The sequence below is a fragment of the Nocardia sp. GTS18 genome (assembly GCF_013839555.1).
In the GTDB taxonomy this organism is placed as follows: domain Bacteria; phylum Actinomycetota; class Actinomycetes; order Mycobacteriales; family Mycobacteriaceae; genus Nocardia; species Nocardia rosealba.
Map to the genome: position 1 here is coordinate 113455 of NZ_JACBIU010000001.1, position 113454 is coordinate 226908.

At 68.3% G+C, this 113454-nt stretch carries 112 protein-coding genes, 1 tRNA gene and 2 pseudogenes (2 of these 115 cut by a window edge); 67 read left to right on the forward strand and 48 right to left on the reverse strand.

All coding sequences use genetic code 11. The features are described 5' to 3' along the window. Both HYG95_RS00530 and HYG95_RS00535 read left to right on the forward strand, forming a co-directional pair. On the forward strand, window positions 1-530 hold the 3' portion of the coding sequence (locus HYG95_RS00530) for a hypothetical protein (RefSeq protein ID WP_181696030.1). 1 nt of this gene lie to the left of the window's left edge; the window shows 530 of its 531 coding nt (coding positions 2-531); its start codon straddles the left edge of the window (only 2 of its three bases are visible, at window positions 1-2); its stop codon occupies window positions 528-530. Between the two features lie 56 nt (window positions 531-586). Continuing rightward, a complete protein-coding gene (locus HYG95_RS00535; RefSeq protein WP_181696031.1) occupies window positions 587-1177 on the forward strand; it encodes a hypothetical protein in 591 nt (196 codons plus the stop codon). 41 nt (window positions 1178-1218) lie between these two features. Here HYG95_RS00535 and HYG95_RS00540 read toward each other — a convergent pair whose 3' ends face one another. Next, a complete protein-coding gene (locus tag HYG95_RS00540) occupies window positions 1219-1512 on the reverse strand; it encodes a hypothetical protein (RefSeq protein WP_181696032.1) in 294 nt (97 codons plus the stop codon). A 146-nt stretch (window positions 1513-1658) separates the two neighbouring features. On the opposite strand from HYG95_RS00540, the gene HYG95_RS00545 reads away from it, so the two are divergent. The 4 genes from HYG95_RS00545 (at window position 1659) to HYG95_RS00560 (ending at window position 4936) form a co-directional block, all read left to right on the forward strand. Beyond that, entirely contained in the window at window positions 1659-3302 is a 1644-nt protein-coding gene (locus HYG95_RS00545) for an FAD-binding protein (protein WP_181696033.1), read from the forward strand. Window positions 3303-3500: 198 nt separating this feature from the next. After that, window positions 3501-3588, forward strand: a tRNA-Leu gene (locus tag HYG95_RS00550). Window positions 3589-3781: 193 nt separating this feature from the next. After that, window positions 3782-4399 carry a universal stress protein gene (locus HYG95_RS00555; protein ID WP_255494917.1) on the forward strand — a complete coding sequence of 206 codons (618 nt, stop codon included), beginning with the start codon at window positions 3782-3784 and terminating at the stop codon, window positions 4397-4399. 72 nt (window positions 4400-4471) lie between these two features. Beyond that, complete coding sequence (locus tag HYG95_RS00560; protein WP_067487757.1) at window positions 4472-4936, forward strand: pyridoxamine 5'-phosphate oxidase family protein; 465 nt, start codon at window positions 4472-4474, stop codon at window positions 4934-4936. Between the two features lie 336 nt (window positions 4937-5272). On the opposite strand, the gene HYG95_RS00565 is transcribed toward HYG95_RS00560, so the two are convergent. After that, the gene (locus HYG95_RS00565; RefSeq protein WP_181696035.1) at window positions 5273-6148 is read right to left on the reverse strand and encodes a nitrilase-related carbon-nitrogen hydrolase; all 876 of its coding nucleotides are present in this window, start codon (window positions 6146-6148) and stop codon (window positions 5273-5275) included. A 378-nt stretch (window positions 6149-6526) separates the two neighbouring features. Here HYG95_RS00565 and HYG95_RS00570 point away from each other — a divergent pair. Beyond that, window positions 6527-6799 (forward strand): annotated as a pseudogene (locus tag HYG95_RS00570) (alpha/beta hydrolase); the annotation flags it as partial. A gap of 57 nt (window positions 6800-6856) precedes the next feature. Here the strand turns inward: HYG95_RS00570 and HYG95_RS00575 are convergent. Then, window positions 6857-8446, reverse strand: coding sequence for an ABC-F family ATP-binding cassette domain-containing protein (locus HYG95_RS00575; protein WP_181696036.1), 1590 nt, complete (start codon window positions 8444-8446; stop codon window positions 6857-6859). 353 nt (window positions 8447-8799) lie between these two features. On the opposite strand from HYG95_RS00575, the pseudogene HYG95_RS24590 reads away from it, so the two are divergent. Continuing rightward, window positions 8800-8958 (forward strand): annotated as a pseudogene (locus tag HYG95_RS24590) (alpha/beta fold hydrolase); the annotation flags it as partial. Window positions 8959-9136: 178 nt separating this feature from the next. On the opposite strand, the gene HYG95_RS00585 reads toward HYG95_RS24590, so the two are convergent. Next, the gene (locus tag HYG95_RS00585) at window positions 9137-10639 is read right to left on the reverse strand and encodes a hypothetical protein (RefSeq protein ID WP_181696038.1); all 1503 of its coding nucleotides are present in this window, start codon (window positions 10637-10639) and stop codon (window positions 9137-9139) included. 427 nt (window positions 10640-11066) lie between these two features. Here HYG95_RS00585 and HYG95_RS00590 point away from each other — a divergent pair, with 427 nt between their 5' ends. Together HYG95_RS00590 and HYG95_RS00595 are read left to right on the forward strand one after the other, a co-directional pair. Beyond that, window positions 11067-12059: an MEDS domain-containing protein gene (locus tag HYG95_RS00590; RefSeq protein WP_181696039.1), complete on the forward strand. Its 993-nt coding sequence runs from the start codon at window positions 11067-11069 to the stop codon at window positions 12057-12059. Window positions 12060-12164: 105 nt separating this feature from the next. Continuing rightward, window positions 12165-12941 (forward strand): MEDS domain-containing protein, encoded by a 777-nt coding sequence (locus HYG95_RS00595; protein WP_181696040.1) that lies wholly within the window; start codon window positions 12165-12167, stop codon window positions 12939-12941. A 165-nt stretch (window positions 12942-13106) separates the two neighbouring features. On the opposite strand, the gene HYG95_RS24595 is transcribed toward HYG95_RS00595, so the two are convergent. Both HYG95_RS24595 and HYG95_RS00600 read right to left on the reverse strand, forming a co-directional pair. Continuing rightward, window positions 13107-13235: a hypothetical protein gene (locus tag HYG95_RS24595; protein ID WP_255494919.1), complete on the reverse strand. Its 129-nt coding sequence runs from the start codon at window positions 13233-13235 to the stop codon at window positions 13107-13109. After that, window positions 13232-14110 (reverse strand): SDR family NAD(P)-dependent oxidoreductase, encoded by an 879-nt coding sequence (locus HYG95_RS00600; protein ID WP_220138907.1) that lies wholly within the window; start codon window positions 14108-14110, stop codon window positions 13232-13234. Before HYG95_RS00600 ends, HYG95_RS24595 begins: the two co-directional genes overlap by 4 nt. 76 nt (window positions 14111-14186) lie before the next feature. Between HYG95_RS00600 and HYG95_RS00605 the strand changes: the two genes are divergently transcribed. Continuing rightward, entirely contained in the window at window positions 14187-14774 is a 588-nt protein-coding gene (locus tag HYG95_RS00605; RefSeq protein ID WP_220138908.1) for a TetR family transcriptional regulator, read from the forward strand. A gap of 44 nt (window positions 14775-14818) precedes the next feature. On the opposite strand, the gene HYG95_RS00610 is transcribed toward HYG95_RS00605, so the two are convergent. Continuing rightward, window positions 14819-15358: a VOC family protein gene (locus HYG95_RS00610; protein WP_370465628.1), complete on the reverse strand. Its 540-nt coding sequence runs from the start codon at window positions 15356-15358 to the stop codon at window positions 14819-14821. Between the two features lie 337 nt (window positions 15359-15695). Next, window positions 15696-17285: an MFS transporter gene (locus HYG95_RS00615; protein ID WP_181696042.1), complete on the reverse strand. Its 1590-nt coding sequence runs from the start codon at window positions 17283-17285 to the stop codon at window positions 15696-15698. Window positions 17286-17387: 102 nt separating this feature from the next. Here HYG95_RS00615 and HYG95_RS00620 point away from each other — a divergent pair, with 102 nt between their 5' ends. Further along, window positions 17388-18014, forward strand: coding sequence for a TetR/AcrR family transcriptional regulator (locus HYG95_RS00620; protein WP_181696043.1), 627 nt, complete (start codon window positions 17388-17390; stop codon window positions 18012-18014). A 7-nt stretch (window positions 18015-18021) separates the two neighbouring features. Here HYG95_RS00620 and HYG95_RS00625 read toward each other — a convergent pair whose 3' ends face one another. The 4 genes from HYG95_RS00625 to HYG95_RS00640 all read right to left on the reverse strand — a co-directional run bounded on the left by HYG95_RS00625 (window position 18022) and on the right by HYG95_RS00640 (window position 22511). Then, complete coding sequence (locus HYG95_RS00625) at window positions 18022-19614, reverse strand: GMC oxidoreductase (RefSeq protein ID WP_181696044.1); 1593 nt, start codon at window positions 19612-19614, stop codon at window positions 18022-18024. Continuing rightward, window positions 19605-20270, reverse strand: coding sequence for a DUF305 domain-containing protein (locus tag HYG95_RS00630; protein WP_181696045.1), 666 nt, complete (start codon window positions 20268-20270; stop codon window positions 19605-19607). Before HYG95_RS00630 ends, HYG95_RS00625 begins: the two co-directional genes overlap by 10 nt. Next, entirely contained in the window at window positions 20267-21721 is a 1455-nt protein-coding gene (locus tag HYG95_RS00635; protein ID WP_370465660.1) for an LVIVD repeat-containing protein, read from the reverse strand. Before HYG95_RS00635 ends, HYG95_RS00630 begins: the two co-directional genes overlap by 4 nt. A 211-nt stretch (window positions 21722-21932) precedes the next feature. After that, window positions 21933-22511 carry a TetR/AcrR family transcriptional regulator gene (locus HYG95_RS00640; RefSeq protein ID WP_181696047.1) on the reverse strand — a complete coding sequence of 193 codons (579 nt, stop codon included), beginning with the start codon at window positions 22509-22511 and terminating at the stop codon, window positions 21933-21935. 281 nt (window positions 22512-22792) lie between these two features. On the opposite strand from HYG95_RS00640, the gene HYG95_RS00645 reads away from it, so the two are divergent. Genes HYG95_RS00645 through HYG95_RS00685 form a run of 9 tightly spaced genes read left to right on the forward strand, consistent with a single transcriptional unit; the run spans window position 22793 to window position 31088 of the window. Next, on the forward strand, window positions 22793-23575 hold the full coding sequence (locus HYG95_RS00645) for an SDR family NAD(P)-dependent oxidoreductase (protein ID WP_181696048.1): 783 nt from the start codon (window positions 22793-22795) through the stop codon (window positions 23573-23575). Continuing rightward, window positions 23572-24159, forward strand: a complete 588-nt coding sequence (locus tag HYG95_RS00650; protein ID WP_181696049.1) for a carboxymuconolactone decarboxylase family protein — start codon at window positions 23572-23574, stop codon at window positions 24157-24159. Before HYG95_RS00645 ends, HYG95_RS00650 begins: the two co-directional genes overlap by 4 nt. Next, on the forward strand, window positions 24156-25454 hold the full coding sequence (locus HYG95_RS00655; RefSeq protein WP_181696050.1) for an aromatic ring-hydroxylating dioxygenase subunit alpha: 1299 nt from the start codon (window positions 24156-24158) through the stop codon (window positions 25452-25454). Before HYG95_RS00650 ends, HYG95_RS00655 begins: the two co-directional genes overlap by 4 nt. Next, window positions 25451-25786 (forward strand): hypothetical protein, encoded by a 336-nt coding sequence (locus HYG95_RS00660; protein WP_181696051.1) that lies wholly within the window; start codon window positions 25451-25453, stop codon window positions 25784-25786. Before HYG95_RS00655 ends, HYG95_RS00660 begins: the two co-directional genes overlap by 4 nt. Before the next feature lie 19 nt (window positions 25787-25805). Continuing rightward, window positions 25806-26645 (forward strand): TauD/TfdA family dioxygenase, encoded by an 840-nt coding sequence (locus HYG95_RS00665; RefSeq protein WP_181696052.1) that lies wholly within the window; start codon window positions 25806-25808, stop codon window positions 26643-26645. A gap of 29 nt (window positions 26646-26674) precedes the next feature. After that, complete coding sequence (locus tag HYG95_RS00670; RefSeq protein ID WP_181696053.1) at window positions 26675-27946, forward strand: aromatic ring-hydroxylating dioxygenase subunit alpha; 1272 nt, start codon at window positions 26675-26677, stop codon at window positions 27944-27946. Then, entirely contained in the window at window positions 27943-28278 is a 336-nt protein-coding gene (locus HYG95_RS00675) for a hypothetical protein (RefSeq protein WP_181696054.1), read from the forward strand. The genes HYG95_RS00670 and HYG95_RS00675 overlap by 4 nt, the downstream gene beginning before the upstream one ends. Further along, complete coding sequence (locus tag HYG95_RS00680) at window positions 28275-29519, forward strand: amidohydrolase family protein (RefSeq protein WP_181696055.1); 1245 nt, start codon at window positions 28275-28277, stop codon at window positions 29517-29519. The genes HYG95_RS00675 and HYG95_RS00680 overlap by 4 nt, the downstream gene beginning before the upstream one ends. A gap of 45 nt (window positions 29520-29564) precedes the next feature. After that, window positions 29565-31088 (forward strand): aldehyde dehydrogenase, encoded by a 1524-nt coding sequence (locus HYG95_RS00685; protein ID WP_181696056.1) that lies wholly within the window; start codon window positions 29565-29567, stop codon window positions 31086-31088. An 11-nt stretch (window positions 31089-31099) separates the two neighbouring features. Here HYG95_RS00685 and HYG95_RS00690 read toward each other — a convergent pair whose 3' ends face one another. Further along, window positions 31100-31702: a TetR/AcrR family transcriptional regulator gene (locus tag HYG95_RS00690; RefSeq protein WP_181696057.1), complete on the reverse strand. Its 603-nt coding sequence runs from the start codon at window positions 31700-31702 to the stop codon at window positions 31100-31102. A gap of 164 nt (window positions 31703-31866) precedes the next feature. Here HYG95_RS00690 and HYG95_RS00695 point away from each other — a divergent pair, with 164 nt between their 5' ends. The 18 genes from HYG95_RS00695 to HYG95_RS00780 all read left to right on the forward strand — a co-directional run bounded on the left by HYG95_RS00695 (window position 31867) and on the right by HYG95_RS00780 (window position 52209). Next, entirely contained in the window at window positions 31867-32991 is a 1125-nt protein-coding gene (locus HYG95_RS00695; RefSeq protein ID WP_225280341.1) for a spirocyclase AveC family protein, read from the forward strand. A gap of 1 nt (window position 32992) precedes the next feature. Beyond that, on the forward strand, window positions 32993-33808 hold the full coding sequence (locus HYG95_RS00700; protein ID WP_181696059.1) for a CbbQ/NirQ/NorQ/GpvN family protein: 816 nt from the start codon (window positions 32993-32995) through the stop codon (window positions 33806-33808). After that, the gene (locus HYG95_RS00705; protein ID WP_181696060.1) at window positions 33805-35493 is read left to right on the forward strand and encodes a nitric oxide reductase activation protein NorD; all 1689 of its coding nucleotides are present in this window, start codon (window positions 33805-33807) and stop codon (window positions 35491-35493) included. The genes HYG95_RS00700 and HYG95_RS00705 overlap by 4 nt, the downstream gene beginning before the upstream one ends. A gap of 28 nt (window positions 35494-35521) precedes the next feature. Then, window positions 35522-36361, forward strand: a complete 840-nt coding sequence (locus HYG95_RS00710; protein ID WP_181696061.1) for an ABC transporter permease — start codon at window positions 35522-35524, stop codon at window positions 36359-36361. Beyond that, window positions 36361-37215 carry an ABC transporter permease gene (locus tag HYG95_RS00715; protein WP_181696062.1) on the forward strand — a complete coding sequence of 285 codons (855 nt, stop codon included), beginning with the start codon at window positions 36361-36363 and terminating at the stop codon, window positions 37213-37215. Before HYG95_RS00710 ends, HYG95_RS00715 begins: the two co-directional genes overlap by 1 nt. A gap of 4 nt (window positions 37216-37219) precedes the next feature. After that, window positions 37220-38464, forward strand: coding sequence for an MlaD family protein (locus tag HYG95_RS00720; protein WP_181696063.1), 1245 nt, complete (start codon window positions 37220-37222; stop codon window positions 38462-38464). Continuing rightward, window positions 38461-39498, forward strand: coding sequence for an MCE family protein (locus tag HYG95_RS00725; RefSeq protein WP_181696064.1), 1038 nt, complete (start codon window positions 38461-38463; stop codon window positions 39496-39498). Before HYG95_RS00720 ends, HYG95_RS00725 begins: the two co-directional genes overlap by 4 nt. A gap of 4 nt (window positions 39499-39502) precedes the next feature. Continuing rightward, complete coding sequence (locus HYG95_RS00730; protein ID WP_181696065.1) at window positions 39503-40564, forward strand: MCE family protein; 1062 nt, start codon at window positions 39503-39505, stop codon at window positions 40562-40564. Further along, the gene (locus tag HYG95_RS00735) at window positions 40561-41664 is read left to right on the forward strand and encodes an MCE family protein (RefSeq protein WP_181696066.1); all 1104 of its coding nucleotides are present in this window, start codon (window positions 40561-40563) and stop codon (window positions 41662-41664) included. Before HYG95_RS00730 ends, HYG95_RS00735 begins: the two co-directional genes overlap by 4 nt. Then, entirely contained in the window at window positions 41661-42749 is a 1089-nt protein-coding gene (locus tag HYG95_RS00740) for an MlaD family protein (protein WP_181696067.1), read from the forward strand. The genes HYG95_RS00735 and HYG95_RS00740 overlap by 4 nt, the downstream gene beginning before the upstream one ends. Then, on the forward strand, window positions 42746-44008 hold the full coding sequence (locus tag HYG95_RS00745) for an MlaD family protein (RefSeq protein ID WP_181696068.1): 1263 nt from the start codon (window positions 42746-42748) through the stop codon (window positions 44006-44008). The genes HYG95_RS00740 and HYG95_RS00745 overlap by 4 nt, the downstream gene beginning before the upstream one ends. 83 nt (window positions 44009-44091) lie before the next feature. Then, window positions 44092-45549 (forward strand): aldehyde dehydrogenase family protein, encoded by a 1458-nt coding sequence (locus tag HYG95_RS00750; protein WP_181696069.1) that lies wholly within the window; start codon window positions 44092-44094, stop codon window positions 45547-45549. A gap of 65 nt (window positions 45550-45614) precedes the next feature. Further along, the gene (locus tag HYG95_RS00755) at window positions 45615-46808 is read left to right on the forward strand and encodes an amidohydrolase family protein (RefSeq protein ID WP_181696070.1); all 1194 of its coding nucleotides are present in this window, start codon (window positions 45615-45617) and stop codon (window positions 46806-46808) included. Further along, the gene (locus HYG95_RS00760; protein ID WP_181696071.1) at window positions 46805-48265 is read left to right on the forward strand and encodes a FadD3 family acyl-CoA ligase; all 1461 of its coding nucleotides are present in this window, start codon (window positions 46805-46807) and stop codon (window positions 48263-48265) included. Before HYG95_RS00755 ends, HYG95_RS00760 begins: the two co-directional genes overlap by 4 nt. Beyond that, entirely contained in the window at window positions 48262-49518 is a 1257-nt protein-coding gene (locus tag HYG95_RS00765; RefSeq protein ID WP_181696072.1) for an amidohydrolase family protein, read from the forward strand. The genes HYG95_RS00760 and HYG95_RS00765 overlap by 4 nt, the downstream gene beginning before the upstream one ends. A gap of 23 nt (window positions 49519-49541) precedes the next feature. Further along, complete coding sequence (locus HYG95_RS00770; protein WP_181696073.1) at window positions 49542-49844, forward strand: DUF4286 family protein; 303 nt, start codon at window positions 49542-49544, stop codon at window positions 49842-49844. After that, window positions 49844-50977 carry an acyl-CoA dehydrogenase family protein gene (locus tag HYG95_RS00775; protein ID WP_181696074.1) on the forward strand — a complete coding sequence of 378 codons (1134 nt, stop codon included), beginning with the start codon at window positions 49844-49846 and terminating at the stop codon, window positions 50975-50977. Before HYG95_RS00770 ends, HYG95_RS00775 begins: the two co-directional genes overlap by 1 nt. Further along, window positions 50974-52209 (forward strand): acyl-CoA dehydrogenase family protein, encoded by a 1236-nt coding sequence (locus HYG95_RS00780; RefSeq protein WP_181696075.1) that lies wholly within the window; start codon window positions 50974-50976, stop codon window positions 52207-52209. The genes HYG95_RS00775 and HYG95_RS00780 overlap by 4 nt, the downstream gene beginning before the upstream one ends. Before the next feature lie 39 nt (window positions 52210-52248). Here the strand turns inward: HYG95_RS00780 and HYG95_RS00785 are convergent, their stop codons facing one another. After that, window positions 52249-53454 carry a CaiB/BaiF CoA-transferase family protein gene (locus tag HYG95_RS00785; protein WP_181696076.1) on the reverse strand — a complete coding sequence of 402 codons (1206 nt, stop codon included), beginning with the start codon at window positions 53452-53454 and terminating at the stop codon, window positions 52249-52251. Next, window positions 53454-54968 (reverse strand): aldehyde dehydrogenase family protein, encoded by a 1515-nt coding sequence (locus tag HYG95_RS00790; protein ID WP_181696077.1) that lies wholly within the window; start codon window positions 54966-54968, stop codon window positions 53454-53456. Before HYG95_RS00790 ends, HYG95_RS00785 begins: the two co-directional genes overlap by 1 nt. 196 nt (window positions 54969-55164) lie before the next feature. On the opposite strand from HYG95_RS00790, the gene HYG95_RS24600 reads away from it, so the two are divergent. The 9 genes from HYG95_RS24600 to HYG95_RS00835 are packed head-to-tail and all read left to right on the forward strand — an operon-like array spanning window position 55165 to window position 62975. Then, window positions 55165-55971, forward strand: a complete 807-nt coding sequence (locus HYG95_RS24600; protein ID WP_181696078.1) for a TauD/TfdA family dioxygenase — start codon at window positions 55165-55167, stop codon at window positions 55969-55971. Next, the gene (locus HYG95_RS00800; RefSeq protein WP_181696079.1) at window positions 55968-56672 is read left to right on the forward strand and encodes an SDR family NAD(P)-dependent oxidoreductase; all 705 of its coding nucleotides are present in this window, start codon (window positions 55968-55970) and stop codon (window positions 56670-56672) included. The genes HYG95_RS24600 and HYG95_RS00800 overlap by 4 nt, the downstream gene beginning before the upstream one ends. A 28-nt stretch (window positions 56673-56700) precedes the next feature. Then, window positions 56701-57561, forward strand: coding sequence for a mycofactocin-coupled SDR family oxidoreductase (locus HYG95_RS00805; RefSeq protein ID WP_181696080.1), 861 nt, complete (start codon window positions 56701-56703; stop codon window positions 57559-57561). Window positions 57562-57575: 14 nt separating this feature from the next. Further along, complete coding sequence (locus HYG95_RS00810) at window positions 57576-57767, forward strand: ferredoxin (protein WP_181696081.1); 192 nt, start codon at window positions 57576-57578, stop codon at window positions 57765-57767. 11 nt (window positions 57768-57778) lie between these two features. Continuing rightward, window positions 57779-59140, forward strand: coding sequence for a cytochrome P450 (locus tag HYG95_RS00815; RefSeq protein WP_181696082.1), 1362 nt, complete (start codon window positions 57779-57781; stop codon window positions 59138-59140). A gap of 8 nt (window positions 59141-59148) precedes the next feature. Continuing rightward, window positions 59149-60807, forward strand: a complete 1659-nt coding sequence (locus HYG95_RS00820) for an OB-fold domain-containing protein (protein ID WP_181696083.1) — start codon at window positions 59149-59151, stop codon at window positions 60805-60807. 11 nt (window positions 60808-60818) lie between these two features. Beyond that, window positions 60819-61322, forward strand: a complete 504-nt coding sequence (locus HYG95_RS00825) for a DoxX family protein (RefSeq protein WP_181696084.1) — start codon at window positions 60819-60821, stop codon at window positions 61320-61322. 28 nt (window positions 61323-61350) lie between these two features. Further along, on the forward strand, window positions 61351-62163 hold the full coding sequence (locus HYG95_RS00830) for an NAD(P)-dependent oxidoreductase (protein ID WP_181696085.1): 813 nt from the start codon (window positions 61351-61353) through the stop codon (window positions 62161-62163). Then, the gene (locus tag HYG95_RS00835; RefSeq protein ID WP_370465630.1) at window positions 62160-62975 is read left to right on the forward strand and encodes an NAD(P)-dependent oxidoreductase; all 816 of its coding nucleotides are present in this window, start codon (window positions 62160-62162) and stop codon (window positions 62973-62975) included. Before HYG95_RS00830 ends, HYG95_RS00835 begins: the two co-directional genes overlap by 4 nt. A gap of 66 nt (window positions 62976-63041) precedes the next feature. Here HYG95_RS00835 and HYG95_RS00840 read toward each other — a convergent pair whose 3' ends face one another. Genes HYG95_RS00840 through HYG95_RS00880 form a run of 9 tightly spaced genes read right to left on the reverse strand, consistent with a single transcriptional unit; the run spans window position 63042 to window position 71764 of the window. Further along, window positions 63042-63413, reverse strand: coding sequence for a hypothetical protein (locus HYG95_RS00840; RefSeq protein ID WP_181696086.1), 372 nt, complete (start codon window positions 63411-63413; stop codon window positions 63042-63044). Then, window positions 63410-64117 (reverse strand): ABC transporter ATP-binding protein, encoded by a 708-nt coding sequence (locus HYG95_RS00845; RefSeq protein ID WP_181696087.1) that lies wholly within the window; start codon window positions 64115-64117, stop codon window positions 63410-63412. The genes HYG95_RS00840 and HYG95_RS00845 overlap by 4 nt, the downstream gene beginning before the upstream one ends. Beyond that, complete coding sequence (locus HYG95_RS00850; protein ID WP_181696088.1) at window positions 64114-64827, reverse strand: ABC transporter ATP-binding protein; 714 nt, start codon at window positions 64825-64827, stop codon at window positions 64114-64116. Before HYG95_RS00850 ends, HYG95_RS00845 begins: the two co-directional genes overlap by 4 nt. Then, window positions 64805-66925, reverse strand: a complete 2121-nt coding sequence (locus HYG95_RS00855) for an ABC transporter permease (RefSeq protein WP_181696089.1) — start codon at window positions 66923-66925, stop codon at window positions 64805-64807. Before HYG95_RS00855 ends, HYG95_RS00850 begins: the two co-directional genes overlap by 23 nt. After that, window positions 66926-68272 carry an ABC transporter substrate-binding protein gene (locus tag HYG95_RS00860; RefSeq protein ID WP_181696457.1) on the reverse strand — a complete coding sequence of 449 codons (1347 nt, stop codon included), beginning with the start codon at window positions 68270-68272 and terminating at the stop codon, window positions 66926-66928. 38 nt (window positions 68273-68310) lie between these two features. After that, the gene (locus tag HYG95_RS00865; protein ID WP_181696090.1) at window positions 68311-68811 is read right to left on the reverse strand and encodes a hypothetical protein; all 501 of its coding nucleotides are present in this window, start codon (window positions 68809-68811) and stop codon (window positions 68311-68313) included. Next, complete coding sequence (locus tag HYG95_RS00870) at window positions 68811-69593, reverse strand: enoyl-CoA hydratase (protein WP_181696091.1); 783 nt, start codon at window positions 69591-69593, stop codon at window positions 68811-68813. Before HYG95_RS00870 ends, HYG95_RS00865 begins: the two co-directional genes overlap by 1 nt. 10 nt (window positions 69594-69603) lie before the next feature. Further along, entirely contained in the window at window positions 69604-70782 is a 1179-nt protein-coding gene (locus HYG95_RS00875; protein ID WP_181696092.1) for an acyl-CoA dehydrogenase family protein, read from the reverse strand. Continuing rightward, window positions 70766-71764, reverse strand: a complete 999-nt coding sequence (locus tag HYG95_RS00880; protein WP_181696458.1) for an acyl-CoA dehydrogenase family protein — start codon at window positions 71762-71764, stop codon at window positions 70766-70768. The genes HYG95_RS00875 and HYG95_RS00880 overlap by 17 nt, the downstream gene beginning before the upstream one ends. Before the next feature lie 175 nt (window positions 71765-71939). Between HYG95_RS00880 and HYG95_RS00885 the strand changes: the two genes are divergently transcribed. Further along, window positions 71940-72593 (forward strand): TetR/AcrR family transcriptional regulator, encoded by a 654-nt coding sequence (locus tag HYG95_RS00885; RefSeq protein WP_181696093.1) that lies wholly within the window; start codon window positions 71940-71942, stop codon window positions 72591-72593. Window positions 72594-72626: 33 nt separating this feature from the next. On the opposite strand, the gene HYG95_RS00890 is transcribed toward HYG95_RS00885, so the two are convergent. Then, the gene (locus tag HYG95_RS00890; protein ID WP_181696094.1) at window positions 72627-73772 is read right to left on the reverse strand and encodes a thiolase family protein; all 1146 of its coding nucleotides are present in this window, start codon (window positions 73770-73772) and stop codon (window positions 72627-72629) included. Continuing rightward, window positions 73765-75198 (reverse strand): class I adenylate-forming enzyme family protein, encoded by a 1434-nt coding sequence (locus HYG95_RS00895; RefSeq protein ID WP_181696095.1) that lies wholly within the window; start codon window positions 75196-75198, stop codon window positions 73765-73767. The genes HYG95_RS00890 and HYG95_RS00895 overlap by 8 nt, the downstream gene beginning before the upstream one ends. Before the next feature lie 53 nt (window positions 75199-75251). Here HYG95_RS00895 and HYG95_RS00900 point away from each other — a divergent pair, with 53 nt between their 5' ends. After that, window positions 75252-76016, forward strand: coding sequence for an SDR family NAD(P)-dependent oxidoreductase (locus HYG95_RS00900; RefSeq protein ID WP_181696459.1), 765 nt, complete (start codon window positions 75252-75254; stop codon window positions 76014-76016). Window positions 76017-76040: 24 nt separating this feature from the next. Here the strand turns inward: HYG95_RS00900 and HYG95_RS00905 are convergent, their stop codons facing one another. Then, window positions 76041-76760: an enoyl-CoA hydratase/isomerase family protein gene (locus HYG95_RS00905; RefSeq protein WP_181696096.1), complete on the reverse strand. Its 720-nt coding sequence runs from the start codon at window positions 76758-76760 to the stop codon at window positions 76041-76043. A gap of 89 nt (window positions 76761-76849) precedes the next feature. Here HYG95_RS00905 and HYG95_RS00910 point away from each other — a divergent pair, with 89 nt between their 5' ends. From HYG95_RS00910 to HYG95_RS00925, 4 genes are all read left to right on the forward strand, one after another. Then, complete coding sequence (locus HYG95_RS00910) at window positions 76850-78403, forward strand: AMP-binding protein (RefSeq protein WP_181696097.1); 1554 nt, start codon at window positions 76850-76852, stop codon at window positions 78401-78403. After that, complete coding sequence (locus tag HYG95_RS00915) at window positions 78403-79464, forward strand: enoyl-CoA hydratase/isomerase family protein (protein ID WP_181696098.1); 1062 nt, start codon at window positions 78403-78405, stop codon at window positions 79462-79464. Before HYG95_RS00910 ends, HYG95_RS00915 begins: the two co-directional genes overlap by 1 nt. A gap of 155 nt (window positions 79465-79619) precedes the next feature. After that, window positions 79620-81170 carry a CoA transferase gene (locus HYG95_RS00920; protein ID WP_181696099.1) on the forward strand — a complete coding sequence of 517 codons (1551 nt, stop codon included), beginning with the start codon at window positions 79620-79622 and terminating at the stop codon, window positions 81168-81170. Further along, a complete protein-coding gene (locus HYG95_RS00925) occupies window positions 81167-82576 on the forward strand; it encodes an amidohydrolase family protein (RefSeq protein ID WP_181696100.1) in 1410 nt (469 codons plus the stop codon). The genes HYG95_RS00920 and HYG95_RS00925 overlap by 4 nt, the downstream gene beginning before the upstream one ends. Here the strand turns inward: HYG95_RS00925 and HYG95_RS00930 are convergent. Both HYG95_RS00930 and HYG95_RS00935 read right to left on the reverse strand, forming a co-directional pair. After that, window positions 82573-83736 (reverse strand): beta-ketoacyl synthase N-terminal-like domain-containing protein, encoded by a 1164-nt coding sequence (locus HYG95_RS00930; protein ID WP_181696101.1) that lies wholly within the window; start codon window positions 83734-83736, stop codon window positions 82573-82575. The genes HYG95_RS00925 and HYG95_RS00930 overlap by 4 nt on opposite strands. Next, window positions 83733-84923 (reverse strand): Zn-ribbon domain-containing OB-fold protein, encoded by a 1191-nt coding sequence (locus tag HYG95_RS00935; RefSeq protein ID WP_181696102.1) that lies wholly within the window; start codon window positions 84921-84923, stop codon window positions 83733-83735. Before HYG95_RS00935 ends, HYG95_RS00930 begins: the two co-directional genes overlap by 4 nt. Window positions 84924-85024: 101 nt before the next feature. Here HYG95_RS00935 and HYG95_RS00940 point away from each other — a divergent pair, with 101 nt between their 5' ends. Continuing rightward, window positions 85025-85954: an alpha/beta fold hydrolase gene (locus tag HYG95_RS00940; RefSeq protein ID WP_255494920.1), complete on the forward strand. Its 930-nt coding sequence runs from the start codon at window positions 85025-85027 to the stop codon at window positions 85952-85954. On the opposite strand, the gene HYG95_RS00945 is transcribed toward HYG95_RS00940, so the two are convergent. Genes HYG95_RS00945 through HYG95_RS00975 form a run of 7 tightly spaced genes read right to left on the reverse strand, consistent with a single transcriptional unit; the run spans window position 85917 to window position 92556 of the window. Beyond that, window positions 85917-87065, reverse strand: coding sequence for an acyl-CoA dehydrogenase family protein (locus HYG95_RS00945; protein WP_181696104.1), 1149 nt, complete (start codon window positions 87063-87065; stop codon window positions 85917-85919). The two genes, HYG95_RS00940 and HYG95_RS00945, sit on opposite strands and share 38 nt — an antisense overlap. Before the next feature lie 16 nt (window positions 87066-87081). Beyond that, complete coding sequence (locus HYG95_RS00950) at window positions 87082-88227, reverse strand: thiolase family protein (protein WP_181696105.1); 1146 nt, start codon at window positions 88225-88227, stop codon at window positions 87082-87084. An 18-nt stretch (window positions 88228-88245) separates the two neighbouring features. Beyond that, on the reverse strand, window positions 88246-89058 hold the full coding sequence (locus HYG95_RS00955; RefSeq protein WP_181696106.1) for an enoyl-CoA hydratase-related protein: 813 nt from the start codon (window positions 89056-89058) through the stop codon (window positions 88246-88248). After that, window positions 89055-90284, reverse strand: coding sequence for a CaiB/BaiF CoA-transferase family protein (locus HYG95_RS00960; protein WP_181696107.1), 1230 nt, complete (start codon window positions 90282-90284; stop codon window positions 89055-89057). The genes HYG95_RS00955 and HYG95_RS00960 overlap by 4 nt, the downstream gene beginning before the upstream one ends. Then, on the reverse strand, window positions 90284-91051 hold the full coding sequence (locus HYG95_RS00965) for an SDR family NAD(P)-dependent oxidoreductase (RefSeq protein WP_181696108.1): 768 nt from the start codon (window positions 91049-91051) through the stop codon (window positions 90284-90286). Before HYG95_RS00965 ends, HYG95_RS00960 begins: the two co-directional genes overlap by 1 nt. Next, window positions 91052-92230, reverse strand: coding sequence for an acyl-CoA dehydrogenase family protein (locus HYG95_RS00970; protein ID WP_220138911.1), 1179 nt, complete (start codon window positions 92228-92230; stop codon window positions 91052-91054). An 11-nt stretch (window positions 92231-92241) separates the two neighbouring features. Next, the gene (locus HYG95_RS00975; RefSeq protein WP_181696109.1) at window positions 92242-92556 is read right to left on the reverse strand and encodes a hypothetical protein; all 315 of its coding nucleotides are present in this window, start codon (window positions 92554-92556) and stop codon (window positions 92242-92244) included. A 156-nt stretch (window positions 92557-92712) separates the two neighbouring features. Here HYG95_RS00975 and HYG95_RS00980 point away from each other — a divergent pair, with 156 nt between their 5' ends. Genes HYG95_RS00980 through HYG95_RS01020 form a run of 9 tightly spaced genes read left to right on the forward strand, consistent with a single transcriptional unit; the run spans window position 92713 to window position 99807 of the window. Continuing rightward, a complete protein-coding gene (locus HYG95_RS00980; RefSeq protein WP_181696110.1) occupies window positions 92713-93246 on the forward strand; it encodes a carboxymuconolactone decarboxylase family protein in 534 nt (177 codons plus the stop codon). A gap of 4 nt (window positions 93247-93250) precedes the next feature. After that, window positions 93251-94522, forward strand: coding sequence for an aromatic ring-hydroxylating dioxygenase subunit alpha (locus HYG95_RS00985; RefSeq protein WP_181696111.1), 1272 nt, complete (start codon window positions 93251-93253; stop codon window positions 94520-94522). Continuing rightward, window positions 94503-94829, forward strand: coding sequence for a hypothetical protein (locus HYG95_RS00990; protein ID WP_181696112.1), 327 nt, complete (start codon window positions 94503-94505; stop codon window positions 94827-94829). The genes HYG95_RS00985 and HYG95_RS00990 overlap by 20 nt, the downstream gene beginning before the upstream one ends. A 2-nt stretch (window positions 94830-94831) precedes the next feature. After that, entirely contained in the window at window positions 94832-96043 is a 1212-nt protein-coding gene (locus HYG95_RS00995) for an amidohydrolase family protein (protein ID WP_181696113.1), read from the forward strand. Further along, on the forward strand, window positions 96030-96446 hold the full coding sequence (locus tag HYG95_RS01000; RefSeq protein WP_181696114.1) for a nuclear transport factor 2 family protein: 417 nt from the start codon (window positions 96030-96032) through the stop codon (window positions 96444-96446). The genes HYG95_RS00995 and HYG95_RS01000 overlap by 14 nt, the downstream gene beginning before the upstream one ends. Continuing rightward, window positions 96443-97531 carry an acyl-CoA dehydrogenase family protein gene (locus tag HYG95_RS01005; RefSeq protein ID WP_181696115.1) on the forward strand — a complete coding sequence of 363 codons (1089 nt, stop codon included), beginning with the start codon at window positions 96443-96445 and terminating at the stop codon, window positions 97529-97531. Before HYG95_RS01000 ends, HYG95_RS01005 begins: the two co-directional genes overlap by 4 nt. Before the next feature lie 3 nt (window positions 97532-97534). Then, window positions 97535-98329 (forward strand): acyl-CoA dehydrogenase family protein, encoded by a 795-nt coding sequence (locus tag HYG95_RS01010; RefSeq protein WP_181696116.1) that lies wholly within the window; start codon window positions 97535-97537, stop codon window positions 98327-98329. After that, entirely contained in the window at window positions 98326-98901 is a 576-nt protein-coding gene (locus tag HYG95_RS01015; RefSeq protein ID WP_370465631.1) for a TetR/AcrR family transcriptional regulator, read from the forward strand. Before HYG95_RS01010 ends, HYG95_RS01015 begins: the two co-directional genes overlap by 4 nt. Before the next feature lie 36 nt (window positions 98902-98937). Further along, a complete protein-coding gene (locus HYG95_RS01020) occupies window positions 98938-99807 on the forward strand; it encodes an acyl-CoA thioesterase II (protein ID WP_181696117.1) in 870 nt (289 codons plus the stop codon). Between the two features lie 10 nt (window positions 99808-99817). On the opposite strand, the gene meaB is transcribed toward HYG95_RS01020, so the two are convergent. From meaB to HYG95_RS01045, 5 genes are all read right to left on the reverse strand, one after another. Beyond that, window positions 99818-100714, reverse strand: a complete 897-nt coding sequence (meaB, locus tag HYG95_RS01025) for a methylmalonyl Co-A mutase-associated GTPase MeaB (RefSeq protein ID WP_181696118.1) — start codon at window positions 100712-100714, stop codon at window positions 99818-99820. A 104-nt stretch (window positions 100715-100818) separates the two neighbouring features. After that, window positions 100819-101586 (reverse strand): enoyl-CoA hydratase/isomerase family protein, encoded by a 768-nt coding sequence (locus HYG95_RS01030; protein WP_181696119.1) that lies wholly within the window; start codon window positions 101584-101586, stop codon window positions 100819-100821. A gap of 2 nt (window positions 101587-101588) precedes the next feature. Next, window positions 101589-102677: an acyl-CoA dehydrogenase family protein gene (locus HYG95_RS01035; RefSeq protein ID WP_181696120.1), complete on the reverse strand. Its 1089-nt coding sequence runs from the start codon at window positions 102675-102677 to the stop codon at window positions 101589-101591. Continuing rightward, a complete protein-coding gene (locus HYG95_RS01040) occupies window positions 102664-103566 on the reverse strand; it encodes an acyl-CoA dehydrogenase family protein (protein WP_181696121.1) in 903 nt (300 codons plus the stop codon). Before HYG95_RS01040 ends, HYG95_RS01035 begins: the two co-directional genes overlap by 14 nt. Then, entirely contained in the window at window positions 103544-104947 is a 1404-nt protein-coding gene (locus HYG95_RS01045; RefSeq protein WP_181696122.1) for a class I adenylate-forming enzyme family protein, read from the reverse strand. The genes HYG95_RS01040 and HYG95_RS01045 overlap by 23 nt, the downstream gene beginning before the upstream one ends. Window positions 104948-105042: 95 nt before the next feature. On the opposite strand from HYG95_RS01045, the gene HYG95_RS01050 reads away from it, so the two are divergent. Beyond that, window positions 105043-106041, forward strand: a complete 999-nt coding sequence (locus tag HYG95_RS01050) for a ferredoxin--NADP reductase (protein ID WP_181696123.1) — start codon at window positions 105043-105045, stop codon at window positions 106039-106041. Between the two features lie 41 nt (window positions 106042-106082). Here the strand turns inward: HYG95_RS01050 and HYG95_RS01055 are convergent, their stop codons facing one another. The 4 genes from HYG95_RS01055 to HYG95_RS01070 form a co-directional block, all read right to left on the reverse strand. Continuing rightward, entirely contained in the window at window positions 106083-107072 is a 990-nt protein-coding gene (locus HYG95_RS01055; protein WP_220138961.1) for a CoA transferase, read from the reverse strand. 98 nt (window positions 107073-107170) lie between these two features. Beyond that, window positions 107171-108127 (reverse strand): LLM class F420-dependent oxidoreductase, encoded by a 957-nt coding sequence (locus tag HYG95_RS01060; protein WP_181696125.1) that lies wholly within the window; start codon window positions 108125-108127, stop codon window positions 107171-107173. Beyond that, the gene (locus HYG95_RS01065; RefSeq protein WP_181696126.1) at window positions 108112-108531 is read right to left on the reverse strand and encodes a cobalamin B12-binding domain-containing protein; all 420 of its coding nucleotides are present in this window, start codon (window positions 108529-108531) and stop codon (window positions 108112-108114) included. The genes HYG95_RS01060 and HYG95_RS01065 overlap by 16 nt, the downstream gene beginning before the upstream one ends. Then, the gene (locus HYG95_RS01070) at window positions 108531-110108 is read right to left on the reverse strand and encodes a methylmalonyl-CoA mutase family protein (protein ID WP_181696127.1); all 1578 of its coding nucleotides are present in this window, start codon (window positions 110106-110108) and stop codon (window positions 108531-108533) included. Before HYG95_RS01070 ends, HYG95_RS01065 begins: the two co-directional genes overlap by 1 nt. Before the next feature lie 93 nt (window positions 110109-110201). Here HYG95_RS01070 and HYG95_RS01075 point away from each other — a divergent pair, with 93 nt between their 5' ends. Then, a complete protein-coding gene (locus tag HYG95_RS01075; RefSeq protein WP_181696128.1) occupies window positions 110202-111032 on the forward strand; it encodes an NAD(P)-dependent oxidoreductase in 831 nt (276 codons plus the stop codon). An 18-nt stretch (window positions 111033-111050) separates the two neighbouring features. Further along, on the forward strand, window positions 111051-111275 hold the full coding sequence (locus HYG95_RS01080) for a hypothetical protein (protein ID WP_181696129.1): 225 nt from the start codon (window positions 111051-111053) through the stop codon (window positions 111273-111275). Between the two features lie 6 nt (window positions 111276-111281). On the opposite strand, the gene HYG95_RS01085 is transcribed toward HYG95_RS01080, so the two are convergent. The 3 genes from HYG95_RS01085 to HYG95_RS01095 form a co-directional block, all read right to left on the reverse strand. Continuing rightward, complete coding sequence (locus HYG95_RS01085; RefSeq protein WP_181696130.1) at window positions 111282-111476, reverse strand: ferredoxin; 195 nt, start codon at window positions 111474-111476, stop codon at window positions 111282-111284. Window positions 111477-111587: 111 nt separating this feature from the next. Next, on the reverse strand, window positions 111588-112424 hold the full coding sequence (locus HYG95_RS01090; protein WP_181696131.1) for a mycofactocin-coupled SDR family oxidoreductase: 837 nt from the start codon (window positions 112422-112424) through the stop codon (window positions 111588-111590). 25 nt (window positions 112425-112449) lie between these two features. Beyond that, window positions 112450-113454, reverse strand: the 3' portion of a protein-coding gene (locus tag HYG95_RS01095) for a cytochrome P450 (RefSeq protein ID WP_181696132.1). Its footprint extends 273 nt past the window's final position; only the last 1005 of its 1278 coding nucleotides appear in the window; its start codon lies beyond the right edge, outside the window; the stop codon is at window positions 112450-112452.

A 113454-nucleotide genomic window follows, 5' to 3' on the forward strand; every position in this document is an offset into this window, starting at 1 on the left:
TGACGAACGACGCTGATCGACGGCTGGAAATGGCTGCGGCGGCGGTCTTCACACTGGATTCCTATGCCCGCGCACGGCTCGATTCGCTCGCCGGATCCGCGACTACGCGGGCATATATCCTGCGGCGAGAGACGGAGGCAACGCACACACGGCGGGTCGCGGCAGCCCATGCGGTCGCCGACGCGCGGGTGCGCGACTGTTGTACCCGCGCGCGGGCGGCGGTGGAGAAGCGGGCAGGTGGGTCCGATGCAGGCTCACCAGTGGCGGACTGTTCGGTTCGGATCGGCGAATTGTCGTTCGGCCCGGATAGTGTTGTCCCGCTGGTGGTTCCGCTGCTCGGCCAGGGGAGCCTGGTGGTTTCGGGCGGTGCGCCCGGGGTGGTCGGCGAGCTCTTCGCCGCGATCGTGGATCGTGTGCGAGCCGTCGTGCGGTCGCTCGATGTGCACTGCTTCGATCCAGCAGGGCGAGGGCATCTTCAGCGGGCAGCACAGCGGCGCCGGAACAATTCGCTGACCTGGTCCACGGGCTGACCCGTACGCGGGCCACATCCGCTCGACTGCTCGTCGTGCTCGACTATCCGCGTGGCATGGATGACGACACCGCCACGGCACTCACCGAGCTGATGAGGACCAGACGCGAGCACGGGGTGAGCATCCTCCTCCACCACGATCCGGAACACCGCGATTCGTGCGCGGGACTCGACTTCTCACGACCCCTGCGCGGGTATGGAAACGACTTCGTCTGGCAGGCGTGCCCACCCGGGCGAGTCGATCTCGATCCGTCGAATGTCTCGGTGGCAGTGCCGGATTCACACCGTAACTACCTCGACTACCTTTCGGAGCTGGCCGAGATCGTGACGATCGCGCGCACTCGCGACGACGAGATCACCGCAGCCGACCACCAGCTCCAAACCGGCACGGCCGCGCTCGCCCGTCACCTGCTCGAACTGGACGACCGTGAACGGCACCACCGTGCGGTCATCGACGCACAAGAACGTACGGCATGCCGACTCCTGCTCTCCGTGCGACGCGGCGACCTGATCCACGAACCGGAACCGACACCTCCGACGACTGTCCTGTCGACTGAGGAACTGCTCAGGGCCCTCGAAGTGGCAGTGCACGAACTGCGCCGCCAGGTCGAGGCCCAGCCGGCACCCGACAGGACCGCTCCGGCATAGCGGCTTGCGCCCGGGGAGCACGCCGGGAGCACCCCACCGGTCTAGTGGTGCGTCCTGGCGGCAGACTCGGTACCGGCGCTCATCGCGGCCAAGTCCTCGGCCACGGCATCCCACAGCGCGCCGTACTCGGGCACAAGGGTGCGGACGTGCGTCAGGGTCGGATAGTCGTTCGGGTCGAATGCCAGATGCCCCGGACGACCGCCCGGCATGGCGGTGTCGGGCCAGCGACGGGCCGGTGCGTTCGACGCGGAGTCGTCGACGAACAGGATCTGCGCCTGCCCCTGTGCGCCGATCTTCCACACAGCGCGGGTCGACGCGGAAATGGTCACGGGCATGAAGTCCTCCGATGGCCATGGATAGCGACAACGGGATCGTAAGACAGCCAAGGCGTTTCACGGAGTGTCGCGCCCCCGCCCGGTCGCGGCCGCGTTCACCGGCGGAACAGCGCCCGACCATTTCTAGAACACGTTATAGTTTTCGGATGCGGCAAGGACAACCCGCCGCACGAAAGGTGGTACAGGTGCTGACCTGGGACGATGAAGCCGATGTCGTCGTTGTCGGATACGGCGGCGCGGGGGTTACGACGGCGCTCGCCGCTCGCGAACGCGGCGCGGATGTCCTCGCCATCGACCGGTACCTCGGCGGCGGCGCGACAGAGCTGTCCGGCGGAATCATCTACGCCGGGGCGGGCACCTGGGTGCAGCACGCCGCCGGGATCGATGACGACGCCGACAATATGTTCGCCTACCTGCAGGCCGAGGTCGGCGACGCGGTGAGCGCGCAGACGCTGCGCCGCTTCTGCGAGGAGTCCCCCGCACTCGTCGACTGGCTCACCGAACACGGCGTGCCGTTCGAGGCGTCGGTGTGCCCGTACAAGACCTCCTACCCCACCGACGACTACTACCTCTACTACTCCGGCAGCGAAAATGCCGGTGGTTACCGGGAACTCGCGAAACCACGTCAGCGCGGACACCGCGCCCACGGACCTGGCGTCTCGGGCAAGGCGGTGTTCCGCCCACTGGCACGGTCGGCTGCCGCACGCGGCGTCCGGGTCCGGACCGGAACCACAGCGACTCGGCTCGTGGTCGAGGACGGCCGGGTGACCGGCATCGAAGCGGTCACCCTCGACGGCGCACCCGCCGCCGTCCGACGACGTTTCGCGGCACTGGCACGAATCTCGTCGAAACCCGGCGTGTACCACCAAGGCCTGCGCCGGGCCGTGCAAGCGCTGATCGCACGGATCGAGCGCAAACACGGTGTGCCGGTGCGCATCCGGGCCCGCTCCGGCGTCGTGCTCACCACCGGCGGATTCATCGCCAACGCGGCGATGGTCGCCCGGCACAGTCCCCACTACCCGTGGGCGCAGGGTCTGCCGCTGGGGTCGGCCGGGGACGACGGCAGCGGCATCACGATGGCCGAGGAGATCGGCGCGGCCACCGGCAAGATGGACGCGATGTCGGCATGGCGTTTCATCGGCCCGCCCAGCGCCTTCTACGGCGCGATCGCGGTGAACACCGAAGGCAGTCGCATGGTCGACGAATCACGCTACGGCGCGGCACTGGGCGCCGCTATCGCCACCGCCCCCGGACACCGCGCCTGGCTGCTCGTCGACGCCGAGCTCGCCGCCGAAGCACGCACCCAGATCGCCGGCCAGTCGGTGTGGTTCCAGCGCATGCAGACCGAACGGCTCCTCCGATTCGGCCGCACCACCGGCCGCACCATCGAAGAAGCCGCGACACGGGCAGGCGTCGACCCCGCAGGCCTGCGCGCCACCGTCGACGCCCACAACCAGGCCATCGAGCAGGGCGCCCCCGACCCACTCGGCAAACCCGACGACATCCGCCGCCCGATCCACACCGGCCCCTACGCCCTACTCGACATCTCCTTCGCCGCCCGCCTCACCTACCCGATGCCGATGCTCACCCTCGGCGGCCTCCTCGTCGACGAACACACCGGCGCCGTCCGCACCGAAACCGGCGACACCATCCCCGGCCTCTACGCCGCCGGCCGCGCAGCAGTCGGCATCTGTTCCAACGGCTACGTCAGCGGGTTGTCCCTGGCGGACTGCGTCTTCGCCGGTCGCCGTGCGGGAACTCACAGCGTCCAGCACGTCGCCCAGAACTGAACTACTCGCGTATCACCGAGCGCTGAGCGTCGTGATCGGTCTCCCTGGATCGCCTCCGAATCAGGGAGACCTGACGGGCCCTAGGATTCGGCGCCTGACGGCACTGTCCAACTCATCCGAACCTCCAACAAAACCGCAGGTCAGATAGGCGATTTGGTTTACGACAATCAGTCGGATAATCTTTTGGCACACCAGCAAGTCCGGGTGGCGGAATGGCAGACGCGCTAGCTTGAGGTGCTAGTGCCCGTATTAGGGCGTGGGGGTTCAAGTCCCCCTCCGGACACCAGTGCTAACACAATTATGTGTTTGCATATATCTTCTCGATGCTCCAGGTGCAGACCTCGCACCTGGAGCATCGGCATTTGTAGGCCCGTGCAGCGGCTACCCTGTGAGTAGGTGAACATCTCCGCGTGATTCGACGCGCTGGCGGGTCTCGGTCTCGTCCAATGGTCGGTCCAGGTCAGATTTCGTCTCAACCCATGGGTGGCCGCACCACCGGCAGTCCGGCCGGTGTGTTGGTCGAGCGATCGTCGAACGCCCACCTCGTGGTGCTCGGCGCCGCCACTCGCGCGCACACGATCCGGCACCTCGGAACGACCCTGCTCGCGGTGACCTCTCACGCACGCGGCGCTGTGGCGGTGGTGCGCGGCACCGACCCGAATCGCCGTACCGGCCCCGTCGTCGTCGGTGTGGACGGCAGTTCTGTGGGCGAGCCGGCGATCGGCGCCGCCTTCGCCGAAGCATCTCACCGCCGAACCGAACTCGTCGCCGTCCACGCCTGGAGCGATCTGTCCAGAGGCGAGTACGGCGGCACCGACTACCTCGACATGCCGATCGAAGGCTTCGAAGCGGCCGAGCAGGCCCTACTGGCCGAGCGGCTGGCCGGTTGGTCCGAAAAATACCCCGACGTCGTGGTCCGTCGCGAAGTCGATGTGTCCGGGCCACGCGAACGGCTGGCCGAGTGGTCGAAGACGGCGCAACTACTCGTGGTCGGCAGCCGAGGTCGCGGCGGATTCCGCGGCTTGCTCCTGGGTTCCACCAGCAACTGGTTGGTTCAGCACGCCGACTGCCCGGTCATGGTCGTGCATCCGGACTGAATCCAGCACACTGTGAAGTGTTCCTGCGGGAAGACGACCATCGGCCGACGTTCACGACAGAAAGGCTGAGTAATGGAAAACGACAACCCGAAAGTCGAAGAACTCGCTGTCAACGAATGCTGGGCCTTGCTCCGCACCAAGGAAATAGGCCGCCTCGCCGTGTCGGTGGACGACGACCCGGATATTTTCCCTCTCAACTACGTGGTCGACCATGGAACCATCGTGTTCAGATCCGCGCCAGGTACGAAGATGTCCGCCGCGTTGTCGAATCCGCGCGTCGCGTTGGAGGTCGACGGCTACCTGCCCGAGCCCCACGAAGCCTGGAGCGTAGTGGTCAAAGGGAGCGCTGAAGGGATTCGTGAAATCGGTGACCTGATGGACACCGTGGATCTCCCCCTGTCCCCGTGGCAGGGTGGCGCCAAGAACTTTTTCATCCGGCTCGTACCCACCTCGGTGACCGGTCGCAGATTTGCTGTTGCCGATCCCGCAGCTTGGCGAACTCCTCTTTCCGGTACGCGACGATCTCCGATGGAGTAGAACGCTTGCCGGCACCACCGGGACCACGCCAACCAACCGATCCTCGCCACGGCTACTAGCGAAACTCCCCTCGGCGGATGGCAACTCCGAATCGGGGTCGATCAACAGCAGCACAGCGACCTCCCCGATCGACTGCCCTCGCGGGTTCATCGGGCCGGTCTCGCGCACCGATCTCTACCCCTGTGCCAGTGTCACCCGCCGTATGGATGGACGGCGCTGCAGTCCGACCCGGAAGTTATCGGTAGTCGTCGGTCGCATCCGAGGCCGACCATGACAGCTTCCTAGTGTTCGTCGTCGCACCGAGGCGCGCGGACCGTGGGGTGTGTCGCGGAGTTGTCAGGCGAGCGCGCGGTCGGCGCACGGCAAGGCGGGGCGATAGCGCGCGGTGGCGACGACGAGGTCGGCGACGAGCAGCCCTTCCTGGTCGGGATCCATCGGGATCGCGAGGTCGTGACCGTCGGGGCCGAGAATCCGGGCGACACCGCTACCCCCGTGCAGCACGTCAGCGCGGCCCTCCGCCGCTGCCTGCCATCCGCGCACCGGGACTACCGCAGTCGGGGCCAGCAGGTAGCTGCGAGCCGCCCGCGCGTACAGGCGGCTGGCAGCGGTGCTCAGGTCCGCCGCGTCGATCCGAGTGTCACCGCGGCAGAACGTGAATCCGGGCCAGGACGCCAGATGGATGTGCTCGCCCGCCCGCTGCATTGCCCCGCACGCGCCGGACAGGAAATGGTCGGCGCCACCGAGCACCCCGATCGTGCCGAGTGCGGTCTCACGCAGCAGCGCGGGCCCGTCCGCCGTGCCGAACACGCTGCGTTCCAGGGCGGTGGGCAGCATCTTGCGGGAGACGGTGATGTCGCCCTGATCGTCGATCAGCGCCTGGGACATGAACACGCGGTTCCCGGCTCGCTCGGAGAAGCCGAGGCCGACGTGGATGCCTCGGCGGCGTGCGGCGTAGCGGATCGCGCGCAGCTCGGGGCCGTCGACGGTCATCGAATTGGCGTGGTACCTGGCGAGGATGTCGCCGTCCCACTCGACCGCGCGCAACCACATCCACCATGGGAAACCGGGTATGAACGTCTCGGGGAAAGCGACCAACCGGGCGCCCTGCTCCGACGCGGCCTCGACCAACGTGATGACCTGGTCGACGCCGGCGGACACATCCAGCCACCGAGGCTCGGCCTGCACAGCCGCCACTCGCACCCTGCTCGTCATCGTCTCTCCTCGATCCAGCTGTGACACCTTCACGAGAAAGGACACGCGACACCGCCGGTCCTCACGCACCGACAGCTGAGATCACAGTCACCGAGTCCGCCGCCTCCGATCGGTCGCGCAGCACACGCAAGTGCTGGGATCTGGAACGACTACGCACGTCGTGGCACCACGACCCTGTTCGCCGCGTTCAACACCGCCGACGGCACCGCGATCGGCGAGCTGCACCGCCGCCACCGCACAACCGAGTTCCGCAAGTCCTGATCGCGGCCCTTTCGAAAACGTCGAGAACGGACGCGGGCGCGCGCCACTCGATCGACGAATCGGCATGTACTCCCGCACGGACCGCAGCTGCGAAAGATTCCATCTGAACCAGAGAGCGTCGTCTCGAACTACCGGTGGCGGCTGAGCCTGGCTCCGGGCGAACCCCAGTACGACGCCTACGAACAGCAACTCGCCACCGGCCCGGTGATCACCGTGCCCACCATCACCCCTGGCCAGCGGCTTCGCGGCCCCACCAAGGACGGCATGCGCTGCCGCGCCGAGTTCACCGGCAGATGCGAACACCGTGTCCTCGATGGGATCGGCCGCAATGTCCCGCAGGAGGCCCCGCGCCCGTTCGCCCAGGCGATTATCGACGCCGACCACCTCTGAGGACCCCCGGGCCGCCGGGCCGGTAGCGCTTACCGGTCCGGCGGCTTCGGTATCGCCTCACAAGGATCCGCGGTCTCGGAAGCGGCCATCGGCATCGAGTTCGATGACGGTGTCGATGCCGAGGCGCCGCAGGAACGGGTAGTCGTGGCTGACGACCAGCACAGCGCCGCGATAGGCGACCAGCGCGTCGACAAGCTGGTCGACGCTGGCGATATCCAGGTTGTTCGTCGGCTCGTCGAGGACCAGCAACTGAGGCGGCGGATCGGCGAACAGCAAGCGCGCCAAGTAAACTCGGAACCGTTCACCGCCCGACAGCGTCGAGACCGGTCGCTCGACGCTGGTGCCGCGTAATAGCATTCGAGCCAGGTGGTTGCGGATCGTGGCGGGCGGGGTGGCCGGGGACGCCGCGTGCACGTTCTCCAGTGCGCTGACCTGGTCGTCGAGGCCATCGAGGCGTTGCGGGAGGTAACCGACCCGATCGGTGAACAATGTGCCGGATCCGCTATCCTGCAGCAAGCTCTCGATCAGCGTCGACTTCCCGGCACCGTTGGGGCCGACAAGGGCGACGCGTTCGGGCCCTTGAACGATGACGCTGCGGTCGCCGTCGCGGAGTTCCGCGATGCGCCGGCCGCGCTGCACGTCGGGATCGGGCAGATCGAGACGGATGTGCTCCTCACGCCGTACCCGACTCGCCGCTTGATCCAGAACACTCTGGGCCGCTAGCACTTTCGCATCAAGCGTGGAACGCATCGCCCCCGCCGACGCTTGCGCCTTACTGGCACGATTGCCCGCCAGGATCCGGGGAATGCCACCGTCGCGCTGCGTCGCCTTTCCCGTGCGCTCCCGCCTGGCCAGCTTGGTCTCGGCCTCGACGCGTTGCCGCTTCTCGACTTTCAACGCCTGCTCGGCAGTGCGCGCGGCCTGCTGCGCCGCGGCCTGTTCCTGCTCGACGTACTGCTTCCAGGCGCTGTAGGGCCCACCGAACACCTCCAGGGTCGTACCGTGCAGTTCCGCGGTGGCATCCATGCGCTCGAGCAGCTCGAGGTCGTGGCTGACCACCACAAGGGTTCCGGGCCACGAATCCACGAATCCGGAAAGCACGGCCCGGGTTCCACGGTCGAGATTGTTGGTGGGCTCGTCGAGCAAGGTGATCGGGGTGCGCCGAACACGCAGCCCTGTGATTGCGACGAGAACAGCTTGCCCCCCGGAGATCTCGCCGACGCGGCGGTCCAGATCGGCTGCGCTGAAACCGATCTCGTGCAGGGCCTCGTCGGCGCGAGCCTCGATGTCCCAATCGTCGCCGATCGTCTCGAAGGGTTCTTCGCCGGTCGCACCGGACTCGATGGCACGCAGGGCGGCGAGTTTGTCTGCGACGCCGAGCAATTGGGCGATAGTCGCGTCGCGGCCGAGGGTCAGTGTCTGGGGAAGGTACCCCACCTCCCCGGTGATGTCGATGCGCCCGGAGCTGGGTGTGAGTTGTCCCGCGACCAGGCGCAGCAGCGTTGATTTGCCGGCGCCGTTACGGCCAACCAGACCGGTGCGACCCGTGCCGAATGCCCCGTTGGTCCGGGACAGCGCGACGGTTCCGTCGGGCCATTCGAAGGACAGGTCGTGCAAAGTGATCGCCGAGGGCGTGGATGTAGACATGGATGTTCGACTCTTCCTGCTCGTCAAACGAGCGACCGCAAAGGACTCGGATGTTTGCGGATGCCGTCGAAAGCGACGCGGCGAGGCCGAGGGTGCGCGCCATCGCGGCGCACTAAAGCACAGGCAGAAGGCACATTCCAGAGTTGAGGGAACGTGTCGTCGAGAGCGCCGCCTTCGAGAGGGCGGCTACAGTCTGTCGACCTCTTCCATGAGCACACGGCCACGTTACCACCGAGCTGACGCGGCCGGGATTACGTCACCTACAGCGTCAGGCGACCGATGCCGCCGGCACCCGCGCCGAACAAGACTTCAGCTATGGCAAAACTGAGTGTGGTCGCGAAAACAGCGACACCATCGACATCTTCTACGAGGACCACGGCAGCGGCCGCCCTGTCGTGCTCATTCACGGGTACCCGTTCAACGGTGCGTCCCGGGAGAAGCAACAACGCGTCCTGCTCGCGGCCGGCTACCGGGTGATCACCTACGATCGCCGCAGTTTCGGTAACTCCAGCAACTGGAAACGCCGTGGCAGTGCCGGTGGATGCCCGCCCGGGTTCGACTAGACGCTCATTAAGGGGCGCGATGCGCTCGAGCGGGCGTTCAACAAAGCGAAGCATTGGCATGGTGGCACGACTCGTTACGACAAACTGGCCCGCACATACGGTGTGGGCCCTGTTTCGGGGCCTTCGGTTATCCTTGTGCCGTTCCTGTGGACCAGGTGATCGTTCCTCCGTCGTTGCGGTAGAGCACCAGATTGCCGTTGTCCTCCAGGACCAACGTCGACGGGCCCATGGTCCACGTTCTCGATGACCATGCCGCGGCCCCGCTGCCGGTGTACAGGACCAGGTTGCCGTCGTTCTGGTTGACCAGATTCTCTCCGTTCGTCGTCGCGGTCGACCACAGCACTTCCCCGCTGTTCCGATAAAGCACCAGGTTGCCATCACCCTGTAGCCACAGTTCGTAGAGTCCGTTGCGGGACCGGAGCGCGGACGCGCGGGGCAGGGTCGCGCCCGCCGCCAACCGCTCGGGCCAACTCGGGACCGGCGTGACACCGTCACCACGCAGCACCGCGCTGACATCGGTGGTAATCGGCTCCTTGCTCGCCATCGTCGTGGTGACCAGGCCGAAGTGGCACTCGGGATCATCGGCGGCGGTGCAGCGATCGCGGTAGGAGTAGACGATCAGCGGACCCGCATATGGCAGCGCACGCCACATCCGGACGCCCTGCACAAGGTACTTGCTGACGGTGCTCGCGCTCGGGATGGCCGCGAGTCCGGCTGTCGGATAGCCGAATTCGGTAGCCCACACCTTCTTCGCGGTGTCGCCGTAGCGAACCATCACCGAGTGCACCAGGGCGAGCTCACCACACGGCGTGGACTCCGAGGGTGGCCCGAACATGTTCCACCAACGATTGACGCATTCGGGGTCGGCAGGGCCTTTGCCCGAGTTCCACGCCGGATACGGGTGGTGCGCGACGGCATCGAAATAACCGCGATACCCACGGCTGTACGCCCAGTCCAACCAGACCGACGGCGCGTTCGGATTGGTCCCGCCCTGCACCGTCCCCGCGCCCGAAGCCCCGGCCAGAACAACACACCCGGGACAGCGCGCCTTCACCCGCGGGTAGGCGAGTTTGACGAGCTGCCAGTAACGCGCTTTGCGGTCGCCGACGAAGTTGGCGAAGTTCACGAAGTTCGGTTCGTTCCAGATCTCGTACGCCTGGACCTTGTCGCCGAAGTGCGCGACCGTGCGATCCACGATCGAGGTCCAGTCCTGGTCACGGGTCGGGAACCATTTGTCGCCGCTGTGACCGCCGTTCGCCCACGGCGGCGCGTAGGCGAGGACGAGCAGAACCCGCATTCCGCGGGCGGCGGCGGCATCCACGACCGGGTCCAACCGGTCCCACCGCAGCGGCGCCCCACGGGCCGGTTCGACCGACCACCAGTCGAGGTCGAGGCGTAGCAGCGGAACCTTGGGCGCCACCGCGGACTGCATGGCGGGTAGACGCCGCACGATGTCGGCACCGTCACCTGAGCCTTCCGCGAAGCCGACGTCGGCGGACGTGAAGGAATCGGCGGGCGCTGCCATCGCCGGGCCAGGCACAGCCATCACCGACAGCGTGCTCGCGACCAACGCGAGCACCGTATTTCCGACGCGAATTCGTCCGAGCTGGTCGAGAATCGATGTCTTCATCCAGAAGGCCCTTCTGTATGAAATCTTCGCGATCGATGCGTGTGCTGTAGTGTGCGCCGACTCCCACGAAGGCCCCGAATGACACGCCGTCAACGAGGTTTCGTCACCCAGTCCGGTCTTGGTGCTCGGTTTCGAGCCTGATTGCCGATCAACCTGCCGTTCCCGGCGCAGCCACCGAACAGCAGGTACAGCCCGGTGTCGGTGAAGCCGACCGCGGTCAGCATCAGGACAAGCGTGCGAGTCGCGAAACCGCAGGCAGAGCGCGTGGGGTTCAACACCACTCAATCTGAGAGATCCTCGAGAAACCGACGACATCAGCGGAGGCCACCCAGGCCCGAGGCGTCTGCAGCCTCGCCGGGCCCACGCAGCTCCACTCCGCTCGGAATCGCGGTGCCGGTGACCGGCCGGATACCGTAGCCTCGTCCTTATGAGTGTCCAGGCTGGGGTGGCTTCACCGCACGACCACGTCGTGAGCATTTATGACGGACTGGATGAGCTGGCCCGCAATGTCAGCGACTTCCTCGGGCAGGGGTTGGACACCGACGGTGCGGCCGTGGTGATCGCCACACCCGCCCATCGCGAAGCCATCGCGACGCGGTTGAGCGAGCACGGCTTGGACTTGGCTGCCCTCACCGCGGCCGGCCGCTATCGAGCCCTGGATGCCGCGCAGACCTTGGCGAGCTTCACCATCGACGGCGCGCTCGACCGGGCTCGTTTCGCCGAAGTGATCGGCGAGGTCATCGCCGCTGCGAGTGCGGGTGGGCGTTCCGTGCGCGCGTTCGGTGAGATGGTGGCGCTGCTGTGGGCCGACGGCGATCCGGCCGCTGCGATCGAGCTCGAAGCGATGTGGAACGAGTTGGCTCAGAGCCATCGGTTCCTGCTCTACTGTGCCTATCCCCGTGACATGCTCGCCGGCGCCGACGATCTGGTGCGCCTGCAGCAAGTGTGCGCCCATCATTCCGAGATCGTCGCTCCCGACAGCTACACCGCCGCCCAGCCCGAACTCGGGCCGAGCGCCGACCCGGACAGCGATTCTCGAACCTATCTGCCGGTACCCAGCGCCGTCAGCGCCGCGCGCCGATTCGTCACCGGCAGGCTGGGGGAATGGCAGCACGGCCCCGCGGTCATCGACGATGCCGCCCTGGTCGTTTCCGAACTCGCCGCCAACGCGGTTGCCCACGCGCACACCGCGTTCCGGATCCGTCTGTCCCAGACCGAGGGGATGGTGAAGATCGAGGCCGAGGACCTCAGCCCGCGCCGACCGGTTTTGGGCACCGACCGCGGAAGCGCGGTGGGTGGACGTGGTTTGATCCTGATCGCGGCACTGGGCAGCCGATGGGGCAGCGAACCGGCCCCGGCAGGGCACGCCAAGAACGTGTGGTGCGAAATCCCCTCCCCTGACCTGAGGGAAGGACTCTGAGATATGTCGATCGATCTTTCCGCGCCCGCGCGCGGTACCTCGGTGGCCAGGGCGGCTGGTGCACTGATCGATAAGCGAAGCGGCGGCTGCCACGATCATGCCTGCGTGGCGTATACCACCCGCGCTGAACGCGACCGCGCCGCCGTGGAATGGCTGCTCGAGGGTGCCGCGCTCGGGCAGCGGCTGCTCGCGGTCACCGACGACGACGATGCCGGTGACCGCTTGCGAGCCGCTTTCGCCGCGGCCGATGCCGGCTACGAGCTGACCCATACCTCCCTCGGGGAGGTCTACGACTTGTCCGCGCCGATCGACGCCGAAGCCCAGCTTGCTCATTTCCGGGGCGAAGTCGCATCGGCCATCGACGCGGGTTTCGCGGGCATTCGCGTCTTCACCGACATCACCGCCCTGAACCTCGATCCCGCACGCCGTCCCGGTCACCTCCGGTGGGAACACGTCGCGGACGCGTTCATGGCCGGTGGTAACCCGGTAGCCGCGATGTGTGCCTACGACCTCACCGCGACCGGCGAGGATCTGGGCGCGGTCATGGCCGTACACCCGTTGCGCCACGGCCCCTCCCGGGTCCCCACGACGTTCGGGATGTATTGGCGAGACGGCCACCGTTTCCTGGAGGGAGAGATCGATCAATTCAGCATTCCCGCCCTGATCGGCGCGCTCGAGGTCTTGCCGAGCGAGGGCGCCGACCTCGACGTCAGCGGTCTGGCGTTCCTGAGTGTGCGCGCCTCGGCGGTACTGGCGGGCATGGATCCGTCCCAGCGTGCACACCGGTCGATACGGCTGGTCAACGCCCATCCCGTCGTCGAGCGGGTATGGACCGTGATGGATTTCGATCCCCGACGGTTGATCAAGCGCACCGATTCCTGAGCCGGCTTCGTGCGGATTGCCGTCGTGGCCTATCGGTTCGATCGCGACTTCACCACCGCCGCAACGAATCTGGTGAGGGTCGCAGATTTCACCTAGGTGTCGACCTGGGCCGGATGGGCGTGTGACATCCCGCCCGATAACCTGCAGTCCCGCGCCGACTCGGCGTCACAGCAGGTGAGTGGTGAGAAAGTCGATCTGATCGATGAGGATCTTCTCCACTACCGGCGGGTGATAGACGGTGAAGTGGTCGGCGTCGTAGTGGTTGAGGGTGGCGCGGGGCGCAAACGACGTCACGATGCACCCAACCGGGCGCGGTGCGTCTCACACAGTTTCCAGATCGCGTTGCGGATGCGTTCGTCCAGGACAGCGTCGGGCCATGGGGTCGGGATGGCCTTGGTGTTGAAGTAGGCGCCGTTGGTGTTGCGGACCTCGGGGCTGGTCGCGAGATGAATGCTGGACCGCGTGGCCCTGAGCAGCGCCTTGTGGCCATAGACCACCGGCATCGCCAGCCGCAGCAGCGGCACGATCGGACGCGCCAGCGGTGGGTAGGTGCCGATGGCGAGGCCCCTGTTCATCGAGGTGTACGCATGTCCGGGGTAGGCCACGTTCAGCGTCACCGGTGCCCCTTCGACCTCCTGGGCGAAGCGGTAACTCATCGCCATCTGGGCCAGCTTGGTCTGGTTGTAGAAGGACAAGCCGACGTAGGACTTCTCACCCTGGAGGTTGTCCAGATCGATCCGGCCCTTCGGGATGCCGCCGGTGATGTTGATGACCCGGGCCGCACCCGAGGATGTCAGGGCCGGCATCAGCCAGTGCGTGAGGCAGAACGGCGCGACCACGTTGACCGCGAACGCTGTCTCGATACCGTCCTCAGTCATCTCACGATGAGATCTGGTCGCTCCCGCGTTATTGATCAGCACGTCGACGCCACGACTCCGGGTGCTGACCTCCTCGGCGAGGCGCTTCACGTCGCCGAGCCGGGAGAGGTCGGCAGTTATCGCCTCGACTCGGTGGTTCCCACTGGCGCGGAGTTCCTCCACGGCGGCATCAGCGCGGTTCTTGTCGCGCCCGACGAGGATCACGCGTGCGCCCATTTCGGCCAACTGTCGCGCTGTCTCTTTACCGATCCCTCCGGTACTTCCGGTCACCAGCACGGTCTTGCCATCCACAACCATCACTCCGCTCGCCGAGATTCTGACACTTGGTGACACTCTAGTCACCAAGTGTACGGCTTAGTCTGAGTGCATGAGTGAGGGACTGAGGGAACGGACCCGGCGAGCCGTGCGGGCCGAGATCGCCGAGGTAGCCATCGACTTGTTCACCCGCCAGGGCTTCGAGAACACGACTGTCGATGAGATCGCACATGCAGCCGGCATGACCAAGCGCAGCTTCTTCCGGTACTTCCCGACCAAGGATGACGTCGTCTTCGACGGCATAGACCTCACCGGCGCGGACGTGGTCGCCGACATCGCCGCTCGACCTGCGGGCGAAAGCCCCTGGGAGTCTCTCCATCACGTACTCCGCGCCCGGCTGGGCGAGATCCATGCCAGTGAGCAGGTCCTGGTTACGTTGCGGCTGATCGAGGCCACCCCCGCACTGATAGGACGACTCCACCAACGACGAGCAGAGTGGCGAGGGCGAGTCGGTGACGCGCTCCAGGCTCGCCCGGGCGTCGAGATCGACGCGTACGCAGCAGATCTACTGATCAACGCCGCGGCCGCTGTACTGGATGCCGTGTCCAGTCAATGGGTCCGATCAGGCGGCAAAGCAGACCGCTCCAGTCTTCTCGACCAAGGATTCCTCCACGTCCACGTAGATCCCGACCCGCAATAGTTCCAGTCCTCGGCACGTCGGCGACTCGTCGTTGACGTCCTCTATCAGCCGACGACCAGACAGAACGGGTGACCGGCCGGATCCAGCAGCACCCGCCACCGGTCGACGCTCGGCAGGTGGTCCACCCTGACCGCGCCGAGACCCAACGCAAACTTCTCCGCCGCATCGAGGTCCTCGACCCTGAAGTCCAGGTGTAACTGCTGCGGCACGTCCTGGCCGGGCCACGAGGGGGCTCGGTATCCGGTGACCCGCTGGAAGCCCAGGTCACAACCCGAACCATCGGTCAGAGCGACGAATTCGTCGGCGTCGTAGCCGAGCTGCATGCCCGTCAGCTCTCGGTAGAACCGGGCAAGAGCCCGGGGATCAGCGCAGTCCAGAATCACGCCCCGCAGTGTGGCTTTCGGCATCATGTACTCCTCGGTCATCGGTGTTCGCGGGCCGCGCGGCGGTCGCCGCAGGTAGTCATCCAACGCGCTGTCGTGGGTCGGCTCCACTCCTTTTCGGGCGGCGGACAACTCCAAACCAGGGATCACATACGTCTCGCCCAATCGAATCGCAGCCGAGGCGGGAATCAGTATCGGCACGCTTTCCCGATACTTCACACCCGCCCGTGGTCCGGTTCAGCGACGCGGTGATGCCAGCAAGCCGGGTTCCGCCGGTGTGGGCGGTCCTTCGTGAGCACCGTCGATACCGGATTGTCTTGGCGGCCTTCATTGTTCGATGCGTAGGTCCATCGCTGCGTGCTGACGGCGACGTTCGGGTTGTCCGTCGAGTTCGCCGTGGGCGAGGGCCCAGAGATTCGGCGTGCGACGGGTGGAGCCGCGCCGGCGTTTGCCGTTGAGCTTCGCCGCTCGAGGAATTCCTGGCCGTGGGTGAAGGCCGGAGGCCCACCGTGACACCTGTACGGAACCGGCGTAGCCCCTACTCCTTCACGATCTCGACCACACCGTTCCGAGCCCCTGGCTCGAGGCCGCCGACGTCCTCGTCGGAGTCCATGGCATCGGCGGTTGGACGGCGGCCCGGGGCCCACGCGGCGATGAGGACGGCCGCACCGATCGTCAGGAATCCCAGCACGATCGCGGATTCCCGCATGCCGTGCAGGAACGCGGATTTCGCGAAGTCGCCGAGTTGCTGGGCCACCGGTCCCGCCCGCGCAACCACCTCGAGGGCAGCCGCGAGCGAATCACCGACTGGTTCGCGGGCGGCCTCGGGAAGGCTCGGCAGGGCGGGTGCGATCCGCTCGCCGTATCCGGCGGCGAGCACACTGCCCGAGATGGCGATGCCGATGGCGGCGCCGACTTCACGTGCGGCATCGTTGACCGCGGCGGCGACACCATGCTTCGCCACAGGTGTGCCGTCGACGATGGCGGCGGTCGCGGGCGCGGTGCACAGCCCGATTCCCGCGCTCATCAGCAGCAGCGGACCGAGGACGTCCAGGTAGGAGGTGTGCACGTCGACCTGCGCGATGAGAAACATCCCGGCACCGATCGACGCGAGACCGGCGAAGGCGGGGACCCGGAGTCCGAACCGCGTCGCGAGCCGGGGTGCGATCACGGAGATCATCACCATCGGTAGACCCATCGGTGCGAGCGCCAGTGCCGAGACCAGCGGACGGTAGCCGAGGATCAGCTGAAAGTACTGCACGATCAGCATGAACAGCCCGAAGGTCACCAGGAACTGCACCGTCACGATCGCGGTGCCGCTGCCGAAACCCCGGTCGGCGAACAGGCCGACATCGATCAGCGGATGCGCCACCCGCTTCTCGACAACGACGAAGACGACACCGAGCACCACACCGGCGACCGTCGCACCGACCACCAACGGATCGAGCCACCCCCGCGCGGGCACCTCGATGGCGGCCACCACGATCGCACCGATGGCCAGAGCGCTGGTCACCGTACCGAGCGGGTCCATCGCCGACCGTGCGGTGTCGACCGATTCGGGCAGAGTGCACGCGGCCACCGACAGCAGCGCGCCCGCGATCGCCATCCCGACGAAAATCGCGACCCAGGACCAATTTTCGATCAGCACACCGGAGCCGAGGATGCCGAGGATCGCGCCGACACCGGCGACTCCTGCCCACAATCCGACCGCGCTGCCCCGGCGTTCCACCGGGAAGCCGGCGGTGATGAGCGACAGCGTGGACGGCATCACCAGTGCCGCACCGATTCCCGTGAACACCCGCGTGGCGATCAGCCAGAGCGGGCTGTCGAGCACAAGGGGCGCCGCCGAACCGACGGCGAAGATCACCAGTCCGACGATGAGGACGATGCGCCTGCCGTACCTGTCCCCCAACGCACCGCCCGGCAGGACCAGACAGGCGAGGGCCAGCGTGTAACCGTCGACGATCCAGGTGAGTTCGGCCTGGCTGGCGCCGGTATCGGCCGCGATCTGCGGCAGCGCGGTGTACAGCGCGGCCATCGAAGCGGTGACCAGAACCACGGCGAGACAAGACAACGTCAGCAGGCGGCGCTGGACGGAAGACAATCGGGCACGTCCGGTGGAAACCATCTGTCCTCCGCTACTATCAGTATCGCTTCGCTACAAGATGTAGCATAAGTATGCGCCGGGAGGTAGGCCTTCGAGATGGTCGACAGCGGAATACTGGGCGATATGAGTGATTTCGACGCCGACGAGGTCGATCCGCGCCGCGTGCGGTCACGTGCCCGGCTTCTCGATGCCGCCACCACCCTGCTGCAGAACGGCGGCCTGGAGGCGGTGACCATCGAGGGCGTCACCAAACTGTCCAAAGTCGCCAGGACCACCCTGTACCGGCATTTCGACAACGCGGTCCAGTTGCGGGCGGCCACGATCGAGCGCCTGCTGCCCTCGGCGGTGCAGAGCCCACCCGAAGGCCCGCTGCGCGACCGGCTGATCACTCTGCTCGCGCGTCAGGCCGACGCGATCAGGGACACTCCCCTGCAGGTGTCGACCCTGGCGTGGTTGGCGACCGGTTCCGACCGCACGGCCGACAGCCCCGCCATCACCTCGCTGCGCAGGCGCCTCATCGATCAGTACCGCGCGCCGTTCGACCAGGTGCTCGAAACACCGGAGGCCCGTGCGCAACTGGGCGACTTCGATACCTACTTCGCGCTGTCGCAGCTGGTCGGCCCGCTCGTCTTCGCCAAACTGCTCGGCCTGCGCGAATCGACTCGCCAGGATTGCGCCCGGATCGTCGACGACTTTCTCGCGGCCCGCGCCGCGATCACCTCCGACGGATCCGGGCGACACCCCGGCTAGCTGCCCGTCAGATCACGACACCGACATCGTTGCGCACCAGGACATCCAGCGCGCGCTCGGCCACCGCGGCGATGGTCATGGAGGGATTGCACGCGGCGGTATTGCCGGGCATGAGGGCGCCGTCGAGGACGTAGAGGCCCCGCTGGCCGCGCACCCGGCCCTCCAGATCGCACACACTGCCCATGTTCGCCCCGCCCAGCGGATGCCAGGTGGAGGGGAAGATCGCGTTGGTGTCGATCAGGTGTGCGCTCGGGCCCGCGACACGGCGGATCGCGGCATCGATGTGCGCCTGGATGCCTCGGTCACCCTCGTGGGGCCAGCGCAGTCGCGCGTCGTCGGATCCGGGGTCGTAGACGAAGTCGCCGCGTCCGTCGCTCACCCCGTACCCGACGAGCATGGTGCTGCCCGCGTCCAGTGACAGCGGCGGGATCGACGCCTGGATGAAGGTGAACGCCGCCTGCGGATCGTCCCAGTTCTTGCTCCCGAAGACGACCGGGCCACCTTGGGCCGCACCGAAATTCGCCGACGGATCCCGCCAGACATAGATCCGGTCGGCATTGGTACCCCAGCCCTTCCCCAGTTCGTCCGGCAGGTCGGGAATCGCGCCCTTGGCACCGGCGCGCACCAGCAGGCGGGTGGTGTTGAGGCTGCCTGCGGCCAGCACGAGGGTCGGCGTCGTGATGACCTTGTTCTCCAGGACCACGCCGCCGGTGTCGATGCGGTCGACCCGCACCACCCAGCGGCCGTCGGGAGCCCGCTCGATGTCGGTGACCTCGTGCAGGGTCTGCACGTCCACGATGCCCGTCGTCTCGGCGGCGGCGACATAGGTGACGTCGACGGAGTTCTTGCCCCCGTTGTTCACCCCCATCGCGCCGTCGCCGTTGGTGTAGGACGGCTTCATCTCCCCGCGCAGCTCGGCCAGCGCGTAGTTCCAGTCGATCGGCATGGGGATCTTCGACAGCGGCAGTCCGGCGCCGCGCACGCGCTCCGCGAAGATCCGCGCCGCCGCGTAGGGGGCGCTGTCGACCAGCTCGTCCGGCGCGGTGGCCAGGCCGAGCATGCGCGCCACCCTCGGGTAGAAGACCTGGTCCATGCGCTCCCAGTCGATCCCGGCCGGGAAGTGCGTCTCGAAAACTTCGCGCGTCGGTTGCAGCGACATGCCCTGGTACACCAGCGATCCGCCGCCGAGCCCGGCCGCGCACAGCGCGGTCATCCCCGTGCCCGAGACCGCTTCGAGCAGTCCGGCATAGCGGTCGAAGATCAGGGGTGTGCCGAAGAGTGTCGGGCTGGACCGATGCCACAGCAACCGCTTGTCCGGCTGGGTGGCGCGGGGGAAGGTCTCCGAGTTGGGCCCGGTGGCCCAGCGTCGGCCGCGCTCGAGCAGCAGCACCGGAACACCTGCCTGGGCCAGGCGCAGGGCGGCGACGCCGCCGCCGAAGCCCGAGCCGATCACCACCGCCCGGCGTTCCTCCCTGGTGAGCGGGATCCCGCCGGTGCGGGCGGCGATCCCGGGAGCTGCGGCGGCGCCGCGGGCGGAGGCCAGCAGTAATCCGGCGCCTGCGGCACCGCCGAGTAGGGCGCGGCGGGTCATCATCGGCATGTCGAAACCTTCATCGTGTCGTCCTGGCACGGGTCGACCCCGCGCCGTTCCAGTAGGAGGGAAAGCAGGCCGATCTCCTGGCCCTGAGTGCGCACGATCTCGCGTGCCGAGCGTTCGACCTCGCCGCCGGTGAGCACGGCGTCGGCCGCCGCGGCCATGTCGACGCCACCCGCGTGATGTCTGCGCATCAGTCGCAGGAAGACGATCTCGGCCTCGGTACCACGTGCGGCCGAGAGCTGGTCCAGCTCGGCGGCCGTGACAGTGCCCGGCATCACCGGCACCGCTTGTCCTGCCGAATGTCGTTGCCCGTGTAGGTCGTCCGGCAGCCACGCCATGGCCCGGTCGTTGGTGACCGGTGCGTCGGCCAACCGAAGCCAGCCGAGGAACATGCCCGATTCGGTGCGCTGCTCGTCGGCGATCTGACGGGCGAGTCCCACGACGAACGGGTCGGCGCCGGTGTCCAGCCGTTGCGTGAGGAGCATCGCCTGGGTGTGGTGGGCGAGCATGTCCTGGATGAAACCGATCTCGGTCTCACTGAGCACCTTCGGCGCGCTCGTCGTCGTGGGCAGCGCGGGTCGTAGCGCCGCTCCCATGGCGAGCAGCAAGATCGCCAGCGCACCGAATCCGGCGTATCGGAAAGCGTTGTGCCGTCTCATGATCCGGTCGTCGAGTCCTGGTCCGGCGGCGGGGTGTAGACCTCGGGCGAGAGCTCGAGCGCCAGGAAACCGTTGTCCGCGCACGTGGTCCAGAGCTGGTTGCCACGCCATTCCGGTGGTGAGAAGCACCAGTCGGTGGACAGATCACCGAGGGCGAGGGTGCCGCTGCGCGCGCTCAGCGCCTGGGCGGGGTCGAACACGCCGCGCAACATGGACTGGACCACCGCGGGCGCCGAGAGCACCGGCACGCCGATGATCGAGGCCAGCGCGTGCGGGGAATTCCAGAGCTGGGCGTTCTCGCCGGTCCGCGCGGGCGGATTGAAGTAACCGATCTCCCGGACAGCACCGGGATCGCGTACGTCGAACACGCGGATTCCCGACGAGGTCCAGCCACACGCGAGGGCAGTCGGGTCGGCGGGCCGGTCGGCGGCGCAATAGTGCGCGTCGTAGGCGAACAGGGATCCGCCCGCGGCCGAGGCGAGCATCGAGTCCTGGTTCTCGGGCAGATTGATCTCGAGCTTGATCGACCCGGCGATCCTCGGCTGACGGTCGTCGGAGACATCGATGAGTTTCACCCCACCCGACCCCGCCTCGTCGACGGCGAACACATACGGATCTCCGCCGTAGGTCACCGGAACAGTGTGTTGGGTGGCCCACCCGTCGGACCAGGTCATGTCCGACAGTTCGGGAACCTGCGGAGACGGATCGCGCCGCTGCACGGCGCTGATGTCGAGCACCTTCATGCCGCCGAGGTTGTTCGCCAGGTAGAGGCGGTTGCCGTCCGGGGAGACGCCGAGCCCGTGCATGGACATCCCCGGCATCCCCTGCCACACCACCCGGGGATTCGCCGGGTCGGTCAGGTCGACGGCGCTGAGCAGGCCGGGCGCCGTGCCCGAACTCCAATAGGTTCGCCCGTCCGGGGAGAAACCACCCTCGTGCGCCGTGATCGGCAGCGGCAGCAGCGGATTCGTACCGGTACCGGGGTTGAGCAGGCGCGGGTGCGCGCAGTCGCTGATGTCGTAGATCGACAGCAGGCCGGCACCGACCAGCGCGGGTACCCCCGCACCGACGAGCAGTTTGCGGGCCTTGTTGACCTTCAAGCTCTCCCACGTACCGGCGAGCATCGCCGGTTCGGTCAGCGTGGCGGTGTGCACCGGCGCGGACGGGTCGCGCACGTCGAGGACGTGGACGCCCGCGTCGGGGCCGAGCAGGTCACCGGGAAAGAACGTGCCGACGTAGGCGCAGTGCTCGAAGGTGACCGAGGTGATGCCACCGCCGCGACCGCCCGCCGCGCCGAGCAGCCGCATATTGCACCGGAATCCCTCGCGGGACCGTCCGCTGTCGCGGTCGGCCGCGGGAACGTCACCCTGGAGGCCGGTTTCGGGCGCGGATCCCGGCAGGCAGTCGACGCGGCCCGCGGCCGGTTGGGAGTGCGCGCTCACCGCGCCCATCGACACCAGCAACGCGGTGACGAGAATCAGTCCGGCGCGCCAGTGCGCACGGGCAGAGATAGTGCTCATGTATGCAGTCGTCGCCCGAGGTGAGGGCGCCTTTCTCGAGTAGTAACCATGTTACTGTCGATCGGACGCTACCACTCGGACCCCACCGCCGGAACGAAATCGAGCGAAGTCGGAAGGAACGTTCCCGCAGCGGAGAGGCGGGTTACCTCGCGCGCTCGCCTTCGACCTCGCGCAGGAACGATTCGATGAGTTCGACCACCTCCGCATGGCCCGTGTCGACCTCGAAGGCTTCCTCCATACGCAGGAAGCGCGAGACGCTCGACATCAGCAGGATGAGCGCGCCCGGGCTGTAGCCCGCGCCGCCGTGATCGGCCAGCGCCGAGGACACGGCATCGAGCTGGAGCGCGCGGAATCGACGGGAGGACTCGGCGATCTCGGCCCGAATCGCCTTGCGGTGATTCGCCAGCGCGACGAATTCCATGGTCAGCGCGGTCTGGGACTGGTCGTTGATGGCGTCCCACAACGCCCACAGCGGTTGCGGCGATGCCAGCGCACGCAGTTGACGTTCGTAGCTGCGATCCGCGCCGCGCCGGAACAACTCGACGAACAGATTGTCCATGTTGCCGAAGTAGTAGTAGACGAGCGCGGGATTCACGCCCGCCGTGGTGCCGAGGCGTCGGGAGCTGACGGCGGCATAGCCCTCCTCGAGCATGATGCACTCGGCCGCGTCGAGCAAAGCGGAACGGGTGGTCGGGTTCTCGGCGTCACGGGCGGGCTTCACATGTAGGCCTGTCTGTCGGGCGAGCGGCACATCGCCGCTCGCGAGCGTCGCGCTACACCCTTGACAGTGGTGAGCGTCGTCACGTATATCTTAATCACTCGCTCAAATTGAGCAGTCGGTTAAGACCCCGGATCAGGCCTGACAGGTCATTTCGGTGGCCCGCCGACGGCCATTCACACTGACCGCCCTTCCCACCGGCGAAGGGTTTCCCGCGCCGCGCAGCCGGCGCCATCGCGCCCGGAACGGGTGTTCGCTGCCTTGCCGAGAGCAGAGGAATTCGGATGAACAACACAGCCCCAACGCCTTCGGGCTCGACCGCACCCGCCCGGGTCGCCGTGGTGACCGGTGGCGCCTCCGGGATGGGTGTGTCCATCTGCGCCGCGTTCGCCGCGGCGGGCCATCGGGTCGCGGTTCTCGACATCGACGGCGCGGCCGCGCAACGCACCGCCGAACAGCTGCGCGAAGCCGGTGCGGCAGCCATGGCCGCCGCGGTCGACGTCACCGATCGCGATGCTGTCCGGGCGACCATGGACAAGGTGCGGGCCGAGTTCGGTGCCGTCGAAATCCTGGTCACCAGTGCGGGTTCCGTGGATTTCGCACCGTTCACCGACATCAGCCCGCAGGCGTGGAACCGCATCGTCGACGTCAACCTCAACGGGGTCTTCCACTGCGCCCAGGCGGTGGTCGGGGACATGGTCGCGGCCGGGTGGGGTCGCATCGTCACGATCTCGTCGTCGAGCGCGCAGCGCGGTTCGCCGGGAATGGTGCACTACACCGCCGCCAAAGGCGCGGTGGTCGCGATGACCAAAGCCCTCGCACGGGAGTACGCCGCGGCGGGCATCACGGTGAACACGATCCCGCCCTCGGGCATCGACACACCGATGTCGCGCCGGTCCCAAGCCGCCGGGCACCTGCCCGGCAACGAACGCATGGCAGCCGCGATTCCGGTGGGGCACTTGGGAACCGGTGACGACATCGCCGCGGCGTGCGTATTCCTGTGCTCGGAACAGGCCGGCTATATCACCGGCCAGGTTCTCGGTGTGAACGGCGGATCGGTGATATGAGGAGCTCGGCCACTCCCCGCCTGGCGCCGCTACCAGTGCGGGACTGGGACGAGGACACGCGGGCGGTGTTCCGGGGTCACGTGACATCGGCGGATCGATATCTGTCCGGCGCGCCCGATGCCCCGGCCATGCCGGGCATTCTCGGATTGCTGGCCCACCATACGGAATTGGCCGGCGCGTGGCTGGCCTACAACGGGCAGCTCATCGAGCGGCCGACGGTCGACCCACGCGACCGCGAACTGGTGATCCTACGGGTGGCCTGGCGCAGCGAGTCGGCTTACGAATGGGCGCAGCACGTCCGGATCGCCACCGGTCTCGGCGTCACCGAGGAACAGATCTCCGCGATCCGCCACGGATCGCATTCCCCGGTCTGGTCGCCGGTGCAGCGGTGCCTGCTGGCCATGACCGATCAGCTGCTGGCCCGGCACCGCGTCGACGACCCGACCTGGGCGCAGCTGGAATCGCACTTCGACAGCAGGCAGCTCATCGAGCTGCTGTTCGTCGCCGGCTCGTACCTGTGCCTGGCGATGGTGCTCAACAGCGTTGCACTGCAACCGGACCCGGAACGGGAGGAACGATCATGAGTGAACTCGTAGAAGAACCGGCCACCCGGCATCAGTGGCCGAGGCCCGCCGAAGGCAGCTGGACCGAGCACTACCCCGAACTGGGCACGTCCATGATGTCGTTCGAGGATTCGGTGTCACCGGAGTTCTTCGAACTCGAGCGGAACGCGATCTTCCGGCGGGCCTGGCTCAATGTCGGCCGGATCGAGCAACTGCCGCGCACCGGAAGCTATTTCACGAAGGAAATCGAGGCGGTTCGCACGTCGATCGTCGTGGTCCGCGATCACGACGGAACGGTGCGCGCCTTCCACAATGTGTGCCGCCACCGCGGAAACAAGCTGGTGTGGAACGAGTTCCCCAAGGCCGAGACCTCGGGGGTCTGCCGTCAGTTCACCTGCAAATATCACGGCTGGCGCTACGGGCTCGACGGCTCACTGAGTTTCGTGCAGCAAGAAGACGAGTTCTTCGACCTCGACAAGGCCGGGCTGGGACTGGCGGCGGTGCACTGCGAAGTGTGGGCAGGCTTCATCTTCGTCAATCTCGACGACACACCACGCCAGACGCTGCGCGAATTCCTCGGCCCGATGATCACCGATCTGGAGGGTTATCCGTTCGACAAGATGACGGAGTGGTACGAGTTCACGGCCGACAACCAGAGCAACTGGAAGTTGTTCGCCGATGCCTTCCAGGAGTATTACCACGTCCCCGGCCTGCATTCCCAGCAGGTGCCCAGTGCGGTGCGAACGCCCGGAAAGGGCTTCGAGTGCGCGCATTTCCAGGTGGACGGCCCGCATCGGATGGTGTCGACCGGCGGCGCGCGCCGCTGGACGTTGCCCGCGGAATTCATGTATCCGATCGAACGGGTCACCCGCAGCGGTCTGGTCGGGCCGTGGGAATCACCCGACATCGGTGAGCCGCCCACGGGCTTGAATCCGGGCCGGATCGAACCGTGGGGCATCGACAACTTCCAGATCTTCCCCAATATCGAGATCCTCATCTACCGGGGCTGGTATCTGCTCTACCGCTATTGGCCCACCTCGTACAACACCCACCGGTTCGAGGGGATGCTGTGTTTCCAGCCGGCGCGCACGGTTCGTGAGCGGGTCGAACACGAAGTCGCCTCGGTGGTCTTCAAGGAATTCGCGCTCCAGGACGCGGGCATGCTCACCGGCACGCAGACCGCGCTGGAATCGGCGTATCGCACCGCGGGTATCACCCGGTACCCCGTCAACGATCAGGAAATCCTGGTTCGCCATTTCCACAAAGTCGTCGCCGACTGGGTCGAGCAGTACCGCACCGAGGCCGGTGCCCGATGACGTCGACCATGCTCCCACCCGCCTTCGCCGACCTCGAGCGGTTCGCCGCCACCTGGTGTCTTGCCACCGAACACGAGCGCTACGCCCGCCGCCTCGGCAGCTCCATGCAGGAATTGCTCGAGTTCTACGACGCCTGCTTTCCCCGCCTGGAAGACGCCCTGGCCTACTGCGACAAATTCCCGCTCGACGACCTGCCCGAGGACACGATTCACCTACTGCACCTGGTGTATTCGCTCGTGATGGTCGCCATGGCGGTCGAAATCTTCCAGCAACCCAAACCGGTCGACAGCGCCGATGCCGAGCTCGAGCGCGTCGCCGCGCCCTGGCCGTGAGATACGAAGGAACCCCACTATGACGATCACCATCGAGAAACTCGGGCAGGCCGTCGGCGCCCAGGTCATCGGCGTGACACGCGACCAGCTCCTCACCGACGACAGCGTCGCCGAGACGGTGATGACGGCGCTCGAGGACAACGGGGTGCTGGTCTTCCGCGATCTGCATCTGGATCCGGAGACCCAGGTGGCCTTCTGCCGCACGCTGGGCCAGGTCGACATCTCACCGGGGCATCATCCGGTGGAGGGGATCTACCGGGTCAGTCTCGACACCACCAAGAACTCCTCGGCGAGCTATCTGCGTGCCACCTTCGACTGGCACATCGACGGCTGCACGCCCGAGGACGACGCCTACCCGCAGATGGCGACGGTGCTCACCGCCAAGGCGGTCGCGACCAGCGGCGGGGAGACCGAATTCGCCAGCACCTACCGGGCTTACGACGACCTGTCCCCCGCCGAACGCACCTACCTGGGGTCGCTGCGGGTGGTGCATTCGCTCGAGGCCTCGCAGCGCGGTGTCACCACCGACCCGACACCGGAGCAGTTGGCGGCGTGGCGCAGGCGCCCGACCAAGGAGCACCCGCTCATCTGGACGCACAAATCGGGCCGTCGCTCGCTCGTGCTCGGCGCATCGACCGACTATGTGGTCGGGTTGCCTGCCGACGAGAGCCGGGCGTTGCTGGACGACCTGCTGCGCCGCTGCACCGCCCCCGACCGCGTGTACCGGCACACCTGGTCGGTCGGCGACACCGTGATCTGGGACAACCGTGGCGTCATCCACCGCGCCGCCCCTTATCCGGCGGGCTCACCGCGAGAGATGTTGCGCACCACTGTGCTCGGTGAAGAACCGATCGAATAACCCACCGACACAGCACGTCAGGAGTAGTCATGCCTCGTTGGCCCAAACCCGCCGAGGGTAGCTGGACACAGCACTACCCGGAACTCGGTACCGCACCGATGTCCTACGAAGACTCGATCTCCGCCGAGTTCTTCGAACTCGAACGGGACGCGATCTTCAAGCGTGCCTGGCTCAATGTCGGTCGCGTCGAGCAACTTCCACGCACCGGCAGTTATTTCACCCGCGAGATCCACGCCGCGCACACCTCGGTGATCCTGGTCCGCGACCGCGACGGCGCGGTCAACGCCTTTCACAACATCTGCAGGCACCGGGGAAACAAGCTGGTGTGGAACGAGTTTCCCCGCGAGGAGACCTCCGGGACATGCCGCCAGTTCACCTGCAAGTACCACGGCTGGCGCTACGGGCTCGACGGCGCGCTGACCTTCGTGCAGCAAGAAAGCGAATTCTTCGATCTCGACAAGAACGAACTCGGTCTCGCACGCGTGCACTGCGAGGTGTGGGCCGGCTTCATCTTCGTCAACCTGGCCGCCGAACCACAGCAGACGCTGCGGGATTTCCTCGGCCCGATGGTGACCGGACTCGAGGGCTATCCGTTCGACAAGCTCACCGAACGCTATTCCTACCGGTCCGAGGTCGGCGCGAACTGGAAGCTCTACCTCGACGCTTTCCAGGAGTTCTATCACGCACCGGTGCTGCACGGAAAACAGACGCCGGACAACTTCTCCGTCGCCGCGCAGCAGGCCGGATTCGAGGCACCGCACTATCAGCTCGACGGTCCGCACCGGTTGGTCAGCACGTCCGGTGTGGTCACCTGGGAACTCGATCCGACGATGCGCAAACCGATGGAAGACATCACCCGCAGCGGTCTTTTCGGTCCGTGGGATGTTCCCGACCTCGGGCCGATGCCCGCCGGTCTCAATCCCGCCGGCTGCGAACCCTGGGGGCTCGATTCCTTCCAATTGTGGCCGAATTTCACCATTCTCATCTGGTCCGGCGGCTGGTATCTCACCTACCAGTACTGGCCGACCTCGCACAACACACACATCTTCGAGGGAAATCTGTACTTCACGCCCGCGCGTACCCCGCGTGATCGGGTCGCCCACGAAATGGCCGCGGTCACCTTCAAGGAATACGGATTGCAGGATTCCTCGACCCTCGAGGCGACGCAGCTGATGCTGGAATCGCGTGCGGTGCGCACCTTCCAGCTCAACGACCAGGAGATCCTGCTGCGGCACCTGCACAAGGTCGCCGCCGACTGGGTCGAGGACTACCAGCGCGAGCGCACGGAGGCACCGCGATGAGCGAACAGTTGCTGCCCACCGAATTCGCCGACCTCGAGCCGTACGCCGCAGTGTGGTGTCTCGCCACCGAGACCGAGCGCTACGACCGGCGGCTGAACTCCACCATGGCCGAGATGCAGCGCTTCTACGACGCGATCACCGCGCGAGCCGAGGACGCACTCACCTACTGCGACAAGTTCGCGCTCGACGAGCTGCCCGAGGACGCGAAAAACCTGATGTACCTGCTGTATTCGATGGTTCAGGTGTCCTTCCCCGTCGAGGTGTGGCGCCAGCCGCGCATTCCCGACACCGGGGCCGCGTCGCTCACCTGCGTCCTCGAGCCGAGCCTATGAGCGGGTCACGCGTCGTCCTGCGGGCCGCGGCGTGGGTCGACGTCGAGACCGGGCAGCGGCACACACCCGCGGTGATCGTCGTCGACGGCAACCGGATCGCCGCCGTCGATCCGGCCGAGATCCCCGTCGACGCGCAGGTCATCGATCTCGGTGCCCTCACGCTGCTGCCCGGTCTGATGGACATGGAGGTCAACCTGCTCATCGGCGGGCCCGACAATCCGTCGGGGTTGCCGAATCCGATGCACGGCGTGCAGGACGACCCGGTGTACCGGACCCTGCGCGCCTCGGTGAACGCCCGCGTCACCCTGCACGCGGGATTCACCACGGTCCGCAACCTCGGCCTGATGGTGAAGACCGGTGGCTACCTGCTCGATGTGGACCTGCACCGCGCCATCGAACAGGGCTGGCTGGAGGGCCCGCGCATCGTGTCGGCCGGGCATGCCATCACCCCGACCGGCGGCCATCTCGACCCGACCATGTTCCAGCGGCTCGCCCCGCACATCATGCCGATCACCGTCGAGGAGGGCCGCGCCAACGGTGTGCCGCAGGTCCGCGAATCGGTGCGCTACCAGATCAAATACGGCGCCGAGGTCATCAAGATCTCCGCCTCGGGTGGGGTGATGTCGCACGGCACCGTCGCCGGCGCCCAGCAGTACTCCGACGAGGAACTGGCCGCGATCGTCGACGAGGCGCACCGCGCGGGGGTGCGTGTCGCCGCACACGCGCACGGCGACGCCGGTATCCGCGCCTGTCTGCGCGCCGGGGTCGACTGCATCGAGCACGGGTCGCTGGCCGAGGACGACACCCTCGCGCTGATGGTCGAGCAGGGCACCTACCTGGTACCCACCAGCTACCTGTCCGAAGGCCTGGATGTGTCCAAAGCCGCTCCCGCACTGCGGAAGAAGGCCGCCGAGGTCTTTCCCCGGGCACGAGAGACCTTGCGCAAGGCGATCCGAGCCGGCGTGCGGATCGCCTGCGGAACCGACGCACCCGCCGTGCCACACGGACAGAACGCGAAGGAGCTCTGGGCACTGGTCGATCGCGGCATGACACCGGCCCAGGCGCTGCGCGCGGCCACCGTCACCAGTGCCGAACTGATCGGTGTCGACGACCGCGGCCGGCTCGCGCCGGGCCTGCTCGCCGACATCATCGCCGTGCCGCGTGATCCCACCGCCGACATCACCGTTCTCGACGACGTGCGGTTCGTGATGAAGGACGGCCGCATCCACAAGAAGCCGTAAGCCGTTCGCTCACAACACTTCACCGCCCGAGGGATCGAGGTAGCAATGTCGCCACGTCACCAGCTCTACATCGGCGGGGAATGGGTACGCCCGTCGACCGGCGCGACCATCGAGGTGATCTCACCGCACACCGAGCAGGTGATCGCCCGCGTCGCCGACCCGGCGCAGGCCGATATCGACCGTGCGGTCGCGGCCGCCCGCCGCGCGTTCGACACCGGACCGTGGCCGCGGCTGGCCCCGGCGCAGCGAGTGGCGCTGGTCCGGCGCCTGGCCGAGGCCTACCGTGCGCGGGAAGAGGAACTGGCGCAACTCATCACGGCCGAGATGGGCGCGCCGATCACCTTCGCCCGCTCGGCACACGCGAGGCTGCCCGGCGTCATGATGCGGGCCTTCGCCGACACCGCGGCGGGCTACCGCTGGCAGGAGACCAGAACCGGATTCCTCGGCCGCGACGTGGTGGTCCGCCACGAGCCGGTGGGTGTCGTCGCCGCGATCATTCCCTGGAACATGCCGATGTTCCTGACCGTCGCGAAGCTGATCCCGGCCCTGCTGGCCGGCTGCACGGTGGTACTCAAACCGTCGCCGGAGACGCCGCTAGACGCCCGGCACATGGCCGAACTGCTCGATCAGGTCGGGCTGCCACCGGGAGTGGTCAGCATTCTGCCCGGCGGCCGCGAGGTGGGCCGCCATCTGGTCGCGCACCCGGGCGTGGACAAGGTCTCGTTCACCGGTTCCACTCCCGCCGGTAGGCAGGTGGCCCAGGTGTGTGGGGCTGCGCTGCGGCGGGTCAGCCTGGAACTGGGCGGTAAATCCGCCGCGGTCGTGCTCGACGACGCCGACCCGGCGGCCGTCGCCACCGGCATGATGGTCGCCGGTCTGATGAACGGTGGACAGGCCTGTGTCGCCCAGACCCGGATCCTGGTTCCCGTGCATCGGGCGACCGAGTTCGCCGACGCGCTGGTGGCCGAAGTCGAAAACCTCTGTGTCGGTGACCCGTTCGATCCCGCGACCCGTGTCGGGCCGATGGTCTCGCAGCGTCAGCAGCAGCGCGTCCGCGCCTATATCGACCTGGGGCTGCGCAGCGGTGCCCGGCTGCTCGTCGGCGGCACCGGACTGCCCGACGGTATCGACCGTGGTTGGTACATCCGGCCGACGCTGTTCGCGGGCGTGGACAACAGCATGCGGATCGCCCGGGAGGAGATCTTCGGTCCCGTCCTGAGCCTGATCGCCTACACCGACGACGAGCATGCCGTGGCGCTTGCCAACGACAGCGAGTACGGGCTGTCGGGATCGGTCTGGTCCCCCGACATCGAACGCGCGACGGCGGTGGCGCGCCGGGTGCGCACGGGCACCCTCGGCATCAACGAGCCCTACAGCATGGACCCCGTCGCACCGTTCGGCGGCATGAAGAACAGCGGGATCGGCCGCGAATTCGGTACCGAGGGGCTCGCGGGCTACCTCGACACGATGTCAATGTCGATCCGCCCCGCAGCAGCGAATTCCGCCGTGCCACAACCTGTTACCGCAGCGCCGACGACGAGCCGACCGCAGCGGGTCGACCGGTCATGAGCGCCCGGATGTCACGGCAGCTTGATCGCCGACATGTACATCTCGAGAATCGGGCCGTAGAGATCGACGCCGTCGAGCTTGGTGCCGAGCACCACCGAGGGTGTCGTATGGATGAGGACCCGCGCCATCGTCATCGGTGGGATCAGCGAGGTCGCGCCGATGCGTTCGAGATTCTCGATGATGAAGCGCCCCAACGCTTCCACGGTTTCTTCCTGCCGGGCGGCCACCCGCTCACGCACGTCCGGGTTGCGCAACAGGTACAGGGTGAACTCCATACCGAGCGCGGCGTGTTCGGTACCCCGGTCGGCGCCGAGCCTGCGCCACAGCTCCCCCACCCGGTCCAGCTCCTCGGGCCCCAAGTTCGACGCCGCGGCGAGCACCTCGGTGAAAGTGTCGAAGTAGCGCTGCATGTACCGGTCGTTCACCTCGAGGAAGAGCTCTTCCTTGGTGGCGAAGTGCTTGTAGATCGCGCCCTTGGTGTAGCCGGCGGCATGGGCGATGTCGTCGAGTGTCGCCGCCGCGAAACCCTTTTCGGCGAATACCTCTTGGGCGGCATCCAGGAGCAGGCCCCTGGTGTGCTCGAGTCTCCGCTCTCTGGTCCAACGCTCAGCCATGCCAGCGAGTATGCCACGAATCTCAGAAACTCCTCGGAATCTCAGATCCCGACTGGTATATTTCCATTCGTAGAGATTCCTCACAATTCAAAATCAGGAGGTGCGCCGTGAGCGGACCGTCGGCGCCGAAAAAGGGAACCACCGTCACCGAGCCACTCGGCAATGTGGCCACCCTCGGCGCGAAAATTCAGTCGACAAGCAAAGCAGTCAAGATCTGGGCCACCCTCGGCGGCGCTATTCTCGCGCTCCAGATCTATGTGTGGCTGCGCTGGATCACCGGCCCAAATTTCGAGCGGGTCCCCACCGGACCGAGCGACCCGCCCACCTTCATGAAGGTGATTCTCAGCGTTTGGACCGGCGTCATCCTGCTGGGGCTACCGGTGGGCATCTATTTCTTCATCGTCCGGCCCTGGCGGCGGGAGCGGCGGATAACGCTCGACGGCATGCTCCTGGTGGCCTGTGGCCTCATGTTCTTCCAGGATCCCCTGCTGAACTACTTCAATACGTGGAGTACGTACAACACCTGGATGTTCAACATGGGCTCGTGGGTGCAGGACGTACCGGGCTGGCAATCCTATGGCGAACCCGGCGCGATGATGGCCGAACCGATCCTGATGAACGCACCGGGATATTCGTACGGCGTGCTGCTGTGCACCATTCTCGGCTGCTGGGTGATGCGTAAGACCAAACAGCGCTTCCCCGGCATAAATACGGGCGGACTGATCGGTGTCCTGATCGTGTGGACATTCTTCTTCGATCTCGTCATCGAGGGCCTTTTCCTGATGCCGATGGGTCTTTTCACCTATCCCGGCGCATTGCAGGACTGGTCGATCAATGCCGGCACCTATTACCAGTGGCCGTTGTACGAGGGCCTCATGTGGGGTGGTGTGCAGGCGGGCCTGTGCGCCCTGCGCTACTTCACCGACGATCGTGGCCGCACATTCGTCGAACGCGGCCTGGACCAGATCCAGGGCGGTTTCGTGAAACAGCAGTTCATCCGATTCCTCGCGATTTTCGCGGCGGTGAGCACCTTCTTCTTCGTCTGCTACAACATTCCCGCGCAGTTCTTCGCGCTGCATACCGATCCGTGGCCCGAGGACATCCAGAAGCGGTCCTACTTCAACATGGGCATCTGCGGCGACGGCACCGACCGGCTCTGCCCGCACCCCGATCTTCCGGTTCCGTTCCGCAACAGCGGATACATCGATTCCAGCGGCCGGCTCGTCCTGCCCGAAGGCGCCGAACTCCCGAAGATCGTGCCCTTCGCCGATACCGACAAAGGAAAATGAGATGACCAGTCGACCCAGCGCTGTGCTCGACGTTCCGCAGGTACCGTTCTATCGCTCTGTCGGCAATGAGGTCGAGGTGTTCCGTGCGGCGGCCGCGGGTGGTCTGCCGCTGCTGCTCAAGGGCCCGACCGGATGTGGCAAGACCCGGTTCGTGGAGACGATGGCCGCCGAACTCGGCCGCGAGCTCGTCACGGTGGCCGGCCACGAGGACATGACCTCCGCCGATCTGGTCGGCCGCTTCCTGCTCAAAGGCGGCGAAACCGTCTGGGTGGACGGCCCTTTGACGCGGGCGGTGCGCACGGGCGCGATCTTCTACCTCGACGAAGTGGTCGAGGCGCGCCAGGACACGACCGTGGTGATCCACCCCCTCGCCGACCACCGTCGCGAACTCCCCGTCGACCGGCTCGGCCAAACCCTGCGGGCGGCACCGGGATTCCAGCTGGTGATCTCCTACAACCCCGGCTACCAGAGCGTTCTGAAGAACCTCAAGGAGTCGACCCGGCAGCGGTTCGTCGCCATCGAACTCGGATTCCCACCACCCGAGATCGAGCGGGAGGTGGTGGCGCACGAGGCAGGCGTCGACGCCGAGACGGCGCGGGCCCTGGTCGCGCTCGGCACCGCCATCAGGAATCTGGACAACTCACCGCTGCGTGAGGTGTCCTCCACCCGGATGCTGATCCTCGCCGGTGGGCTCGTCGCGGGCGGGCTCGACCTGCGCGGTGCCGTGCAGTCGGCCGTGGTGCAGGCCCTGTCCGACGACGCCGACATCATCAGTGCGCTCGGTGAACTCGTCGACGCCGTCCTTCCGCCGTCATGACCGGCGACGACGATCCGCGCGGGCCCGCCCGGTTCCGGCTGCTCGCCACCTATCTGGCGGGCAGGTCGGTGGATATCGCCGAGCTGCCCGCCGGGGGATCCCCGTTCACGGACGGCCGGATCATCTACGTGTCCCGCGACGGTGAGCAGCGCCACGAAGTACTCGTCCAGGCCGCGCTGCTCGGCGCCGGGAGCCTCGATCCGGCACTGGTGAAGTCGCTGCGGGGACGGCCCTCTACGGCGCACCGGTACCTGTCCCTCGAAGGTCATCGCGTGCTCGCCGACCTCGCCCCCCGTGTTCCGCTGGCGGCCACCCTCGAACTCGACGGCCGGCCACCGACCGCGAGCGCCGCGGATTCACTGGCCGCGGCCAAAGGCAAAGGCGCGGTGACTGATCCACCGACGTGGTTCGGCACGATCAAACCCTCCCGGCTCGTATCGGTCGATCCCGGGCCCGGTGCCCGGGCCGCCGACCGCGAGCTGCGCCTGGAATTCGACCTCGGTGCCCTCCCGGACGCCGACGACGAGGTCGAGGACAGCGTGGAGAAGTCCGAGGAGAGCAAGATCCTGAAGCTGTTCGAGAATCCACTGTTCAGCGGCAAATCGGTGATGGACTTCTTCCGCAAGACCATGGGCAATTCGCGTTCCGACGGCGACGGGGCCGCGGGCACCGAGACACCGGTGAGCGCGGTTCGCCGGGCACGCACGGCCGGACCGCATGCCCGCCCGCTGCCCACCCCGATCAGGTTCACCGATGCCGAAACACCCGGTGCCGCAGCCGGAATCGGTGGGGCACTGCACCCGGAGTGGGATGTGTTCGGCAACCGGTACAAGCCGCAATGGTGCCGGGTGATCGAATTCCCGCTCACCGTCCCCGCCGACATCGCGGCCGCACGAGTGCCGGAGGACGATGTGCTCCGGCGCCGGCTGGCTCGCGTCGGCCTGGGGCCGAAGGTGTTGCGCGGGCGGGCCGACGGCGACGAGCTCGATCTCGAGGCGCTCATCGATCTGTTCGTCGACCTGCGCTCGGGCTATTCGCGACCGGAACACGTCTACCTCGAGCACCGCAAGCTGGACCGCAACCTCGGTGTGCTGATCCTGCTCGACGCCTCCGGCTCGTCGACCGACGCCGACCAGGCGGGCCTGTCGGTGCACGAACACCAGCGACGCGCGGCGGCCACCCTGGCCGCCACGCTCGAGGAGCTCGGTGACCGGGTCGCGGTGTACGCCTTCCGGTCCGAGGGCAGGCACGCGGTGCATCTGCCCGCGATCAAGACCTTCGATCAGCGCTTCGGCGCCGTCGGCCGGGCCCGGCTCAATCAGCTCCAGCCCGCGAACTACACGCGCCTCGGTGCCGGGATTCGCGGCGCGGGAGAAATCCTGAAGAACGAGGCGGGGACACAGAACCGGCTGCTGATCGTGCTGTCGGACGGATGCCCCTACGACGACGGGTACGAGGGGCACTACGCCGAGGCCGATGCCGCCAAGGCGCTCGAGGAGTTGCGGGCCGACGGCGTCGCCTGCCTGTGCTTGTCGATCGGGTCGACCACGTCCCCCGACGCCCTCGAACGAGTCTTCGGTACGGCAGGCCATGCCGGGGCGGCGACGCTGAGCGAATTGAGTCCTCGCATGGACGAGCTGTTCCTGTCCTCGCTTCGGGAACTCGCCGCGCCCGTCCCGCGATAGCGCGACACCGGAAAGAGAGGGGCTTGCCATGGAACCCAGCGCATCCGCGGTCGCCGAGATCAAGGACTGGTCCAAGGACTACACCCGGCGCCACCCGATCGCCTCGCTGCGGACGGTCGGCAGACAGGTCGAGCTCGGCAGGCGGGCGTTTCGCCATCTCGTCACCGACATCGCCACCCGGCGGTTCCCGTTCGACGAGTTCGTCGGGCAGGCGATGTTCATGGTGAAGACCTCCCTGCTCCCGACCGTGGCCGTTGCCCTGCCGATCAGTGCCACGCTGTCCATCCAATTCGGCCTGCTCGCAGGGCAAGTCGGTGCCACCGCACTGGCCGGGGCCGCCAGCGGCCTGGCCGTCATCCGGCAGTCGGCTCCCCTGGTGACCGCCATCCTGCTGGCGGCGGCCGTCGGTTCGGCACTGTGCGCCGACCTGGGTTCACGCAAGATCCGCGAAGAGATCGACGCGATGGAAGTGATGGGGGTGTCGGTACTACGCAGGCTCGTGGTGCCGCGGCTGGCCGCCGGGATCATCATCGCGATGGCGCTCACCGCCGTGAGCTGTTTCGTCGGCTTCCTGGCCGGCTATCTGTTCAACGTCTATGTCCAGGACGGCACACCGGGCAGCTACATGGAGACCTTCTCCTCGTTCGCGACCGCCGGTGACCTGTATCTGGCGATGGTCAAGGCCGCGGTGTTCGGGGTGATCGTCGTCGTCATCGCGTGCGAGAAGGGCCTCAACACCCGTGGTGGGCCGGGTGGGGTGGCGAACTCGGTGAACGCCGCCGTGGTCGCCTCGATCGTCGCGCTGATGGTCGTCAACCTGGGCTTCACCCAGCTCTACACGATGCTGTTCCCGAGGACGACACTGTAATGGCCAGCGTCTACCGCCCACCGGGTGTCCGGACCGTGCTGCTCGTGCTGTCGGGACCGTGGCGCGTCGTCATCCAGTTCGGGCACATGGTCACGTTCTTCGTGCGGGCGGTGCTCTCGATCCCGATCGCGCTGCGGCACTACAGTCGCGAATCGCTGCGCATCCTGTCCGATGTGACCTGGGGCAACGGCTCACTCATCGTCGGCGGCGGGACGGCGGGGGTGATGATCATCCTCGGCGCCGCCGCGGGCGGCATCGTCGGAATCGAGGGTTTCAACGCGCTGAAGCTGCTCGGCATGGAGCCGGCGACCGGGATGATCGCGGCGACCGCCGCGACGCGTGAGCTCGCCCCGATCATGGCCTCGATCGCCTTCGCCGCACAGGCCGGTTGCCGGTTCACCGCCCAGCTGGGTGCCATGCGGATCGCCGAGGAGATCGACGCCCTCGACGCGATCGCGATCCGCCCGGTGCCCTTCCTGGTCTCGACGCGGCTGATCGCCTCGATCGTCGCGGTGATCCCGTTGTTCCTCGCCGCGCTGGCCGCCGACTACCTGGCCGTCGAACTGTTCGTCGGAATCGTCGGCGGTCAGTCGTTCGGCACGTACGCCCACTATTTCGATCTGGTGCTCAGCGGCACCGATGTCGTGTATTCGCTCCTGAAGGCCGTCGTGTTCGTCACCATCACCACCACCATCCAGTGTTATTTCGGCTATTACGCCCGGGGCGGCCCCCAGGGCGTCGGGGTCGCGGCCGGGCGGGCGATGCGCGCGAGCATCACGGTGATGATCTCGGTGAATCTGTTGATGACGTTGGCCCTGTGGGGTTTCGACGCCGGCTCGCGGATCAGTGGGTAGCGCGATGACGATAGTGTTCGAATCCGACGACCGGCACCTGAGCAACGCGGGCCTGTTCGTGCGCGGAGTGGCCGCGCTGAGCGTGGTCGTCGCGACCATCGGGGCGATGATCGCCCGATCCGAGGGCGCGTTCACCGAAACCGTCGAGGTCACCGCGATGCTCGTCGACGTGGGCGACGGCTTGCCGCAACGATCCGACGTCAAGTACCGGGGCGTACTGGTCGGCACCGTGCGCGCGGTGGAGCCCGCGGATCGCGGAGCGCCCAACAGGATTCGCATCGAGCTGCTGCCCGAACACGCGGCGGGTATCCCCTCGACGGTGACCGCGCGCGTCGTCCCGAGCAATGTCTTCGCCGTGCCGTCGGTGCAGCTCATCGACAACGGCCCGGGTACCCCGCTGACGCCGGGTGCGTCGATTCCCGAGGACCGCAGCCGGGCGAGCGTGCAGCTGCAGACCTCACTCACCGCGCTGAGCCGCATCGCCGACGCGGTCGGCCGTCCCGAATCCGACCCGACCGTCGGGATTCTGGAGACGCTCGAGCGCGCGACCCGAGGTCGTGGCGCCGACGCGGCGGCGGCCGCCACCCAGCTCGAACGGATCGTGCGGGCCTACCGGGCCGAGGCGTCGGGCGGGGACGACACCACATCCTTGCTCACCGGACTGACCGAGGCCGTGCACGGCCTCCGTGACGCCGCGCCCGATCTGCTTGCCGCACTGCACAATGCGGTCGTGCCGTTGCGCACCGTGGCCGAGCAGCGAGCCCGGCTCACCGAACTGCTCACCGCGGGCGTCGCCACCGGCGAGAAGGTCGGCACCGCGCTGAACAACCGAACCGATTCGATCATCGACCTGAATTCGAGGCTGGGCCCGGTCCTGGCGGTCCTCGCCGCGGGCAGCGGCAATTTCGTGCAGATGACCACCTCGCAGACCCGGATCGCGACCGTGTTCGCACACGACTTCTGGCAGCCCGACACCCAGAGCGGCACCGCCAAGGTGATCGTCGAACTCACCCCGCACAAGCAGTACACCCGCACCGACTGTCCCCGCTACGGCGATCTGGCCGGTGCGAGCTGTGCGAACGGACCCGCCGCGGGTCCGCCGGTGATCGGTGCCGCCGATCAGCCGGTGACCGTCCTCGACCAGCGCGCGATCATCGCCGAAAGCCTCGGTCTGCCGACGGAAGCCGTCGACCTGGCCGACCTCTTCGGTTTGCTCGTCCCTGCCCCACCAGCTGGAGAACCACGGTGAAACACAGACGCGATCTCGTCGGCCTGACCGCATTCCTGCTCGTCGCCGCCCTGCTGACCTGGATGGTCCGGGTGACGCTGCAACGCGATGTCCCCGGCGACACCCACGCGTATTCCGCTGTGTTCAGCGATGTTTCGGGGCTGCGGGTCGGTGACGACGTGCGCGTCGCCGGCGTACAGGTGGGGCGGGTCGACTCGATCGACATCGACGGACCGCACGCGGTGGTGGGTTTCCGGCTGCAACGCGAGCACACGGTGTACGACGACACCATCGCCTCGGTGATCTACCAGAACCTGATCGGGCAGCGTTATCTCGGCCTCTCGCGGGGCGAGGAAGGTGAGGCCGCTCCCCTGGCACCCGGCGCGCGCATCCCGCTCGAGCGCACCGAACCGTCCTTCGATCTGTCGGGTCTGCTCAACGGTTTCCAGCCACTGTTCAGCGCGCTCGACCCCCACGACGTCGACAACCTGACCGCCGCCCTGATCCGCGCGCTCCAAGGCGACGACGGCGCGGTCGCCGCGCTGATCACCGAGACCGCGACGCTGGTGCAGACCTTCGCCGGACCCGACCAGGTGCTCGGCGCCCTCATCGACAACCTCTCGGCGGTGGTGAGCGCCCTCGCCGGGCAGACCGGCGGACTGCGGACGACCATCGCCCAGACCCGCAAGATCTTCGAGGCACTCGAAACCCGCCGCGACACCCTGCTGGACCAGACCGCGCAGATCTCGACCGTGGTCGCCGATGCCGCCGCTGTCGTCGACGGCGCGGGACCCTCGCTCACGGAGTTCATGAACCGTGAACCCGGCTTCGCCAGTCATTTCGTGGACGGCAGAGAGCGTTTCGCGTTTCTCGGTTTCAATCTGCCGTCGCTGTTCCAGGCCATGATCCGGGCCACCGACGCGGGTGCGTTCGTCAACGCCTACGTCTGCGATATCGGTTTCAGCATCATCCCCGGCCTGGATCCGTTGATCGCCCAGATTCTCGGCGGCACTTCGCCGACTGGTCGGCCCCAGCATTCCGCGATCTGTAGGTAGGACCATGAACAAACCGTTTCGCGCGTTCACCCGCCTGTTCCCGGTCCCCGCACGCGCGGACCGGCACGCCGATTCCTCGCTGGGGACCGGTCTCGTCGCCGTCCTTTCGATGGTGCTGGTGCTGATCGTCCTCGTGGTGGTCAATTCGCTGCATCTCGGATCGCGCACGGTGTCGGCCGATTTCGCACAGGCCGCGGGGATAGCCCCCGGTGACCCGGTGACCTGGGCGGGCATCCCGGTCGGCACTGTGACCGCGACCCGGCTGGCGGGTGACCACGTCGAGGTGGTCTTGACGATCGAGGAGGACATCGCCCTCGGCGCCGATACCTCGGCCGCGATCAAACTGACCACCCTGCTCGGCTCCCGCTATGTCGAACTGCGCTCCACCGGCGTCGGCGGGTTGGCCGACGACCGGATTCCGTTGTCGCGCACCGCTGTGCCCTACGACCTCGAGACCGCGCTGCAGGACGCGACGACCACCTTCGATCAGCTCGACGCCGACCAGATCGCCGAATCGATGACATCGCTGTCGCGCGGGTTGGAAGGCGTGCCGTCGCTGGTGCCGGGCATCCTGCGTGATATCCGCTCGCTGTCGAACGTCATCGCGACCCGACGCGACCAGATCGGCACCCTGCTGACCAGTACCGAGCAGGTCGGCACGGTGATCCGCGACCAGCAGGCCGAACTCGCGGCGGTGGTCACCCGCGGTGGGGCGGTGCTCCAGCAGATCCTGGCCCGCCAAGACGCGCTGCGCAGCCTGCTGGCCGCGACGACCCGGCTGGTCGAGCGACTCGAACCGATCGTGGTCGGTGAGCACGCGGAGATCGAGCAGTTGCTGACCGACTTGCACGACATGACCGCGATGATCGCGGGCCACGACGAGCTGCTGCGCAACATCCTGGAAATCCTCCCGGTGCCGTGGCGCATGTTCGCCAACGCGACCGGCACGGGAGCCGAACTCACCGCCAACGCGCCCGACGGCGCTTTCGTCGACTCGTGGATGTGCGCGCTGAGCGCCCTCGCCGTCGAGGCCGGCCGGGCGCCCTACCTCGAGGACTGCCGATGAATGCGCTGCTGTCCACCCTGAAACTGGCCGTGGTCACCCTGACCGCCGCCTGCCTCGCCGGCTGCTCCTCTGGGGCAGGCGCGGACACCACAACCCTCACCGCCCATTTCGCCAACGCCAACGGCCTCTACGTGGGCAATGCCGTCTCGGTGCTCGGTATGCGGGTCGGCCGGATCGTGCGGATCGAGGCGCGCGGTACCGAGGTCGAAGTCGAGATGAGCGTCGACAGCGCGATCGCGCTGCCCGCCGACGTGCAGGCGGTGACGATCTCGGATTCGCTGCTCACCGATCGCCACATCGAACTCACCCCCGTGTACCGGGGCGGCCCGATCCTCCCGCCCGGCGCGGTACTCGACCAGGCGCACACGAAGTCACCGGTCGAGTTCGACGCGCTGCTCTCGATGGCACAGCAGTTGTCGACCTCGCTGGGTGGTGACGGCACCGGCGCCGGTCCGGTCGCCGACCTGATCGACCTGGGTGCGGCCGCCACCGAGGGCAACGGCGCGGACATGCGCGCGGCCCTCGACGAGCTCTCCCGCGCACTGCGGTTGGGCGAAGACAACGGAACCGCCACCCGCGACGCGATCACGACCGTGGTCACCCAGCTCGACGAACTGACCGCCGCCGCGGCGCGCAACGACCGGACGCTGCGCGAATTCGGCGGTGCGGTGGCACAACTCAGCGACTTCCTGGCCGGTCAACAGCTGGGGACCGGTGACACCGGAGCGGCGGTGAACAGGATCGTCACACAGGTCACCGGGCTGCTGCAGCGGCACAGGGGAACGATCTCCGGGCTCGTCGGCAATGCGAACACCCTGACCGGTTCCCTGGCCGCCTACGACTACAACCTCGCCCAGTTCCTCGACGTGTTCCCGATGGTCGTCGACAACGCCTACAACTCCGTCGACCCGAATGTGCGCGCCCTGCGGGCCGGAGTGGACGTCAACCGGATACTGCTCGACGGCCAGATGGTCAAGGAGATCTGCAATCTACTACAGTTGCAGAGCCTGGGCTGCGCCACCGGAACCCTGCGCGATATGGGCCCCGACTTCGGCATCACCGCCATCCTGTCGGGCATCGCCGAAAAGAGCGGCCGATGACGCGCCGGATACTGCCGGGCCTGCTCACCGCGATCACGGTCGCCTGCACCGGCTGCGCGACGGGCCTGGATCGATTGCCGCTGCCCGCACCGGGTCTCGGCGGCGACACCTACACCCTCACGGCCACCTTCACCAACGCGCTGAATCTGCCCGCGCAGGCGAAGGTGACGCTCAACGGCGCCGAGATCGGCCGGGTCGAGTCGATGGCGGCCCGCGACTACACCGCCGTGGTGACACTGCGCATCACGGCGGCCGTGCGACTGCCGGTCGGCACGTCGGCGCAGTTGCGGTCGGGCACGCCGATGGGCGATGTCTTCGTCGCGATGAAGCCGCCGCCGGTGATCGAGCCCGGCGCCGCCGTACTCGCCGACGGCGCGGCGATCGGGCCGGAGTCGACCACGGCGGCCTCGACGATCGAGGAAATGCTCTCGCGCGCAGCACTTCTGGTGAACGGCGGCACCGTCGGGTACCTGACCACCGTGGTGGCCGCGCTCAGCGAGTACGTCGGCGGGCGCGGCGACCGGCTCGCGGCCCTACTCGACGAAACGCGCGCCCTGCTCGGCACCCTCACCCAGCGAACCGATCAGATCAACGGTGTTCTCGGCTCCGCCGCCGAGCTCACCGGGACGGTGGCCGCCGAGCAGGCGGCCCTCGCCGACGCCGTCGCCGCGGCCGGGCCCGCCGTCGAAGTCCTCGCCGAGAACACCGACGCGCTGGTCGCCCTGGTGGATCGCGTGCACACGATCACCACCCAGCTGGCCCGGTTCCCCAGCGTGCGTGGCACCAACGAGACCAGCATGGCCGCCAATATCAACACCCTGGCGGCCGGGCTCAATGCGGCGGCAACCAATCCGCAGGCCGACCTGAACGCGGTCAACGACATGATCAAGATCGTTCTCAAGATGATCAGCGGCCCCAACGGCCATGTCGCGGTGGACATCGCCCAGCTGGCCGTCCCCGACCCGGCGAGCCCGGGCGGAGCCGGTGGCCGGGCACCCGACATCACCGACTGGACCGCCTTCGTCGGTTCGCTCCAGCATATGATCGCCCGGCTCGGCGGCCGCCTGGTCGGAGTGCCGCGATGACCGGGCACGGCCCCGCCGAAGCACCCGCGCGCCTGCTCGTCGGGTTCGTCCGGGTGGCCCACCGTCACCGGTCGGCGGTGTCGTTGCTCGGGCTGCTCGCCGTCCTGGCCGGCGCCTGTTCGCACCTGCTGATCTCGACCTTCGGCATCGAACCGTTCGCGCGCCCCTATCGGGTCCGTGTCGAACTCGCGCAGTCCGGTGGGCTGTTGCCCGGCCAGGAGGTGACTCTGCGCGGTGTGCGGGTGGGTCGGGTCGATTCGGTGCGGGTGGTCGACGAGAAGGTGGTCGCCGTCGCCGCCATCGACGACGGCGTCCGGATCCCGGCGACCGGGCGGGTCCGCGCCGCGGCCCTGTCGGCGGCGGGCGAGCAGTACCTGGATTTCGTGCCCGACACCGAAGCCGGGCCGTACCTGGCCGAGGGGTCGGTGGTCACGCTCGACCGCACCTCCACCCCGGTTCCGATGGCGGACATGCTGCAAAGTCTCAGCGGCACCCTCGCCCAGATCGATCCCGAACGGCTCGCGACGATCTCGCGGGAGCTGGGGGTGAGCAGCGCGGGCCCCGACAAACTGGCGCAGATCATCGACGGCGGCACCTTCCTCGTGTCCACCCTCGACACCGTGTTGCCGAACACCGTGAACCTGTTGCGCAACAGCCGCGTAGTACTCACCGCCCTGCACGACGGGCGCGGCACGCTGCGCTCGACATCGGCGAATCTCGCGGCCGTCCTCGGCGGCACGGCCGCGATGACGGGTGGCTACGAGCGGCTGCTCGCGCAGACACCGCCGCTGCTCACCGAGCTCGATGCGGTGCTGGCCGAGAACTCGCCGACCATGGTCGCCTTGCTCGGCAATCTCGTCACCGTCTCCCAGGTGGCCTACTCCCGGATCCCCGCGCTCAACGAATTCTTCTTCCCCACCCAGCGTGCGGGATCGGCGCTCGACGCCGTCGCCTCGGCGTTCCACGACGGCGGTGTGTGGGCCCTGGCCAGCATCTACCCGCGCTACGCCTGCGACTACGACGTGCCGCGGCGCCCAGGGTCGTTGCCCGATTACGCGCAGCCGTATGTCAACGCGGACTGCACCGACCCGGACCCCACCCTCCTGCCGCGCGGCGCCCGCAACGCGCCACGCCCTGCCGACGACCCCGTTCGGCAACCCCCGCCCGCCGATCCTCTGCAAACCGCCACGCCCGCACCGACCGGGCCGCTGACCGTCCCCACTCCCTACGGCGGCAGCTTCACGCCCGGCCCACGCTGACAACCACCCCGCACAACTCTGGACACCTCGATCGCCGTCCGCATACGCTTGCGAGAATTCCATTTCCACTATAGGAGAACATGATGTCCGTACAGAACGTGCTCGACGAGATCCGCAACCGGCCCGGCACCGGTGACGTGATCCCGGTCATCGATCCCGCCACCGAGGAACAGCTCACCGAATTCACCGACGGCGGAACCGATGCCGTCGACGCCGCCGTGGCACGGGCGAAGGCCGCGTCGCAGTCCGGCATCTGGAAGAACCTCGCGGGCAGCGAAAAGGCCAAGATCCTGTGGCGCGTCGCCGATCTCATCGAGGAGAACACCGGCGTCCTGGCCGATCTCGAATCCCTCAACGCAGGCATCCCTCAGAACCAGGCCGCCACCATCGTCGCCGTCGGCGCGGAATGGTTCCGCTACTACGCGGGCTGGTGCACCAAGATCGACGGCATCTCCCACGATGTGAACGCCGGCGGGCTCGTCGGCGTGGAGTCGCACCAGCACGCCTACACCCTCAAGGAGCCCTATGACGTTGTGGGGCTGATCTTCCCGTGGAACGGGCCGGTGTTCAACTACTGCGCCAAGGTCGCGCCCGCCCTGGCCGCCGGCTGCAGCAGCGTGGTCAAACCCGCCGAGGAGACACCGCTGTCGGCACTGGTTCTCGACCGCCTCCTCACCGAAGCGGGGGTGCCCGACGGCGTGGTCAACCTCATCAACGGCTACGGCCACACCACCGGCGCGGCCATCACGGCGCACCCGGACGTGGACAAGGTCGCCTTCACCGGGTCGACCGAGGTGGGCCGGGCCATCGTGCAGGCCTCGGCGGCAAGCAATCTCAACAAGATCACCCTCGAACTCGGCGGCAAGTCACCGGTGCTGATCTTCGACGACGCCGACCTCGACATGGCGATCATGATGGCCGGTTTCGGCTCCTTCACCCACTCGGGCCAGGCCTGCGTGTGCGGTTCCCGCGTCTTCGTCCAGCGCGGCGCCTACGAGAAAGTGGTCGCGGGCATGGCCACGCTGGCCGACAACATGAAGCTGGGCGGGCCCAAGGAAGAGGGCACCATGGTCGGCCCGCTGATCAGCGCCAAGCAGCTCACGCGCGTACTCGGTTACGTCGAGCAGGGCAGGTCCGACGGCATCGAATTCGTCACCGGCGGTGAGCGTCTCGACCGCACCGGCTACTTCGTGCACCCCACCGTCGTCACCGAGGTCGACCCGGCGACCAGCCGCCTCTACCGCGAAGAGATCTTCGGGCCGATCGTCACGGTGCTGCCGTTCGACACCGAGGAAGAGGCCGTCGCGATGGCCAACGACAGCACCTACGGCTTGGCCGCCACCGTATGGACCAAGGACCTGGGACGCGCGCATCGCCTGGCCAAGCAACTGCAGGCCGGAACCGTCTCGCTGAACTGCCAGCTCGTGTTCGACCACTCCATGCCCTTCGGCGGCTACAAGCAGTCCGGCTGGGGACACGAAGCGGGCAAGGCGGGCCTCGACGCGTACCTGCAGACCAAGACGGTCTGGGCCCAGATGTGAGAGCGGGACATTGCCATGCACCCATTGCGAGAATATGATTCTCATCAATCACTAAGGAGGCTCTCATGACGCAGCTGGACCTGCCGTATCAGTTGTTCGACGCGGACAACCACCTCTACGAGACCAAGGACGCTCTCACCAGGTACCTCCCCAAGGAGTACGAGGGGACCATCCAATACGTCGAGATCAACGGCCGGACCAAGATCGCGGTGCTCGGCCAGATCAGCGAGTACATCCCCAATCCCACCTTCGAGGTGGTCGCCCGGCCCGGCGCGATGGAGGACTACTTCAAGAACGGCAACCCGGAGGGCAAGAGCCGCCGGGAGATCTTCGGCAAGGCCATGCGCTCGATTCCGGCGTTCCGCGAGCCGGGCGCGCGCCTGGAACTCATGAACGAGCTCCAGCTGAACCGCTCGCTGATGTTCCCCACGCTGGCCAGCCTCGTCGAGGAGCGCATGCGCCACCACCCCGATCTCATCCACGCGGTGGTCCACTCGCTGAACCGCTGGCTGCTCGAAACCTGGGGCGAGGACGGCAATTTCGTCTACAAGGACCGCATCTTCACCGTTCCCGTGGTGAGCCTGCCGATCGTCGAGAAGGCCATCGAGGAACTCGACTGGTGTGTCGAACACGGCGCCAAGGCCATTCTGGTCCGCCCCGCGCCGGTCCCCGGCCTGCGCGGGCCGCGCTCGTTCGCCATGCCGGAGTTCGACCCGTTCTGGCGGCGGGTGGTCGAGCACGACGTGCTGGTCACCATGCACTCCTCCGACAGCGGCTACTCCCGGCACAACGCCGAGTGGGAGGGCTCGAGTCTGGAGATGCTGCCGTTCCAGACCAACACCTTCCGGATGACCACCGAGTGGCGCCCCATCCAGGACGCGGTGGCCTCCTGGGTGTGTCACGGTGCGCTGTTCCGCTTCCCCGAACTCAAGGTGGCCGTCATCGAGAACGGCGCGTCGTGGCTGGCACCGCTGCTCGAGAACCTGGCCGACGTGGCCAAGAAGGCGCCGGAGGGCTTCGGCCATCAGGACCCGGTGGGGGCGGTCAAGCGCGGCATCTTCGTCAGCCCGTTCTGGGAGGAGGATCTCGGCGCGATCGCCGATCTCATGGGCGTGGACAACGTGCTGTTCGGCTCCGACTACCCGCACCCGGAGGGCCTGGCCGAGCCCGCGCGCTACATCCACGAGATCAAGGACATGAACCTCGAGCATCAGGCCAAGATCATGGGAGGCAATCTCGCGAGGCTGCTGAAGGTATGACCTGGCAGACCATTCCGCAGCTGGTCCGCAGCGCCGCCGATCGCTTCGGGGATGCCGAAGCGATCGTGGACGGGTCACTGCGGTTGAGTTTCGCCGAACTCGCCGATCGGGTGCGGGTCGCCGCGGGCGCGTTCGCGGCGGCCGGCGTCGGCAAGGGCGACCGGGTGGCGATCTGGGCGCCCAATTCCGCCGAGTGGATCGTTGCCGCGTTCGGGCTGGTCACCGCCGGTGGCGTGCTCGTCCCGATCAACACCCGGTTCAAGGCCGAGGAAGCCGCCGACGTGGTGCGGCGCAGCGGCGCACGGCTGCTGCTGGTGCAGCAGGGCTTCCTCGGCACGCACCACACCGCACCCGACGGTGTGCCGGTGATCGACCTGAAGTCCGATTTCCTGTCCAGCGGAAAACCTTTCGAACAGACGATGAGCGGCAGCGAGATCGCCGACATCATCTACACCTCCGGCACCACCGGCAGGCCCAAGGGCGTGATGATGAATCACCGCCAGACCCTGCGCCTGTACGCGGAGTGGTGCGATCTGGCCGACCTGCGCGAAGGCGACCGGTATCTGATCGTCAACCCGTTCTTCCACACCTTCGGGTACAAGGCGGGGCTGATCAGCTCGCTCATCCGGGGCGCGACCGTGCTGCCGGTGCCCGTGTTCGACATCGATCGTGTGCTCGAACTCGTCGAGCGAGAGCGGGTGACGATGCTGCCCGGCCCACCGACCCTCTATCACGCGCTGCTCGACGCACCGCCCACCCGCGACTTGTCGTCGCTGCGGGCGGCGGTGACCGGGGCGGCCGACATCCCGGTCGAACTCATCCGGCGGATCAAGACCGAACTACCGTTCCGGTCGATCATGACCGGTTACGGGCTCACCGAGGCCGGCACCGCGACCGCCTCCCGGCCCGGCGACACCTTCGAGCAGATCGCCACCACGGTCGGCACCCCGTGCGACGGCGTGGAGATCCGCATCGCCGCCGACGACGAGGTACTGGTCCGCGGGTACTCGGTGATGCAGGGTTACTTCGACGATCCCGACGCCACCGCCGAGGCGATCGACGCGCAGGGCTGGTTGCACACCGGCGATCTCGGCAGTCTCGACTCCGACGGGCGGCTTCGGATCATCGGGCGCAAGAAGGACATGTTCATCGTCGGCGGCTTCAACGCCTATCCCGCCGAGATCGAGGCCTTTCTGCTCGAGCATCCGGCGGTGGCCCAGGTCGCGGTCGTCGGCGTTCCCGACGGCCGGCTCGGACAGGTCGGCCGGGCCTTCGTCGTGCGCAAGGGACCGGTGTCGGAGGCGGAGCTGGTGTCGTGGGCCCGCGACCGGATGGCCGGCTACAAGGCACCGAGATCCGTGTGCTTCCTCGACGAGCTGCCGCTCAACGCCACCGGCAAGGTCATGAAAGACCAACTCCGCCAATCGTTTCCTTCGACTTCGAGGAACCCCTCATGAACTTCTCCGACATGATCCTGGTCAGCATCGACGACCACGTGGTCGAACCGGCCGACATGTTCGCCCGGCACACCCCGAGCAAGTACGCCGAATACATCCCGAAACTGATCACCAACGGTCAGGGCGTCGATCAGTGGGTCTACCGGGACAAGCCGGTGGGTGTCACCGGCCTCAACGCCGTGGTCGGCTGGCCGAAGGAGGAATGGGACAAGAACCCGGCCCGCTACGCCGAGATGCGCCCGGGGGTGTACGACATCCACCGCCGGGTGGAGGACATGAACGCCAACGGCATCCTGTCCTCGATGTGCTTTCCGACCTTCGCCGGATTCAGCGCGGGACACCTGAGCCAGTTCAAGGACGAGATCACCATCGCGGTGATCTCGGCGTACAACGACTGGCACATCGACGAATGGTGTGCCACCTATCCCGGCCGGTTCATCCCGAACGCGATTCTGCCGCTGTGGGATCCGCAGCTGGCCGTCGCCGAGATCACCCGGGTCGCCACCAAGGGGTGCCGCGGTGTCACGATGCCGGAGCTGCCGCATGTCGACGGGCTGCCCTCCTATCACGACGGTGAGTACTGGGCGCCGGTGTGGGCGGCGCTCGCCGACACCGGGTTGGTGATGAACCTGCACATCGGGCAGGGTTTCGGTGCGCTGCGACTGGCACCGAACGCGCCGATCGACAATCTGATGTGCCTCGCGCCGACGGTGTCCCAAATCGCCGTGCAGGATCTGCTGTGGGGGCCCGCGCTGCGCGGTTACCCCGGGCTGAAAGTCGCGCTGTCCGAGGGCGGAATCGGCTGGATCCCCTTCTACCTCGATCGTTCCGACCGCCACTACACCAACCAGAAGTGGCTGCGCCGCGACTTCGGTGGCCGCCTGCCCAGCGATGTGTTCCGCGAGCACGTGATGGCCTGCTATGTCACCGACCGGCATTCGCTGGAAATGCGGCACCGGATCGGCATCGACATCATCGCCTGGGAATGCGACTACCCGCATTCGGACTCGCTGTTCCCCGACGCTCCCGAGTACGTGCTGGAGGAACTCGTCGCGGCGGGCGCCGACGACAGCGATATCCACAAGATCACGTGGCAGAACGCCTGCCGGTTCCTGGACTGGGATCCCTTCGCCCATATTCCCCGGGCCGAGGCCACGGTCGAGGCACTGCGGAACACGGCACGCGATGTCGACCTGACCATCCGGCCCCGCGAGGAATGGGCGCGCCGCTACGCCGCCCAGCACGCAGGCTGATCACCCGAACCAGAAGGAAACTCATGCATCTCATCGTCTTCTCCAGCCCCCGCGAGGGTATGGACGCCGAATACAACACTTGGTACGACGAAGTCCACATCCCGGACATGCTTGCCATCCCCGGGGTCACCTCGTGTACCCGATTGCGCGCCGAGGGGGTCGGCGGCCAGGCGCCGGAGTTCGCCTATCTCGCCGATTACGTCGTCGACGGTGATGTCGGCGCGGTACTCGGGGAGATCAAGGCGCGTTCCGCCGACGGCCGCATCCGGCTCAGCCCCGCCATCGATCCGACGGCCACGAAAGTGACCGTCTGGGAATCCCATTGATGGATTACGCGCTCACCGCCGACCAGCGGTTGTTCGCCGCCACCACGCGCGAGTTCCTCGCCGCGTCCGTTCCGCTCGACGTCGTGCGCGGCCTCGCCACGGCGGGGGTGGGATTCGACCGCGAGTGGTGGCGGCGGGGCGCCGAGCTCGGCTGGACCGCGCCGCTGGTTCCCGAGGAACTGGGCGGCGGGTCGGTCTCGTCCGCACCGATGGCCGATCTGGCCCTGCTCGCGGTGGAGTTCGGCCGCGCCTGCGCCCCGGGTCCGCTCGTCACCACGAGCGCCGTGCTCGCGGGACTGGCCGGCGAACGGGACCGTTTCGCCGAGCTCGTCACGGCGATTCTCAGCGGTGAAACTGTCGCTGCCTGGGCGTATTACGAACCGGGACGCGGCTTCGCCGAGGCACCGGAGCGGACCGTCGCGGTGCCCGTGGGCGACGGCTTCCGGGTCACCGGCGTGAAGGACCGGGTCGAGTGCGGCGATCAGGCCGAGGTGTTCCTGGTGCCCGCCCTTGGCCCGGACGGGCCGGTGCAGGTCGTGATTCCCGCCGACACACCAGGGGTCACCGTGACACCGATGTGGACATTGGACCTCGTCCGGCGCACGGCGACAGTCGAATTCGACGAGGTGCTCGTCGGGCCGGACGCGGTGGTCCAGTCCCACCCGCGCGCGGTCCGCAGCGCGCTCGAGGCCCAGGAGCACGTCGCCGCCGTACTCACCGCGGCCGAGTCGACCGGTGCGGCCGAGCACGCCTTCGGACTGACCGTCGGGTGGATGTTCGACCGCTACACCTTCGGCCGTCCGCTGGCGTCCTACCAGGCGCTCAAACATCGCGCCGCCGACAGCAAGACCGCACTGGAGGCGTGTCAGGCCACCGTGTGGGCGGCGGCGAACACCTTCGGAACCGACCCGACGGCCACCGCCGAGGCCGTCGGAGTCGCGAAGTCCTTCGTCGGCGGAGTCACCCCGGAGCTGGTACAGGAGTGCGTGCAGATCCACGGCGGCATCGGGGTGACCTGGGAGCACGACCTGCACCTCTACCTGCGCCGCGTCACGACGGGGCGAGCCATGTACGGGACGCCGGAGGAACATCGCCGCCGCCTGGCCGCGCTCCTGGACAGGAAGGTCGCATGACCGCGCCGAACACCGCCGACCTCGAACCCGTCGACGATTTCCGCGACCGCGCGCGCCGCTGGCTGCGGGCCATTCTCCCACCCGCCCCACCCGAACCCGCCGGCGAGAGCGGTAAGTCCGAGGCGTCCTGGTCGCGCGCACGACAGCTGCAGCGAATTCTGTACGACGGCGGCTTCGCCGGCATCTGCTTCCCGAGGCAATACGGCGGACTCGGGCTCACCCCCGAACATCAGCGCGCCTTCTCGGAGGAGTCACGCGGCTTCGAAATGCCACTGGCACTGAACATTCCGACGCTCACGATCTGCGCGGCGACGATTCTGGATCGGGGCACCGAAGCGCAGAAGCGCGATCACCTCCCGGCGGTCCTGCGTGGCGAGGAACTGCTCGTACAGTTCCTGTCCGAGCCGCGCGGCGGGTCGGATCTGGCCGGGCTCACCACCCGCGCCGAGCGCAGAGGCGAGAACTGGGTGCTCAACGGCGCCAAGATCTGGAGTTCGGGAGCCTACGCCGCCGACTACGCCCTGTGCCTGGCACGTACCGACTGGGACGTACCGAAACACGCGGGGCTCACCATGTTCCTGGTGCCGGTGCACGCGCCGGGCATCACCATCCGCCGGATCACCCAGGTCGACGGATCACGCGAGTTCTGCCAGGAGTTCCTCGACGACGTGGTCCTCCCCGGCGACGCGGTCCTCGGCGAGGTGAACGGTGGCTGGGAGGTGACGAACCGCCAGCTGTTCCACGAGCGAAGCGCGGTCGGTGGCGCGTCACCGTACGCCAGCGGAGCGCAGACCCACAGCGGACGCGACGTGTCCGCGCTGGTCGACATCGCCCGGCGGACCGGGCAATTCGACGATCCACGGGTCAGGGAGGACATCGGTGCGGCACGGGCGATGAACATGGTGCACGATCAGCTGATCGCCCGCATCACCCGCGGCATCGCGAGCGGCGACCTCCCGCCCGCCGCGGGTTCCATCGTTCGCCTGTTCAGCGCCCAGAATTCCTGGTTGCAAGCCGATACGGCGCTGCGGGTCGCCGGTCCGTGGGCCGCCACCGGACCGGACGGTTCCGGCCGGGCCGGGCAGGACTACCTGATGCGCCAGGCCTGGAGCCTGGCCGGTGGCAGTACCGAGATGGCGCGCAACATCATCAGCGAGCGGGTGCTCGGGATGCCACGCGAAGCGGCGCCCGATCGGGATGTGCCGTTCAACCGGGTCGAGCGAGGGCGCTAGCACGGTTCCGGCAACGGTGGTTGCCGGAACCGTCACCGCCTAGGTGATCGCGCCCGCTGTCTTCAGGGCGATGATGCGGTCCCAGTCCAGTCCGGCTTCGAGCAGGACCTCGTCGGTGTGCGCCGCGAACTCCGGGCCCGCGGTGGGTTCGGGGGCGGCCACATCGAATTGCACCGGGTTGGCCACCAGGTCGAGTTCACCCGCGCGCACCAGGTATTCGTTGGCCAGGATCTGCGGGTCCGCGCCGACCTGCAGACTGTCCTGCACCGGCGCCCACGGACCGGACAGGGTGGCCAGCCGAGTCGTCCACTCGGCGAGGGTGCGCGTCGCGAACACCTCGCGCAGAATCCGCACGGCCGCTTCGGTATTGGCCACCAGCTGCTCCCCCGTGCCGAAGCGCGGATCACGCGCCAGCTCGGGACGATCGATGTGGTGACACACGTCGGCCCAGAACTTCGCCGGCTGCAACATCACCAGCGACAGGTGCCTGCCGTCGGCGGTGGCGTAGAGACCCGACAGCGGATTGGTCGGCGCGCCGTGCCCGCCCGGCACCGGCGCCACCATCGGCTCACCGAGATGCGCCGACAACGCGATGGTGTGCCCCATCGCCCACAGACCGCTGCCGAGCAGGGACACGTCGACCACCGAGGTATCGCCCGTGCGTTCGCGTTTGAGCAGGGCCGCCGCGATGCCGCCCGCCAGATTCGTGCCCGAGATGGTGTCGCCGAAAGCGGGCCCCGGCGGGGAGATCATGCCGTCGGTCCCCGGTGGGGTGATGGTGGCGGCCACCGAGGCGCGGCACCAGAAGGCGGTCATGTCGAAACCGCCCTTGTCCGCCTCGGCGCCGCGTGGCCCGAGGGCACTGCCGCGCGCGTAGACGATCGCCGGATTCACCGCGCGGATGTCGTCCACGTCGATGCCGAACTTGGTGCGCGCCTGCGGCAGGAAGCTGGTCAGGAAGACGTCGGCGCCGCGCGCCAGCTCGTGGATCACCTCGCGCCCCGCGGGAACCGACATGTCGACACCGATACTCCGCTTGCCCCGGTTCGCGTGCTCCACATTGGGATTCGGTTCGCCCTCCACCCGCATCCGGCCGACCTGACGCAGGCCGCGTTGCGGATCGCCGGTGACCGCGTGCTCGACCTTGACCACGTCGGCACCCCAGTCCGCGAGCACCGCGCCCGCCGACGGCACGAACCCGTACATGGCGACCTCGAGCACGCGGATTCCCGCGAGCGGCCCCATCACTTCGCCCCGCTCTCGGCGGCGAGCCCGACGACGGCCGCGTACGTCTTGGTCTCCAGGAACTCCTCCAGCCCCGCGACGCCGCTCTCCCGGCCGATACCGGACTGCTTGAACCCGCCGAAGGGCGCGTCCGGGGCGAAGTAGTTGCCGCCGTTGATGCTGAACGTGCCCGCCCGGATCCGGCGGGCGACGGCGAGTGCACGGTCCTGGTCGGCGCTGAACACCGAGCCGGACAGGCCGTAGACGGAATTGTTGGCGATGCGTACGGCATCGTCGTCGTCGGTGTAGGGGATCACGGCGAGCACCGGCCCGAACACCTCTTCCTGGGCGATCTCGCTGTCGGGGTCGACACCGGCGAGCAGGGTCGGCGCGTAGTAGAAGCCGGGGTCGATCTTCTTGCCGCCGGTGACCAGGGTGGCGCCTGCCTCGACCGCGCGTTCGACCAGACCGTGCACCTTGTCGCGCTGCCGGGCGCTGATCAGCGGTCCCATATAGGTTTTCGGGTCGCTCGGATCGCCGACGGTGACCCAGCCCAGATTGGTCGCGACCAGATCGACGATCTCGTCGTGGCGGGCCCGCGGCACCAGCAGCCGGGAGGTGAGCGCACAGCCCTGACCCGCGTGCGTGCAGATGGTGAAGGCGGCGAACACGGCGGTCGTCGCGAAGTCGGCGTCGTCGAGCAGCACCATCGCCGACTTGCCGCCCAACTCGAGGAAGACCCGCTTGAGCGACTCGCCCGCGGCGGCCATGATCTGCTTGCCGACCGCCGTCGACCCGGTGAAGCTGATGAGGTCGACGTCGGGATGGGTGGTGAGCGCCTTGCCCACCGAGACGTCGTCGGACGACAGCACATTCACCACCCCGGGGGGGATATCGGTGTGCTCGGCGATGAGCTCGCCGAGCGCGAGCGTGGCCAGCGGAGTGTCGGGCGCGGCCTTGAGCACCACCGTGCAGCCGGCGGCCAGTGCCGGGACGAGTTTGGCCAGCGCGAGCTGGTGCGGATAGTTGTAGGCCACGATCGCCGACACCACGCCCGCGGCTTCCTTGTCGATCCAGCGCCGGTGCCGTTCGCCCCGGATCTCGAGTTCACCGAGGTCCTCGGTGAACCGGTAGTCCGGGAGCAGATCGGCGTAGTAGCGCGCGATCTCGATGGGGAGATCGAGCTGGTTGCCGTGGGTGAGGCGGCGGGTGGCGCCCACCTCGGCGATGGTCACTTCCCGCAGCTCCTCGACGTGCTCGCGCAACGCGCGGTGCAACTGGTCGAGGCAGGTGGCCCGGAATCCCACATCGGTGGACCAGGTGGTGGTGTCGAAGGCCCGGCGCGCGGCGGCGATGGCCGCCTCGGTGTGCTCGGGACCGGCCTGCGGCGCATAGCCGTACACCGCCCCGGTCGAGGGATCGAGCGAGGGGAACGACTGTGGCGTCCCGACCAGCTGTCCGTCGATCAACATCCGCCTGGTGACGGTTGTGGCCGTCGCCCGGCCGCCGTCTTTGTCCGTGTCCTGGGATGACATCCCGCCTCCTAGAGCAGCATGAAAATATGATTCTCATTCCTGAGATCAATATATCCACTTCTGTCACGCGAAGCAGCCGAATGCCGGACCCGATACCAGGAAGACGGCCCAGATCTCCGGCGAGAGAGTCGAGTTCAGCTCTTGCGCAGGCAGTTGTCGCGAGAGTACGGTTCTCAATATCGGAAGGGAGATTCTTGTGATTCACACAACAGCGCTCCGTCCTGCGATCGGGGTGGAAGTCACCGGCATCACCGATCTGCACGACGACACGGTGATCAGCCGTTGCCTCGAAGCGCTGAAATGGCGCGGGGTCCTGGTGGTGCGCGGTCTGCACCTCGACGACGAGGCGCAACTGGCGCTGTGCCGCAAGCTCGGCACCGTGCTCGCCCCGGGTGGGCGGGAGATCTTCACGATCACCCTCGACCCGGCGAAGAACCGGGCGGCGAAATACCTGGAGGGCACGTTCTTCTGGCACATCGACGACACCACCAACGATGTGCCGGCCAAGGCAACGGTGCTCACGGCCCGCCACGTCGCCATGGAAGGCGGTGGCACCCAGTTCGCCAGCACCTATGCCGCCTACGAGAACCTTCCCGAGACCGAGCGCAAACGCTACGAGGGATTGCGCGTGGTGCACAGCTTCGAAGCGTCCCAGCGGCTGGTCCATCCCGACCCCACCCCGGCGCAGGTCGCCGAATGGCGCACCCAGCCCACCCACGAGACCGCCCTGGTCTGGTCGCGCGCGGACGGCCGCAAATCGCTGGTCGTCGGTGCAACCGCCGATCACATCGTCGGGATGGCACCCGACGAGAGCCGCGCACTGCTGGACGAACTGCTCGCCTGGTCGACCCAGGACCGCTTCGCCTACACCCACGACTGGGCCGTCGGCGACCTGGTGATCTGGGACAACACCGGCATCCTGCACCGGGCCCTGCCCTATCCGGCCTCGTCGGAGCGCGAACTGCACCGGACGACCATCGCGGGCGAGGAGGCGTGGGGGTGAAAACGGCAGTGGTCACCGGCGGCGGCTCGGGCATCGGACTCGCTGTCGCCCAACGACTCCGGGCCGACGGCTACCACGTGGCGACCATCGATCTGCGCCCCGGTGACACCGAGTTCGACCACGTCGCCGACGTCACCGACCCTGATCAGGTGGGCGGAGCGCTCACCGCGATCCGCGCCCAGCTCGGTCCGGTGACCATCCTGGTCAACGCCGCGGGCCTGGACGGCGCGGGCCGGTTCGTCGACATCGATTTCGCGCGCTGGCAACAGGTGATCGCGGTGAATCTGCACGGCGTCTACCACTGCGTGCAGGCCGTGCTGCCCGACATGCTCGCCCAGCACTGGGGGCGCATCGTCAACATCTCCTCCTCGAGCACACACTCCGGTCAGCCCTTCATGGCGCATTACGTCGCGGCGAAGTCCGCCGTCAACGGGCTCACGAAATCGCTGGCGCTCGAGCTCGGTCCGGTGGGCATCACGGTCAATGCCGTGCCGCCCGGATTCATCGACACCCCGATGCTGCGCAAAGCCGAGGCCGCCGGGCAGCTGGGCGGCACGATCGATGACCACATCAAGCGCACTCCGGTGCGGCGCGTCGGGCAGCCCGAGGACATCGCCGCCGCCTGCGCATTCCTGATCTCCGAGAGCGCCGGGTACATCACCGGGCAGATCCTCGGCGTCAACGGCGGCCGCAACACCTAGCCGCCATCTCCATCGAAAGGAAATCCCCGTGGGACGTGTCGAGGGCAAAGTCGCCTTTATCACCGGAGCTGCACGAGGCCAGGGCCGCAGTCACGCGGTCCGCCTGGCCGGCGAGGGCGCCGACATCATCGCCGTCGATATCTGCCGCGATATCGACTCCATCGGTTATCCCTTGGCGCGGCCCGAGGACCTGGAGGAGACGGCTCGCCTCGTCGAGAAGTCGGGGCGCCGGATCGTCACCGTGCAGGCCGACGTGCGCGACGCCCCCCAGGTCCGCGACGCCGTGGCCCAGGGCGTCGCGGAGCTGGGCCGGCTCGACATCGTGGTGGCCCAGGCAGGCATCGCCGGTATGAAGGGTCAGCCGCAGTGGCAGGCCTGGACCGACGTGATCGATACCAATCTCGTCGGCGTGCTCAACGCCATCCACGCCGCGCTGCCGCACCTCGAGGAGGGCGCTTCCATCATCGCCACCGGCTCGCTGGCCGCGCTGATGGATGTGAGCAAGGTGGACCAGCCGGGCAAGGACCCCGGTGGGGTGGCCTACATGGTGGCCAAACGCGCACTGTCGATGATCGTGCACGAGATCGCGACCCACATCGCGCCGAAGAAGATCCGCGCCAACGTGATTCATCCGACCAACTGCAACACCCCCATGTTGCAGAGCGAGCCGATGTACCGCTCGTTCCGTCCCGACCTCGAGCACCCGACCCGGGCCGACGCCGAGCCCGCCTTCTACACCCAGCAGGCCATGCCGGTGCCGTTCATCGAGCCCGAGGACATCAGCGACGCGGTGCTCTTCCTCGCCTCCGACGAATCCCGCTTCATCACCGGTACGCAATTGCGGGTGGACGCGGGCGGATATCTGAAGTGGTACGACTACCACGTCTGAAAGGAATTCCCGCCGTGAAGGTTCGAGTCGATTCAGCGCGCTGTCAGGGCCACACCCTGTGCGCGATGACCGCTCCCCGCGCGTTTCAGCTGAGCGAGATCGATGGCCATTCGTCGCCGGTCGACGAGGACGTGCCGCCCGACCAGGAGGACCAGGTGCGCGAAGCGGCCCACTCCTGCCCAGAACGCGCCATCGAAATATTCTGAGAGGACACGTCATGACCGTCGACGACGTGGCGACAGACCGAACACGTAAACAGCCGGCATTCTCCTTCGACCGATTCGCGCCCGGGTACCGGGACCGATTCGTCGACATCACCGCGACCATGCAGGAGCAGTGCCCGATCGCCTGGAGCGACACCTACGACGGGCACTGGGTGGCGGCGGGCAACCGCGAGGTCTTCGAACTCGCCCGCTGCCCGCACATCTCCAACGACCACGACCCGGCCGGGGTCCGACGCGGCTACCAGGGCATCTCGATCCCGAAAGCCCCACGGGCGAGCGGCGTTCGAGGTGGCATCCTGGAGATGGACGAGCCCGAGCATCGGGAGGTGCGTGCGGCACTCAACCCGTACCTGTCCCCCGCCGCGGTCGCGCGGTGGGTGCCGTTCATCGACGAGGTGGTGCGTGCCACGCTCGACGAGAAGATCGAATCCGGTCATATCGATTTCGTCGACGATCTCGCCAATATCGTGCCCGCGGTGCTCACCCTCGGCATGCTCGGTGTGCCGCTGGCGAAATGGACGATCTACAACGAGCCCGCGCACGCCTCGGTGTACACACCGCCGGATTCCCCGGATTATCCCCGGGTCGCCGAAATGCACCGGACGATGGGAATCGACCTGTTACAGAATCTGTTCGAGATCAGGGAAAATCCCCGGCCGGGTCTGATCGACGCGATCAACAACGCGACCATGAACGGCGAGCCGCTGCCCGATCTGGAAATGCTCGGCATGCTCGGTCTGCTCATCGGCGGCGGATTCGATACCACGACCGCACTCACCGCACATGCGCTGGAATGGCTGTCGGAGAATCCGGAGCAACGCGAGATGTTGAGCCACGAACGCGACAGCCTCCTCGATTCGGCCACCGAGGAATTCCTGCGCTATTACACGCCCGCGCCGGGCGACGGACGCACGATCGCGCAGGACTGCGAGGTCGTCGGGACCGAATTCAAAGAGGGCGACCGGGTATGGCTGTCGTGGGCGATGGCGAACCGCGACCCGGCCGTCTTCGACAATCCGAACGAGGTGGTCCTGGATCGCCGGCGTAACCGGCACTACAGCTTCGGGCTCGGCGTGCACCGGTGCATCGGGTCGAATGTGGCTCGTACCGTGTTCAAGCGGATGCTCGTCGCCGTGCTGGACCGCATGCCGGACTACCGGTGCGATCCGGAGCGCACCGTGCACTACGACACCATCGGTGTCATCCAGGGCATGCGGCACCTCCCCGCGACGTTCACCCCCGGCCCCCGGCTCGGCGCCGGGCTCGACGAGACCCTGGCGGCATTACAGACACTGTGCGACGAACAAGGTCTCGCGGCACCGGTCACCGCACCGAAAGCTCCTGGGGCACAGTGAGTTCGGAGATGGCCGAAGCGTCTGGGCGCCCGTTGCCACTGCTCACCGAGGACAACGCGTTCTTCTGGACCTCGGGCGCCGACGGTGAGCTGCGGATCCAGGAGTGCGGCGCCTGCGCCGAATTGATCCATCCGCCGCAGGTGGTGTGCCGGTACTGCCACGGGCGCACGCTCGGCACGCGTGTGGTGTCCGGCTTCGCCACGCTCATCGGGTTCACCGTCAACCATCGATTCCAGATGCCCGGGCTGCGTGCGCCGTATGTGGTGGCCCAAGTGGCGATCGAGGAAGATCCGCGGGTTCGGCTCACCACCAATGTGGTCGGCTGCGACCCGGCCGACCTGGTGCTCGGCATGCGGATGGAGGTCGTCTTCGAGCCCGACGCCGATGTCTGGCTGCCATTGTTCCGGCCGGTGGCCGACCAGCCGGGGCCGGTGGCACTGCCCGACGACGAGATCGAACCGCATCGGTTCGGCGAGCACGTGCGCCCCATGCTCGGCCCCGACAAGTTCGAGGACAAGGTCGCCATCACCGGCATCGGCATGTCGGATATCGGTCGGCGCCTGATGGTTTCGCCGCTCGCGCTGACCATCCAGGCGTGCGAGCGCGCGGTCGCCGACGCGGGGCTCACCATGGCCGACATCGACGGCCTCTCGACCTATCCGGGCGCGGGCAACGTCGGCGGCTTCGGCGAGGGCGGTGTCACCGCGTTGGAGGCGGCCCTCGGGCTGCGGCCCACCTGGTACAACGGCGGCTTCGAAACCTTCGGTCCCGGTGGGTCGGTGATCGCGGCCATGCTCGCGGTCGCCGGCGGTCTGGCCCGGCATGTGCTGTGTTTCCGCACGGTGTGGGAAGCCACCTACAACGAGCTCTTGCGCGCGGGCAAGATCAGCGTCGGCGGTGGGCGCACCACCAGCTGGATGACGCCGTTCGGTGCCACCTCGGCCGCGCACACCCTGGCGCAGAACGCGCAACGGCACTTCCACCGATACGGCACGACGAAGGAAACGCTCGGCTGGATCGCCCTGAACCAGCGAGCCAATGCCGCACTGAATCCCACTGCGGTGTACCGGGATCCGCTCACGATGGAGCAGTACCTCGAGGCCCGACCGGTCACCACCCCATTCGGCCTCTACGACTGCGATGTGCCCTGCGACGGATCGGTGGCGGTGCTCGTCTCGGCACACGAGACCGCGCGCGATCTGGCCTCGCGCCCGGTGCGCGTCGACGCGGTGGGCACCCAGATCCTCGAGCGGATCGAATGGGATCAGAGCACGCTCACCCATGAGCCACAGGTGCTCGGCCAGGCCGCGCATCTGTGGTCGCGAACGTCGTTGCGGCCCGGCGATGTCGACGTCGCCGAACTGTACGACGGGTTCACCTTCAACTGCCTGTCCTGGATCGAGGCCCTCGGTTTCTGCGGCATCGGCGAGGCCGGGGACTTTCTCGCGGGCGGCAAGAACATCGCTCGCGACGGCGTCCTGCCGCTCAACACCCACGGCGGGCAGCTGTCGCACGGGCGGACGCACGGCATGGGCTTGCTGCACGAGGCGGTCAGTCAGCTGCGCGGGGACGCCGGAGCACGGCAGGTGCCCGGTGCGCGGGTAGCGGTGACCAGCAGCGGCGGCCTGACACCCAGCGGCGTGTTGCTGCTGACCAGCGAAGTCTGAGAGGTCGACCCATGGATGTCACCGATGTGGCACCGACCCTGCTGCGGCTGGTCGTCGGCGTCACCATGATCGCGCACGGACTCAACCACTGGCTCGGCGGCGGCCGGATCGCGGGAACCGCCCGCTGGTTCGCGGGCCTGGGGCTGCGCAACGGTGTGCTGCAGGCGTGGGCGAGCGTGCTCACCGAGATCGGGGCGGGGATCGCCCTGTTGCTCGGCGTCGGCACACCGCTGGCGTGTGCGGCGGTGATCGCCGTCATGCTCGTCGCCGGTCTGCTCGCGCACCGGCGCAACGGATTCTTCGTTTTCCGGGAGGGGTACGAGTACGTACTCGTGCTGGCGGTCGTCGCCCTGGCGCTGGCCGTCACCGGGCCCGGCCGGTTCTCGATCGACCATGCCGCCGGTCTCGAGGTCACCGGGTGGGCAGGCGGCGGCCTCGCCCTCGGCATCGCTGTCGGATCGACAGCGCTCCTGCTCGCGCTGTTCTGGCGTCCCACGCCCGAAACCACTGCGTGAGAAACATATTCGAACGGGAGGTGCGCTGATGCGCGTCGGATTCATCGGATTGGGCAGTCAGGGCGCGCCGATGGCGCGGCGGATCGTGGAAGCCGGATTCGCGACCACTGTCTGGGCTCGCCGGTCGGCGACCCTCGAGCCGTTCGCGGGCACCGGCGCCGTGTTCGCGCCGACCCCGGCCGCTCTCGGACGGGCCAGCGACCTCGTGTGTCTGTGCGTCGGCAACGATGCCGACCTGCGGGAGGTACTCACCGGCCCGGACGGTGTCCTCGCTGGGCTGGCGCCGGGCTCGATCGTCGCCGTGCACAGCACCGTGCACCCCGACACCTGCCGGGAATTGGCGAAAGTAGTTGCGGCGCAGGAGGTCACCCTCATCGACGCCGCGGTGAGCGGTGGCGCGCCCGCCGTCGCCGAACGTCGACTGCTCGTGATGGTCGGTGGGCCCGTCGAGGCACTGGATCGCTGCCGCCCGGTCTTCGACACATTCGCCGATCCGGTCGTCCATCTGGGCGATGTCGGGGCGGGGCAGGTCGCCAAACTACTCAACAACCTCTTGTTCTGCGCCAACCTGGCGACCGCGGCGAGCACGCTGACGCTCGGTGAGCAACTGGGTGTCGACCGGGACGAGCTGGGCGCGGTGATCGCGCGCGGCTCGGGGAACAGTTTCGCGATCGGCCGCATCGCGGCAGGCACGCTCGCCCGGATCGGCGATCACGCGGGACACACGTTGCGCAAGGACGTCACGCTGCTGGCGGATCTCGCGGCAGGTGCCGACGCCGATACCGGCATCGCCCTCACGGCGGCCGACGCCACCCTCGGCGCGATCGGCCACGCCAGGTGACCCCGAGCCGGATCGGTGTGATCGGCGCGGGACGGATGGGCGCGCCGATGGTGCGCCGGCTGGTCGCGGCGGGACACGAGGTGCGGGTGCTCGGCCGGTCCGCACCGGCCCGGCGGCGGGTCGCCGACTTCGGTGCCGAGGCGGTGTCGTTCCCGGCGGCGGTCGGTACCGGCGCGGCCGCCGTGGTGGTCTGTGTGTTCACCGACGACCAGGTGCACGAGATCTGCTTCGACACACCGCTGCTGGCGAGTATGCCGCGCGGCTCGGTGCTCGTGGTGCACACCACCGGCAGTCCGCGCACCGTCGAAGCCGTCGCCGAACACGCTGCGCCGCAGGGTGTTCTGGTGGTCGACGCGCCGGTGAGTGGTGGGCCCCGTGACATCGAGGCAGGCACCCTCACCGTATTCCTCGGCGGGGACGATGCGGCTGTCGAGCGGGCCCGGCCGGTGCTGCGTGGCTACGGCGATCCGCTGCTGCACGTGGGCCCGCTCGGTTCCGGACAGCGGGTGAAACTGGTGAACAACGTGCTCTTCGCCGCCCAGCTCGGCCTGGTCGCCGAGGCGGTGCGGCTGTCCGAACGGCTCGGTGTCGAGGAGGCGACAGTGCTGTCCGCGCTGCGGCACGCCAGCGCGGGTGGCCCGGCGACAGCGCGCGCGGCGGCGAAGGGATCGGTGGCCGAATTCCTCGCCGTCGCGGGGGAATTCCTGGTCAAGGACGTCGCCTCGGCGCGTGCGCTGGCCGCCGAGCTCGGGACCGACCTCGGCCCGCTCGACCGGGCGCTCGACGCCTGGCTCCCCGAGCCACAGCCATGACCGCTGCGCCGACCCTCCGGTGACAGGACCGGTGCCGGACCGCCGCGGGGGCGGTCCGGCACCGACTCATCGGGCCACCGGCGCGGCGTCGTCGAGCGGCACGCGAGACTCGGCCAGGCGCTGCGCCAACTGGTCCAGGTCGTAGGACTGGCGGGCCATCCAGAACCGCAGCACGCCGGTCAGCGAATAGCGCACGAACAGCGCGGCCCCGACAACACTGAGCGCCACCCCGGTCAGGGCGAGGGCCAGAGCGTCGCGCTGGGCGAGCGGATCGGAGGTGTTGTGCGCCAGGAAATAGGACAGCACCGCGACACCGGGCCCGGCCACCATCAGGGTGGCGCCGAGGCGCAACCACAGGCTTCCCCGGCCGGCTGCCGGATCGGGGATCTTCAGTGCGGCGAGGTCGGCGGCGAAGCGGTCGGCACGTGTTTCGGTCATCGGTGACTTCCTAGGTAGAGGGTCGGCAGTTCGCGGCGGAGCTCGCGGTCGGCGGGCCCCTGGTACTCGATGCGGCCACGCACCAGCACGGCCGCGTGGTCGGCGATCTCGAGGACGGCGGCGGCGAACTGCTCGACGACCAGCACCGCCACCCCCTGCCGCGCGATCTCGGCGACCTGCTCATAGAGCCGCTCGACCACCAGCGGGGCCAATCCCATCGACAGTTCGTCGAGCAACAGCACCGCCGGGTCGGTGGCCAATCCGCGTGCGAGCGCGAGCATCTGCTGCTCGCCGCCCGACATCGTGCCCGCGATCTGGTCGGCGCGCCGGGCCAGGGTCGGGAACCGGCTGAACGCGACCTCCTGGATCTCGGCATGGGTTTTGCCGGTGAAGGTCATCATCAGCAGGTTGTCGCTCACCGACAGGTTCGGGAACACGCCTCGGCCCTCGGGGATCAGGCAGACACCCACCCGGGCGAGCTCTCGCGCGTCTACTCCGGTGACGTCGCGGCCGCCGAGCACGAGCCGCCCGGCGGTCACCGGGCGCACCCCGGCCGCCACCCGCAGGGTTGTCGTCTTGCCCGCCCCGTTGGGCCCGAGCAGGGCGGCCACTTCCCCGGCGGCGACGCGCAGATCGACGCCGTGCAGCACGGTGATCGCGTCGTAACCCGCACGGACACCGTGCAATTCGAGTGTGGAACTCATCCTTCTCCCAGATAGGCGGCCAGCACGGCCTCGTCGCGGCGGACCACCTCGGGTGGACCGGAGCTGATGATCGTGCCGAGATCGAGTACGAACAGCTGATCGCACACCGACATGACCAGGCCCATGTCGTGTTCGACGAGCAGCACCGCCACGCCGTCGGCCGCGAGCGTGCGGACCAGTTCGGCGAATTTCTCGGTCTCGGTGGGATCCAGGCCCGCCGCGGGTTCGTCCAGCAGCAGCACGCTGGGCCGGGTGGCCATCGCCCGGCCCACTTCGACCAATCGGCCGGTGCCGGTGGGTAATTCGTCGGCGGTGGTGTCGGCGACCTGATCCAGGCCGAGGCGACCGATGATGTCGTCCACGACGGCGTGCGCGTCGCCGTGGCGCCTGCCGAGTTCCGCCGCGACCAGCAGATTGTCGCGAACACTCAAGCGGCCGAACAGTTCCAGTCGCTGGAAGGTCCGGGCCAGCCCGTGGCGTGCACGCCGGGCGGGACCGAGCCGGGTCACCTCCCGCCCGTTCATGGTGACCCGGCCCGATACCGGTCGGCGCAATCCGCAGATCACGTCGAACAGCGTGCTCTTGCCCGCCCCGTTCGGGCCGATCAGGCCGGTCACCTGGCCCGCCTCGGCGTTCAGGCCCGCCTGGTCGAGGGCACGGTGACCGCCGAAGGTCACCGTCACCGCCTCAACTTCGAGTAGCGATCCCACGATCGAGCATCTCCTTGTCTGCCGTACTCCAGGGTCGTTGCAGGCCGAGCCATTCGACGGGCATCTGCGCGGCCCGGGGTGCACGCGCCCGCCTGCCCGCCCAGCGCGGGAGCACGACGGCGGCCGTCAGCGCACCGGCGGTGAACACATAGCCGTTGATCACGTCGGCCAGGCGCGAGAGCCACAGCAACGCGAGACCACCGACCAGCACCCCACGCACGAGCCGATCCCGCAGCACCGCCGCCCACTCGGCGCGCAGGTGCGCCAGCGCGCCCTGGCCCAGGAAACCACCGCTGAACGCGATGCCGCCCAGGGCGGGCAGGACATGAACGAGGTTGGTGAGCGCGGGAAACAGCACCGGAATCGCGTGCAGTGGACCGGCATACGCCGCACCGGTGAACAATCCGCTGCCGACGGCACCGAGGCCCGCGATCACGACGATCAGGAAGATCGGCAGACCGGCGACGAAGCCGAATTGCTCGGCGGACACCGACCGCAACTGCATGCCGTAGAGCGCACCGCCGAGTCCGGCGATCGCGGCCGACAGCGAGAACACGAGCATCTTGCCGGCCAGCAGGTTGCCGCCGAGCGTGGCGTAGGCCGCCTCGCTGTCGCGCAGGGCGATCAGCCGACGTCCGAACGGTGCACGGCGCAGCATCGCGACCGCGAACCCGCACACCGCCAGCGCGATCGCCGCGAAGACGGTGATCTGGGCGGTGCTGGTGAGCTGGGTGCCGAACAGGGCCGGACCCACGAGATTCACCGACCCCTGGTCGAACAGCGCGATCTCGACGCCGAGCACGGAGAACGACGGCAGGGTGAAGATCCACCGATCGAGTACCACCGCGAACGCCGCCGTACCGAGTGCCAGATATACACCGGACAACCGCAGCGCGGGCAACGCGATCAACGCGCCGACCGTTCCGGCGATCACCATCGCGGCGGGCAACGCCCACCATTGCCCCTCGGCGCCCAGGTGCGCGTAGGCGACGGCACCGATACCGGCGATACTCAACTGGCACAGCGAGATCTGGCCCGCGTACCCGGCGAGTGGGACGAACGACAATCCGATCACACCGAAAGCGAAGATCGAGCCGTAGGTGATCAGGTCCGACTCGCTGAGCAGGGTCGCGAGCAGGACACCGACGAGCACGACCACCCCGGCGAACAGGGCCGAGCCACGCACGGTCGGCAGGTGCACCGGGCTCAGTCGCCGATCGCGCCCGCGCAACCGTCCGTGGGGGAACAGCAGGAGCGCGACGAGCAGCAACAGCGCGGGCGCGGCCAGCCGCAGCCCCGGCAGGTAGGCGTTCTGCGGCAGGTATCCGGTCAGGTAGCTCTCCAGGCAGCCGACCACGATCGCGCCGAGAAACGTCATCGGGAGACTGCGCAGCCTGCCGAAGATGGCCGCGCTGTAGGCACTCACGATCAGCAGCGACAGTTGCGCGGCGTCGAGCGCGACCATCGGCGCGATGAGAATGCCGCCCACCGCGGCGAGTTCGATGCCGAGGATCCAGGCCACCCGGTTCGCGCGGCGCGGGTCTGCGCCGGTGAGACCGACCAGGGCCCGGTCGTCGACGGTTGCCCGCATCTCGGCCCCGGTCCTGGTGCGATACAACAGGATTCGCAAGCCCACCGCGACCGCTACGGCCACCACCATTGTCAGTGCCTGATGCCAGGTGACGGTCACCGCGCCCACGTGCAGCGGCCGCTGCTCGGCGAAGAACCGGGGCAGTGTGCGTGCCACATCCGGGTTCCAGATCCAGCGCGCCACCAGCATCAGCCCGCTGAGCAACGCCACCGTCATCACCAATTTCTCGGCGTCGCCGAGACCCTGGGCGGGCGCGAGCGCCTGGGCGAACGCCAGCCCGAACAGCGGCGCGAACACCCCGAGCACCACCACCACGGCGAGCGCGACGGGCAGGCCCCAGCCCACCGTGAGCTGCCAGTAGACGAACGCCGACATCATGCCCGCCGCGCCGTGGGCGAAGTTGAACACACCGGTCGTGGTGAAGGTCAGCACCAGGCCGCTGCCGATGACGGCGTAGATCGCGGCGGTGCTGAGCCCCACGACGCCGAACGCGATGAACTGCTCCATCTACTCGACGTCGCTCATGCTCTTGCCGACGTCCGCCAGCGTCAGCGGGCGGCCGTAATCCTTGGTGTACACATAGGCTTCCATGTCACAGCGGTACGGACCGGTATCCGGTGCGAAGTCGGCCGCGACCCAGCCCTGTGGGGTCGCTTTCATGATGTTGAAACACCTGGGTGCCACGGTCTGGGTCGACATGTCCGCGGGCGCCTGCAAACCGCCTGCCGTCCAGGCTGTTTCCTTACGCGCGGTCTCGAGCAGGCAGGTGCGCGTCAGGTTGTCGCCGCAGGCGGAGGCGGACTTGGCGAACAGCAACCACTGGGTCAGCGCCCGCAGGCCGAGGAAGGTCAGCTTGCCGTCCGGGGCGTAACGGGCGAACAGATCCTTGGCTCGCTGCACCGCCGCGACACTGCCCGCCGATTCCAGCGGCGCCGTGCCCGACAGATCGGTGAAGTTGTTCTGTGCGGTCAACGCGGTGGCCGCGAGTTCGAGGAACGCCGGGTTGTAGGCGTTGCTCGTGGCGTCGACCCAGTCGAGCTTGTAGTCCATGCTGGTGAGCACGTCCTCGAGCTTGGCGAGGCTGCGGAAGTCACCGAGGAAGATCAGCCCCTTCACCCCCTTGGCCTTGATCGACTGCGCGTACGGCGTCCAATCCGACACGCCCGCAGCCGGATACAGGTCGTTGTAGATCACCGTCGCACCCTCGGCGGGCAGCGATTCCTGGTACCGGTCGGCCATGGACTTCACCACCGGTGAGTCGGCGACGATGATGCCGACGGCACCCGCCGAGGCCGGATAGGCTTCCTTGAACAACCACTGCCGCATGCCGGTGTAGGAATCGTACGGGCGCGCCGACGACGCCCCGGCCCCCACCTGCAGGTCCGAACCGGTGTTCTCCACCTGGCTCACCTGCGCCGGGAACTCCGGCAGTGTGCACGAGAGCCGGTCCTTCACCCCCAGACCGTCGAGTGCGGCGGAGCCGGCGACCAGGGCGAAGTCCTCGCGGCAGGCTTCCAGCATCCGCTGGCGCACCTCGAGCAGCTTCGCGTCGCGCACAGTGTATTTCAGTGTGCGGCCGTTGATTCCACCGTTGTCGTTGCACCAGGAGGTGAACACCTTCGCGGCGTCGACGAGTTCCGGGTTCTTGGTGAAGCCCATGTCGGTGAAGACACCGACCTCGATCTCCTTCGCGGTCACCCCCTGGGTGGGCGAGCTCGTCGGGGTGCCGGGCCCACACACCCCGGTCAGGTCACCGAAATCGGCGGTCACCGGAGCGCTCGGCGCCGCGCCCTCTTCGGTGCCGCTGCCGGTCCGGCCACCGCAACCGGCTACGAGCAACATGGTCGCCATCATGGCGACGAGAATTCGCTGCGATCTCACTGCTGTCGTCCTTATCGGCACGCGGGCGAGGTTCCGCCCTGGATCGCCATCAGGGCGCAGTAGGTGGCCGCGGCCACCTTCCATTTCCCGCCCTCGCGCACTGCCTGCCCCGTCTGATCGGGCAGCACCGGGGTGCCGTTCATCAGCAGCGAATAGGTGACGTCGGCGGCGTCGGCGCCGGTGGTCTTCACCGCGCTCACGGTGACCGAGGTGGTTTTCGCCTGGGGGTTCTCGCCCTGCGCGCGCAGCACCGGTTCGAACTCGATGCCCTTCTCGACCACGGCGATCTTCTCCTCGGCGGAGACCTTGCCGTCGAAGAACAGCAGGTAGGCGTCGGAAACCGCCCGGACGGTCGCGGCATCGGCCGTCGCCGCAGCCGCGGAGGTCACGACGCTCGACGTGCTTCCGGCCGCGGTCGACTCATCGTCGTCACCGCAGCCGGCGACCGCCACGGCGGCGAGCGCGACCACTCCGCAACAGGTTATCGCCTTGCGGCGCAGCATGTTTCGCATCACTCGATCCTCTGTTTCATCTCGTCCAGTGCCATCAGGATGGGGAAGCCGTTGACGCTCAGCGCGTTTCCGTGGCCGGTCGAGTGCACGTCGAAGACGGACTGGATCGCGGCGTAGAAGCCCTGGACGTCGAGAGTCTGATTGACCGCTCGTTTGGCCTGTCGCAGGCCGAAGGGCGGCATGGCGGCGATGGCGGTGGCCAGTGCGCGGGTCTGCGCGTCGAGCTCCTCGCGCGCGACCACCTTGTTCACCATGCCGACCTGCTCGGCTTCGCGTGCGGTCACCGCGCGGCCGGTGAACAGGATCTCCTTGGCCTTGCGCGCGCCGAGTTCCCAGGTGTGCCCGTGGTATTCGACGCCGCCGATGCCCATGAACACCACCGGATCGGAGAAGAGCGCGTCCTCGGCGGCGACGATGAGGTCACACGGCCAGCACAGCAGCAGTCCCCCGGCGATGCAGCGGCCCTGCACGGCCGCGATCGAGGGTTTGGGCACATTGCGCCAGCGCAGGGAGTACTCGAGATACCGGCGGCTCTCGGTCTGGTAGATCCATTCCAGCGTGATGTCCTTGGGCGCGGGCCAGCGATCCTTCAGGTCGTGACCGGCCGAGAAGTGTTTTCCTTCACCGCGAAGCACGATCACCGCGACCTCGTCGTCGGTGGCGGCTCTGGTCCAGGCGGCGTCGAGTTCGTCGAGCAGGTCCGCGTTCTGCGCGTTGGCGGCCTGGGGCCGGTCGAGGGTGATGGTCGCGATCTTGTCGGCGACCTCGTAGCGGATGTACACGGCGAGCTCCTCAACTCCGGGGGAGGCCGAGCACACGCTCGGCGATGATGTTGCGCTGGATCTCCGAGGTGCCGCCCGCGATGGTGCCTGCGAAGCTGCGCACGTATCGCTCGAACCAGCTGCACGAGAAGTTGTCCAGATTCAGCGGATCGAACGCCCGGGTGATCGCCGGGTGCACGAGGCCGTCGGCGCCCGAGGCGAGCAGTGCCTGTTCGGCCGCGCTTTGCACGGCCTCCGAACCGAGGACCTTGAGTACCGACAGCGCGGCGACATCGCTCTCGCCCCTGGCCGCTCTGGCCAGCGCGGCGGAACCGAGCAGGCGCAGGGCCTGGTTGTCCATGATCGCCGTGGCGTAGCGGTCGCGCTCGAGCACGGTGCTCGGCCGGTAGTCCTCGATCAGTTCCCGCAGCCGGTCGGCGAAGCTGAGCCACAACAGTGTTCGCTCGTGTCCGAGCGAACCGTTGGCCACCGCCCAGCCGCCGTGCAGAGGTCCGACCAGGTTCTCGGCGGGCACGACGACGTCCTCGAAGAACACCTCGTTGAAGTCCAGGTCGTGCCGGTCGCAGATCGAGGCGAACGGGCGCCTGGTCACGCCCGGGGTGTCGGTCGGGATCAACAGCACACTGATCCCTTTGTGTTTGGGTGCTTCGGGGTCGGTTCGGACGAAGGTGAGCAGGACGTCGGCATCGTGGGCTCCGGAGGTCCAGACCTTCTGCCCGTTGACGACGAAGTGGTCGCCGTCGAGTACGGCGCGGGTGCGCAGGCCCGCCAGATCGGAGCCGGCCCCCGGTTCGCTCATGCCGAGCGCGGCGGTGATCTCGGCCCGCAGGATCGGCACCGCCCACCGGTGCTTCTGCTGTTCGGTGCCGAAGGACAGCAGGGAGGCGGCGATGATGCCCAGCCCCTGCGGATTGAAGCTGTGATACATGTGCCGCCTGGACAGCTCCTCCAGGTGCACGTACTGCTGCAGCAGCGTCGCGTCGCGGCCGCCGAACTCCGGTGGATTGCCGGGAAGCAGCCAGCCGCTGTCGAATTGGCGGCGCTGCCATTCGCGCGACCACGCGGGAATGTCCGCGCTCGACCGGGCGCGGTCGCGCGCGGCGAGCGCGGGGTCGGGGCCGTGTTCGGCCAGGAAGGCCACGAATTCGGCACGGAAGGATTCGACGTCGCTGTCAAAAGTCAGTTGCATGGTATTCCTCGGCGATCAGGGCCCGGTGGATGTGCGCTCCGCCGAGCAGCAGCTCGCCCGCCTTGGCCCGCTTGAGCGCGAATTGCAGGTCGTTCTCCCAGGTGAAGCCCATGGCGCCGAACAACTGGACGCCGTGGCGGAACACCGAGGACTGGCATTCACCGGCGGCGGCCTTGGCCATCGAGGCCGCGATCCGGCGGCGCGGATCGTCGGCGGCGATGGTCAGCGCCGCGAAATAGGCCAGCGCCCTCGCCCGTTCGATGGCTATCTGCATGTCGGCGGCCTTGTGTTTGACCGCCTGGAAGGTGCCCAGCGCCACCCCGAACTGCTGCCGGGTGCGCACGTGCTCGAGCACCATGTCCAGGATGCGCTGGCAGGCACCGACCATGGTCAGCGCCAGCCCCGTCAGGGCGAGGTGGCGGGCCCGTTCGGGGTCGGTGTCCACGCGGAAGTCGTCGCGCACCCGCACGTCGGCGAAGCTCACCTCGGCGATGTGCAGTACCGGGTCGAAGACCGAGGTGCGCCGGGCCGTCACGTCGGCGGCGGGGACCACGAACACTCCCGCGCCCGTGACGACAGCGAGCTGCTCGGCCCGATCACCGTCGAGCACGTGTTCGGCGGTGCCGTTCAGCAACCAGTCGCTGCCGTCGCGGCGCGCGATGACACCGTCGAACACCGCCGACCCGGTTCCGCCCGGCCGCGCGAATCGCGGTGCCAGGGGAGCGAAGTGGGTCATGGTCGCCAGATAGGGCGTGGGATCGGTTGCCCGGCCGAGCGCTTCGAGCACGATGGCCAGTTCCACCGCGTCGGCGGCATCGGTCAGCTCGGTCCAGCCCTGCTCGACGAAGGTCTGCCAGAGCGGGGCGGGATCGGCGTCCTGGTCGGCGATCGCACGGATCAGTGCCGGCGGACATTCCTTGACGAGAACGGCGTGCACGGTCTCCTGCCACAGCCGTTGATCGGAGTCGAGCTCCACAAGCATCCCGACGGCCTCCTCGTTGATTACCGCGATGAACAAACAGGAGAATATCATTCTCGTCAGAGGAAAGTAATAGTCTCGCATCAGGTCGTTCCGGCGCGCCTGGCGCCGATGAATATGACGTTCTCCGGTACAGTGCACTCATGTTCTGCACAGATGACCGAGAACTGAGGTGCCCGTGACCAGCGTCGGCGAAGAGCCCGCGTGGAAGCAGCGTGCCGTCGAGCGCTCACTGCGCAGCGCGAAACTGCGCGCCGAGCAGCGGGTGCAGAAGTTCCTCGACGCGGCGCAGGCGATCATCACCGAGAAGGGCAGTACCGACTTCACCGTGCAGGAGGTAGTCGACCGCTCGCGGCAGTCGCTGCGCAGCTTCTACCTGCAGTTCGACGGCAAGCACGAGCTGCTGCTCGCCCTGTTCGAGGACGCGCTGAACCGGACGGCCGATCAGCTGGCCGCGGCCGCCGAGGGCAAGAAGACGCCGCTCGAGCGGCTGCAGGTCGCCGTGGAGCTGCTGTTCGAATTGTGCAGGCCCGACCCGACCGCGCAGCGACCGCTGTTCACCGACTTCGCACCGCAACTGCTGGTCTCGCACCCCGCCCAGGTCAAGGTGGCCCACGCACCGCTGCTGAGCCTGTTCACCGAGCTGATGGAAGAGGCCGAGAAGGCCGGTGAGATGCGCGCCGACCTCGAACCGCGCCGGATGGCCGCCGTGGTGATGCAGACGGTGATGTTCACCGCACAGTCCGCGGGCGGCTCCGACGAGGACGGCACGCACCCGATCACCGCGGGCGAGATCTGGAACTTCTGCGCGTACGGGTTCGCGGTGGCGTGAACCCCGGGTGACCGCTCGGTCACCCGGGACAGGTCACGGCGCGGGCACCTCGATGACGGTCGCCGACCCCATGCCACCGCCGGCACACAGGGCGGCGACACCGAAACCGCCACCGCGCCTGCGCAATTCGTGCACCAACGTGACGATCAGCCGGGCACCGGTCGCCGCGACCGGATGCCCGAGCGAGCAGCCGCTCCCGTTCACGTTGACGAGTTCGGGATCGAGGCCGAGCGTCTTGATCGCCGCCAGCGGTACCGAGGCGAACGCCTCGTTGATCTCGAACAGCCCGACATCGCCGAGTGAGATACCCGCCCGGGCAACAGCTTTGGTGATCGCCTCGATCGGCGCGAGTCCCATCAACGCCGGATCGATGCCGACCGAAGCCCACGACCGGATGACACCGAGCACCGGCCAGCCGAACCGGTCGCTCGCGATCATCATGGCCGCGGCACCGTCGTTGGCGCCCGCCGCATTGCCTGCCGTGATGCTGAAGCCCTCGATCTCGGGGTGCAGCACCTTCAGCCCGGCCAGTTTCTCGGCACTGGTGTCGCGGCGGGGATGCTCGTCGACTTCGAACAGGCCGTGTGGGGTCTCGAGCGGCACGATCTCGTCGACGAAGCGGCCGGTGTCGATCGCCTCGATCGCCCGCCGGTGCGAGCGCAGCGCCCAGGCGTCCATCTCGGCGCGGGTGAGCCCGGTCTCCACCGCCGTGTTCCACCCGACCGTGATCGACATGTCCTGGTTGGGCGCGTCGGGACGGTCGGGGTGGGAGGGCGAGGTCCAGGGCTCGAGCCACTCGTCCTCGCCGACGCGGAACCGCTGCCGGGGCGCGGTGGAGTCGGAGTTCACCCCGCCCGCGATGACGAGCCGGTCCATCCCCGCACGAATGTTCGCGGCCGCGGTCTGCACCGCGGCCATCCCGGCGGCGCAGTGCCGGTTGGTGGCCAGCCCGGGCACCGTGGTCAGCCCGGCGGTGACGGCCGCGTGCCTGGCGAGCACACCGCCGCCGTAACGCCCCTCCCCCAGCACGACGTCGTCGATGTGGCCGGGCTCCCAGTCCTGCGCCACGGCGGAGACCACGTGATCGGCCAGGACGAACGCGTCCGTGTCGCGCAGCGTCCCCTTGCGCGCAGTGCCGATGGGGGTCCGCACGGCGGAGACTATGACTGCTTCAGGCATCGGTGTTCTCCATTTCGGCGACGAGGTTGCGTCGCAGTAGTTTTCCGGTCTCGGTCTTGGGCAGTTCGGCGCGGAAGACGACGGCGTCGGGCGTCTTCGACGAGCGCAGACGCGAGCGCACCCACTCCTTGAGGTCGTCTTCGTCGCCGGTCCCGACGACCACGGCGACGAGTCGCTGCCCCCACTCGGGGTCCGGAACACCGATCACCGCCGCCTCGGTGATCCCGGGGCAGGCGAGCAGCACGTCCTCGATCTCGGCGGGTGCGATGTTCTCCCCACCCCGGATGATGGTGTCGTCGGCGCGGCCCTCGATGTACAGATAGCCCTCGTCGTCGAGGCGCCCCAGATCGCGGGTGGGGAACCAGCCCTCGGCATCGAGCGCGGTGTGCCCGCCGTACTCCCCCGAGATCTGGTCACCACGGACGTACACCAGTCCGGTGTCACCGGTCGGCACGGGTTCGCCTGTCGCGGTGCGGATCTCGAATTCGATGCCGGGCAGCGCGCGGCCGACGGACCCGAGCCGGGCCCGCACCACCGGGTCCTGGGAGCTTGCCGCCGCGCGGTGGTCGTCCGGGCCGAGAACCGCCACCGAGGACGCGGTCTCGGTGAGCCCGTAGGCATTGACGAAGCCGGTCGACGGGAAGACCCGCAACGCGCGCTCGATCACCGGGCGCGGTGTCCGGGAACCGCCGTAGGACAGGGTCGCCAGCGACGGGGTGGCGGCATCGGGACCGTCGACGTGCGCCACGATGCGGGCAAGCATGGTCGGCACGAGCATGGCCTGGGTGATCTGTTCGCGGCGCACGGTGGCCAACCAGTCGGCGGCGTCGAAGGCGGGCAGGTAGACCACCCGGCGCCCGGCGTAGAGGTTGGAGAGCAGGTTCGTCAGGCCCGCGATGTGGTACGGGGGCACCGAGACCAGGGCCGCGTCGGTCGCTGCGGCGGAACCGAATTCGACGGTGTTGAGCAGGTAGGCCATCAGGTGCCGGTGCCGCAGCAGCGCGGCCTTGGGTTCGGAGGTCGTGCCGCTGGTGTAGATGATCACCGCGACCGCGTCGCCGTCCCACGGTGTGGGCAGCTCCGGCGCGGCGGCAGTCGGCGCCGGAGTGACGAGGGCGTCGAGATCGCCGGGTTCTAAAACCAACGCGCCGGGGTGCCTGCGAAGCAGCGCTGCCGTCTGCTCGGCACCGAGCCGGTAGTTCAGCGGCACGAACGGCACACCGGCCAGGACGGAGCCGAACAACGCGACCGGATAGGCGAGGTGACTGGTGCCCAGATACAGCACCGCGGAGTACTCCCCGAAGCGTGGTGCCGCGCGCCGGGCGTAGTCGAGCAGGCCCGCAGCCGTCAGCGAGCGGTCGCCGACCGTGATCACCGATCGATTTCCGGCCGAAGCCGCCATGTCTAGAATCATGCCAATGTTCATGAGAACATTATTCTCTCAATAAGAGAGTCTTGATTTCAAGAGAGGGCATCATCATGCAGATCAGCGGTAGCTCCGCACTCGTGGTCGGCGGCACCGGCGGGCTCGGCGCGGCGACAGCGCGCCGCCTCCACGCCGCGGGCGCGAAGGTCGTCGTGGCCGATGTCGCCGACGACAAGGGCAAGGAACTCGAGCACGAACTCGGGATCCGCTACGTACACACCGATGCCACCAGCGAAGCCTCGGTCGGTGCCGCGATCGAGCAGGCGCAAGCGCTCGGTCCGTTGCGCATCTCGGTGGATGCCCACGGTGGGCCCGCCAGCGGAGGTCGGCTCGTCGGCAAGGACGGTAAGCCGTTGCCGCTGGAGGGCTTTCGCACCACGATCGAGTTCTATCTGACCTCGGTGTTCAACGTCCTGCGGCTCTCGGCCGCGGCCATCGCCGAGGCGGAACCGCTCACCGAAGGCGGCCGCGGCGTCATCGTCAACACCGCCTCGATCGCCGCCTACGAGGGGCAGGTCGGTCAGCTCCCCTATGCCGCCGCCAAGGGTGGCGTGGTCGGGATGACGTTGGTCGCCGCCCGGGATCTGGCCCCACTCGGCATCCGGGTCGTCACCATCGCACCCGGCACTTTCAACACCCCCGCCTACGGCGCGGCCGCCGACCGACTGGAGGCGCACTGGAGCACACAGGTTCCGCACCCCAAGCGGATGGGCCGTTCGGCCGAGTACGCGCAACTGGTGCAGGCGATCATCGACAACGACTACCTCAACGGCGAGGTGATCCGGCTCGACGGCGCCTTGCGGTTCCCGCCGAAATAACCTGTGCCCCAGACCGATCGCCGGTCAGGCGGGACGGCGGGTGAGCACCGCGTCGGCGGCGGCCCAGTGCTCGTCCGCGACCCACAGTCGCGCGAAGGCGCCGACCGCCTCCTCGGGCGTGACACCGCCGACCACCCGCTTGATCTCCCCGGCCTGCGGGGTGGCGAGCGCACGGGCCAGCGCGCGCCAGCCGTTCTCGAAATCCGGCCGCTCCCAGACCTGGTCGATCAGCCCGAGCCGCTCGGCCTCGGCCGCGCCGAGGATCGTCCCCGCGCCGGCCAGCATGATCGCCCGGCCCTTACCGACCAGGGCGGCGAGCCGTTCGGCGCCGCCCCAGGCGGGCATGATCGCCAGCGCGGACTGGTTGAAGCCGATCTTGATGTCGGCCGCGGCGACCCGGATGTCGGCGGCCACGGCAACTTCGGCGCCACCACCGAACGCGTGCCCGTTCAGGGCCGCGATCACCGGTCCGGGAAACGCGGCGAGCCGGTCGCAGATGGTTCGCATCCGCCAAGCCATCGCGGCGGCCTGCTCTTCGGTGCGCAGCGCGCTGAGTTCCTTGAGGTCCCCACCGGAGACGAATGCCTTGTCACCGGCGCCCCGGATCACCAGCACACGCGCCTCGTCGGCGGCGTCGAGCGCCTCGTCGAGCTGGTCCATGGTGATCGGCGCGATCGCGTTGCGTGCCTGTGGTCGGTCGATCGTGACGACCGCGACGCCCTGCTCCAGCTCCAGCTCGACCATTCGTTATTCTCCCGTCTGAGATTGTCATTCTTGCTGCGAGAGAATAACATCACCGAGACGTTTTCTCGGTTCGGGCATCGGAGTCTCACGTGCGCACTATTCCCGCCGATCTGATCGAGCAGTACCGGGCCGACGGCTGGTGGACCGGCGAGACGATCGGCGAGCTGCTGAGCCGGGGGCTGGCTGCCGCGCCCGAGACCGAGTTCCGGGTGCACTCGGCGCAGCGGCCGTGGGCGGGCACGGTAGGTGCGGTCGAGCAGCGGGCCCGCCGCCTGGCAGCGGGATTGCGCGCCCGGGGTGTCGGCCCCGGCGATGTGGTGGCGTTCCAGCTGCCGAACTGGGTCGAGGCCGCGACGACGTTCTGGGCGTCGGCGTTCCTCGGGGCGGTGGTGGTGCCGATCGTGCACTTCTACGGCCGCAAGGAACTCGCCTACATTCTCGAGTCCACGCGGCCGAGTGTGTTCGTCACCGCGGACCGGTTCGGGCGGATGGAGTTCCAGCCGGACTTGTGTGCCGATGTGCCGATCGTCGGGGTGGTCGGGCGCGACTTCGAGGCGCTGTTCGACGCGGATCCGCTGACTGGTTCGCTGCCCGTCGACCCGGCGGGCCCGGCCTTGATCGCGTTCACCTCGGGCACCACGAGCGCACCGAAAGGTGTTGTGCACAGCCATGAAACGCTCGGGCACGAGACCCGTCAGCTCGCCGGGCTGTACCCATCGGACCGCGATACCCAGCTCACCGCGGCCCCGGTGGGGCATTTCATCGGGATGATCAACGCCTTCCTGATCCCGGTGCTCGCGGGCACCCCGATCCATCTGACCGATGTCTGGGATCCGGGTCGGGTGCTGGGCCTGATGCGCGAGCACGGTCTCTCCGTCGGCGGTGGTGCCACGTATTTCGTCACCAGCCTGCTCGATCACCCGGACTTCACCCCCGAGTGTCTGCCGAGGATGCGGTATGCCGGGCTCGGCGGGTCGTCGGTCCCCGCCGCGGTCACCCGGCGTCTCGATGATCTCGGTATCACGGTGTTCCGGTCCTATGGCAGCACCGAGCATCCCTCGATCACAGGATCGCGGGTCACCGCGCCGGTGGACAAACGCCTGTTCACCGACGGGAATCCGCTGCCGGGTGTGGAGATCCGGCTGGCGGCCGACGGGGAGATCCTCAGCCGAGGGCCCGAGCTGTGTCTCGGCTACACCGACGACGCCCTCACCGCGGCCGCCTTCGATGCCGAGGGCTGGTACCACACCGGCGATATCGGCACCCTCGACGCCGACGGCTATCTCACGATCACCGATCGCAAGGCCGACATCATCATCCGGGGTGGCGAGAACATCAGCGCCCTCGAGGTGGAGGAGGTGCTGCTGACGATGCCGGGGGTGGCCGAGGCGGTAGTGGTCGCCGCGCCCGACGACCGGTTGGGTGAACGCGCGGCGGCGGTACTCCGGTTGCGCGCGGGTCATCGATTGCCGACTCTCGATGAGGTCAGGGCGCATTTCGCGCGGGCCGCGATCGCCACTCAGAAATGGCCCGAGGAGTTGCACGAGGTCACGGATTTTCCGCGGACGGCCAGTGGCAAAGTGCGCAAGTTCGAGGTTCGCCGCGCCGTCGCGCAGCGTTCGATCACCCCGACGGTGCGGTGATGTCCGCCACGGCCCGGTACGGCGATCCGCTGCTCGACGACGGGACCGCGCTCACCGAGTCGGGTGTGCCTGCCCGACCGCTCGTCGCGCTCGAACTCGACGACCTGTGTGGCGCACCGGCCGAGCGGGTCGAGCTGACGGCGAGCCGGATCCGGGATTCGGTGGCCCTGGTGGTGGGTGTGCTGCGTCGGCCACCGACCGAACGCCTCGAGCCCGCGCTCACCGCGACCACCATGACCTTGTCCGAGCTGCCGGCACCCGCACACCTGAAATCTCTTGTCACCGTACCGGATATCGATGACTCCCTGGAGATTCTGCGGACCGCCGTGGCTCGGTCACCGCAGGCTGCCCTGTGCCTGGGGCAGCTGCTTCGCCGCAACGCGGCACAGCCGACAATGCCCGCACTGGCCGCCGAGGCCGCCGTGTACTCGATGCTGCTGGGCGGCACCGAGTTCGCCCGGTGGCTCGGCGAGCGCGGGCCACTCCCCCAGGCGGTCGACACCCCGGATCCCCTGGTCCGGCTGCACCGAACCGGGCAGCACCTGGCGATCGTCCTCGACCATCCCCGCCGCCGCAATGCCCTGAGCGTGCGGCTGCGAGAGGAACTGCTCGCCGCCGCACAGGTCGCGGCCGCCGATCCTACGATCACCTCGATCGAGCTCAGCGGCGCGGGACCGGTGTTCTGCAGCGGTGGCGACCTGGCCGAATTCGGGATGTCGACCGATCCGGTCGCGGCCTACCTGGTGCGCCTCGAGCGCGCGCCGTGGCGGGTATTCGACCGTCTCGCCGACCGCCTCGTCGTCCACACACACGGCGCCTGCATCGGCGCCGGTGCCGAACTCGCCGCGTTCGCCGGTACCGTAACCGCCACCGCGCGAACATATTTCCGCTTCCCCGAGGTGCGGATGGGACTCGTTCCCGGCGCGGGTGGCACGGTCGGTGTGCCGCGTCGCATCGGCCGCTGGCGTGCGGCCTGGCTGATGCTGAGCGAGCAGCGGCTGGACGCGCGGACAGCGCTGCGGTGGGGGCTGGTCGACCGGATCGTCGATGAACGGGGCTGAGATGCCACACGACCGTTGTCGCACAGCCGAACCACAGCCGTCACTTCGGACGCGGTCTTCGAATGGCAACGGGGCCCGGGTCCGGGAAACCCGGCCCTGCGGCGCGTGCTGGATGCTGGGCCGGGCAGGGTCGATCTGCGAAGGGTGGCGCTGAGATGTCACGACATTCGCTGCGCCGCAGCGTGACCGGAGCACCCACTCCAGACGAGGTCGTCACCGCTTGGTTGCGCACACTCACCGACTCGGTGCCTACCGAATTTCCAGGTGCTGTCGAATGTCCGGCGCTGGCTTGGGCGGGTTCGGGTGCGATGGCCCTGACCGGGCATCCGGAGGCTGCGCCGGATCTGTCTCCCGCGCCCGCGTTCGCCTTGCTCGGCGCCGCGCTGCGGGCATTGTCGTGGGTCACCGGGGAGATCGGTTCGCGAGTGGATCTCGAGCCAGGGGCCGTGCTGACTGTGCGGGCCGAGGAAGGGGGTCTGCGGCGGGCCGGTCGCCGTTCGGCCGGGGGTGCGAGCAGGCTGGTTCGGACGGCGGATGGATGGTGCGCGCTGACGCTGGGTCGGCGCGACGATATCGAGGCTGTTCCCGCGCTGCTCGGCGGGGTGTTCGAGGGGGATGCGTGGGTGGCGATCGAGGCTGCGGCGGCAGGGTTCGGGGCGCGGGTGCTCGCCGAGCGCGCGCAACTGCTCGGCATACCGGCGGCAGCCCTCGACCTCCCCGAACGAGGCGCACAGCTGCGTCGAAATACCCTGCCCTGGAAGGTTTCTCGCGTCGCCGCACCGGGGGCGGAAAGATCGCTGCGCGGACTGGTGGTGGTCGATCTGACCTCGATGTGGGCCGGGCCGCTGTGCGGCCGGATACTCGGGGCGGCAGGTGCACACGTGATCAAGGTGGAGAGCCCACACCGGCCCGACGGTGCCCGCGCCAATCCGGGCTTCTTCGACTGGCTGCACGCCGGGCAGGAGTTCCGCACTGTCGACTTCCGCACGTCGGCGGGCCGCACCGCCCTGGCCCACCTGCTCGATTCGGCGGATGTCGTGCTCGAGGCTTCCCGGCCCCGGGCGCTGGCTCAGCTCGGTCTCGCACCCGAAGACCGCACACACCGGGACGGGCAGATCTGGTTGAGCCTCACCGGTTACGGCCGCTCGGAGCCGCTGCGGGTGGCCTTCGGTGACGACGCCGCCGTAGCAGGTGGTCTGGTGGGCGGCCACCATGGCGAGCCTGTGTTCTGCGCCGATGCGATCGCCGACCCGCTGTCGGGTGTCTGCGCGGCCCTGGCGGTAGCGAGTGCGCGACGGTCCGGTGGCGGGGTGCTGATCGATCTGTCGATGCGTGACACCGCAGCGGCTTTCGCCACCGCACCCCCATTAACGCACGGACCCCATACGGTGCGCGACCACGACGGCACCTGGGTAGTGGAATGCCCACTGGCACAGGGTCATCACCCTGTTCGCGAACCGGAACCACGGTCTCCATGGTGCACCCCCTGCCCGGCCGACGCGCAAGGCGCAAATGCCGCTCGCACCAACCCACGCGACATCGACGACGCGAATGCCCACGCGCACAGCACCAACGCCCCGGGCACCAACCCACACAGCACCAACGCGGCGAGCACCAACCGGCACAGCACCAGCGCCCTGAGCACCGACCCGCACAGCATCGACGACACCGGGTCAAACCCGCACTCCGGAATGGCCTCGGCATGACACTCATCCGGCGGGCCCGCGTGTTCGGCGCGGAACACACGGGTGTCCGCTGGCACGGCACAACGATCGTCGAGTGCGGGACGGGCCTGCGGCGCATTCCGGGGGAAGAAGAGATCGACGCGGCGGGTGGGTGGCTGCTGCCGGGGCTGCACGATCACCACCTCCATCTGCGATCGCTGGCTGCGACCGCTGATTCGCTGACGCTCGGACCGCCGCAGGTCCGCACCGCCGCCGACCTCACGTCCCGGCTCCGGCGAGCCGGAGCCGACCTGCGTCCCGGTGCGTGGGTTCGTGGCATCGGCTACCACGAATCCGTTGCCGGGCAACTGGATCGGCGCGTGCTGGACTCGTTGGCCGGGGAGCACCCGGTCCGTATCCAGCACCGTTCCGGCGCCCTCTGGATGCTCAATACGCGCGCCTGCACCGAGCTGGGACTCGATGACGATCACCACCCGGGTATCGAGCGCGATGCCGACGGCCACGCCACCGGACGGCTCTTTCGAATGGACGGCTGGCTCGGTGCGCGCCTCACCGCTCGCACCGCGCAAGCCGGCGAGCCGGGATCCGCGCGGCTCGATCTGGCGGCGGTCAGCGCACGGGCGGCCGCACGCGGAGTCACCGGTCTCACCGACGCGACCGCGGCACTCGACCAGGCCGCGGTCGACGATCTGGCCCGAGCCGTCGACGACGGTCGCATCGTTCAGCGCGTGCATTGCATGGCGCCACCGGATATCGAGGCGCCCGGTGGCGAGCGATTCTCCCTGGGCCCCACCAAGATCCTGCTCGACGACACCACCCTGCCCGACCTCGACCGGTTCGTCGACCGGATCCGGGAGACTCACACCGCGGGCAGGTCCGTAGCGGTGCACTGTGTGACCCGGGTCCAGCTGATCCTCACGATGACCGCACTCGACATCGCGGGCATCCGGCCCGGGGACCGCATCGAGCACGGTGCGATCGTGCCGAGCGAGACGATCGACTGGTTACGCACCCGACGGGTGCCGGTGGTGACCCAACCGCATTTCCTCGTCGAACGTGCCGAGCAATACGCGCGCGAGGTCCCGGCTACCGACCGGCCGGACCTGTGGCGCCTCGGTTCCCTCGTGCGGGCGAATGTATGCGTGGCCGCCGGGACGGACGCACCTTTCGGCAGCGCCGATCCGTGGCGCGTGATCGATGCCGCTGTCAACCGTCCGGCATATCACGGTGTGCCCGAACATCTTTCGCTCGAGCTGGCAGTGCGTCTGTTCACCGGCCACCCCGACCGTCCGACCGCGCCGCGCACGATCACACCCGGCGCGGTCGCCGACCTCACCCTCCTGGCCGTACCGCCGGAGGACGTCCCATCGGTGCTCGCCGACCCGCCGATCGCGGCCACCGTCGTCGATGGCCGCGTCGTCCACTAGCGACCGTCACCCGAGGACAGGATCGTCACCGCCGACACCGCCGTGGGCCCGCCAACGGTGTGCGCCAAGCCGATTCGCGCCCGATCGACCTGATTCGCCGCGGTACCACGCAACTGCTCGAACAGTTCCACGCACTGGGCGACCCCCGTCGCGCCCGGCGGGTGCCCCTTCGCCTTCAGACCGCCGCTCGGATTCACCGGCAGGGCACCACCCACACTGGTCACCTCCGACTCCAGCAGCTTGTACGCCTCGAACCGCTCGGCGAAACCGAGGTCCTCGTAGCTCATCAGCTCGATGCCGGTGAAGAAGTCGTGGACCTCCGCGACATCGACATCACGGGGCGTCAGGCCCGCCATGGCGAACGCCTGCTTGGCGGCGCGCACCGTCGACGGGAAGGTCGTCATGTCCCGCTTGTGCTGGTGCATCACCGAATCCATGCCGAGACCGACACCGCGAATCCACACCGGGTGATCGGTGTAGCGGTCGACGACGTCCTCGGCGGCCAGCACCAGCGCGGCGGCGCCGTCGCTCTGCGGCGCACAGTCGTAGAGCCCGAACGGGGTCACCACGGTCGGTGCCGCGAGCACGTCCTCGATGCTGATCTCGAAACGCAACCGCGCCTTGAGGTTCCGCACACCGTGCCGGTGATTCTTCACCGCGACCATCGCCATGTGTTCCCGGGTCGCCGGGGATTCGTGCAGATAGCGCGAGACGTGCAGGGCGAAGCCCGCCGGTGCGACGAGCCCGAGCGGATAGTCCCAGGCCATATCGCGGGTCATCGCCTCCCACTCCCACAGCATGTCCTTGGACGCCGATTCACGCAGCTTGTCCGCGCCGACCACCAGGGCCACGTCGAACGCGCCGGAGGCGATGCCGAACAGGGCGTTGCGCACCGCGTCGTGCCCGGTGGCACAGGCGTTTTCGACCCTGGTCACCGGAATCTCGGGCAGCCCGAGGGTGTCGGCGAGGATGCCGGAGGGGAATCCGTCGGTGGTGCCGAGTTCACCGAACCACGCGGCCTGGATATCGGACCTGCGCAACCCCTTGTCGACGCTGCTCGCGCACTCGGCGAACGCCATCGGCACCAGATCCTTGATACCCAGGGCGAAATGCTCGGCGAACGGCGTCATCCCGGCACCGACGATCGCGACTCTTCTCATGCTGCGGCCTCCTGTTCCAGCGGGCTCTCGGGTTCGAAGGCGTAGCCGTAGTCCGGCACTCCCGACCGCACGGCCACCCGGCGCAACACCATGCGACCCCGGGCACCGATCGCGACCGAACCCGGTTCGGCGCCGGTGACTTTCACCAGCGCACGGACACCCACCCCGTCGAGTTCGACGATGACCAGCGAATACGGTGTCGTCAGCCCCGGAACCGGAACATGCACGGTCACCGCCGTGTACACCACCGCCGTGCGTGGCAACGGCACCAAGGTGTAGCCGGTGTGCAGGGTGCCGTCCTCGTCGACGCGATACCTGGGCGGGAAGTCCAGCTCACTCGACCCCTCGTGCCGACCGGCCACCCAGCGCACCTTCGCCTCGAACGCCCGCTCGTAGGCCGCCAGCGAGATCGGGATATCGGCACCGGAAACCAAAGCGCCCAACGGTTTCCCCCGAGGTGGCGATTCGCGACGGTGGACCTGCGCGGTGCCCGCCCCGACCGTCAGCGCGGACAGACTGCCCTGTTCCACCCCGACCAGCGGGCCGGCTTGTGCGGCCTCGATCATCGCCGTCAGCGCGAACAACCCCGAACCGGCCCCCAGGGTCGGCAGCACCGGCGGCGTGCCGAGACACAGGTCGGCGGCCTGTCCGTGATCGATCCCGGCCACGGCGATCGGGGTGTCGAGCCAGGCGGCCGCCAGCGAACCGAGCAGTCCCCGATCGCGCAGCAACCGGGGGTCACCGTAGTCGTGCACGACACCGGTGGCGGTGCGAGTGCGCACCGGCAGGCTGCGTGCGATCCGGGCAGCGGTCCTGACCGGCACTCCGCGCTCGGCGGTGATCGCGGCGGCCGCGCCCGCGGGTTCGAGATCGACACCGATGACCAGGGTGCGCGGGCGGGCCGAGCCGAGCGCGTCCAGCGCCGCCGGTGCGCCGCCGAGCCGCTCGGCCACCTCGAGTTCGGGGTCGAGCCCGAGCCCGGCCAGCAGAACGGCGGCGTGCCCGCCCTCGAGCAGGGGCAGGTCCCGGCTCACCAGCACCACGTGTTCCACGGCGGACCCGGCGGCCAACGCGGCGCGGCCCGCTTCGACGGCGAGGGTGACCGCGTCCTCGTCGTCGCCGGGTATGCGCTGTTCGGCGGTCCCCCAGCACGGCAGATAGGTGCCGACCGAAGCGATATACGGCATTCCGCTCTCCAGACATAGCGACGATAATGTGATTCTCACTATAGAGAATGAATGCTCAGTTCGGAAATAGTAGCGTTCTTGACAGACGAACGGAGACTGCCTTGACCGAATCCATCGGCACGCGAACAGGTCTGCTCGGGCCTGGCGACGAAGCGCCCGTCAGCACCCATGCCGTGGAGGTCGACGGCATCCCGATGTCGGCGCTGCTGGCCGAGGCGAGCGACCCGCGCGCCGTCATCGTCGCCCTGCACGGCGGTGCGACGACCTCGGCGTACTTCGATTGCCCCGGCCACCCGCGACTGTCGCTGCTGCGCACCGCGCCCGCTCTCGGGTTCACCGTGCTCGCCCTTGACCGGCCCGGCTACGGCAGCTCCGCGCCGTTCGCCACCGAGATCTCGGCCGCCGAGCGGCGCGTCGATCTCGCCTACGGCGTCGTCGAGCGGTTACTGGGCGCGCGGCCGCTCGGTGCCGGGGTCTTCGTCCTCGCGCATTCGGCCGGGTGCGAGCTGGCGGTGCGGATGGCCGCCGACGTTCGCGGCGCCGACCTGCTCGGTGTCGAGCTGTCGGGCACCGGCCGTGAGCACCACGCCGACGCCGTCCGCGTGCTGTCGGTGGCCGGGCAGGATCGGGGTGCCCGACTGCGCGAACTGCTCTGGGAACCGAGTGCCCTGTATCCCCCCGAGATCTTCGGCGGCGCGGCGATCGCGGCACGCGGCCCGATGTACGAGGCCACCATGATGCCGACCTGGACCACCCACGACTTCCCGCGACTGGCCGCCCGGATCACGGTGCCCGTGCAGCTGACCGTGGCCGCCCACGAAAGAGTCTGGCGCACCGACCGACTCGCGCTGGCGCAGATGCTCGCCCTGTTCGCCGGTGCACCGCGCGTGGTGCTCAACGAACAGACCGACAGCGGGCACAACATCAGCATGGGGCACTCCGCGACGGCCTATCACCTGAAGGTGATGTCGTTCGTCGAGGAGTGTGTCCTCGTCAGAGACCGAGCGATTTGGCGACGATCACCTTCATGACCTCGCTGGTCCCCGCGTAGATGCGGGCCACCCGGGCGTCGGTGTACAGCCGTGCGATCGGATATTCGGTCATGTACCCGTATCCGCCGAACAGCTGCAGGCACCGGTCGACCACCCGGCCCTGCATCTCGGTGGTGAACAGTTTCACCCGCGCGGCGTCGGCCCCGGACAGTTCCCCCGCCACCAGATCGAGCACGGCGCGATCGACCATGGTCTGGGCGGCCTCGAGTTCGGCCGACATCGCCGCGAGCTCGAACTTGGTGTTCTGGAACGACGCGACCGAAATCCCGAATGCCTTGCGCTGCTTGACATACTCGATGGTGGTGCCGATCGCGGCTCGCGCCTGTGCCACCGAGCCGACGGCCACGGTCATCCGTTCCTGCGACAGATTGCTGCCGAGATAGCCGAAGGCCGCGCCCTCGGCGCCGAGCCGGTTCGCGACCGGCACCCGGACGTTGTCGAAGGACAGCTCGACGGTGTCCTGCACCTTGCAGCCCATCTTGTCCAGCACCCGGCCCCGCTCGAAGCCGGGCATGCCGTCCTCCACGACGAGCAGGGTCAGGCCGGCGCGCCGATCGAGTGCGTCGGTCGAGGTCCTGGCCACCACGATCACCAGGTCGGCCAGTAACCCACCGGTGATGAAAGTCTTCGCGCCGTTGAGCACGTAGTCGTCCCCGTCGCGGACGGCGCGAGTGCTCATCCCCGCCAGATCCGAGCCGGTGCCGGGTTCGGTCATGGCGATGGCCGTCAGCAGCGTCCCGTTCGCCAGACCGGGGAACCAGCGTTCGCGCTGCTGGTCGTCGGCATAGGACAGGAAGTACGGCAGGATGACGTCGAGCTGGGTGCGCACCGTGCTCAACGTGACGAGTGCGCGCGCCGCCTCCTCCTGCAACACCGCGTTGTAGCGGTAGTCGCGCAACCCGGCGCCCCCGTATTCCGGTGGGATAGCGACGCCGAGAATGCCTGCCGCCCCGAGCTTTTCGAAGACCGAGCGGGGCATCTGCCCGGCCTTCTCCCAGTCGGCGTAGTGCGCAACGACCTCCTTCTCGATGAACTCCGCGGCCAGCCCGCGGAAGGCTTCGTGGTCCTCGGTATAGATTTCCCGGCGCACCGATGTCTCCTTGTGGTCAGGCCGCGGATTCGACGACGGTGGCGTTGGCGGTGCCACCGCCCTCGCACATCGTCTGCAGGCCGTAGCGAATGTCGTTGTCGCGCATGTGATGGATCATGCGCACCAGCAGTCCCGCGCCGGAACCGCCGAGTGGATGACCGAGGGCGATCGCCCCGCCGAGCGGATTGACCAGCCCGGGGTCGGCGCCGGTTTCGGCGAGCCAGGCCAGCGGCACCGACGCGAACGCCTCGTTCACCTCGAACACCCCGATGTCGGACAGGGCGAGACCGGCTTTGCGCAGCACCTTCTCGGTCGCCGGAATCGGGCCGGTGAGCATGAGCACCGGGTCGGCGCCGGTCACCGCGCCCGCGCGATAGCGCCCCAGCGGGGTGAGGCCGAGTTCGCGGGCGCGCTGCGGCGTGGTCACCAGGATGGCGGCGGCGCCGTCGGAGATCTGGGAGGAGTTGCCCGCGTGGATCACCCCGTCCGGGCGGAACGCGGGCTTCAGCGCGGCCAGGGTGGTCGGGCTCGTCCCCCGGCGCACACCTTCGTCGGCGGCGACGGTGCCGCCGTCGGTGACCACCGGCACGAGCTGGCCGTCGAACGCGCCACTGTCCTGGGCGGCGGCCGCACGCTCGTGCGACAGCGAGGCGAATTCGTCGAGCCGCGCCCGGGAGAGGTTCCACTTCTCGGCGATCAGCTCGGCGGAAATGCCCTGGTTGAAGGAGAAATCGTCATAGCGCGCAAGGGCTTTCGGTCCGTACGGCGCGCCACCGGCTTTCGCGGCACCCAGCGGTACCCGGCTCATCACCTCCACACCGCCGGCGACGACAACGTCCTGCTGTCCCGACATCACCGCCTGCACCGCGAAGTCCACCGCCTGCTGACTCGAGCCGCAGGCCCGGTTCACGGTGGTACCGGGAATGCTCTCGGGCCAGCCGGCGGCCAGCACCGCGTAGCGGCCGATATTGCTCGATTGGTCGCCCACCTGCGAGACACAGCCCCAGATCACGTCGTCGATCACGACCGGATCGATACCGGTGCGCTCGATCAGCGCGGTGAGCACCAGCGCCGACAGATCCGCCGGATGGGTGCCCGCCAGCCCGCCGCGCCGTTTTCCCCACGGTGTACGGACCGCTTCGACCACTACTACCTCGCGCATGGGCGCTCTCCGTTCGATCTATTGATGGTGGCGATCCGGCCGCCGCTCGACTGCCCAGCGACCGGTGAAGTTCGGTTCCCGGCCCGCCGCGAAGGCGGCGAACGCCTCCGGTGCGTCGGCGGTCGCGAGATTGATGCCCTGTACCCGCGCCTCGTTCGCGACCGCGTCGCGCAGGGTGCGGTCGGCGCCCTCGTTCAGCAACGCCTTGGTCTGGGCGAGGGCCACCGGCGCCCCGGCGGCCAGCCGTTCGGCCAGCCGCACCACGAAGGCGTCGATGTCCGGTTCGGGCGCGATCCAGGTGACCAGGTTCAGCGCCTTCGCCTCGGCGGCGTCGATGGTCTCGGCCAGCAACGCCAGGCGCTTGGCCTGCTGCAACCCGACGAGTCGCGGCAGCAACCAGGAACCACCGAGGTCCGGCGAGAGCCCACGCCGGGTGAAGATCTGCGAGAACCGTGAATCCGGTGTCGCCACCACGAGATCGCAGCCGAGCGCCAGATTCCAGCCTGCCCCGACCGCCACCCCACGCACCTTGGCGACAGTCGGCATCGGCAGCTCGTGCAGCAGCAACGCGACCTCGGTGAGCACCCGCATCCGGTACACCGGGTGGCGCGGATCCGGGGCGGAGATATCGGCTCCCGAGCAGAACGCGCCGCCCGCACCGGTGAGGACGAGCACGCGGACATCCGGGTCGTTGCCCGCCGCGTCGAGCGCCGTGCACAGGGCCGACCACAGTTCGCTGTCGATCGCGTTCTTGCGTTCGGGGCGGTGCAGTGTCAGCGTGCGCACCCCGTTGCGATCCCCGGTGAGCAGGACCTGTTCGGTCGTCGTCACCGGGGACCGACCGTACCTGTACCGATGAGCCCGTACACCCCGAGCAGTGCGATCTCGTCATCGGTGAGACCGATCTCGGCGAGCACGGCGAGAGTGTGTTCACCCAGTGCGGGCACCGCGCCCATCGGCGGCTCGAAACCGGCGATGATCGGCGGCGGAAGCAGCGACGGGATCGGGCCCACCGGAGTGTCCACGGCGCGCCAGCGGGCCCGGTCGGTGAGCTGGGGGTGGACGAGTACCTCGGCGGGTGTGTTGTAGCGGGCGTTGCCGATGCCCGCCGCGTCGGCCACGCGCTGGATGTCGGCCAGATCATGGTCGGCACACCAGGCGCGGATCTCTGTGTCGAGCAGGTCGCGGTGGCGCACCCGGTCGGGGTTGGTCCGCAACCGTGCATCCTCGGCCAGGTCCGGCCGGTTCATCAGCGCACGCGAGAACCTTTGCCATTCCCCGTCATTGGTGGTGCCAAGCACCACCGTCTGGTTGTCGCGGGTGGGGTAGGCGCCGTAGGGTGCCACCGCGGGCGAGCTCATGCCGAGCGGTTGCTGTTCGATGCCCGAGTGCCGGGTGTAGGTCAGCTGGTAACCCATCACCTCGGCCATCGTGTCGAACAGGCTGACACTCACCGCCGACCCACGGCGACCACCCTGTGCACGGGCGTACAGCGTGGCCAGGATCGAGATCGCCGCATACAGACCCGCACTCACATCGGCCACCGGCGGACCCGGTTTGGCGGGCGCACCGGCCAGCCCGGTCACCGCGCACACCCCGGCCTCGGCCTGGACCAGCAGGTCGTAGGCGCGCTTGCCCGACAGCGGCCCACCCGCACCGAAACCGTCGATCTCCACCGCGATCAGATCGGGGTGGTGTTCGGCCAGTTCGGCGGGAGTGATGCCGAGCCGCGCGGTGGCACCGGGCGCCAGATTCGACACCAGCACATCGGCGTGGTCGAGCAGCCGGTGCAGGACTTCCAGTCCGGCAGCCGATTTCAGGTTCAGCGCCACCGATTCCTTGCCGCGGTTCACCCACACGAAGTGCGCGGCCAGGCCCTCGACCACGTCGTCGTAGTGCCGCGCGAAATCACCGCCGTCCGGATTCTCCACCTTCAGTACCCGGGCGCCCAGGTCGGCGAGGGTGCGGGTACACATCGGCGCCGACACCGCCTGCTCGAGCGCCACCACCGTGACACCCGCGAGGGGCGCAGGCCGCGCGGTGTGGTGCTCGCCCATCACATCACCATGCCGCCGTCCACCGGCAGCACCTGCCCGGTGACGAACGAGGCGGCATCGGAGGCGAGGAAGACGAACGCGCCCGCCACCTCGTCCGGTTCGGCCCAGCGCCGCAACGGGATCCGGTTCAGCATCTGCGGTGCGAAACGCTCGTCGGTGCGCAGGGTGCTGGTCATCGGTGTGGCCGCGAGCGGGGCGAGCGCGTTCACCAGGATCTGTTTGCGGGCCAGCTCTCGCGCCAGCGATTTCGTCACGCCGATGAGCCCGGCCTTGGCCGCCGAGTAGTTCACCTGCCCGAGGGTGCCGACGATGCCCGCCGACGAGGTGACATTGATGATGCGGCCGGTGCCGTCGGTCGCGAGCCTCGGCAGCGCGGCCTGGGTGCAGCGGAACGTGCCGAGCAGGTGGATGTCGAGCAGCCGGCGCACCGATTCCTCGGTGGTGTCGGCGAACATCGCGGGATCGGTGACCCCCGCGTTGTTGACCAGGATGTGCAGGGTGCCGCCCGTCAGCTCCGCCGCGGCCGCCACCGCCGCCTTCGCCGAGGCCCGGTTGCGCACGTCGAGAACCGCGCTGCGGGCGATGCCGGATGCGGCGACGATCTTGTCCGCGACCGCGGCCGCACCTGCCCCGTCGAGGTCGGTGACCAGCACCGACGCACCCGCCTCGGCCAGCGCACCGGCGACGGCGGCGCCGATACCGCCCGCCGCACCCGTCACGAGTGCCGAGCGTCCGGTGAGGTCGAAACGTGTTGTCTTGGTGGTCATTCAGTAGCTCCTCGGCATTCCAAGCGTGTGCGATCCCAGGTAGTTCAGGATCATTTCCTGACTGATCGGCGCGATCTTCATCACGCGCGCCTCGCGGAAGTAGCGGGCGACGTTGTATTCCTCGGCGTAGCCCATCCCGCCGTGGGTCTGCAGGGCCCGGTCGGCGGCGGCGAAACCCGCTTCGGCGCACAGGTATTTGGCCGTGTTGGCCTCCCGGCCGCAGGGCCTGCCGTTGTCGTAGAGCCAGGTGGCCTTGCGCAGCACCAGCTCGGCGGCGTCGAGGTGGGCCAGCGAATCGGCCAGCGGGAACTGGACGGCCTGGTTCATCCCGATCGGCCTGCCGAACACCTCGCGCTGGTTCGCATACCGCACCGCGCGGTCCACCGCCACGCGGCCGATGCCGAGCGCCTCGGCGGCGATGAGCATGCGCTCGGGGTTCAGGCCGTCGAGCAGGTAGCGGAAGCCCATCCCCTCCTCGCCGACCCGGTCCTCGACCGGAACGCGCAGGTCGTCGATGAACAGCTCGTTGGAGGTGACGGCATTGCGGCCCATCTTGGCGATCGGCCGGATCTCCACGTGGGCGCGGTCGAGATCGGTGAGGAACAGGGTCATCCCGTCGGTCTTCTTCTCGACGTCCTCGTACCGGGTGGTGCGGGTGAGCAACAGGATCTGTTCGGACTCGAGGGCTTTCGAGATCCACACCTTGCGCCCGTTCACCACGTAGTGGTCGCCGTCGCGCCGGGCGAAGGTGCTGATGCGGGTGGTGTCCAGGCCCGCGCCCGGTTCGGTGACCCCGAAGCACACGTGCAGGTCGCCGGTGGCGATCCGGGGCAGCGTACGGCGTTTGAGCTCCTCGGAACCGTGCACGACCACCGGGTGCATGCCGAAGATCGACAGGTGGATGGCGCTGGCGGCGTTCATGCCGCCGCCGGAGCGCGCGACCTGTTCGAGCAGCAGCGAGGCCTCCGTGATGCCGAGGCCGTGCCCGCCGTACTCGGGTGGGATCGTGATGCCGAGCCAGCCGCCGGCGGCGACGGCGTCGTAGAACGCGGTGGGGAATTCGTGTGCCTGATCCCGCTGCATCCAATAGGTGTCGTCGAACTTCTTCATCAGCTCGGCCACGGAATCGCGGATCAGCTGCTGGTCCTCGCTGAGCGCGAAGCTCATTCCCCCTGACATGCCCGTTCCCCTCAGTCCGAGGCGGGCAGCGCTTTGGCCGCTTTGATCGTCATCGGCTCGCCGTCACAGCTCAGCGCGCCCGAACCCGGTGCGGTACAGAGCACTTCGACGCTGTCGGTGGCGTCGACATAGCGCTTGCCGAGCAGGGTGACCGCCGCGCCGCCCCCGACGGCCGGCGCGGCGGTGACGGTGGTCGCGGCGACCATCGGGCTCGCACCGCAGGCGAGCACGGGGATCCGGTCGGCAGGCACCCGGATCACCACGACCCGCGTGCCGCAGACGGTGCTGGCGAGTTGATCCCCGGGACGCAGTGGCGCTGCCGTCATGATGGATCTCCCTTCGATGAAAGTGTCGTTCTCGTCAATTGAAAGTTAGCTTCTCACCCGGAGAGAATCAATGGGGCGTTGACTCGGTCGGCAACTCATGGAAACCTTACAGTTCAAATCTGAGAATGTAATTCTCCTACCCGAGAGGCGGAATCGATGCGGTTACCACCGCTGCCGGCGGACCGTTGGGACGACCAGGTCCGTGGCGCCCTGGCCGGGATGATCCCGCGCGAACGGCAGCACCCGGCCGGCGCCGGAAACGCGCTGGCCACCCTGGTCCGGCACCCCGACCTGACCCGGGCCTACCTCGGTCTCGGTGTGCACCTGCTGTTCCGGTCCACGCTGCCGCCCCGGGTTCGCGAGCTGGCGATCCTGCGGGTCGCGCACCGGCGCGGCTGCGCCTACGAGTGGGACCACCATGTGGCCACGGCCGAGGCCGTCGGGCTGACGGCCGCCGACATCGCGGCGGTCGAGGGCGGACCGAGCACCGACGAATTCGATCGCGTGATCCTCGACGCCACCGACGAACTCGATGCCACCTCGAACCTCAGCGACGCCACGTGGGCCGCGCTCGGCACCTGGCTCGACGAACGGCAGTGCATGGACCTGGTTTTCACGGTCGGCGGCTACTGCATGGTCGCCATGGCCTTCAACACCTTCGGCGTCGAAGTCGAACAGACGGAAAGGTAAACCCTTGCCCCACTTCACCAAACCGGCCGCGGGTAGCTGGACGGAGCACTACCCCGAACTCGGTACCGAGCCGGTCGACTACACCGACTCCATCGATCCGGCCTTCTACGAGGACGAGCGCAACGCCATCTTCAAGAAGAGCTGGCTCAATGTCGGCCGCGTAGAACGGCTCCCGCGTGGTGGCAGCTACTTCACCAGGGAACTCGCCTGTGTGGGCACCTCGCTCATCATCGTCAAGGGCACCGACGGTGTCGTTCGCGCGTTCCACAACATCTGCAGGCACCGCGGCAACAAGCTGGTGTGGGACGACTTCCCCAACGAGGAGACCTCGGGCACCTGCCGCCAGTTCACCTGCAAGTACCACGCCTGGCGCTACAGCCTCGACGGTGAGGTGAACTTCGTCCAGCAGGAGAAGGAGTTCTTCGACCTCGACAAGCAGCTCTACGGCCTGAAATCGGTGCGCTGCGAAGTCTGGGAGGGATTCGTCTTCGTCAATCTCGACGAGGACGCACCGCCGCTGACCGAGTATCTCGGCCCCCTGATCACCGGCGTGCAGGGCTACCCGTTCCACGAGTTCACCGAGGTCTACAGCTACCGCGCCGAGATCGGCAGCAACTGGAAGCTGTTCATCGACGCCTTCGCCGAGTTCTACCACGCACCGATCCTGCACATGAAGCAGGCGGTGAAGGACGAGGCCGACAAGCTGGCCGGTGTCGGCTACGAGGCGCTGCACTACCAGTTGCAGAGCCCCCATTCGATGATCTCCTCGTGGGGCGGTATGGCCCCGCCGAAGGATCCGAAGATGGTCAAGCCGATCGAGCGGGTACTGCGCAGCGGCCTGTTCGGGCCGTGGGACCGCCCCGATATCGACGGTCTCGACACCCTGCCCGAGGGGATCAACCCGAGCGGCCACCGCGCCTGGGGCGTGGACGAGTTCGAGATCTTCCCCAATATGTCGCTGCTGTTCTGGGCGCCGGGCTGGTACCTCACCTACCACTACTGGCCGACGGCGGTCGACCGGCACATCTTCGAGGCGAACCTCTACTTCGTGCCCCCGAAGACCGCCAGGGACCGGCTCGCGCAGGAACTGGCCGCCGTCACCTTCAAGGAGTACGCGCTGCAGGACGCGAACACCCTCGAAGCCACCCAGACGATGCTGGCCACCCGCGTCGTGTCCGATTTCCCCCTCAACGATCAGGAGATCTTGCTGCGCCACCTGCACAAGGTCGCCAAGGACAAGGTCAAGGAGTACCGAGATGCCGCTGCTGCCCACTGAATTCGCCGATCTGGAACGCTTCGCCGCGTGGGCGCTGCCCACCGAACCCGAGCGCTACGCCAAACGTCTGGCCTCGGGCATGCCCGAGATGCAGGACTTCTACGACACCGCGTTCCCCCGGCTGGAGGACGCGATCACCTACTGCGACAAGTTCCCCCTGGCCGATCTGCCCGCCGACGCGCGCGCCCTGATGCATCTGATGCAGGCGCTGGTGAATGTGTCCTTCCCCGTGGAGGTCTGGAAGCAGGCGCGGGTACCCGACAGCGGCGCGGCCATGGTGGAACTGATCCGGGAGCCGGTGGTCTGACCGTGCTGACGCTGCTGGCAGCGGGGCTGCTCGACATCGACGCCGGAGAGATCGTCCGGCCCGGCGTGGTGCGGATCGAGGGCGACCGGATCGTCGGTATCGGCGGCGAACCGGAGGGCGAGGTGATCGAGCTGGGTCCGGTCGTCCTGCTGCCGGGCCTGATGGATATGGAGGTCAACCTCCTGATGGGCGGGCGCGGCGAGACCGGGCTGGCCTCGAGCGTGCAGGACGATCCGCCGCTGCGGATGCTGCGTGCGGTGGGCAATGCCCGCCGCACGCTGCGCGCGGGTTTCACCACCGTGCGCAACCTCGGCCTGTTCGTGAAGACCGGTGGCTATCTGCTCGACGTGGCGCTGGGCAAGGCCATCGACGCGGGCTGGGTCGACGGCCCACGGATCGTGCCCGCCGGCCACGCCATCACCCCGACCGGCGGGCATCTGGACCCGACGATGTTCGCCGCGTTCGCGCCGCACGTGCTCGACCTCAGCATCGAGGAGGGCATCGCCAACGGTGTCGACGAGGTGCGCAAGGCGGTCAGGTACCAGATCAAGCACGGTGCTCAGCTGATCAAGGTGTGCGTCTCGGGCGGGGTCATGTCGATGACGGGCGCTCCTGGGGCACAGCACTATTCGATGGAGGAGCTGCGCGCCATCGTGGACGAGGCGCACCGGCGTGGACTGCGGGTGGCCTCGCACACCCACGGCGCCGACGCCGTGCGCGCCGCCGTGGAGGCCGGTATCGACTGCATCGAGCACGGTTTCCTGGTCGACGACGACGCCATCGCGCTGATGGCCCGGCGCGGCACCTACCTGGTGCCGACCACGCGCCTGGCCGATGCCATGGATGTCTCGAACGCGCCGCCGGAACTGCAGGCCAAGGCCGCGCAGATGTTCCCGCGCGCCCGCACCTCGGTGCTGGCCGCCTACCGGGCCGGGGTGAAGATCGCCGTGGGCACCGATGCCCCGGCGATACCGCACGGCCGCAACGCAGACGAGCTGGTCGCGCTCGTCGAGCGTGGCATGAGCCCGTTGGCCGTGCTGCGCGCCGCGACCGTCACGGCCGCCGAACTGATCGATGTCACCGACCGGGGCCGGCTGGCCGAGGGTCAGCTCGCCGACATCATCGCGGTCCCCGGCGACCCGCTCCAGGACATCACCGTCACCCAGCGGGTGCGGTTCGTGATGAAAGGTGGAAAAGTCCATGTCCACAAGTGACGATGTGATCGCGCTCGAACAGTTGCTCGCGCGCTACGCGGTGACCATCACCCAGGGCGATATCGAGGGATTGGTCTCGGTCTTCACCCCCGACGGAACCTACAGCGCCTTCGGCGACACCTATCCGCTCGACGAGTTCCCCGACCTCGTCGCGGCGGCACCGAAGGGCTTGTTCCTCACCGGGACTCCGGCCCTCGAGATCGACGGCGACACCGCCTCGGGCACGCAGCCGCTGTGCTTCGTCGAGCAGTCGACCCACGACATGCGCATCGGCTACTACCGCGACACCTATGTCCGCACCGGAACGGGCTGGCGGTTGCGTACCAGGGCCATGACCTTCATCCGCCGCAACGGGGACCACGATTCCGGCCGCCCGCACGCCTTCCACCGACCGAGTGCGTGAACCGCGACGACTTCCGGGCCGGGCTGCGGGCCTGGCTCGACACCAACGACCTCTCCCCCGGCGCGCACCGATCGCTCGACGACCAGGTCGCGCAACTGGCGAGAGTGCGGCGCGCGCTCTACGACGCGGGCTGGATGCGCTACGGCTGGCCCGTCGAGGTCGGCGGGCTCGGTGGCAGGCCGGTGCTGCGGGCGATCCTCGGCGAAGAGGTCGCCGCACGCGATCTGGCCGAGCCGGGGATCTTCTCGATGATCGAGGTCCTCGCCCCGACGATGATCTCCTACGCCCCACCGGAGTTGGCGGCGCGGATGGTGCCACGCCTGCTCAGTGGGCGTGAGCAATGGTGTCAGGGATTCTCCGAACCGGGCTCGGGCAGCGATCTCGCCTCGTTGCGCACCAAGGCCGAGCGACGCGGTGAGCACTGGGTGATCTCGGGCCAGAAGGTGTGGACGAGCCTGGCCCAGTATGCGCAACGCTGTGTGCTGTTGACCCGCACCGGAATCGGGCACGACGGGATCACCGCGTTCTTCGTCGACATGGACTCCCCCGGCATCACCGTGCGGCCGTTGCGCACGATGCACGGCATCGACGAGTTCGCCGAGGTGTACTTCGACGATGTGGTCGTGCCCGCCGACCGCATGCTCGGCAGGCCGGGCGACGGGTGGCGGGTGGCGATGGATCTGCTTCCGCACGAACGCTCCACGTGCTTCTGGCATCGGATCGCCTACCTCTACACCCGGCTCGACCAGTTGCTCGCACAGGCGAGCGAACCCGACGATGCCGAACTCGGCGCCGTATATCTCGCGCTGCACACCGTGCGCTGCCGCTCGCTGGCCACCCAGGAGCGGCTCGACGCGGGCGCGGTACTCGGGCCGGAGACTTCGGTGGACAAGGTGCTGCTCGCGACCGCCGAACAGCACCTGTTCGACACCGTCCGCGAACTGTTGCCCGGTGTCGTCGAACTCACCGATTCGCCGTGGCGCCCGGAGTTTCTGTACTCGCGGGCCGCGACGATCTACGGCGGCACCGCCGAGATCCAGCGCAACATCATTGCCCGGCGACTACTCGACCTGGGCAAGGAGTGATTCATGGATGCCGCCGATCTCGATCTGCTCGCCAGCACCCTGCGCGCGGCGATGACCGGTGCGACAGGTGAGGACCTGTACGCCGCGCTCGTCGACCTCGGCTGGCACGAGATGCTCAGCGAGGCAGCCGATTCCGCTGTGCCGCTGGTGTTCCGGCTGCTCGGGGAGACAGGCGCGCACGCCCCGCTGCTCGACGACGTGATCCGCGCGCAGGGCGGCCTCCAGCACGCCGCTGCCACCGGACCGCTCACGTTGCCCTACGCCGGCGGACGCTGGGTGCGCTGGGAGCGGGCCGACTCGACCGACAGCGCGCTCCTCGATCCCGACCTGCCGTTGCGGGAGATGTCGACGGGTGGCGCGGTTCCTCTCGCCGCGGGCCGGGTCGCGGTGGGTTGGTGGCTGACCGGTGCGAGCCGGGCGATGCTCACGCTCGCCCGAACGCACGCGCTCGATCGCGTCCAATTCGGCCGTCCGATCGCCTCGTTCCAGGCCGTCCGGCACCGGCTAGCCGAAGCCTTCGTCGCCGTCGAAGGAGCCGAGGCCACCCTCACCGCGGCCACCGGCGATCTCGGTTCGGCGCTGGCCAAGGCCGCGGCGGGCCGGGCCGCGCTGGTAACGGCTCGGCACTGCCAGCAGACGCTCGGCGGTATCGGTTTCACCGCCGAGCACGCCTTGCACCGCCACATCCGGCGGGTACTCGTGCTCGACGGCTTGCTCGGCAGTTCCCGTGAACTCCTCCGCGAAGCCGGTGCGACCATCCGGGTCGCGGGCACGGCGCCACGGCTGGTGGGGCTGTGAGCGAGCGGGTGCAGCGATTTCTGGACGCGGCGCTGGCGATCATCAGTGAGAACGGCAGCACGGATTTCACCGTGCAGGAGGTGGTCGAGCGTTCACACCAGTCGCTGCGCACCTTCTATCTGCAGTTCGACGGCAAGAACGCGCTGCTGCTCGCCCTGCTGGAGAACGCTCTCGGCCGGGCGGCCGAGCGGATCCGGGCCGCCGTCGCGGCCGAACCGGATCCGCTCGGGCGGCTCGCGGTCGCCGTGCGGCTGCTGTTCGCGCTGTGCCGCGACGATCCGGGCGGGCGGGATCCGCTGTTCACCGATTTCGCGCCGCGGCTGCTGGTCACCCATCCCGCCCACGTCGAAGCCGCGCATGCCCCGCTGCTCGGCCTCTTCGTCGAGCTGGTCGGCGACGCCGCCGCGGCGGGCGCGCTGCGGCCCGGCCTGAATCCCCGCCGGATCGCGGCGATCACGATGCAGACCGTCATGTTCACCGCGCAGGCCGACGGCGCCGACGAGTCCTCGCTCACGCCCGAGGAAGTCTGGGAATTCTGCACATCCGGTGTCAGCACTGCGGCGAGAATGTAGTTCTCTCCGGGAGAGAACTTCAATTACACTGAATGTATGGACGATCTCTGGAACCCCCTGCTCGAATGCCTGGACCTGCGCCCTCCGGAATCCGACACCGGCACAATGAATCTCCCGCCTGGCCTTTTCGACGGGGTCCATCTACCCCTCACCTATCGAAGGCTGTTCGGCGGGCAGATCCTCGGGCAATTCGTCCGCGCGGCGGAGCTCGCCTGCCCGGACAAGACGGTGAAATCGATCCACACCCTGTTCGCCAAGGAGGGCCGTTACGACGAGCCGCTCCGGTACGAAGTGGCCCGTCTGCACGAAGGCCGCTCGTTCGCGAGCCTGGCGATCACGGCCACACAGTCCGGGCGGCTCGTCGCCGGCGCCTCGGTGTCCATGCACATCGAGGAGGAGGGTCCGCAGCATCAACGGGTCGACGGCATCGCCGACCTACCCGGCCCCGAACACCGGGTGCGCTTCGACCTGTTGCCCTGGGAGACGCGCGCCGTCGATGACCTCGACGCCACCACGGCGGAACCACCGGAGTACGAATTCTGGATGCGCACACCGGAAGTCGGCGTCGAACTCGCCGCCGCGCTCACTGCCTACGCCACCGACCTGACCCTCATCGGCACCGCCCTTCGCCCGTTCGAGGGCGTGAATCAGCGCGGCAACGGCACGGTGTTCACCTCCGCCGTCACCGCTCACACCCTGTGGTTCCACCGGCCGTTCCGCACCGACGACTGGCTGCTGCTGCGTCAGCACAGCCCGCTGCTGGCCCGAGGTCGCTGTTTCGGTCGTGGCGACGTGCTCACCGCGGCAGGCGAACTCGTGGCGTCATTCGCACAGGAAGCGCTCCTGCGCTTCGACAGTGCTGCCGCACAACAGTTTTCGCCGGAAAGTGCGGCACAGTCCGTGTGAGGACGACCGGTCACCGATCCTGGTCTACGGCGGCGGCCAGCAACCGCTCGGCCGCACTGTAGGCATCGTCACGACCCGTCGCGACGGCGGCGGCGAGTTCGTCCAGACCCGGATGGGCCCGCAGCCGCGACTGCGCGAGGGACAGAATCTGCGCACGCGCCCGTGCGGCACCCCGCGCGGCGGAATCGGCGCGGTGATGGACCTCGATCGCGTCGATCAACGCCTCGATTCCGGTGCCACGGGCGGCGATCAGCTGCAGGATGGGCAGACCGGTCTCCAGGTGGAGTTCCCGGGCGGTCTGCTCCGCCCCGTCGCGGTCGGCCTTGTTCACCACCAGGATGTCGGCGACCTCGAGCAGTCCCGCCTTGGCCGCCTGAATCGCGTCTCCCGCACCGGGATTGAGGATCACCACCGCCGGATCGGCGACGGCGGCGATCTCGATCTCGGACTGCCCCACCCCGACCGTCTCCACCAGGATCACGTCGTAACCGAGCGCGCCGAGCAACCGGATCGCCGCGGGCACAGCCGCCGCGAGCCCGCCGAGGTGCCCGCGCGCGGCCACCGAGCGGATCAGCACGCCCGGATCGCCGATATGCGCGGCCATCCGGATGCGATCACCCAGCAGCGCACCACCGCTGTAGGGCGAGGAGGGATCGACGGCGAGCACCGCCACGCGCAAACCCCGCGCACGATAGCCGGTGACCAGCGCCGCGACGGTGGTGGACTTGCCGACGCCCGGTGGCCCGGTCAGCCCGATCACCCGCACCGGCACCGGCTCGAGTCGGCTCAGCACCTGTGCGCGGTGTGCGCTCTCCACCAGGCTGAGCAGGCGTCCCGCCGCGCGCACCGAACCGGTGCGCGCCAGCCCGATCAGCTCGACGATGTCCTCGGGCAGGTCGCCGTTCATCGACTCCTCCTCGTGCCGCGGTCGTTCTCCGGTCGTCCAGGCGGACGCCGTTCGGCACCCTCGGTCATGCGCCGGTTCATGACGTGCCTGAGGCACGGGTTCCGCTATTTCTTTCCGGCCGTGAGGCGTTCGATGGTCGCGTGGAAATCGGCGGTCTGGAACGACAGGTCCTCGGCGGTGGTCGCGTAGTCGAGACTGGCGAGCACCGCGCGTTCCAGATGCAGATTCAGTAGGCGCTTGGTGCTCTCCACCGCCTGCCTCGGCAACGCGAGCATGCGCTCGGCACAGGCCAGAGCTTCGGCCATCGGGTCGGCGACCACGTGATTGACCAACCCCATCTCCCTGGCCCGTTCGGCCGGAATACGCGCACCCGTCAGCGCGAATTCCTTGGCGAAGAGCAGGCTGGTGTGCAGCGGCCAGGTGAGCGGGCCACCGTCGGCCGCGACCAGCCCGACCTGGACGTGCGGGTCGGCCAGATACGCCGTCTCGGCGATATAGACGATGTCGCTGAGCGAGACCAGGCTGCAGCCGAGGCCGACCGCGGGACCGTTGACCGCCGCGATCACCGGAACGCGACAGCGCGCCATGCCGAGCACGATGTCGCGGCCGTGCGCGATCGTCTTCGCCCGCAGCTCGGCGTCGCGGCTCAGCTCGGCGAGATAACCGAAGTCACCACCCGCCGAGAAGGCCTTCCCGCTGCCCGTGAGAATCGCGACGCGGGCGTCGCGGTCCTCGCCGAGGCGCGGCCACAGGTGGGCCAGACCGGTGTGCAGATCGTCGTTGACGGCGTTGAGGGCGTCGGGGCGGTTCAGCGTGATGATCCGCAGCGGCCCCTCGGCCCGGACGTCGATCTCGACGGGCAGGTCATACATGGTCAGGCTCCCAATCCGAGAATGCGCGAGGCGATGATGTTCTTCTGAATCTGTTCGGTGCCACCCATCACGCTCTGCGCGCGGCTGTAGAGATAGGCACCGAGCAGCTCGGGGTCACGGGTGCCACCGACCGCGAGGGCCGCGTGGCCGACGGACTGTTCCACCCAGGTCATGAGCAATTTGTCGAGCGAGCCCTCCGGCCCGTGCGAGACACCGTCGAGCTGTTCGGACAGCCTGCGGCGCACATGCAGGCGCAGCATCTCGGTCTGCACCACGGCCCAGGCCAGCTCGGCGGGCAGCGCGCCGGTGGTGCGCGCCGCGAGCCGGCGCACGAGTTTGCCGTAGCGGGCGGTGTAGCCGAGCGTCGACGGTTCGCGCTCGTGCCCGACCACCGTCATCGCCACCGCCCAGCCGTCGCCGGGCGCACCGACCATCTGATCGGCGGGCACGCGGGCGCCGTCGAACTGCACCTGGCCGAACTCGGTGGTGATCCCGCTCATCATCCGCAGCGGCAGCTGCCGCACGCCGGGCTGCTTCATCGAGACCACGAAGGCCGAGATGCCTTTGTGCCGTGGCACGTCGGGATCGGTGCGCGCCAGCAGCAGGCACCAGTCGGCCACATCGGAGTAGCTCGTCCAGATCTTGTGTCCCCGAAGGACATACGAATCACCTTCGCGGGTGGCGGTGGTCCGCAGCGACGCCAGATCGGAGCCCGCCTCCGGTTCGCTGAACCCCTGGCACCAGCGCTGGGTGCCGTCGATCATCCCGGGCAGGAATCGACGGCACAGTTCGGCGTCGGCGTGCCTGCCGAGCCCCTGGATCAGGTAGCCGAGGCTGGGCCGGGGTGGCGCACCGGCACGCGCGAGTTCTTCGTCGAGGATCACGTCGTAGACCGGCGGCAGGTCGTGGCCGCCGTATTCGCGGGGCCAGGACAACCCGAAGAACCCGGCCGAATACAGCGCCCGGTGCCATTTTCCCTGGGTGGCCCAGTATTCGTCGCCGGAGGTCGGGAACTGCCCGGCGACCTCGGCCAGCCAGCCGCGCAGCCGATCGCGGAATCGCGCTTCCTCGGGCGAATCACGAAAGTCCACTGTCGATCTCCTCCAGGCTCGTGGCGAACAGCTCGGTGGAGGTGAGCGTCCGCCGTAGGTGCAAGTGCGCCAGGCACTCCCAGGTGTTTCCGATGCCGCCGTGCACCTGCACCGCCGTCTCGCAGACCGTGCGCGCCGCGCGGGCGCAGTACAGCTTGGCGATGACGGCCGCCCGCACCGCCTCGTCGGGAGACAGCTCGTCGACCGCCCATGCCGCGTGCCGCAGCACACTCACCGAGCCTTCGATCAGCGCCAGTCCCTCGGCCAGTAGATGCGCTACCGCCTGGTGGGAGCCGATCGGCTTGCCGTACTGCACACGGACTTTGGCGTACTCGGTGGCGAGTGCGTGGGCTCCGCGTGCGGCGCCGACCAGGTCCGCGCAGGTGGCGACCAGCGCGAGCGATCGCCACTGCGCGGCCTGGGCCGGGGACAGCTCGGCGAGCAGGGTCGGTGCGCCCGTCAGTTCGGCTTCGGGCCGGGTCGGATCGGCACCGGTGGCGACCGGGCCGATCGCGCTCGACCAGATGGTTTCCTCCCGCAGCACCAGGGCGTGGGTGCTGCCGCGGGCATCGACCGCGCGACCGTCGACGGCGACCGTGCACAGCGCGTCATCGGCTGACGTGGGCCGGATGTCGTCGACCAGCACCGGGCCGAGGAACGCCACGTCGACCAGCCCGCGGCCGAATTCTTCGGCCACGATCGCGACTTCGACACCGGAGGCGCCGTCGGAGCGCAGCGCGCGCCATCCGGTCCGCGCGACCGCCTTGTCGAGCCGCTCGACGCGCGCCTCGTCGGCGAGGTCGTGCACGGTGCCGGGGCCGAGGTCGGCGGCCAGGTCGGCGGCGGCATCGCGCAACTGCCGCTGTTCAGAGGTCAGCCGGACGTCCATGACGCTCCTTCAGTTCTCGGCGCAGCACCTTGCCCGAAGGCAGACGCGGGATTTCGGGGACGAACACCACTCGGCGCGGACGCTTGTACGAGGCGAGGCGGGTGCCGACCAGGTCGACGAGTTCCTCGGCGGTGACCGCGCCGTCGACGAGCACAGCGGCGACGATCTGTTCGCCGTCGGCGGCGTCGGGTTCACCGAACACCGCGCAGTCCAGGACCGCCGGATGACTGTGCAGCACGGATTCGACCTCGGCGGGCGCGACCTGGAAACCGCGCACCTTGATCATCTCCTTGAGCCGGTCGGTGATCCGTAGCCAACCGTCGCTGTCCAGGTAGCCGACGTCGCCGGTCCGGTACCAACCGTCGGCGTACGCGGCCGCAGTGGACTCCTCGGGCAGATACCCGGCCATCAACGACGGTGAGCGGGCCTGGATTTCGCCGATCTCGCCGGGTTCGACCTCGGCTCCGGTGATCGTCGAGACCACCCGGATCTCGACGCCCGGCACGGGTCGGCCGACGCTGTCCAATCGTGCGCCGTCGAGCGGGTTGCAAGCGATCACCGGGAGCTCACTGGCACCGTAGGCGGGCACCCAGCCCACGCCGGTGCGACGGGTGACCGTCTCCGCGACACTCGCCGTCACCGGGGTGGCACCCCACATGATGTAGCGCAGCGAGGACAGATCGTAGGACTCCAGGTCGGGGTGGGCGGCCAGCGCGAGCGCGATGGGGGCCACCGCCATCTCCACCGTGATCCGGTCGGCCTCGATGTGGCGCAGCATCCGGTCCAGCTCGAAACGGCGATGCAGCCGCACCCACGCACCGGTGCGCAGCGCGAGCACGATGTTGAGCAGACCGAGGATGTGCGAAGGCGGTGTCACGATCTGGATGCGGTCCTCGGCCCCGAATCCGAGTGCCGTGCGCCAGTGCCGCACCGCCGCGTCGAAGGATGCGTGCGTGTGCCGGACCGCCTTCGGCAAACCCGTTGTGCCGGAACTGAAGACGAGCACCGCATCCGACTCCGGAGCAGGCGGCGGAAAGCTCGTCGAACCGGGCGCGATGGGCCGGTCGAGCGAGAGCATGGGCATCGCCTCGGCCAGCACCGGCTGATCGCCGACGGCGTGGGCGGGTCGGGTGACGGCCAGCGCGTGCCGCACGTCGTCGCGTTTCCAGGCCGGGCTCAGCAGCACCACCGCCGCACCGGTCAGCCAGATCGCACCGACCGCGACCACGAACTCCGGCCGGTTCGACGACATCAGCGCGACCCGATCACCCTGGCGCACACCACGTTCGGTCAGCGTCTCGGCCAGTCCGGCGGTCAGCGCGTCGAGTTCGGCGTGGGTGTAGTGCCGATCGTCGAAACTCAGCGCGATCCGGTCGTTCATCTCGCCTCCACGGCCGGGATTGAGAAGATCCCATCTCGCGAGAGAGAATAGTATTCTCTTTCCATAAGAATCTTCATACCAGAAGGAGCCGGTCCATGGCGAGAACTCCCCTGTTCCAACGGGCGACGGTGACCCGGATCATCAAGGAGACAGCGGATGCCCGCACTTTCGTCCTGGCACCGCACTCGGGTCCGATGCCCTATCTGGCCGGGCAGTTCTGTACCTTCCGGGTGCGGGTCGACGGCACCGAGCTGTTCCGGTCCTATTCCATGTCGAGCGCGCCCGAGACCGACGCCGAGCTCATGACAACGGTCAAACGAGTACCCGGCGGCGCGGTGTCGAACTGGCTGATCGACCGGGTCGGTGAGGGCGACGAGGTCGAGATCAGCAGGCCCGCAGGGCGTTTCTGCCTGCGAGCCAGTTCCGGCGCGCTGCTCGGGTTCTGCGGCGGCAGCGGCATCACGCCCATCCTGTCCCTGACCAAGAGCGCCCTGGCCACCACCGATCGCCGGGTGCGGCTGCTGTGCGCCGACCGGGACCGGGCGTCGGCGATCTTCGATTCGACTCTCGACGATCTGGTGGCGCGCTATCCCGGCCGGCTCGAAGTGACCCGGCATCTGGATGCCGAACGCGGACTGCTGGATCCGGCCGCCGTGCGCGCCTTCGTCGGTCCCGACGTAGCCGCCGACAGCTATCTGTGCGGTCCGGAACCGTTCATGGCGATGGTCGAGGACGCGCTGCCCGGGCCCGGCCAGGTCTACAGCGAGCGGTTCGGCACGACCGAGCCGGTGCCCGTCGCCGAACCCGCGCCCACCGCCGCCGCGGGCACCGTCACGATCATCCTCGGCCGCACGACCACGACCGTGCCGCGCAATGCGGGCGAGACGCTGCTCGAGAGCGCGCGGCGCGCGGGCTTGACGCCGCCGTTCTCCTGCGAAGCGGGCAACTGCGCCACCTGCATGGCCGTGCTCACCCGTGGTTCGGCGACGATGCGGGTGAACGACGCGCTCACCGACGACGAGGTGGCCGACGGCTATGTCCTGACCTGCCAGGCCGTTCCGGACAGCGACGAGACGACCGTGCGCTACGAGTGAGCGCGACGGCCTCGGGATCTCCTCCCGGGGCCGGGGTCGGCTCAGATGTTGTGTTCGCCCAGGCGCGGCGGCGGTCCGTAGCGCGGTGTTTGACCGGCGATCCGGATCGGACTGCCGACCAGGCGGTGCTCACCGGCGTCGACGAGGACTTCCGGTGTGGCCGCCAGCGCCTCGGGCAGGGTTCGCACCGCGGCGGCAGGCACGCCGAGCGGGCGCAGGCGCGCTTCCCAGCCGCGCGCGGAGTCGGCGGCGAGTGCGTGGGTGACGGCCGCCAGTACCTCGTCGCGCCGCGCTGCCCGCTCGGCCATAGTGGCGAAGCCCGCGACCTTCGCCTCCCCCGCGAAGCTCCGCCAGAACCCGTCGTGGGTGATGAACAGCGCGAGATACCCCTCGGCAGTCGGAAAGATCTGGGCGGGAACGTAATAGGTGTGCGCACCGAAGGGGCGGCGCTGCGGGGTCACCCCGTCGTTGAGGAAGGCCGAGGCGTGGTAGTTCAGCTGCGAGAGCATCACATCGCGCAGCGACACCTCCACCTGACCACCGAGGCCGGACACGATCTGGGCGAGCAGGCCGAGGGCCGCGGCCAGTCCGGTGGAATTGTCGGCCGAGGAATAGCCGGGCAGGGTCGGCGGCCCGGCCGGATCCCCGGTCAGCGCGGCGATTCCGGTCGCCGCCTGGATCACGTAGTCGAAGGCGGGGTCGTCACCGGCCGACAGCCCGAAACCGGTGATCGCCACGCACACGATCTTCGGGTTCCACCGCCGCAGCGCGGCGTAGGTGAGGCCGAGTCGGTGGATGGCCGAGGGCTTCAGATTCACCAGCAGCGCATGGGCATCGGTCACCAACTCACCGAGCTGGTCCTGCCCCTGCGGCGTGGTCAGATCGAGGCAGATACTGCGTTTGCCCCGGTTGAGGCTGGCGAAATAGCTGTCGCCGACCTGCCGCGAGATGTCGCCGCCGGGTGGTTCGAGTTTGGTGACCTGCGCGCCGAGATCGGCCAGCAGCATGGTGGCGTACGGCCCGGCCAGCATGGTTCCCACCTCGAGGATCCGGATACCGGCCAGCGGGCCGTCGGTTCGCGCCGCGTCGGGCCGGTCGCGGGTGCCACCCGCCTCGCCGCGCAGGCCGATCACCGCAGGTCCTGAGCGAGTGCGGCGATCATCTCCCTCGTGCGGCGTTTGGACGCGACCAGTTCGTCGCGGGTGCCGCCGATGGGAAGCAGACGTACCGAGATGTCGGTGGCGCCCGCGTCGGCGTAGCGCCGGAGGCCCGCGGCGACGGCCTGTTCGTCACCGGCCACGCAGATGTCGCCGATATCGCGCGCGTCGCCCGCCTCGAGCAGCCGCTGATAGTTGGGTGACACTTCGGCCTCGCCGAGGATGCGGTTGGCCCGCGCCTTGGCCTCCTGAACCTCGTCGGGTCGGCACAGGCAGATCGGCAGGCCGGCGACCACGCGCGGCCGCGGCCTGCCCGCTGTTTCGGCCGCCTTAGTGATCCGGGGGACCACGTGGTCGCCCACCGCTCGCTCGTCGGCCATCCAGAGGACCGTGCCGTCGGTACGTTCCCCCGCTATCCGCAACATCACCGGCCCCAGGGCGGCGATCAGTACCGGCAGCGGCGCCACCGGACCCAAATCGAGCGGGTTGTGCACGGTGAACGTCGCGTTCTCCACGTCTACCGGGCCGGGCCCGCGCAGTGCCGGGGTGAGGACGTCGAGATAGTCCGAGGTGTAGGCGGCGGGCCGCTCGTAGGGCAGTCCGAGCATGTCGGACACGATCCAATGATGGGAGGGGCCGACGCCGAGCGCCAACCGTCCGCCCGCCGCCGCCTGTGCCGAGAGTGCTTGGCGCGCAAGGGCGATCGGGTGCTGGGCCTGCAACGGCACCACCGCGGTGCCCAATTCGATCCGGGTGGTCACCTGCCCCATCAGGGCCACGGTGACGAGCGCGTCGAAATCGTTGGGCACCTGGGGAATCCAGGCGGTGTCGAGCCCGGCGGCCTCGGCCCAGGCGATGTCGTCCAGCATCCGGGCGAGCTTGCGGGCGGCGTCGCCCTTCTCCGGCCCGATCATCACTCCGATTCGCACGAGCTGCTCCCTGTCATCACGTCGGTGAGGGCCCGCATCTCGGCCACCAGTGTCTCCAGCGACGTGCCGGTCGGAAACACCGCGGCGGCACCCGCTTCGAGCAACCGGGGCACATCGGCGCCCGGGATGGTCCCGCCGACGATCACCGCGATATCGCTCGCCTCGGCCGCACGCAAGGCCTCGACGGTGCGCGTGGTCAGTGCGATGTGCGCGCCGGACAGAATGCTCAGGCCCACCACGCTGACGTCCTCCTGCAGCGCGATGGACACGATGTCCTCGATCCGCTGCCGGATGCCGGTGTAGACCACCTCGAAACCGGCATCACGCAGGGCCCGGGCGACGATCTTCGCGCCGCGATCGTGCCCGTCGAGACCGGGTTTGGCGATCAGCACGCGCGCGCTCATCAGAACACCACCGGCTGCTGGAACTCGCCCCAGACCCGCTTCAAGGCGCCGGTCATCTCCCCCACCGTGCAATACGCGGTGGCGCAGTCGATCAGGTAGTGCATCAGATTCTCGTTTCCCTCGGCGGCCGTGGACAAGGCGGCGAGCGCGGCCCGGACCGCCGCCGGATCGCGCTCGGTCTTCACCCGGGCCAGCCGCTTCAGTTGCAGATCGCGGCCCTCGGCGTCCAGTTCGTAGGTCGCGATCTCGGGGGCGGGCTCGTCGGAGACGAAGCGGTTCACCCCGACCACCGGCCGGGTGCCCGCCTCGATGTCCTGGTGGATCCGGTAGGCCTCGTCGGCGATCAGGCCCTGCAGATAGCCGTCCTCGATGGCGCGGACCATGCCGCCGTGGCGCTCGAGGTCGTCCATGATCGCCACGATGCGGGCCTCGGTCGCGTCGGTGAGCGCCTCGACGAAATAGGAACCGCCGAGTGGATCGGCGACCTTGGTGACCCCGGTTTCGTAGGCCAGGATCTGCTGGGTGCGCAACGCGAGCGTGGCCGATTCCTCGCTCGGCAGCGCGAACGGCTCGTCCCAGGCCGCGGTGAACATCGACTGGACGCCACCGAGCACCGACGCCATCGCCTCGTAGGCGACCCGCACCAGATTGTTCTGCGCCTGCGGCGCGTACAGCGACGCCCCGCCTGCCACACAGCCGAAGCGGAACATCGACGCCTTGTCCGAACTCGCACCGTAGCGCTCGCGCACCAGCGTGGCCCAACGTCTGCGCCCCGCACGGTATTTGGCGATCTCCTCGAAGAAGTCGCCGTGCGTGTAGAAGAAGAACGAGATCTGGGGTGCGAACTGGTCGATCGTCATCCGGCCGCGCTGCACCACGGTGTCGCAGTAGGTGACGCCGTCGGCGAGGGTGAACGCCATCTCCTGCACGGCATTGGCGCCCGCGTCGCGAAAGTGCGCGCCCGCCACCGAGATCGCGTTGAATCGAGGAACCTCGGCCGCACAGAACTCGATGGTGTCGGCGATCAGCCGCAGCGACGGTTCCGGTGGCCAGATCCAGGTGCCGCGCGAGGCGTATTCCTTGAGGATGTCGTTCTGAATGGTGCCGGTGAGCTTCTCACGCGGCACACCCTTCTTCTCGGCCGCCGCGACATAGAAGGCCAGCAGGATCGCGGCGGTGCCGTTGATCGTGAAGCTGGTGCTGATCTTGTCGAGCGGGATGCCGTCGAAGAGGACTTCGGCGTCGGCCAGAGTGTCGACGGCGACGCCGACCCGCCCGACTTCCTCGGTGACCTCCGGATCGTCGGAGTCGTAACCACATTGGGTCGGTAGATCGAGCGCGACCGACAGCCCGGTACCGCCCTGGTCGAGCAGATAGCGGTACCGGCGGTTGGACTCCTCCGCCGTCCCGAACCCGGAGTACTGGCGAAACGTCCACAGTCGCCCCCGGTAGCCGGTGGCGAAATTGCCGCGCGTGAAAGGGAAGCCGCCCGGTGCGGGCGGTTCGGCGGCCAGGTCCGCCGGTCCGTAGACCGGCGAGAGCGGGATGCCGGACGAGGTCTGGATGGGATCGTTCATCGATGAATACGGTACTTGCAAAAAATGAGAATGCCAATACCATCAGAGGGGAACGCCGCGTTGACCAGCGGACTCACCACCTAGAGGAGATCGATGTCCACCGAGCGCGCCCCTCTCACCGACCGAACGCTGGTCGTCTCCGGCGGCTCCCGAGGCATCGGGCTCGCCATCGCCCTCGCTGCGGGCAGGCAGGGCGCAAACGTTGCGGTGCTGGCGAAGACGGCACAACCGCATCCCCGGTTGCCCGGCACCGTGCACACCGCCGTCGCCGCGATCGAAGCCGCCGGCGGCAAGGCCGTGGCGGTGGTCGGTGACGTCCGCGACGAGGCCGATGTCCAGCGTGCGGTGGAGACGGCGGTGGAACGATTCGGCGGGATCGATATCTGCGTGAACAACGCCAGCGCGATCGCGGTCGAGCCGACCGAGGCGCTGACGGCCAAGAAGTTCGACCTGATGGCCCAGATCAATCTGCGCGGGACCTTCCTGCTGACCAAAGCCTGCTTGCCGCACCTGCGTTCGTCGGCCAACCCCCATGTGCTCACCGTGTCGCCACCGGTGAACATGAATCCGCGCTGGCTCGGCGCCCACCCGGCCTACACCTTGTCGAAGTACGGCATGACCCTGCTGTCGCTCGGGTGGGCGGCCGAGTTCGCGGAGGCGGGGATCGCGGTGAACTGCCTGTGGCCGCAGACCTATATCGCCACCTCCGCCGTCGCGAACATGGCCGACGGCGAACAGCTGATCGGCTCCGCCCGCAGCCCGGAGATCATGGCCGACGCGGCGATCGAGATCCTGTCGCGCCCGGCGCGCGACACCAGCGGCCACTGCTACATCGATGCCGAGGTACTCACCGCCGCAGGCGTCGACGACCTTTCCCGGTACGGCGGCGGCGACGCCCCGACGCTCGACCTTTTTCTCGACTGACGCGGCAGGAGGAGAACCGTGCCCGCAACCGTTCACATCACGATCCGCCCGATCCTGGACTACTACGGGAAGTGCCCCCGCTGCGGATATCCGGCGGGAGCCGCGGAAACGGTGCGCAAGTCGCTCGACGGCAAGGTCGAACGGCTCGTGGTCGCCACCTGTGAACTGCCGTGCGGTTGGTACGGTCCCGCGGCGCGAACCACCATGACAGGCGGCACGGCCGCGGACGACCCTGCCGCCTGATCCGGTTCAGTCCTCGTCGAGGACGATCGCCATCGTCGGGCAGGCCGAGGCCGCCGAGCGGACCTCCGACAGCACTGCCTCCTGCGGACTCTCCTCGATCACCACCGCCAGATCGTCGGCGTTCACCTCGAACACCGTCGGCGCGATTCCCGCGCACAGTGCGTGACCCTCACATTTGGTCCCGTCGACCGACACCTTCATTCCCATTCTCCGCGTTCATGATTCGCCGGCCCGTGCCGTGCGCCCACCGGTGCGTAGACGGCGCCGCGCCGACCACGACGGTGGGTTCTCGTGGCCGGCGCGGCGGGGTGGCTACTTCAGCATGCCGCCCGCGTCGATCGGCAAGGGCACACCGGTGACGTAGCGGGCCTCGTCGGAGGCCAGGTACAGCACCGCGTTGCTCACGTCTTCGGGCTCGATCCAGGCCACCGGCAGGGTGTGGAACATCCTGGCGATCGGCACGAGGTCGTCGGGCCCCGGGCTCTCCAGGTCGGGGCGGAACAGCTTGTAGGTGCCCTCGTTCATCACCATCGGCGTGTTCACGTGCGTGGGATGCACCGAGTTCACGCGGATCGAGTGCTGTGCCAGTTCCACGGCGAAGGTCCGCATGAGCCCGACCACGCCGTGTTTGGCGGCCACATAGTGCCCGATGTTCGGGTAGGCCTTGAGCCCGCCCACCGAACTGGTCAGGATGATCGAGCCACCACGTTCACCCGCGACCAGGTGCGGCACAGCGGCTTTCACCGACTTCCAGACACCGCCGAGGTTGACGTCGATCATGTCGTCCCACAGGTCCTCGCGCAGATCGGCCAGCGCACCGCCCTCGTTGCCGATGCCCGCGTTGGCGACCACGATGTCGAGCCGTCCGAGTTCCTCGACGCCCGCGTCGAGGGCGGCCTTCACGCCGTCGTAGTCGCGCACGTCCACCTCGGCGGTGACCACCCGCCTGCCCTCGGCCCGGACCAGGTCGGCGGTGGTCGCCAGGTCCTCCGGGGTCGACATCGCGAACGGCACGTTGTCGAGTTGTTTGCAGACATCGATCGCGATGATGTCCGCGCCTTCCTGCGCCAAGTGCACCGCGTGACTGCGGCCTTGACCGCGCGCCGCTCCGGTGATGAACGCGACTTTGCCTTCGACCCGTCCGGTCATGTTTGTTACCTCGGTTCTCTCGTGGTCAGGAGTGGGGAGTGAAAGTGATGTGCAGTTCGCTGAGCCCGCGCAGCAGGAAGGTGGGTTCGTAGGCGTACTCGCGCGCACCCGCCGGACCGTGGTGCTCGGCGTCGATCTGGAGATCGAGGAGGCGGTCGAGGATCCGTTCGATCGAGACCCGGCCTTCCACCCGGGCGAGCGGGCCCCCGGGGCAGGTGTGCACGCCGCGACCGAAGGCGATGTGCTCGCGGAAGTTGTCGCGGTCCAGGCGGAATTCGTGCGGGTCCTCGAATCGGCGCGGGTCGCGGTTGGCCGCGCCCGGGCAGAACATCACCAGCCCGCCGGCGGGAATCGGCACGTCACCCACGGTCGTCGCGCGCCGGGCGAGCCGGAACCCGCTCTTGACCGGCGCGTCCATCCGCAGGGTCTCCTCGATGAAGTTCGGGATCAGGCTGCGGTCGGCACGCAACCGCTCCTGCACCTCCGGTTGATCGCCGAGCACGCGGATCGCGGCGCCGAGCACCTTGGCGGTGGTTTCCTGCCCCGCCGCGAACAGGAAGGTCGCCGAACGCACGACATCGATGACCTCCGGGGTGGTGCCGTCCGGGTATTTCGCCAGCGCCAAGGAGGTCAGCACGTCGTCGCGCGGTTCGGTCCGGCGGTCGGAGATGTAGGAACTGAACTTCTCGTCCAGCCACGCCAACGGATTGCTCGACAGCGCCTCGTTGTCGATGGCGCCGGGCCGCGCACCCGGCCGTTCGGCACCGAGGACCACCCGGAATTGCTCGTGGTCGGATTCGGGAACGCCGAGCATGTCCGCGACGACCAGCAGCGCGAACGGCTTGGCGTATTGGGAAAGAAATTCACAGCGACCCTCGGCGGCGAATTCGTCGAGCTGGCGGTCGGCCAGCCGCCACATGAATTCCTCGTTCTCTTTCAAACGGGCCGGAGTGAGCAGACGATTCAAGACCGACCGCGCGAAAGTGTGTTGCGGCGGGTCCATCGTCACCATGTGTTCGAACATCGGCAA

Coding starts and splice junctions, on each gene's coding strand:
- HYG95_RS00535 (WP_181696031.1), top strand. CDS start 587: ATGGATGACGACACCGCCACGGCACTCACCGAGCTGATGAGGACCAGA.
- HYG95_RS00540 (WP_181696032.1), bottom strand. CDS start 1,512: ATGCCCGTGACCATTTCCGCGTCGACCCGCGCTGTGTGGAAGATCGGC.
- HYG95_RS00545 (WP_181696033.1), top strand. CDS start 1,659: ATGCGGCAAGGACAACCCGCCGCACGAAAGGTGGTACAGGTGCTGACC.
- HYG95_RS00555 (WP_255494917.1), top strand. CDS start 3,782: ATGGGTGGCCGCACCACCGGCAGTCCGGCCGGTGTGTTGGTCGAGCGA.
- HYG95_RS00560 (WP_067487757.1), top strand. CDS start 4,472: ATGGAAAACGACAACCCGAAAGTCGAAGAACTCGCTGTCAACGAATGC.
- HYG95_RS00565 (WP_181696035.1), bottom strand. CDS start 6,148: ATGACGAGCAGGGTGCGAGTGGCGGCTGTGCAGGCCGAGCCTCGGTGG.
- HYG95_RS00575 (WP_181696036.1), bottom strand. CDS start 8,446: ATGTCTACATCCACGCCCTCGGCGATCACTTTGCACGACCTGTCCTTC.
- HYG95_RS00585 (WP_181696038.1), bottom strand. CDS start 10,639: ATGAAGACATCGATTCTCGACCAGCTCGGACGAATTCGCGTCGGAAAT.
- HYG95_RS00590 (WP_181696039.1), top strand. CDS start 11,067: ATGAGTGTCCAGGCTGGGGTGGCTTCACCGCACGACCACGTCGTGAGC.
- HYG95_RS00605 (WP_220138908.1), top strand. CDS start 14,187: ATGAGTGAGGGACTGAGGGAACGGACCCGGCGAGCCGTGCGGGCCGAG.
- HYG95_RS00615 (WP_181696042.1), bottom strand. CDS start 17,285: ATGGTTTCCACCGGACGTGCCCGATTGTCTTCCGTCCAGCGCCGCCTG.
- HYG95_RS00620 (WP_181696043.1), top strand. CDS start 17,388: ATGAGTGATTTCGACGCCGACGAGGTCGATCCGCGCCGCGTGCGGTCA.
- HYG95_RS00625 (WP_181696044.1), bottom strand. CDS start 19,614: ATGCCGATGATGACCCGCCGCGCCCTACTCGGCGGTGCCGCAGGCGCC.
- HYG95_RS00630 (WP_181696045.1), bottom strand. CDS start 20,270: ATGAGACGGCACAACGCTTTCCGATACGCCGGATTCGGTGCGCTGGCG.
- HYG95_RS00635 (WP_370465660.1), bottom strand. CDS start 21,721: ATGGGCGCGGTGAGCGCGCACTCCCAACCGGCCGCGGGCCGCGTCGAC.
- HYG95_RS00645 (WP_181696048.1), top strand. CDS start 22,793: ATGAACAACACAGCCCCAACGCCTTCGGGCTCGACCGCACCCGCCCGG.
- HYG95_RS00650 (WP_181696049.1), top strand. CDS start 23,572: ATGAGGAGCTCGGCCACTCCCCGCCTGGCGCCGCTACCAGTGCGGGAC.
- HYG95_RS00655 (WP_181696050.1), top strand. CDS start 24,156: ATGAGTGAACTCGTAGAAGAACCGGCCACCCGGCATCAGTGGCCGAGG.
- HYG95_RS00660 (WP_181696051.1), top strand. CDS start 25,451: ATGACGTCGACCATGCTCCCACCCGCCTTCGCCGACCTCGAGCGGTTC.
- HYG95_RS00665 (WP_181696052.1), top strand. CDS start 25,806: ATGACGATCACCATCGAGAAACTCGGGCAGGCCGTCGGCGCCCAGGTC.
- HYG95_RS00670 (WP_181696053.1), top strand. CDS start 26,675: ATGCCTCGTTGGCCCAAACCCGCCGAGGGTAGCTGGACACAGCACTAC.
- HYG95_RS00675 (WP_181696054.1), top strand. CDS start 27,943: ATGAGCGAACAGTTGCTGCCCACCGAATTCGCCGACCTCGAGCCGTAC.
- HYG95_RS00680 (WP_181696055.1), top strand. CDS start 28,275: ATGAGCGGGTCACGCGTCGTCCTGCGGGCCGCGGCGTGGGTCGACGTC.
- HYG95_RS00685 (WP_181696056.1), top strand. CDS start 29,565: ATGTCGCCACGTCACCAGCTCTACATCGGCGGGGAATGGGTACGCCCG.
- HYG95_RS00690 (WP_181696057.1), bottom strand. CDS start 31,702: ATGGCTGAGCGTTGGACCAGAGAGCGGAGACTCGAGCACACCAGGGGC.
- HYG95_RS00700 (WP_181696059.1), top strand. CDS start 32,993: ATGACCAGTCGACCCAGCGCTGTGCTCGACGTTCCGCAGGTACCGTTC.
- HYG95_RS00705 (WP_181696060.1), top strand. CDS start 33,805: ATGACCGGCGACGACGATCCGCGCGGGCCCGCCCGGTTCCGGCTGCTC.
- HYG95_RS00710 (WP_181696061.1), top strand. CDS start 35,522: ATGGAACCCAGCGCATCCGCGGTCGCCGAGATCAAGGACTGGTCCAAG.
- HYG95_RS00715 (WP_181696062.1), top strand. CDS start 36,361: ATGGCCAGCGTCTACCGCCCACCGGGTGTCCGGACCGTGCTGCTCGTG.
- HYG95_RS00720 (WP_181696063.1), top strand. CDS start 37,220: ATGACGATAGTGTTCGAATCCGACGACCGGCACCTGAGCAACGCGGGC.
- HYG95_RS00730 (WP_181696065.1), top strand. CDS start 39,503: ATGAACAAACCGTTTCGCGCGTTCACCCGCCTGTTCCCGGTCCCCGCA.
- HYG95_RS00735 (WP_181696066.1), top strand. CDS start 40,561: ATGAATGCGCTGCTGTCCACCCTGAAACTGGCCGTGGTCACCCTGACC.
- HYG95_RS00740 (WP_181696067.1), top strand. CDS start 41,661: ATGACGCGCCGGATACTGCCGGGCCTGCTCACCGCGATCACGGTCGCC.
- HYG95_RS00745 (WP_181696068.1), top strand. CDS start 42,746: ATGACCGGGCACGGCCCCGCCGAAGCACCCGCGCGCCTGCTCGTCGGG.
- HYG95_RS00750 (WP_181696069.1), top strand. CDS start 44,092: ATGTCCGTACAGAACGTGCTCGACGAGATCCGCAACCGGCCCGGCACC.
- HYG95_RS00755 (WP_181696070.1), top strand. CDS start 45,615: ATGACGCAGCTGGACCTGCCGTATCAGTTGTTCGACGCGGACAACCAC.
- HYG95_RS00760 (WP_181696071.1), top strand. CDS start 46,805: ATGACCTGGCAGACCATTCCGCAGCTGGTCCGCAGCGCCGCCGATCGC.
- HYG95_RS00765 (WP_181696072.1), top strand. CDS start 48,262: ATGAACTTCTCCGACATGATCCTGGTCAGCATCGACGACCACGTGGTC.
- HYG95_RS00770 (WP_181696073.1), top strand. CDS start 49,542: ATGCATCTCATCGTCTTCTCCAGCCCCCGCGAGGGTATGGACGCCGAA.
- HYG95_RS00775 (WP_181696074.1), top strand. CDS start 49,844: ATGGATTACGCGCTCACCGCCGACCAGCGGTTGTTCGCCGCCACCACG.
- HYG95_RS00780 (WP_181696075.1), top strand. CDS start 50,974: ATGACCGCGCCGAACACCGCCGACCTCGAACCCGTCGACGATTTCCGC.
- HYG95_RS00785 (WP_181696076.1), bottom strand. CDS start 53,454: ATGGGGCCGCTCGCGGGAATCCGCGTGCTCGAGGTCGCCATGTACGGG.
- HYG95_RS00790 (WP_181696077.1), bottom strand. CDS start 54,968: ATGTCATCCCAGGACACGGACAAAGACGGCGGCCGGGCGACGGCCACA.
- HYG95_RS00815 (WP_181696082.1), top strand. CDS start 57,779: ATGACCGTCGACGACGTGGCGACAGACCGAACACGTAAACAGCCGGCA.
- HYG95_RS00820 (WP_181696083.1), top strand. CDS start 59,149: ATGGCCGAAGCGTCTGGGCGCCCGTTGCCACTGCTCACCGAGGACAAC.
- HYG95_RS00825 (WP_181696084.1), top strand. CDS start 60,819: ATGGATGTCACCGATGTGGCACCGACCCTGCTGCGGCTGGTCGTCGGC.
- HYG95_RS00830 (WP_181696085.1), top strand. CDS start 61,351: ATGCGCGTCGGATTCATCGGATTGGGCAGTCAGGGCGCGCCGATGGCG.
- HYG95_RS00840 (WP_181696086.1), bottom strand. CDS start 63,413: ATGACCGAAACACGTGCCGACCGCTTCGCCGCCGACCTCGCCGCACTG.
- HYG95_RS00845 (WP_181696087.1), bottom strand. CDS start 64,117: ATGAGTTCCACACTCGAATTGCACGGTGTCCGTGCGGGTTACGACGCG.
- HYG95_RS00855 (WP_181696089.1), bottom strand. CDS start 66,925: ATGGAGCAGTTCATCGCGTTCGGCGTCGTGGGGCTCAGCACCGCCGCG.
- HYG95_RS00860 (WP_181696457.1), bottom strand. CDS start 68,272: ATGATGGCGACCATGTTGCTCGTAGCCGGTTGCGGTGGCCGGACCGGC.
- HYG95_RS00865 (WP_181696090.1), bottom strand. CDS start 68,811: ATGCGAAACATGCTGCGCCGCAAGGCGATAACCTGTTGCGGAGTGGTC.
- HYG95_RS00875 (WP_181696092.1), bottom strand. CDS start 70,782: ATGCAACTGACTTTTGACAGCGACGTCGAATCCTTCCGTGCCGAATTC.
- HYG95_RS00880 (WP_181696458.1), bottom strand. CDS start 71,764: ATGCTTGTGGAGCTCGACTCCGATCAACGGCTGTGGCAGGAGACCGTG.
- HYG95_RS00890 (WP_181696094.1), bottom strand. CDS start 73,772: ATGCCTGAAGCAGTCATAGTCTCCGCCGTGCGGACCCCCATCGGCACT.
- HYG95_RS00895 (WP_181696095.1), bottom strand. CDS start 75,198: ATGAACATTGGCATGATTCTAGACATGGCGGCTTCGGCCGGAAATCGA.
- HYG95_RS00900 (WP_181696459.1), top strand. CDS start 75,252: ATGCAGATCAGCGGTAGCTCCGCACTCGTGGTCGGCGGCACCGGCGGG.
- HYG95_RS00905 (WP_181696096.1), bottom strand. CDS start 76,760: ATGGTCGAGCTGGAGCTGGAGCAGGGCGTCGCGGTCGTCACGATCGAC.
- HYG95_RS00915 (WP_181696098.1), top strand. CDS start 78,403: ATGTCCGCCACGGCCCGGTACGGCGATCCGCTGCTCGACGACGGGACC.
- HYG95_RS00920 (WP_181696099.1), top strand. CDS start 79,620: ATGTCACGACATTCGCTGCGCCGCAGCGTGACCGGAGCACCCACTCCA.
- HYG95_RS00925 (WP_181696100.1), top strand. CDS start 81,167: ATGACACTCATCCGGCGGGCCCGCGTGTTCGGCGCGGAACACACGGGT.
- HYG95_RS00930 (WP_181696101.1), bottom strand. CDS start 83,736: ATGAGAAGAGTCGCGATCGTCGGTGCCGGGATGACGCCGTTCGCCGAG.
- HYG95_RS00935 (WP_181696102.1), bottom strand. CDS start 84,923: ATGCCGTATATCGCTTCGGTCGGCACCTATCTGCCGTGCTGGGGGACC.
- HYG95_RS00950 (WP_181696105.1), bottom strand. CDS start 88,227: ATGCGCGAGGTAGTAGTGGTCGAAGCGGTCCGTACACCGTGGGGAAAA.
- HYG95_RS00960 (WP_181696107.1), bottom strand. CDS start 90,284: ATGGGCGAGCACCACACCGCGCGGCCTGCGCCCCTCGCGGGTGTCACG.
- HYG95_RS00965 (WP_181696108.1), bottom strand. CDS start 91,051: ATGACCACCAAGACAACACGTTTCGACCTCACCGGACGCTCGGCACTC.
- HYG95_RS00970 (WP_220138911.1), bottom strand. CDS start 92,230: ATGTCAGGGGGAATGAGCTTCGCGCTCAGCGAGGACCAGCAGCTGATC.
- HYG95_RS00975 (WP_181696109.1), bottom strand. CDS start 92,556: ATGACGGCAGCGCCACTGCGTCCCGGGGATCAACTCGCCAGCACCGTC.
- HYG95_RS00980 (WP_181696110.1), top strand. CDS start 92,713: ATGCGGTTACCACCGCTGCCGGCGGACCGTTGGGACGACCAGGTCCGT.
- HYG95_RS00990 (WP_181696112.1), top strand. CDS start 94,503: ATGCCGCTGCTGCCCACTGAATTCGCCGATCTGGAACGCTTCGCCGCG.
- HYG95_RS01000 (WP_181696114.1), top strand. CDS start 96,030: ATGTCCACAAGTGACGATGTGATCGCGCTCGAACAGTTGCTCGCGCGC.
- HYG95_RS01010 (WP_181696116.1), top strand. CDS start 97,535: ATGGATGCCGCCGATCTCGATCTGCTCGCCAGCACCCTGCGCGCGGCG.
- HYG95_RS01020 (WP_181696117.1), top strand. CDS start 98,938: ATGGACGATCTCTGGAACCCCCTGCTCGAATGCCTGGACCTGCGCCCT.
- meaB (WP_181696118.1), bottom strand. CDS start 100,714: ATGAACGGCGACCTGCCCGAGGACATCGTCGAGCTGATCGGGCTGGCG.
- HYG95_RS01030 (WP_181696119.1), bottom strand. CDS start 101,586: ATGTATGACCTGCCCGTCGAGATCGACGTCCGGGCCGAGGGGCCGCTG.
- HYG95_RS01040 (WP_181696121.1), bottom strand. CDS start 103,566: ATGGACGTCCGGCTGACCTCTGAACAGCGGCAGTTGCGCGATGCCGCC.
- HYG95_RS01045 (WP_181696122.1), bottom strand. CDS start 104,947: ATGAACGACCGGATCGCGCTGAGTTTCGACGATCGGCACTACACCCAC.
- HYG95_RS01050 (WP_181696123.1), top strand. CDS start 105,043: ATGGCGAGAACTCCCCTGTTCCAACGGGCGACGGTGACCCGGATCATC.
- HYG95_RS01055 (WP_220138961.1), bottom strand. CDS start 107,072: ATGCTGGCCGGGCCGTACGCCACCATGCTGCTGGCCGATCTCGGCGCG.
- HYG95_RS01065 (WP_181696126.1), bottom strand. CDS start 108,531: ATGAGCGCGCGCGTGCTGATCGCCAAACCCGGTCTCGACGGGCACGAT.
- HYG95_RS01070 (WP_181696127.1), bottom strand. CDS start 110,108: ATGAACGATCCCATCCAGACCTCGTCCGGCATCCCGCTCTCGCCGGTC.
- HYG95_RS01075 (WP_181696128.1), top strand. CDS start 110,202: ATGTCCACCGAGCGCGCCCCTCTCACCGACCGAACGCTGGTCGTCTCC.
- HYG95_RS01085 (WP_181696130.1), bottom strand. CDS start 111,476: ATGAAGGTGTCGGTCGACGGGACCAAATGTGAGGGTCACGCACTGTGC.
- HYG95_RS01090 (WP_181696131.1), bottom strand. CDS start 112,424: ATGACCGGACGGGTCGAAGGCAAAGTCGCGTTCATCACCGGAGCGGCG.